We start from the raw sequence: 113449 nt of genomic DNA on the forward strand, positions 1-113449 counted from the left end.
GTCCGAGGTGGAAGTGCGGCAACGCATGCAGCTGACGGATACTAATCGGTCGAGGGCTTATCCAACACAACACATCGGTAAGAATGTTACTCGCGAGTTGCTTCGCATCCGGTTTTCAGGGAACAACCCCCCTGAAAAGAACTTGTTTCCTTTTGGGACAAAACCTGATATACTGTCTAGGTGTCACTAAACGAGTATTTTCCCTGATAGCTCAGTTGGTAGAGCACTCGACTGTTAATCGAGTTGTCACAGGTTCGAGTCCTGTTCGGGGAGCCATATGGAGAGGTGTCCGAGTGGTCGAAGGAGCACGATTGGAAATCGTGTAGGCGTCACAAGCGTCTCGAGGGTTCGAATCCCTCTCTCTCCGCCACCAAATCTTTGGTGAAATCAATTGCAAGGCCCGTTGGTCAAGGGGTTAAGACACCTCCCTTTCACGGAGGTAACAGGGGTTCGAATCCCCTACGGGTCACCACATGGAGGCTTAGCTCAGCTGGGAGAGCATCTGCCTTACAAGCAGAGGGTCGGGGGTTCGATCCCCTCAGCCTCCACCATAATTTCCATCGCGGGGTGGAGCAGCTCGGTAGCTCGTCGGGCTCATAACCCGAAGGCCGCAGGTTCAAATCCTGCCCCCGCAACTTTCTTCAAGAGATCATAATCGTGGAGCCGTGGTGTAGAGGCCTAACATGCCTGCCTGTCACGCAGGAGACCGCGGGTTCGAATCCCGTCGGCTCCGCCATTTATCCTCTCGAAGATGCCATTTAACAAGATAAGAATCCCATATGGCTCGGTAGCTCAGTCGGTAGAGCAGAGGACTGAAAATCCTCGTGTCGGCGGTTCGATTCCGTCCCGAGCCACCACTTGCGGATTCAAGCCGCTGTAGCTCAACTGGTAGAGCAACTGACTTGTAATCAGTAGGTTGGGGGTTCAAGTCCTCTCGGCGGCACCAGTTTTTTTGATAACGTGGAGGCTTAGCGAAGTGGCCAAACGCAGCAGACTGTAAATCTGTTCTCTGACGAGTTCGGTGGTTCGAATCCATCAGCCTCCACCACTTATTCCTTTATCTGTAGGGGCATAGTTTAAAGGTAGAACAAAGGTCTCCAAAACCTTTGGTGTGGGTTCAATTCCTGCTGCCCCTGCCAGTTTTAAAACTTAGGATCGTATGGCGGTCGTGGCGAAGTGGTTAACGCATCGGTTTGTGGATCCGACACTCGAGGGTTCAATTCCCTTCGACCGCCCCATTTCTTCCTAATGGGGATTAGCCAAGCGGTAAGGCAACGGACTTTGACTCCGTCACCCCTAGGTTCGAATCCTAGATCCCCAGCCATAATTGAATAATTTGCGGACGTGGCTCAGTGGTAGAGCATCGCCTTGCCAAGGCGAGGGTCGAGGGTTCGAATCCCTTCGTCCGCTCCATTTTATTTTTGGCGCCATAGCCAAGTGGTAAGGCAAAGCTCTGCAAAAGCTCTACCCCCAGTTCGAATCTGGGTGGCGCCTCCATTGCATTATCTTGTGTCTGCCCTGTGCCGGGGTGGCGGAATCGGCAGACGCACAGGACTTAAAATCCTGGGATGGGTGACCATCGTACGGGTTCAAGTCCCGTCCCCGGCACCACCATTGTTTCAACATCATGTGCCCATAGCTCAGCTGGATAGAGCGTTTGACTACGAATCAAAAGGTCGGGAGTTCGAATCTCTCTGGGCACGCCATTATTACCTTGCTAGGATAACGATACCGACTGCATTTACTGCAGTCGGTTTTTGCTTTGTATCGGCGAAGAATGGGGTATCAATACGATTATTTCAACCACATCAAGCTTGTCTTTAGCAAAAAGGCGCAGGTAGCGGACGAGTCCCGCTTGCCTGCGCTTTTTACTTGGAGTCTAGATTCCGTTCGGTTGACTATACAACTCATAAGCTTCGAGAATGGCTCTAAGGCTGTCCTTTTCGTCCTGAGTCACTATGTAGTCGCTGTAATACTGGTCTCCATTGCGTCGAATAATCGTTTTTGTGGAGTTCACGATCTTGTGCAGCATCTCTATGGAATCCACTGCCGAATAGTCATAATATTCCCAGACGCTGAAGCCGCTATTGTCCCGCTTGACATCATCGTATTCGGGGTACAGGTCAAAGGTCTCTTGATCCACTTTGAAGATGTAATGATTAATGAAGAGCCAATCCTCTCCTTTGTATTGAATCCGGAGACGCAGATTCAGTTGATCGTTCTTTTTGACCAGATAAGGATAGAAAGCATTGATGTCATCATATTCGGGAGAGCTTTGGGACATATAGAAGTCCAACTCACGCACCTCATCGTATTTCGTACGGAAGCCGGCGAGCATGGCATTTCTTTGTTTTTGCAACTCCTCAGACTTGGCCGTTGTTGGGGCTTCGATCGCCGAGGGGTCCTCTTCGTTGCTTTCGATGGAGGGTTCCTCTTCTTTAATAGCGGGCGGTTCCTCTTTTTTGGCCGGTGTCTCTTTCGCGGACACGGAGCCATCTAAAAGCAATTGAGCGAGTGCCGCTTCGTTTGAATCGGGATACAACCGAATCAATTCGGTTAGCGTAGCCTTCGAGGTCGCAGCCATATCCCGTTTGATCTCCTCCTGAGCTCGATCCAGCATGTCTGCGGCCGATTCGGTGGAGGTGGGGGATGGTTCTACAGAAGCAGGTGCGGCAGGAATTGAGTCATTCGCTGTTTGGCTGTATGTTTTTTTCTCAAGTGTGCACCCGCTGAGCAGCAGTAAACCTGCAAGAAGTGCAAGGGTTGGTCGTTTCAAGCTAGTGTCCTCCATTATGGAATAATAGGGCGATTTTAACACATTGATGTCGAATGAGCCATGTCATTATTTCGTTTCAATGCTTGACATGCAATGGCGAATGCGGTATAGTAATAAACGCTGCAGGCGGAGATGATGAAGATTTCATCCTGTTATGCTTCTATCCCATATGCCGGTGTGGCGGAATGGCAGACGCGCGCGACTCAAAATCGTGAGGGAAACCGTGGAGGTTCGAGTCCTCTCACCGGCACTAACGACGAACAGACTTATGAAATTACTCTTGAAGTAATTTCATAAGTCTGTTTTTTTGGATTCAGATTAACCGATTGCAACCGAGAACAGGAAACTTTGCCCAGGGGAACTGCGTCTTTTTACTAAAGAGGCGGGGCTATCCAACAGGGGAGATGAGAACCATGACATCATTAAGGAAGAATAGAAGATGGCTGCTGTTGGTTGGCGCATTCCTGGTTGTTCTCCTGATCGGAACCAGAACAGGATGGCTGCTAAGCCGTGATAACGAAAACCAGATCACGCAGAATGACGGCCAAGGGTACTCCATTGACGAGCAAGGGAAGGTTACGGTTTCGTATCGCGATGGGCAGATAGAAGCTGCCGTTCCTCTAAAGGTCGACATGACGGGCAACACGTTGGGAATGGGGAAGGAGAACATCGGCTTTTTTGTCTCGGAAGAAAAAACGGCTGTTGTCTACGGATTTGCAGATGGGAAGGCTTCCATGCTCCATGTCTTGCTCAGCTCGGATAAGGGGGAAACATGGGAGGACTATGCCATTCCGGCCTCAAAAGGATACGAAACCAAGTTCATCGGATTCACTAGCCAATCCAAAGGCTGGTTAGTAAGCGGGGCTTCAGAAGGAGTGGGAAGAGCCGTCAATTACCTCTACCAAACCTCTGACGGCGGCAAGACATGGGAGGAGATCGGCAACCCTAACGACCAATATGCGGAGCACTTGACGGGAGTTGGGTTTGCCAATGAGAACGTAGGCTTCCTGGGGTATCGGTATTATATGGATAATGGGCCGGTCATCTATTGGACTCAGGATCGTGGAAAGAGCTGGGAGCGCCTCCTTCTAACGTTTCCGGCTTCCTTTGACCACTACAAGATGAATCCCTTATCCCCCACTTTTAACGGGAAGAATGGGCGATTGCCCATCGAGCTGATTGATCCCGACAAAGAAACGGTCGACACCGTTGAGTTGTTCAGCAAGGATGGGGGGCTAACTTGGATTTTTATGGAGAAGTAATTTCTAAAGCAGCTGTAAATTTCCAAAATATGTTTGACAAAAAAATGGATACAGGCGTACTCTTGAACTGTCTCTTCGAGCGCTCGAATGGGAAACTATTCACAATCTATCGTCCAACGATCGGGATGATTCCTTCATCATGGATTGCATAAGAAATCCTATCCAAATGAAATCGGAGGGAATCTGCTATGCCATCTAAACGCTGGTTATTGATGAGCCTCGGAGTGTCCGCATTGCTTGTGTCTGTTCCGCTTTTCTCTGTAGCGCAGGCGAGCTCAGGGGCACTGTCTCCCCAAGTAGTCTCGGTAGACAAGGATTCAGGTGTCACGATCTATCGTGATGCTGCTGGAGGCTTTGTAATCTCGGGGATGCAGGTTCCGGAGGTTGCCTCTGAAGCGCAGCAGGCTGCTCAAAAGAAGCAGATGGAGACGCTCAGGGAGTCAGAAGCGGCAGCCAAAGGAAACGCCCTTGCAGCCAGTGACTATGTGGATACTGAGAAGAACCCTATCTACATTGGAACGTGGAATAAGGTGGACGCCTATGCTCGCCATACATTGGGAACCTATAATTCTAGCACAAGTTATTTGACCAGCTACGGATATACCTCTTGGTATAACACGAGCGGGAATACAGCCCTGCCGTATCGCAACGGCGCTTCCAATAATGGAGCCAATCAGGGTGTTGTTGATGTAAAGAAACAAGCGTATTTTGACATCCGAGACTTGGGAACGAATAACGTTACCACGCTGAAGATTACCGATTGGGGCCCCGATCAAAAGCTGCATCCGGATAGGATCGCAGATCTTGACAAGAATGACTTCAAGAGCTTGCACGGCAATACGTCGGACGGCCTCTTTTATTCGAGAACCTGGGTACCGATCACCAATTACAATCCATAACCCCTTGCATATATCTCCTGGAAAAGCTTTGTGCGTGCGCCACATGCTGCAGCCTTGCAGCATGTGGCTTTTCAAATGAGGAGGAGCCTCTATGCTAGCTGATGTTCGATGGAAAAGAGTAGTCGTACTGCTTGTGCTTCTCGGAATAAGCGCCAGTCTGGTTTACTACTTTCTGAATCGGTCCCATGAGAAAGAGGGAATTCCAGCCTCAAACCCGACAACAGCTGTTGCGGCCTCACCGACTCCGTCAGCTACCCCGGGTTCAGCCTCTCCGGGTTCTGCACTCCCTCAGGTGAAGACGTGTGTGGTCGGCCTCTTGCCAGATCAAAAGGGAGGGAGCCAGTACGTACTCTATGACACGGCAACCTGGAAGGCGACGCTGCTGCTCCATTTGCCCGACGTAACTCCCGATAACTATGCGGCCTTATCTCGGAACGGCCGCTATGCCGCATACACCACCTGGGAAACCAATCTTTCGAGACGTTATGTGAAGGTTTATGATCGGGTAACGGGAAAGACGACCAGCTACCTGCAGCAGATTCCTGTTCAGCATGAAATCATTCAGCTCTCCTGGCTGCCGGATAACAAAACCTTGGTATTCGTCCAAAGCGATGCGACCTCTCTGCCTTACCAAGAAATCAAGACACTTGATATGGAGACGAACAAGGAGCAAGTTCTCGCCAAGGGAGAGGTTTGGCGGGTTCGAAGCATAGAAGAGACCGGCCACACTGCCGAATCCTTTTACTTAAAGGGCAAGAAAGCTTATGTGAGCGTGAAGGAGAAAAAACCGGCTGAAACCTATCAAAAGGATAAGCCCATCAGTGAAGAAGAGGAATGGAATTATTATCTGACTCAAAAGGATATCGACGATATTTACCAGGCATACGGAGGAACCGGATCCTTTCCAATTGAGAAAGTTCCTAATATGATGCATGTGGCCTTCTCGGCTCCACGTGTATCGCCGGCTGGGACGAAGATTGTGTACAGCACCGTTCTCGAACGAAACAGTGCTCCCGGAGCGAGGACCCCCCTCTGGATGACGGCTTCGATCTGGCAGTATGACCGAACGAGCGGGCAAACCTCCCGAATCTACAGTCAAACGGATGGAGGTTCGATTGGCCGAGTGGATTGGGTGAGCGACCAGGAGATCTCCTTTGTTTCGTATTATGACTTCCAAGGAAGTCGCGATTCGATCAACGTCCTCGATTTGGCGTCCGGCGGGCATCGAGTCGTGTTCCCCTACACCGACGTGCATTATAACAATGTCACGCTCTTGCCCGTTGGAGAGGGAAAGTTGACCTTTACCAGCTCCAAAAAGGACGAGGCCTATGGATCGTCGAAAACGATTCTCTTGGACGCCCGTTCCGGCTCTTACCAGGAGAAGCCCATTATGTTTGAGGGGAAAACCGTGCTGCTGGAGAAGTTTATGTCTGTTCCTTTGAACTCCTCGGATGCGGATTATCATCCTGTAGAGGAACCGTAATCGGTAATGGTCAAATCAATGGTGAAGGTGACGGACGATCGGCTGAACACATCGTCCCAGTCGTCCTTCACCTTTTTCCATACCTGCGGGTGGGAGAGACTGAGCTGCTTGCCAAAGCCGGACACATCAACCTTGTAGCGGGACTGCATCTTGTCGAGAATGGTTTGGATTTCGCTGGCCAGTTTTCGTTCAAATCGTTTCTCAGCCGCCTTTAGGTAGGGGACCTTGGAAAAGTTCTGTTCCGCATCCCAGTTTTCGATCAAACGACCTTTGGATTTAATTTCGACATGAAAGGAAACGGAGTCTCCCTTAACTTTGGGGATGATCTTGCTTTTCATGGATTTGATCTCGTAGGTAATGATCTGGTCTCGTTCATCCAGGGTTTTGATGAGACCGCCCTGCCCGGTTCCTCTAATCCAGGAAATGCTGGCGACATCGTTGGAATCCAGGTTGCCGATCCACTTGCCGGTTTTTCCTTTGATGATGCCCGCTCCATAGAACTCGTCTTTCCCTTTTACAGAGGCGATCGTTTGCAAAATGTAGCTTTGCTTTGTGTTCATTAACGCATTCAGATTGGTGAGGGTGATTCCTTTCATGATCTTGTTGTTACGAAATCGGTTGCGCTCCATGTCTTTGATGTGGAAGGAGGGGACATCGGCGGGCTGGTTCATCGTCATCGCCTCAGCGGCTTGCCCCCGAGCCAAGAAGACCAAGCAGCTTGGTCGAATGTCATTGTCCCGCAAGGTGAAGTCGAGCAATTGATCGATGGCATATTTCTTAAGCAAATCGGTGGAGAGCACAATGACCTTCAGGTGGTGCCCAATGACCGGGCGATCTCGAATAAGCGAATACATACGCATGATTTCAAAGACGGAGTTGCCGCTTTGAACCGAATTGACATAGGGCTTCTGTTGATTCGAGCTTGCATTGCCGCGTGAACCGAATGATTTCTGAGGAACAATCTGGATGGTACCGGTCAGAACATTTTCCATCGGGGGAGAACCCAGTTGTTCCATCTGCTTGATCTTCTCTTTATCTTCGGTACCTACGTCAAGCGCCAATCCCGTGTAAATCGCCTGATCCTCGATCTCCTTGCTGCTCCAGCAGCCAGACAGCAGGCACGCGCTTAGAAGCAGCGCGGATCCAACCTTTATTTGATTTCCTCTATACATGCTGCTTCAGCCCTTTCTTTCGAATCAAGAGAACGATGGAGAGAAGGACGGGAACCAGAACGAACATGCCAAGACTGGCATATCCGATATAGTCACCGAGCGAGAAAACATCGTTAATGCGTTGGGGAATCGAGGCTGCCAAGAAAAGCACGGGCATGAGCCCGAAGACGGTCGAACGGAAGGGAAGCCCGAAAATCTGGGAAATGCCCAGGGAGGAACTGTAAAAAAAGCTTGTGAAGTTGCAAAACAGCTGCATCATCCAGATGACGAGAAAGGGAAACTCAAAGCGTTCAAAGAACAGTCCCGCGATTTCAAAGCTGCGAAGCAGGTCAATCGTCGGCCAGGTGCTCCTCTGAACGGCATCGACTGACATGCCGCCGATAACCATTACAACGGTGATGAAGTACAGCGTAAGCGGGATGCTGATGCCCGTGATCATCGCGCGAACGGCTTGCTTCGGGTGCTGCATATGGGCAACGAGGACCATAACCACTTCGCAACCGGTATAAACCAGGATGGTAGACTTCAGCCCGCTAAAGACCGGCATGATCCCATTGCTCAACACGGGGCGCAAATTATTGATATCGAAGATCCGCGTACTGAGAATATAGGCGATGATGAGAATGAAGATACTGATGGGGAAGATGATTTGAAACACCCGAGCGATCGAATTGATGCCCCCCAGAATCAAGTAGCTGCTCACCCAGATAAAAGGCATCAGAATGCCCCATATCGGGGTTCCTTCCAGTAAGAAGTACATAGTGACTTCCGCCAATACCCGGACTTCAAAGCCGCAAATGACGATGAAATAGATCACCAACAGGGAGGTCAGGATTCCTCCTGGGATTCGTCCCACAATCCGCTTGGCATATTGAAAGACCGTTTTGCCAACGAATTGCTGACTGAGCTTCGTCATTATGAAAACGACGAGGATAATGACCACTCCACCAAAAAGAATGGACAACCACACGTCCGGCGTTTTCACAATTTCCGTCACGCCTCGCGGCAGCGTGAGAATACCTGCGCCCAGTACCGCATCGGTAAGAAAGATAGAGGCCTGGGTGGATGTGATTTTGTCGTCAGTACGGGTGAACAAGGGGATTCCTCCTCTCATGAGGGCGTTAGGATCTGCGCTTTTTATCCTCGGTTTTCATCATATTGGGCCGATGTCTCATCAAAGGCAGAGGGGCTCGAATGAAGAGATCCTTCCAATCGTTGAAGCGAAAGGGAGAAACGGGAGTGACATAGGGGACGCCGAAGCTTTTCAACTTGGTCATGTGGCTGCACAGAAGCAGGAAGAACAAGATGGTTCCGAGCATGCCGAGCACAGATGCGAATAACATTGCGATAAAGCGAAGCATCCGCAAGGTAATTCCCGCGCTATACATGGGAATGGCAAAGGAGGAAATGGCGGTGACGGCAACGATGATGACAAGCATCGGGCTGACGATTCCCGCCTGAACGGCTGCTTCGCCAATAATGAGACCGCCGACGATGCCCATGGCAGGCCCGATCGGTTTCGGCAGCCGAATTCCGGCTTCCCGGAGGATTTCAATCGAAATTTCCAGAATGAGAATTTCGATTAGGGAAGGGAAGGGAACGCCCTGACGGGTCTCCGCAATCGTGATCGCCAGCTCGGTCGGGAGCAGACCGGGATGGAAGGAGATGAAGGAGATATACAGGGAAGGCGTCATCAGGGATAGGAAAGCGGCTAGAAAGCGGAGCATACGCAGAAGAGATCCTGGAAGCCACCGCTCGAAATAATCCTCAGGCGACTGAATCAGCATGGTGAAGGTAACGGGTACGAGAAGGGCGAAAGGAGAGCCCTCCAACAGAATGGCAACTCGTCCCTCTAATAATGCACTGATCGTCCGGTCAGGACGCTCCGTGTTCTGCACCTGCTGGAAGGGGCTGAGGGGATTGTCCTCGATGAGCTGCTCAATGTAACCGGACTCTGCCAGGAAGTCCATGTTGATGGCCGCGATTCGATCCTTGACCTCCTTCAGCAAATCCGGATTCACGATCTCGCTCATGTAGGCGATGGCTAGGGTCCTCTGAATCCGGCTTCCCACTTCAAACGATTCGATGACCATATCATCGGTCCGGCCTTGCTGCCTCAGCATGGCGGTATTCTCGCTTATCATTTCCGTGAATCCGACCCGAGACCCCCGAAGCAGCGCTTCAGAGGTAGGTTCTGTGATTGCACGGGTCCGGGGACTCGGGGTCCCGACGAGGAAGGCGCGAGGGAGTCCCTCAATCAGTAAGGCCGTGTACCCGGACAGGATCGAACGCTTCAGCTCCAGCAGTTCTGTAACCTCCGGGATTCCAGGAAGCGGGAGCAGCCTATCCTGCAGGTAGGAGCCCAGGTGTTGTCCTGATAATTGATCGAGTTCCCCTTCGGTGCACAGGGGCTCCTGCATCAGCATTTTCAAAACCTGGTTGCAGATCAAGTCTTCGTTTTGCATGCCTTCCACAAAGACAAGCATGGCCGGTGTCTGGGATCCAGCCAGCTCAAATTCACGAAAGTGAACGTCGCTGTTGCGGCCGAGCTGCTGCTTTAGACGGGCTTTCTCTGCCTGAAAATCTCCCGTGAGGGGGTCACTGGGCGGCGCAGTGGAAGCTTGGGGTTCCTGGGGACTACGCTTTCCTACCCAGGTGCGCAGAGTGGTGGACAAACGGCGCATAACCAGAGGAGCCAGCAGGGTTAAGCCGGCTTCTACCCACGTTTTCCATTCTGGTACATAGTTCACGGCCTTGGACCACATGCAGAATCATCCTCACCAACCTTTGGTTGGCTTAGTGTATCCAACTTTTTCATGGTGATTCGAGAGGGAGAGCTTCCATTACTGTGGCAGGAGTTCCTTGTAGGTTGCAACCCGGCGGCGGGAGCATTCGTTTTCTTAATGAAAGGAACAGGAGAAGAATTCCAAAAAGAGGTGGGAAAGTGAAGAAGGGTTTGTTGGTATTGTTGATTTGCTCTCTTTTTGCGGTGATACCGGGGTGTATGGCGAAGACGGAGGAGAAGGAGCCGGAAGTATCGCCGGCCGCTGTAAGCAAAGTCAATTTGAATCGGGTAACCATCTCCCCCAATGAGATTGGGAGTACCGAAGAGACCTTTATCCAATATGAGGACGGTTCGAAGGAAAAGATTCAACCGGATTATGTGGGTTTGTTTTTGAACGGGTCGATTGTGAAGCAGGCGAAGGTGAAGATGATAGAAAATGAACCGTTCGTCGCGTTGGACCCGGTTGTGGAGAAATTCGGCATCTCGGTGGAGGAAAAGGGGCAAACGGTAACTTTATCGGATGGCAACCGGACCAGTGAACTTACTCCCGGTGAGAAGACTGTCCAAGTGGACGGGAAAGCGGTCTCGTTGACTGCGGCTCCCAAGCGCATCGACGACGAAATCTACGTTCCGCTTGATTTTATTACGAATGCTTTGCAGGGAGAGGCCTCTTACTCCAACGGGATCAATGACAGTCAGCTCCGCTATGTGCCTCGTCTGCCCCATGTGATGATCAGCCGTTATCCGGAGGGAACCGCGAAGCTCACGCAGGAGGAAGCACTGGCGAAGGTGAAGCAGCAGTTGATTGCTGCCTATGAGAAGAGATATGGCCTCTTTCTTCCTGTGGGCGGCAATCAGCAGGACGACGGGGCATCCATGCGGAAGATCATCACGAACTTATCCATTCGATCCGAGAATGACCGCTTCTATGTGATCCCCGTCGTCTACGATTTTTGGGTAGATAAATACACGGGTGAAGTCTTTACCTTTTACAATGGTATCATTATGACGATTCAGCTCTTTGATCCCCTTGCAGAGGGAGCCTTGGCGTTTGCGGGATGACTTACGCCTGGAGATCGAACCGGTAGAGGCGAACGCCGTGCGCAGGGACGGCAGCCTCCAGACAGCCTGTCGAGGAAGGCGCGGCTTGCCCGGACCATAAGTCCTTGCCAACGGGGAATTCGGCGAGTCCGATCTGCTCAGGGTCCAGCCGGATTACGCTCTCCCTATCCCCGAGATTAAACAAGGCCGTATAAAGGGCTTGGCCTTGCTCCTCCGCTGTCCAGATCACGGTCTCGTCTTCGCGGACCGCTTCCCGTGCGTTGGAGCTGTACCGGTGCATGTGCAGGACATCGCGATTGGTGAGAAGATCGTGCGTCCACGAGTCGTTGTCACGAAGCTCTCCTCCGAAGATAAGCGGGGAACGGCAGATGCTCCACAGCGTCATCATGGTCAACTGCTCGTCCCGGGTGAAGCGCGTCATGCGATCCTCGCCGCCTCCATCGACAGAGCGGATGCCGATGCGGCCGAGCGGGAGCATATCGCAGTCAGGCCAGCCGCCGGCCTTTGCTTCTCCCTGCCAATTGCGGCAGCGGTCGAACATCTCGCGCAAAAGCGGCCATTGGTCCCAGAAATCATCCGTGATTCTCCACATGGTGGCGTGTTCGTGGAAAAAGGAGGCGTGCTTGACCGGCGCCGGTCCGGGAGACAGGCTCAGCACCATCGGACGCCCGCATCGCTCAATGGCTTGGGAGAGGAGCTCGATCTCCGGCAGATGGGTATCATACAACCGAGAGGCGGCGATGTCGTCGACCTTCACGAGGTCAACGCCCCATTCGGCATACAGCTGGAACAGCGAATCGTAGTACGCCTGCGCTCCTTCCTTGGAAGCATCCACACCGTACATGTCCGTGTTCCACGGGCAGATGGAATTGGTATGGGCAATCTCTCGCGCCGTAGCGGAGGTGCCCAGAATGGGGGTGTCCGCGTGGACCGCCTGGCGAGGGATGCCGCGCATGATGTGGATGCCGAACTTCAAGCCGAGGGCATGAACGGCGTCCGCAAGCGGGCGAAACCCCTTCCCCCCCGCTGCAGATGGGAAGCGGTTGACGGCGGGCAAGAGACGGGACCACTCATCCATGACGAGCGGAACGAAGGGGCGGTATTGCGAGGAATGGGCCCCCGGCTCGTACCATTGAATGTCGACAGTGATATACTCCCAGCCGTACTCCTTCAAATGCTGGGCCATATACTCGGCATTGGCCCGTACTTCATCTTCGGTAACGGATGCTCCGTAGCAATCCCAACTGTTCCATCCCATGGGCGGGGTGAGGGCTAGGCGGCGGTCAGTCATGTGCATTCTCCTTTGTCTTGGGAATCATAACCCTATATTGCGGTTGTCTCCTTCATCGTACAAGAGAGAATCACCTGATTACTACCGTAAAACAGTACGGCGAATTGCACTTTATTGCGGTTTTTCATCGAAAAACACCCGGCGGTACGGCAAGCGGTCCCGGCCGCTTCGAAACTGGCCTGGCGTGAGTCCGGTCATGCCGCGGAAGGCCTTGATGAAGTAGCTTCCACTGGAATAGCCGACCTGTTCCGCGATGCGCTCCACGTTGTCCTGAGTGCCGTGCAGGAGTTCCATCGCCTTCTCGGTTCGAACACGGTTCAAATAATCGGTGGGCGTTAAGCCGGTGTGGGCGGCAAAGGTGCGGATCAGGTGGTATTTGGACCAGTTGACGAGCTCAGAGAGCTGATCGATGCTCATGGGACGAGCATAATCCGCCTCGATGTAATGAGCGATCGCCAACACCTTGTCCGGCCAATCCTCGCGCCCTGCAGGACCGGAGGAGCGAAACCGCACCAGCTCCGTCGCAAATTGATAGACATAGGACGAGGCGAGGTAGGCATCACGGATCCGGCCTGCGCTCGCTTCCGCGATCATCAGGTTGAGCAAGCGGAGCGGTGCGCTTGTCGAGGGCAGAACCGGGGTGGGACCAAACCGCTCAAGAAAACGGCGCCAATGAGGGAGAATGAAGGCGGGTCTCATCAGAATGAAGGAGAAGTGCCATGGTTCCTTAGCCTCCTCAGGATAAAAGTATCGATGAGGACCGGGAATTTCCGCCAGGAAGGCTCTCCCGGCGCCGATTCGCTCAGGAGGGCAGCCCTCCTGTTCAAAATAGCCGAAGCCGGAATGCGTATACTGAAACAAGAGGAGAGGACCGTCCCCGCGTGTAAGCCCGTCCCAGGCATAAGATGGGCTGCTAACTTCATCCGAGCCTACCGCAAACAGGCTGCACATGGCGAGCTCCTTATCCTCCGCATAACGAAAGCCGTAGGTTCCTTTCGGTCTCCCTCTCGTGATGTTCCCCTCCATCTCATGCATATTGAGAAAGATCATGCACTTTCTATTGCTAGTGTAAACGATATCCTCGCTTCGATACAGAAGAAGAAGGGCGCAGGGACAGCGCTTTCAACTCGAAGGAGCGGGGATTTTGTCGAAATTAAGAATAACAGAATGAAATAAAGGGATCCTAACATTTTTGTAGAAGTAATAAAATGAACTAACTTTTCTTGGAGGTGTTATTTTTCGTGAAGTACGGCTATTTTGATGCAGAGCATAAAGAATATGTCATCACTCGACCGGATACGCCTGCTCCTTGGGCCAACTACCTGGGTTCTCCTGAGTATGGAGCCATTATTTCCGGAAATGCAGGTGGATACAGCTTCGTCAAATCGGGGGCTAACGGACGTATCATTCGTTATCGCTTCAACTCGGTCATGAATGACCAACCGGGCCGCTACATCTACATCAAGGACCGTGAGAACGGAGACTATTGGTCGGCTTCCTGGCAGCCGGTAGGCAAGGATCTGGACAAGTACCGCACGGAATGTCATCACGGGACCGCTTATTCGCGCTTTGTCTCCGAATATGATGGAATCGAATCCGATACGTTGTACTACGTTCCGCTGAACAAGACCTACGAGGTTTGGAAAACGAAGGTCACGAACAAGAGCGACAAGCCCCGCAAGCTGTCCCTGACCGGCTATGTGGAGTTCACGAACAGCGGCAACTACGAGCAGGACTCTGTCAACCTTCAGTACACCCTGTTCGTCAGCAAGACGTACTTCCGCAACAACATGATCTTGCAAGCGATCAACGAGAACATCAAAGGCCACGCCGGCCCGGACGACAGCGATGAAGAAGGAAGAGGCATTTGGCGCTTCTTTGGACTCGCCGGATCGGAAGCGGCTGCTTATGACGGCGACCGCGACACCTTCGTCGGCAAGTACCGCGACTATTCGAATCCGCGTTCGATTGAAAACGGTTGCTCGAACACGCTGAACTTCAACACCAACTCCTGCGGCGCCCTGCAGGCCGATATCGAGCTTGCACCAGGTGAATCGAAGGAACTGGTTTATCTTCTCGGCGCCTATGCGGAAAAAGGTGCGAAAGAGATCATGGCCCACTACCAAGATCTCTCCGTAGTGGACAGCGAACTGGAAGAGCTGAAGACGTTCTGGCACGCGAAGCTGAACCGCTTCCAGGTTCAAACGCCGGATGACAACCTGAACCACATGGTCAACACGTGGAATGCTTACCAGTGCTTCATCACCTTCATCTGGTCCCGCGCGGCTTCCTTCCAATACTGTGGACTGCGGAATGGCCTTGGCTACCGCGACACCGTACAGGACATTCAAGGCATTATGCACCTGGACCCTGAGCTTGCTCGCGAGCGCCTTACGCTCATGCTGTCTGCTCAGGTGAATAACGGCGGCGGCTTGCCGCTCGTGAAGTTTGATCACCGTCCGGGCTTCGAGAAGACGCCGGATGATCCGGAATACGGAGCCGAAACGGGCCACCCGGCTTATCGCGCCGATGACGCGCTGTGGCTGTTCCCGACCTTGATCCGCTACGTCAAGGAAAGCGGCAACTGGGCTTACATCGACGAAGTGATTCCTTATGCGAATAAGGAAGAAGGCACCGTCTATGACCACCTGAAGCGGGCCATCCAGTTCAGCCTTGACCGCATGGGCGCTCACAACATGCCGGCCGGTCTTCATGCCGACTGGAACGACTGCCTGCGCCTCGGTGCGAAGGGCGAATCGACCTTCGTCGCATTCCAGCTCTACATGGCGTACAACGTCTTCATCGAAATCGCCGAGCGCAAGGGCAACAAGGAAGATGTCGCTTGGGCCGAGAAGCTTCGCGAGGAGCTGAGCCGTACGCTCCAAGAGAATGCTTGGGAAGACGATCAGTTCATTCGCGGCTTCACCGAGGAGAACGAAGTCATCGGTTCCCGCACCAATGTGGACGCGAACATCTGGCTGGAACCGCAAACGTGGTCCGTCCTGAGCGGCGCCGCTCGTCCGGAGCAAGCGAAGCTTGCCCTGGATAAGGTATATGAGAAGCTGAACACCAAGTATGGCGCGATGGTCTGCTACCCGCCGATCAACCGCGACGGTCACCCGGTATTGCTCATGTCGCTGTTTAACCCGACGACGAAGGAAAACGGCGGGATCTTCTCCCAACCGCAAGGCTGGTTGGTCCTCGCCGAAACGATGATCGGCAACGGCAATCGTGCCTTCGAGTACTACAAGGAGATCAACCCGGCCAGCATGAACGAAGATGCGGACGTCCGCGCGATCGAGCCGTACGTTCACGGCCAATTCATCGAAGCCGTCGACAGCCCGTTCTACGGTCGTGGACACGTCCACTGGCTCACCGGAACCGCATCCACTGTCATGGTATCCCTCGCCGAGGGCATCATGGGCGTGCAGCCGGAGTTTGACGGCCTGCGCATCGACCCGTGCGTACCGGACAACTGGACCGAGTTCTCGATGGTTCGCGAATTCCGCGGCAAGAACCTGAACGTTCAGGTGAAGAACCCGAACGGCGTTCAAAAGGGGATCGCTTCCATCGTGCTGAACGGAACGCCGATCGAAGGCAAGCTCATTCCGGAACAGCTGTTGAAAGCCGAGAACGACGTAGTCATCACCATGGGCTAAACGAACAGGACGCTTGCTGAGACGAGTCTGCCAGGAGGCTGACGGTGCTCCCCCTCAAAACGGAGAGACATGGTCAGCCCTTGCGGGGACGAACGCTCAGCGGGCGTCTTTTCTTATGGCCTCGTGCAATTGGCGCTCATTCCCTGTATGATGGGAAGGAAAGCCACCACATTCACCAGGAGGATATCCATTCATGCCAACTCCACACAATCAGGCGGCAACGAACGAGATTGCCAAGGTTGTTTTGATGCCGGGCGATCCGCTACGTGCCAAATTCATCGCGGAAACCTTCCTCGAGAATCCCCGTCTGGTCAACCAAGTGCGCAACTGCTTCGCTTACACGGGAACCTATAACGGCAAGGCCATTACCGTCATGAGCTCCGGTATGGGCATGCCGAGCATCGGCATCTACTCGTACGAGCTGTACAAGTTCTATGATGTCGAGTGCATCATCCGCGTCGGAAGCGCCGGTGCTTATACGAACGAGCTTGCGCTGTTCGATGTCGTGCTGGCCGACAGCGCCTGGAGTCAATCCAGCTACGCGAAATGTCAATCCGGCGAAACGAGCGACGTGCTCCTTCCGTCGCCTGAAGTGAACGCCGAGATTGAGAAAGCAGCGGACAAGCTCGGGGAGAAGATCACCACCGCTCGCATTCATTCGAGCGACGTCTTCTACGCCGAGAAGAACATGCCGACGTTCAAGAATTTCCATGAAGAGCATGGCTGCGTCTGCGTCGAAATGGAAAGCTTCGCCCTCTTCCACAACGCCAAGATGACCGGCAAGAAGGCCGCTTGTCTCTTGACGATCTCCGATTCGCTCGTGGATCACACCGAGACGACGGCGGAGGAGCGGCAGACGTCCTTCCACAAGATGATGAAGATCGCCCTGGAAGCAGCGGCTGAACTGGCGTAACCCTTAGGGGGAACCAGAAGCGAGGCTCCTATCAAACGACCGTTTTTTGTCCCTGCTACGGGATGGGAAGCGGTCGTTTTTGATTGTCATTGACAATGGAAATGGAAGACTACTATGATGAAAGGGATTACAATGGAAATTTTGGGAGGATGAGAGGATGGCAACCCAGTATCCCCGGATCGGCATACGGCCGACCATTGATGGAAGAAGACGCGGTGTGCGGGAATCCCTCGAGCGCCAAACGATGGGAATGGCCGAGCGGGTCGCTCAATTCCTGCAAGAGCAGCTTCGCTATCCAGACGGCTCGCCGGTGGAATGCGTCGTAGCGGATACGACCATCGGCGGCGTCTCGGAGGCGGCTGCATGCCGGGAGAAGTTCCTTTCTATGCGTGTTGGGTTATCGATAACCGTAGCGCCTTGCTGGTGTTATGGCTCCGAAACGATGGACATGGATGCTTCGCTCCCCCATGCCGTCTGGGGCTTCAATGGAACCGAGCGCCCCGGAGCTGTTTATTTGGCAGCAGTTCTGTCCGCCTATGCCCAAAAGGGAATCCCCGCCTTCGGCATCTACGGAGAGGACGTGCAGGATTCGGACAGCACGATCATTCCGGAGGATGTTCAGCGGAAGCTGCTTCGATTTGCCAGAGCAGGACTTGCCGTCGCGCTCATGAAGGGATCCGCTTACCTGTCGATGGGCTCCGTCTCCATGGGGATCGCGGGTTCCATCGTAAATGAGGCGTTCTTCCAGGATTACCTCGGCATGCGCAATGAGTACGTGGACATGTCCGAATTCGTCCGCCGATTCGAAGAAGGGATTTACGACAAGGAGGAGTTCGAACGGGCTTTGGCCTGGACGAAGGAGCATTGCCAGCTGGGGCCGGATCGAAACCCGGAGCACCTGCAGGTGTCTGCTGAGGAGAAGGACAAGCAGTGGGAGACCTGTGTCAAGATGACCCTCATCGCGCGCGATTTGATGGTGGGCAGCTCCGAGCTTGCCCGTTTGGGCTTCGAGGAAGAAGCGCAAGGACACCATGCGCTTGCCGGCGGATTCCAAGGGCAGCGGCAGTGGACGGATCATTTTCCGAACGGAGATTTCATGGAGACGATCCTCAATTCGTCCTTCGACTGGAACGGCAAGAGAGCGCCGTACATCCTCGCCACGGAAAACGACAGCTTGAACGGAGTCGCCATGCTGTTCAATTACTTGCTCACGAATACCGCACAAATTTTCGCCGATGTGCGCACGTATTGGAGTCCGACTGCGGTGAAACGGGTCACCGGCCACGAACTGGAGGGCATCGCGGCGAATGGAATCATCCATTTGATTAATTCCGGTTCAGCGGCACTCGATGGCACCGGACAGCAATCGCAGGAAGGGCAGCCTGCCATCAAGCCGTTCTGGGAGATTACCGATGATGAAGTGGACGCGATGCTCGACGCCACCCGCTTCCGTCCGGCAACTCAGGAATACTTCCGGGGAGGCGGCTTCTCGACGAATTACCTGACGAAGGGCGGCATGCCCGTGACGATGGTTCGCCTGAATCTTGTAAAAGGGCTCGGGCCGGTGCTGCAGCTCGTCGAAGGCTTCACGGTGGACCTGCCCGAGGACGTTCATCGGACACTGGATGATCGGACCGATCCCACATGGCCGACAACCTGGTTTGTGCCGCGTCTGACGGAGAGCGGGGCGTGCTCCTCGGTATACGAGGTCATGAACCAGTGGGGGGCGAACCATGGCGCGATCAGCTGCGGCCATATCGGAGCGGATCTGATCACCCTGGCGTCGATGCTGCGCATCCCGGTGTGCCTGCACAACGTTCCCGCCGCCGACCTGTTCCGCCCGCGTGTCTGGTCGCTGTTCGGCACGGAAAATGCCGAGGCCGCCGACTATCGGGCATGCGGCACCTTCGGTCCCCTGTATTGATGCGAGGAAGAGGCGGAGGTGCGGCATGAACCCAATGCTCACGATGCTGGCCGTCGACCTTGGAGCGAGCTCCGGTCGGGTGATTCACGGCACTTATGATGGTCACTCGCTCAAGACGGAGGAAGTCCACCGCTTTGCCAATACGCCCCTTCTCGTCGGGCGGGAGCTGGTCTGGAACGTGCTCGGTCTCTTTGCCGAGATCAAGCAGGGGATCCGGCTCGCTTGCCGCAAGCATGGAACCCCGGACAGCTTAAGCATCGACACCTGGGGAGTCGACTATGGCTATCTGGATGAGGGCGGCCGCCTGCTCTATGCCGCCCGCCATTACCGCGATGCGCGAATGGAACGGCATCGAGCGGAAGTGGAGCAGCGGGTTTCCCCAGCGGAGCAGTTCCGCCTGACGGGCAATCAGTCGGACTTGATCAATACCGTCTATCAGCTCTTTGCGGATGCCGTCGAGAATCCGAAGCTCTTCTCCACGGCTGATAAGCTGCTGCTGATGCCCGATCTGCTGTTGTACCTGTTGTCCGGCCGGGCGGTGGCGGAGCGGACGATTCTCAGCACCACCGGCCTGATCGATCCCGTCACCGGAGAGCCGTGTACCCCGCTTTGGAAGCAGCTCGGGCTGAACCCCGAGCTGCTTCCGGAACGGGTGGAGGCGGGAACGGTGATCGGGACGCTGCTCCCGGAGCTGCAGGAGGAGCTCGGCTGCGGACCGATCCGCCTCATCGCGGGGGCTTCGCATGATACGGCCTCGGCCGTAGCCGCGATCCCGTACCGGGAGCGGGAAGGGGCCGCCTTCCTGAGCAGCGGAACGTGGTCGCTCGTCGGGGTGGAGACGAGCGAGGCCATTCGCACGGAAGCGTGCGATCGGCTCGGCTTCACCAACGAGGCCTGCTACGGGGGCGGCCATCGCCTGCTGAAGAACACGACCGGCCTCTGGCTGCTGCAGGAGGTGCAGCGCGAGTGGGCCGAAGCCGGCGAAGAGTATGCCTTCGCCGAGCTGGTGTCGCTTGCGGCGGAGGCTCCTGCCGCCGGCACCGTATTTGACCCCGATGCCCCGATCTTCCGCGCTCCGGGCCGCATGAGCGCCCGCATCGCGGACTACTGCCGGGGGCAGGGGCTTGCGGTGCCGGACGGCAAGGGCGAGCTCGTCCGGCTCATCTTCGACAGCCTTGCGGCTTCCTACGGCCGCACGGTGGGGCAATTGGAAGCCGTGACGGGCAAGCCGCTCCACACGATCCATCTCGTGGGAGGCGGCGCCCGCAACCGGCTGCTCTGCCAGCTGACGGCCGATGCCACCGGCAAGGCCGTCATCGCCGGACCGGTGGAGGCGAGCGCACTCGGCAACCTCCTCGTCCAGCTTCAGACGTTGGGCGTGCTGACGCGGGAGCAGGCGGCGGAGGTGGTCGCCCGCTCGGAGCCGCTCGCCATCTATCGACCGGGAGAACCCTTCCCGGAACAAAAGGAAGCGACGCACTCGATTTCCTCAATCGCAGAGTAACCCAAATTGCCAACCACGAACAAAGGAGACAAGAGAACTCATGGAGAAAAAGGTAGAGACCCCGGAAGAACGCGAGCACAAGCTGCGCCTCCTCATTTGCGACATCGGCCGGAACCTGTTCAACAAGGAATACATTGCAGCCAACGATGGGAACATCTCGGCCAGGCTGAGCGAGAGTGAAGTGCTGGCGACGCCGACCGGGGTAAGCAAGGGCTACCTGGAGCCGCACATGCTCGTGAAGGTGAACCTCGCAGGCGACATTCTGGAGGCGCATGAGGACTATCGCCCTTCCACAGAAGTGAAGATGCATCTGCGCGTGTACCGCGCTCTCCCCGGGATGGGCGGGGTGGTTCACGCTCATCCGCCTTTCGCCACCGCCTTCGCCATCAAGGGGGAGCCGCTCGACAAGATGATGATGCCGGAATCGGTCATCGCCATGGGCGACATCCCGGTGGCTCAATACGGCACTCCTTCTACAGAAGAGGTTCCCGATTCGCTTGAGCCCTTCTTCGGCAAAAAATCCGCGGTGCTTCTGGAGAGTCACGGAGCCATCACCTGGGGAAAGGATGTCATGGCCGCCTATATGAACATGGAGCGGCTGGAGTACACGGCCAAGCTAACGTTCCTGACCCGCATGATCGATGGAGAGAGGGAGCTCTCGCCCAAGCGAATTGAAGAGCTGGTGGCGCTGCGCTCTTTTTACGGCATGTAAATCAAGGGGAAAGCAAGGCCCATTCTCTAATGAAAAGAGGAACGCATCCCATGCTGAAACGCATTCCCAAGCTGTTGTCCCCGGAGCTGGTCCGGGTCATGATGGAGATGGGGCACGGCGACGAGCTCGTCCTGGCCGATGCCAATTTCCCGGGGCATTCCCTGCACCCGCGGGTACTGCGCTGTGATGGCATCGGCATCCCCCGGCTGCTGACCGCCATCCTGGAGCTGCTGCCGCTCGATCATTATGCTTCCCAGCAAGCGATTCTCATGGGAGTCGTGCCCGGTGATCCAACCATTCCGGTCATCTGGGAGGAGTATGAGCGCATCGTTAAAGCGAGCGATCCGGATGCGGAATTCGGGCAGGAAGAACGGTTTGCCTTCTATGAGCGGGCCAAATCGGCTTATGCGATCGTCGTGACGGGAGAAGAGGCCTTGTATGGCAACCTCATTTTGAAAAAGGGCGTTATCGCTGGCGACTAGCGGAGGCGGGCTCCTTCACGGCAAGTATACGGCTTCTGGACTATGTGATTCTGCATAGCCGGAAGCCGTTTTTATTTGGATATCATTCTATCTTGGAGCCCATCCAAGAGTAGTGCCTCAATTCCCTCAATCTGTCATAATGGGAATGGAAGAAAGAGATGGGGATGGAGAGACATCCAGTTGCGTTTTCGATGATCGATGAGGTGGATAACGGGCGATGAAGCTTTTACTGATTGAAGACGATGGAGAAATTCGCGAAATGCTGGAGAGCTTCCTGCGCTCTCAGCAGTTTGAAGTCGAGACGGCTTGCGATGGCGAAGAGGCTTGTGTGAAGTTCGAGGAAGGGCGATACGATCTCATTCTTTTGGATCTGATGATCCCGCGAGTGAGCGGCCTGGAGGTCCTGCAGCGAATCCGAAAAAGCAGCACCGTTCCGATCCTGATCCTGTCTGCTCGGGACACGGACTCCGATATCACCCTGGGGCTTGGGCTTGGAGCAGATGATTATGTCACCAAACCGTTTTCCGTTGTGGAAGTGCTGGCCCGCATCAAAGCCAACCTCCGCAGGACCACCCAATATGCCGCGGCGCTTGCAACCTCCAGCCAGGAAATCCTGACCGCAGGCGAGTTGACCATGAACCTGGCCGAGCATTCGGTGATGAAGAACGGAGAGCTCATTGACTTGACCGCGAAAGAATATGACATTCTGAAGCTGCTCATGCAAAATCCGAAAAAGGTTTATACAAAGGAGCAGCTCTACTCTACCATTTGGAAGGAAGACTATTTTGGAGACGAGAACGCGGTGAATGTGCACATCAGCCGCCTCCGAAACAAGGTGGAAGACCATTCCCGCGATCCTCGTTATGTGCTCACGGTTTGGGGGATTGGCTACAAGCTGGGAGGCGGAAAATGAGCGAATCGACGCTTCTTTTTTTTATGTCGGGATGTGTTCTTGTCCTGCTTGTCCTTCTCGTATACCAGCAGCTCGCCTTACGAAAGGGCACGGAAGCCCATTTGATGGACATGTGCAGAAAATTGAATGACATTCTCGACCGGGACAGCGATGAGAAGGTGATGGTCTTCACCTCAAATAAAGCATTGATGGAGCTCGCGGCACAGATCAACCAGCTGCTCGAAGATCGTCAAAAGCGAAAAGCCGATTACCGGCGCTTTGAACGGACATCGAAAAAGATGCTCTCCAACATCTCACATGACATCAAGACTCCCTTGACGGTCATTCTCGGCTATCTTGAGATCATCCGGCTCGACTCCAAGGAGGAAGAAGAACGCCTGAGAAAGGTGGAGCACAAGGCCAAGCAGGTTTTGGACTTGTTGAATGAATTTTTTACGCTGGCGAAATTGGATGCCGAGGATATCGAGATTACCGTCAGCAAGGTGAACCTTTCGGAGATATGCCGAGAGAATCTGGTGGGCCTGTATGACATTCTAGTGCAAAAGGAATTTCAAGTGGAGGTGTCCGTACCGGAAACGGAGGTGCCGGTATACGGAAACAAGGATGCCTTGCATCGAATCCTGAACAATCTCCTCTCCAATTGCATTCGGTACGGCTCCGACGGCAAATACCTGGGCCTTTTTCTTCGAACAGATGAGGCCTACGCCTATCTTGATGTGGTGGACAAAGGGAAAGGAATTGAGCAGGCTTTTGCCGATAAAGTGTTCGACCGCTTGTATACGATGGAGGATTCCCGCAATCGGGACATTCAAGGGAATGGACTCGGGCTGACGATTGCCAAGCAGCTGGCGATTCGGCTCGGCGGGGAGCTTACGCTGGTTAGCATTCCTTATGAAAAAACGATTTTCACCGTCAAGCTGAAGCGGGCATCGGGATTCTTCCGGGAGACGGATCGAGAGACAGACGAAAGAAAATCGTAAGATTTCGTCAAGAGTTTTGAAAAAGCTGCCCGCTACAATGGAAGAGGAAAGGGGGCAAGCGAAATGACAGCCATTTTGCAGACGAATCACTTGACGAAGACGCTGGGGGGAAAGCCGCTGGTAGCGGACGTGAACCTTCATGTGAAGAAGGGCACGATCTACGGCTTTCTCGGTCCCAACGGAGCAGGGAAGACAACGGTTATGAAGATGATCACCAACCTGTGGAAGCCCACGAGCGGAAGCATTGAGCTTTTTGGAGAGGAGCTTACGCCTACTTCCTATGAAGTTCTGAAACGGATGGGCAGCATCATTGAATTTCCGACCTTTTATGAGCACCTGAGCGGCAAAGAGAACCTGGAACTCCATTGCGAGTATATGGGCTACTACAGCTCTGGCAGCGTGGAGCAAGCGCTGGCTCTGTTGGACCTGCAGGATGCTGGAACGAAACCGGTGAAGAGCTACTCCCTCGGAATGAAGCAGCGTTTGGGCTTGGCTCGGGCTGTTTTGTGCAAGCCGGAATTGCTGATTTTGGATGAACCGACGAACGGCCTTGACCCGGCCGGAATGAAGCAGATCCGGGACTTATTGAGAATGCTCTGTGAAGAATACGGAATGACCCTCCTGATCTCCAGCCACATCCTGTCGGAAATCGAGAGCATTGCGGACACGATCGGGGTTATTCATCACGGGAAGCTGGTAAAGGAAATTTCGATGAAGGAGATCGCGGATTCCAGCCTGGCTTATCTGGAGCTGTCGGTATCGGATGTCAAACGAGCTTCCTATGTGCTGGAAGAGAAGCTTTCGATTGCCAACTTCAAGGTGATGGATGAGCGCAGCATCCGAATCTATGACAACCGCTATTCGGCCAAGGAATTGGCTAAGACGCTGGCCATGAATGAAGTTGATTTTGATGGGATCGGCAAGAAGGCAGACACCCTGGAGGATTACTTCCTGAAGCTGACCATGGAGGGGGAGAAATCATGCTGAAACTGATCCGGTTGGAATGGAAAAAGAACCACATCGCTCGGTACATTCGGAATGCCCTCATCGTTGCGGGAGTATTGGGTCTGTTCTTGTTTGCGACCGCCTATTTTGGCATTGCCAATGATCCGGACACAGGGGTTCCAGACACCGCAGAGGGGTACAATTTCATGTCCGCCTCGGTCGAGATGGTGACGGGCATTACGTTTCTGATCTTCACCAGTCTGATGCTGGCGAGCTTCATTGTCAGCGCCTATAAGAACAAAACCATGAATCTGATGTTCTCCTACCCGATCAAGCGGCGAAACATTCTGATCTCCCAAATGCTAGCGGTTTGGATCTTCAATTTTGCTGCTTTGGTTCTGACCAAGCTGCTCATCTACGGCTGTATTCTTGCAGGCTCGGCCTACAAAGCGTCCGCCTTTCCGATTGACTATGACATGACGCACCTCTCCTTCTATGCTCAGCTCGTCTTGAAGTCGGTTGTCACCGTCAGCGTGAGCTTCATCGCTTTGTTTGTCGGGCTCGTTCTGCGCTCCTCCAAAGCGACGATTGTCACCTCGTTTCTGCTCATCCTGCTGACTCAGGCCAACATTGGAGATTACTCGCTTGCGAACCGGCCGATCTTTCCTCTTGTGCTGATCGCGGTTTCCCTGGTGTTTGCCTTTCTCTCCATCCGCAACGTGGAAACCAAGGACTTACTATAGAGATCGGAGGAAAAGCCATGAAGGGAAAAGGGATTTGGTTCTGCATGTTCTTGCTCTTGCTGATTGGACTGACAGGCTGCGGCAAGGGAAAGAGCATAACCACAGAAGAAAGCTTCGAGCCGGGAAAGGTTTCATCCATAGCCATAGAAAGCGACTCATGGGATATCCAGATTGGGAAATCGGCGGATTCGAACATTCATGTCGGCTTCAAAGGCTCCTCGAAGGAAGAACGGGATTCGGCAACGGCTCGGTTGCAGAACGGGGAGCTCGCGATCCAGCAGTCCGAACCCCAGAAGTCTTTCGCTAATCAAGTAACACTCGGAAAAGCGGGGACCATCAAGCTGGACCTGCCCCAAGACGTTTCGCTACCCCTTAAGCTGGTGAATGGCGATGGGGATTTCAAAGTAGAGGATGTATCCTTCTCGGAGTTGACGATTGAGAATGATTCAGGGTATGCAACCCTGTCGAACCTGTTGGTGGATAAGCTGAACGTTCTCACAAAATCAGGCGACTTCAAGCTATTAAGCGGGGTCTACGACCAAGTGAAGGTGGTAGCCGATTCCGGCTATGTGACGATGAGCAAGGTACAGGCTCCTCGCGCGGAGGTTAGCGCTTCGTCGGGAGAGGTTGCCGTGACGGGAATTCAAGAGTCCCCTGATCTTGCGATTCGGACGGGCTCCGGGGACATCACCGTTTCCTACCAGGAGAATCCCGCGAGCTTATCCTTTCTTGTGTCCAGTTTGTCGGAGGACGTAACCGTCCGATTCAAGAATGCTTCTTACACGGCAGATGTTCCCGCTCGAAAAGAGGGAATGGTCGGAGCAGGCGTGAATCGACTATCCGTCAGCAGCGATGGCGGCACCATTGTAATTCGATAGAAGACGAGTTCTCTCTTGTCGGCTTAGGCATTGCCCATCCGGTCCATCCTTTCTATAATGAATGAAACGAGTCAAAGGAGAGCGAACAGGCCACATGCCAATCAGTCGAAGCAAAATCGTCATCGTGGGAACCGGGGCCGTGGGCGCGGCGGTCGCCTTTAACCTGGCGATTAACCACACCTGCGATGATCTCGTCCTCATCGACAAGAACAAACGGAAGGCATGGGCGGAAGCGAAGGATTTGCAGCATTCGCTCGGCTATCGGGGCATTCGGATGAATGTCACCGATGGAGATTACCCCGACTGCGCCGACGCCGATCTCGTGGTGATCGCAGCGGCGCTGCCTTATGTGCAGGGCCAGACCCGACTCGATCAGGTGGAAAAGGCGGCGGAGGTCGTGAGGAGCATCGTCACGCCGGTCATGGCGAGCGGCTTCCAGGGGATGTTCGTCGTCATCACGAACCCGGTCGACATCATGACCTACTGCGTGCACCGATGGTCCGGCCTGCCGGATAGCCGTGTGATCGGAACGGGCACCGCGCTCGACTCGGCCCGCCTCAAGTACCATCTTTCGGAGACGATGAATGTTGACCCGCAGAGCGTCTATGCGATCTGCATGGGCGAGCACGGCGATTCGCAGCTGGTTCCGTGGAGCCAGGTGACGGTCGGCGGCAAGCGGTTCCTCGACATTCTGAAGGACAACCCGGATCGCTTTCCCGGCTTTGATGTTGCGGATATGGGCAAGCATATCATGCAGGTGGCCTATGACATCGTGATGGCCAAGGGGGCAACGACTTTCGGCATCGCCGCCACCACGGTCCAGATCATCCAGGCCATTCTGCGCGACGAGAACAAGGTGATCCCCGTGTCGGCCATGCTGCATGGGGAATACGGGGAGAGCGGCGTATACGCCGGTATTCCGGCGGTCATCAACAACCAGGGCATCAAGGAGCTGGTGGAGCTGCACCTGACACCCGAGGAGCGCAGTGCGCTCAGCCGCTCGGTGGCGCTCATTCGCGACTACTGCGACAAGATTGCGGGAATCGATTGATGCAAGGAACAAGCTGCCGGGCCGGTAATCCGACCTTGAATGTCTGGAGGCAGCAAAGAAGGAGGGAACCCGATGGTATCGCAAGAGATGTACGAGCTAGGAAGCAAACGATCCGTCATTCGCGAGATTTTTGAGTTTGGCAAGCAGCGAGCCGCCGAGATCGGCGCGGAGCATGTGTTTGATTTCAGCCTGGGCAACCCGAGTGCCCCGGCGCCGGAATCCGTGAAGGAAGCGCTGCTTGCGCTTCTGACGCAGGAGGATTCCGTGTCCGTGCACAGCTATACCTCGGCACAAGGGGATGTGCAGGTGCGGCAAGCCATTGCCGACTACCTGAACGGCCTCTATGGAACGAACGAATCGGCGGATCGCCTCTACATGACCGTCGGCGCAGCCGCTTCGCTCAGTGTCAGCATCAAGGCGGTGGCGGGCAAGGGTGATGAGGTGATCGCCATCGCTCCCTATTTCACGGAATACAAGGTATTCGTGGAATCGGCAGGGGCAACTCTCGTGGTTGTTCCAGCCAAGCTCGATGATTTTCAGATCGACTTCGATGCGCTGGAAGAACGAATCACGGAGCGAACCCGGGCGATCCTGATCAATTCGCCGAGCAACCCGACCGGGGTGGTCTACTCCCTGGAAACCGTGAAACGGCTATGTGCTCTGCTTCAAGAGAAGGAGCAGAAGTTCGGCCACGCCATCTACCTGATCACGGACGAGCCCTATCGGGAGATCGTGTACGATGATGTGGATGTTCCTTATATTCCGCTTTCCTACGCCAATACCATCGTCTGCTATTCGTTCAGCAAATCCCTCTCCGTACCGGGGGAGCGGATCGGCTATGTGCTGGTTCCCACTGGGGTCGAGGAGGGAGAGAAGGTCTACGCCGCCATTTGCGGGGCGGGACGGGCGCTCGGCTATGTCTGCGCACCGAGCCTGTTTCAGAAGGCGATCGCGCGATGTCTCGGCCAGACGGCTGATCTGAACGTCTACAAGACCAACCGCGATCTGCTCTATGAGGCTCTTCAGGAGTACGGGTACGAATGCGTATACCCGGACGGGGCCTTCTATCTCTTCGTCAAAGCGCTGGAGGAGGATGCGAACCTCTTCTGCGCCCGAGCACGCGAGCTGGGCCTCCTGTTCGTCCCCAGCGATGACTTTGGCTGTACCGGCTATGTACGCATCTCCTACTGCGTGCCGGAGGATCGGATTCGGCGGTCGCTCCCGGCCTTCAAGCGCCTCGCTGAGGAGTACCGAGCAGAGACGAATCGGGTCTAATGCTGCCCGCAGAGAGCCTGAGGGCTTCCATATGAACCTGAATAAGGAACGGGCTGAGCCAAAGGAAGATTTTCCTTTGGCTCAGCCCGTTTGTCTGGATTCGCCTTCATCTGCAAGATAAAGTCGGAAGCGAACGATCAGTCTGTCTTTGCGTTATTGGCCTTCTGCCTTCCAGCCGTAGGAAACCTGGGTAGGGTAAGCCGGATAGCCTCCGTTGAATGAGGCTTCGGCTGCTGCGTGATCGTAGCGGTAGCTTGAGGTTGCAGCGGGGTAGTAGGGAGATTGCCCATAAGGGATATAGCCTGTGGGTAACCCGGATGGACCATACCCTGGTGGGAACCCGAAGGGGGAGTATCCTCCTGCTTGCGGGTGCAGGACTCCATCCGGTTGAACGGCTTGGCGGCCACCCATCGGCATGGCAGCCGGCTTATGGGCCTTCCCATTCCCGGCACCGCCGACTTGGGTGTTTTTGCAATCCTTGGGCGGTCCGATGATCACGGTGCCCGTGATCGGAGCGAGGGCTTCCTTGATCATCGCTTCATCCAGGCAATAGGTGTGGGAGAGAATTTCTGCCGGTGTCAGCCGGAGAATGTCCGACCCGTTGACGAATTCGGGAACCGGAGCGTCAAAGATGGCAAGAAGGTGGGTGTCATCCTCGAGGGCAACCTCGTAATGCCACCAGCCTTGCGGAACGTTGGCGACCTGCTGCGGACGAATGGGCATGTTGATCAGCTTTTTCGTAAAGGGATTGATGAGCGAAACCACCGCCGAACCGGAGACGCAGTACACCAGCTCCGAGGCATTCTGGTGGATATGCGGCTCGACCACGTTGGACCTGCTGAGGAAGATATCCAACAGCGAGGTGTTGCCGAGGGTGTTTAGCTCCTTGATGGAGAGAATGTTGATGTAGTTTTGGCTGTCCTTGGCAATCAAACGGTTGTTGCTCAGATCGAAGCTGAAGTTTACGTCCGGCGAAGAGTAATCCATGTATCGATTCATTGGGAAGGCACCCACCTTTCTTTTTCATAGGAATGGCATCGTCGAACAACATGCTTTCGATATCCTATGTGGGCTTTTCACAGGCGTGAGCCCAAAAGAGAAGGGGCGTGAACGGCAAATGTCTACCCAAAGAGAGAAATCCTGTGCTGGAAAAGGAACGGCCACCTCGTCCCATTGACGGGACCTTCAAGCTGTGTGAAAATCAACCCATCTGCAAAGAGCGAGAAACAGGTAGGAGTGAGCGAGTGGTTACCTTTGGATTTATCCGGCATGGCCTAACGGATTGGAATGCAGAATATCGGGCTCAAGGCCAGCATGATGTACCGTTGAATGCGGAAGGACTTCGGCAGGCTCGGCTGCTTGGCGCCCGGCTTGCGAACGAGTCCTGGGACTATCTGTACACAAGCGATCTGTCCCGCGCCCGCGTAACTGCCGAGATCGCGGCCGAGGCGATGGGAATGGAGGTAACGGGCTCTGATCCGCGCCTTCGGGAAAAGTCGCACGGGCGTCTCGACGGAACGACCGTAGCGGACCGAATCGCAGCGTGGGGGGAGGATTGGGCCAAGCTCGACCACGGGGAAGAAAGCGTCGAGTCCATCCTGGCGCGAAGCATGGACTTTCTGAAGGAGAAGGCAGCGGAGCATCCCGATAAGCGGATTCTTATCGTGAGCCACGGCGCCTGGATCGCCCGTACCATTGAGCATCTGCTTCAAGTGGAGGACATCCCGCATATTGGCAACACCTATTTGTGCGTCCTGAACGGAGGCGACAACGAGGGGTGGAGCTGCACGCTTCCTCCTTGCGCCAAGCATTTGGACGTGTCGGCCGAGACGTCGGAGGACAGCGCCTCTTGCTAAAAGCGGGGTTTGCCAGTCTAAGCAGGCCTGTCATATAATCAAGGAGCATAGGGATGAACAGCTTCCTGGAGGTGGAGAATTTGAGCGATTTTATGCTGTTTTTGCATTTTATCGGGCTGTCGGTCTGGCTCGGTTCTTTGGTCATGGTAGCAGTCTTGCTTGCCATGCTCAAAAAGCAATCCGGAGAAGGGGAGGAACGAGTGGTCCGCCTGATCATTCGCGTCTTCAACATCCTGTCTCACCCGGGAGCGTTTCTGGTGTTGATCAGCGGTTTCGCCATGATGGGCATGAACAGCGGCTCGGGAGACAAGGGAATGCCCTTTTGGCTCACGTACATGAGAGATGTCGGCACGACCATCATCGTGCTGTCCATGATCGTGCTGTCGATCCTGGGCCGCAAGGTCATCAACAAGAAGCCGGAGCCGGGCGAACCGGCGGTGCGCAAGGACAAGCTTGCGACGTTTTTAACCGTGGAGATGGTCATCATCGGACTGCTTCTGTCCGTCCTGCTCATCGTAAGCTTCCGCGTGAACTTCTGACGAGAGAAATGCGGCTGCAGGGATCGGCCGGCTGTCCAGCTGGCCGTTTGCGCTGCTTGTTATTCCAAGAGCCGTGAAGGGAGTGTTGGAAATGCGGAACGGAATCCATCCGATTCCACCGGAGGATCACATCGAATTTTTGCGCTTGTCCGAGTTTGCCTTTCAGTACGAGAGCAACGAGGAGGAGCGTCAGAGAAAGACCGCCATCCTGAAGCAGGATGAAATGTGGGGCTATTATGTGGAAGGAAACCTTGCCGCCAAGCTGATGCTCCTCCCGCTGGCGGTGAACATCGGGGAGCGCTTGTTTGCCATGGGCGGAATTGCATCCGTTTCCACGTGGCCGGAATACCGCCGCAACGGCTTTGTGGGTCAACTGCTCAAGCAATCGTTTCGGCAAATGCGGGAAGCGGGACAAAGCTTGTCCATGCTGAGTCCGTTCTCGTATGCCTTTTATCGGAAATACGGGTACGAGATCTATACCGATGTCAAAACCTATGAGCTTGACCTGAGCTTGATCCCGCCGCTTCCTGATCCCGCTGGTTCCTTTGAGCGTACACGCGACGTCAAACTCTTGCGTGAGATCTATGATGTGTATAGCCGGCGTTATAGCGGCATGCTCGCCCGCTCGGAGGAGTGGTGGGATCGCTTGCTGGAGAAGCGAAATTCCACGATCGCCGTATGGAGGGACAAGCAGGGGACTCCTCGCGGGTACATCAAGTATGTGATTCAACAGTATGAGATGAAGGTTCACGAGTGGATTTACCTGGATGAGGAGGCACGCATGGCGCTGTTGAAGTGGATCTCTCAACATGATTCCATGTGTGGCAAAGTAACGATGAAAGCCCCGGCGGACGATGCGTTGTCCTTCCTGCTGCCCAACCCTCGCTTCAAGCAGGAGGCGGCTCCTTATTTCATGGCGAGGATCGTGGATGCGGAGGCGTTCGTACGCGATTATCCCTTCCGTTCCGGAGGGAGAACGGAGCTGTTCCTCAACCTGGAGGACACCCATGCCGATTGGAATGCGGGGAGCTTCCTCTTGACGGTGGATGCGGAAGGGAAGGGGAAGCTGGAGCGGGTGTCGACGGCTTCCGATTCGGGCCAGACGCTATCCTGTACCATCCAGACGCTCGCCGCGCTTCTCATGGGCTATCTCTCGCCTACTGCTCTTCTGCGGATGGGCCGGCTTTCCGGCGATGAGGATGCGGCAAGGCAACTGGAAGATCGGCTTCCGGGCTTGACGCCTTACTTGACGGATTTCTTTTGATCAACAAATGTGTAAAAGGTTTTACCTAACGCGTGTTTGCAAACACGCGATGACTAAATGAGGTGTGTTTTTTTGTCACAGGATACACAGGGGCTCTCGCAGGATAGGGAGCCGGCAGACGGCTTCAGCAAAGGCGGCTTTATTCTCTCCGCGATCGGCAGCTCGGTCGGTCTCGGCAACATTTGGCGATTCCCCTACTTAACGAGCGAAAATGGAGGAGCGGCGTTCTTCCTCCTGTTTACGTTGTGTCTGCTCCTGATTGGCCTGCCGATCCTGCTTGCCGAATTGTCTATCGGCCGCGGGGGAAGAGGCAATGCAGCCTCTTCCTTCCAAAGGCTGTCCGGGCGCAAGGCTTGGGGGCTGTTCGGGCTTATTTCTGTGTTTGGCTCTGTCATCATCATGTCCTTCTACGGAGTGGTAACCGGCTGGACGCTTCATTATGCGGTTCGCAGCTTCTCGGGAGTTCTCAGCCGGGAAACCAATTACGCGGAGTCCTTCCAAACCTTCACCGCCTCCGGCTACGGTCCGGTCTTCTGGCAGGTCATGGCGATGGTGATCGTCTGCTGGGTAGTCGCGCGCGGCATATCCGGCGGTATCGAAAAGTTTAACAAGATTCTCATGCCGATGATGGTCATTGCGCTGCTCGTGCTTCTCGTGAACGCCCTGACGCTGTCAGGTGCAAGAGCGGGCATCGAGTATTTCCTGAAGCCTGACTTTTCCAAGCTGACCCCGGAGTCGGCGTTGCTGGCCCTCGGCCATGCCTTCTTCTCCCTGTCACTCGGCATGGGGACGATGGTGACCTACGGGGCTTACGTGAACAAGCGGCAATCGCTGAAAACCGCATCTCTCGCAGTGGTGGGCGGGGATTTGCTATATGCGCTCGTGTGCGGCCTGATCATCTTCCCGACCTCCTTCACCTACGGACTGGAATCCCAGCAAGGGCCGGGGCTCGTGTTCATCGTACTTCCTGCTGCATTCCACGCCATGCCGTTCGGCTTCTTGCTTGGGGGCATCTTCTTCCTGCTGCTGGCCATTGCTGCTCTCACGTCGGCGGTCTCCATGCTGGAAGTACCGGTCGCCTTCGCCATGGAAAAGTGGAAGTGGACCCGCACGAAGGCATCGCTTGCGACAACGGCATTCTGCATCTTGCTCGGCGTACCGGCTGCCTTGTCGGCCGAAGGTCCGTGGAAGGGATATAAATGGCTGGGCCGCACGGTCTTCGATTGGTTCGATTATTCGGCTTCGAATGTGCTGCTTCCCTTTGGCGGCTTGCTCGTCACGCTGTTTGCGGGCTATGTCTGGAAGCAATCCGCACAGGAGGCCGACCTTCGGCCGGTCTGGGCGAAGACGTGGCTCTTGCTGCTGCGTTATTTGGCACCTATCGTCATCATCTTGATCTTCTTGTACTCGGCGGGGGTTCTTCGCTTCTGATGAACAGGCTTTGTCCGGCGACGGGTTCATCAATCCGCCCCATTCAACCGGTATATCCGTTTCCAACGAGGGGTAAGAATCGGTATGAGGAAAGGATGGGAGCAGCCATGGCAGAACGGAGGTCCTCGCGAGCTGGGGAGGACGCAATCGCATCGACATCGAATCGGGAGGCTTATGCCAAGGAGGCCACGCGTGTCCTGCTGCTGTCGCTTGCCGGGATGATGCTTACGGCGGGCGTACAGGCCGTTATTTGCTTCTATTCCGGGAGCGTCGCGCTCATGGCGGATACGATCCATAACTTTGGCGACGCCCTCACCTCGATTCCGCTCTGGATCGCTTTCATGCTCGCCCGACGTGCTCCGACCAAGCGCTTCACGTACGGGCTCGGCCGCGTGGAGGATTTGGCGGGCTTGTTCATCGTCGCAGTCATACTCGCAAGCGCGGGGGTTGCCGGGTACCAGTCGGTCCTGCGTTTGCTGAACCCGGTTGAGCCGACTCATCTCGGGATTACGGCGCTCGCAGCGATAATCGGGTTTCTCGGCAATGAAATGATCGCCGGCTATCGCATCCGCATGGGGCGGAAGCTGGGGAGCGCCGCCCTCGTGGCGGACGGCCAGCACGCGCGGATGGACGGCATCACGTCCCTCGCCGTATTGGCCGGTGTGGCGGGGGCGTGGCTCGGATTTCCGCTGCTCGATCCGCTGGTCGGCATCGGGATCACAATCATGATCCTTTTCATTGCCTGGGAATCCGCCAAGCTGGTCTTCACGCGGATGCTGGACGGCATTGAACCCGAGCTGATCGATCGGATCACCCAGACCGCAAAGTCGGTTCCGGGCGTGAGCGAGGTTACCGAGGTGATGGCGAGGTGGAGCGGGCATGAGCTGCGGATTGAGCTCAGTGTCGCCGTCGGCGGCGATATGACTGTCCAGAATGGACACCGCATTGCTCAAGAGGTGAATCACGCGCTGCTGCATGCCCTGGAGCATGTGGGCACGGTGTACGTGCACGTCGACCCGGAGGAAGCGGCGGGTCCTGAATTCCATACGCACGAGACGTTGGATCGCGGTTGCCCCGCAGCGGCCGCCCTGCTGGATAAATCAGGGTAGCCGCGCTTAATCGAATCCGCGGTGAGGCCGTTCAAACAGATGACAACGGACACAGGAGGGGCATGCTTTCGGGCGGCCTCTTCTTCTTTGGGTTCTTCACCAAGGGGGCCGATCGAATTAATCGTATTTTTTGCATGCGCCTCGATTTATTGCTATCCTAAACAAGGACAATTCCATACAAAAGGAGAGACTCAGCATGACAAACGTTGCATCTACCGTGACGCTCAACAATGGCGTAGCAATGCCCCAATTCGGTTTGGGCGTATGGAAGGCCAAGGACGGCGCCGAGGTTGTCGAAGCCGTAAAAGCAGCCATCGCCGCAGGCTACCGCAGCATCGACACCGCAGCTGTCTATGGCAATGAAGCCGGAGTCGGACAAGCCATCCAGGAGAGCGGCGTTCCCCGGGAAGAGCTGTTCATCACGACGAAGGTTTGGAACAGCGAACAAGGCTACGAAACGACCCTCGCCGCCTTCGAAGCAAGCCTGGCCAAGCTGGGCCTGGATTATGTCGATCTCTACCTCGTACACTGGCCGGTGAAGGGCAAGTATAAAGAAACCTGGAAGGCGCTTGAGAAGATTTATGCAGACGGCAAGGCGCGTGCCATCGGCGTCAGTAACTTCCACCCGCATCACCTCGATGATCTGCTTGCCGACGCAAAGGTCGTACCGGCGGTCAACCAAGTGGAGCTTCACCCACTTCTCAGCCAAGAAGAGCTTCGCCGCTATTGCGACGAGAAGAAGATTTACGTCGAGGCTTGGAGCCCGCTGATGCAGGGCAACCTGGACCTGCCTGTGCTTCAAGAGATTGCGTCCCGCTACGGCAAGACCCCGGCACAGGTCATTCTGCGCTGGCACTTGCAGCACAACATCATCGTCATTCCGAAGTCGGTCACCCCTTCGCGCATTCAGGAAAATGCCGATCTCTTCGACTTCGAGCTGAATGCCGAGGATTTGGCGAAGATCGATGCGTTGAACGAGAACCGCCGCTTTGGCGCTGATCCGGACAACTTCAATTTCTAAGCTTGATGAAGAGCACGATCATCAGGCGACAACCAAGCGAGCTCGTTCCCGGCCTTCAAGCCGCGGACGAACTCGCTTTTTGGTTCTCCGTCTCAGCTTCCGAACGCTTGTCCGCTGCTAATGTCGTAAGGTATGATGGAAAAGAATCGAACGAACGTTCCGGCGAAGAGAGGAGGCAGCCCCAGATGGCATTTGATTTTCATGCGCAGGATTTCCCGACCTCACCGGGGTGCTACCTGATGAAGGATTCATCAGGCGCCATCCTTTACGTGGGCAAGGCGAAAAACCTTCGCAACCGGCTGCGCTCGTATTTTCGCGGAACCCATGAGCTGGAACGCACTCGCGATCTGGTTGCAAACGTGGCGTCGATCGAAATCGTGCTTGTGCACAACGAGGCCGAGAGCCTCTTTCTGGAAAACAACCTCATCAAGCTCCATCGGCCTCCCTATAACCGGGCGCTCAAGAAGGACAACAGCGGCTATGCCTACCTGAAGCTAACCCGCGAGCGCATCCCCCGTCTGGACCTTCATTTTCGCATCCGCCGCCCTCTTCCTGTGCCGCTTAAGGAGTCGGCTTCGGGCAGCAGAGGCCGCATGTTCGGTCCTTATCCAAATGGGAAATTCCGCAATGCCTTACTGGAATTCATTAATGAGCATTATGGGCTGCGCAGCTGCGTGAAGATGCCGAAGCGGGTCTGCCTCTATTATCACCTCGGCAAGTGCAGCGGCATCTGCGAGGGGATGATCTCGGAGGAGGACTATCAAGGCCGGATTGCGGAAGCCGAGCGCCTGCTGGCAAACAAGGAGAACGAGCTGATCGCCGAGCTCAAGCGGCTTATGCTGGAGCATGCAGAGAGACTTGAGTTTGAACGGGCCGAGCGCCTGCGCCGCCAAATCGCATCGCTGGAAAAGCTCATGGTGAAGCAGGTCGTGGATCGGGAAACCGCCATCGACCAGGATGTGCTTTATTTTGGAGAGGAGCATGTCATGATCGTGAGCTTGAAGGAAGGGATGATTCGCGGCATGTCGTTCGAATCGCTTGCCGAGGGGGAGCGAGACAAGCGTGCGGAGCTCTTCCTTCTGGAACGGTACAAGGAAGAACGACCGGATGAGCTCATCCTGAGCTTAGCGTTGGACCCCGTCCGGCTGAGACAGGCACTGCGCCGCAAAGGCGCCCCGCCAGTAACGCTCACGGTGCCGAAGAGGGGAGACAAGCTTCAGCTTCTGGAGCTGTGCCGTCAGAATTACGAATACCGCAGTACAGCTGCCGCAGCCTCTGCGGATGAAGGGGCCATCGAAAGCCCGCCTGTTCCCTAATCGATAGGCGTATACGATAAGCGACAACTAGGAAAAAACCAAGCATTTCGTCAATTCAAACGGCGAAATGCTTTTTTTATTCGATTGATGATCGATATATTGACAGTCGATACATCGGGTGATAATATAGAGACATCAAATACATCGACACGCGATATAACGAATGACAATACAGTGAAGGTCGGTATAAATCGCACTTGAGAAAGGAGAAGGTTCCTTGAAGAAAAATGCGGTGGAAGACATGCTGCCGTTGACCGAAGCCTTCTACTACATTCTCCTCGTCCTCCAGCCGGGACCCGCTCACGGCTACGGGATGATGCAAGAGGTGGAAAGGCTGACGGGAGGCAGATTGAAGATCGGGCCGGGTACGCTCTATACCGCGCTCAATGCCCTCACATCCAAGAAGCTGATCGTCAATACGAACGAATCCGATCCAGCCGACTCGCGGCGCAAGCTCTATGCCAGTACCCCCCTCGGGACACAGGTTGCCCAAGCGGAGATGAAACGCATGGAAGAACTGGTCCGGCACGGACACCATTACCTTCAAGGAGGACAATCCCAATGAAAACGAACGCTCCCCTCGTATCCAAACCCTACAAGCTAGCGTGGAATGTCCAACAGATGGATGCCCACCTCTGCAATCTTTCGAAAGACGGCCTTCATCTCGTGAAGATGGGCTGGTTCCGCAAGCAATTCAAGAAGAGCGGCGATGAGCGGTACGAGTACCGGCACGATTATCAGAGCGTGATGGCCGCTAGGAAAGGATTTGACGAGTACCGCGCCTCCCTTGAAGCGGAAGGCTGGGAGTACGTAGCCAGTCGTGTCTGCTGGCATGTGTTCCGCCGTCCCTATGCAGCGGGCGAGCATCCGGAGCTTTACGCCGATCCGGCATCCCGTTCTCGGTATTCCACCCGGTTGAACCAAGCGTTCCTATTTCTCGGAACAGCCAACCTCGTTGGCTTCAGCGTGAACCTTCATCATTTTTTGCAAAGTGATGCCTCATTGGTCCGCTCCCTTATCACCGGAGTTGCGGTAGGCTTGAACCTGACAGCCGGACTTGCGCTCCTGTATGCCTCCAAAAAAGCGAAGCTTCAAGGGGGAGGAGCCTGATGAGCGGTCAAACCGAGTTTAAACGGATGAAATGGACCCTGGAGTTCCAGGAAACGGAGAAGTGGCTGTCTGAGCAATCCGCCCAAGGGCTTCATTTTGACAAAAAAGGCTTCTTCCGGTGCCGCTTCCGCCGAGAAGAGGGCAAACGCTATGAGTACCGATATGACCTGCAGTCCTTTCCCATCGGAAAAAAGAATGCATTCCACGAGTATCTCGCGCTGTATGAAGACGGCGGCTGGGAATACGTAGACAGCCAATTCTGGTGGCACATTTTCCGCCGGCCTTATGTGGAAGGACAGACGAGGGAGCTCTATACCGATCTGCCTTCGCGCTCCGCTTTCCTGAAGCGGATTCGTACGCTGTTCCTCGCGATCGGCTGGATCAACATCGCTTGCCTGGCTTTGAACCTCATCCTGGGCGCTACCCTGGGATCCGAGAGGTACGATTCCATTCGCGGATTTCTGGTCGGACTGAATTCCGTGCTAGGCATCTTCATGCTCTATGCGGGCTACCGGTTAAAGCCGGTCAAGGAATAGTGCGCAATGCGAGCTCGTTTTTCCTTGATATCGGAATACCGAACCTGATGGAACAAGCGGCGGCCCTGGGGTCAGCCGCTTTTTTTTGTGCAGGGCAAGCGAACGCCTTCTGTGCTCCGTCTTTTTGCGTATATCAACCCGCCCCGAAGGAGGTCCAAGCCGGGTCCCCGACCAAGGTCCAGTCCAAATACCGCCGCGGGTCCGTTTTGACGAAACGTGAATTCTCCTAGAATAAAGACATAACCAATACGTCATACCAACGAAAGGCGGTGAACAAATGAAGCTCCAAGGGAAAAACGCATTAGCATTGATCCTGATCGTCTGCGGCGCCCTGATCTTGCTCGGCAAGCTCGGTCCGCTGGTGGGTTGGGTGGTAAGCCTGATCGTTCCCATCGCCCTGATCGCCTTCGGCTATCTCGGCATCAAGAACGGCAAGCGGCTGATCGGAGGGTTCCTCGTGTTCCTCGGCGCCGTCATCCTGATCGGCAAGCTGACTCCCCTCATTGGCTGGGTCATTGCTGCTCTCCTGATCGCATTCGGAATTTCGATCCTGACGAAAAAAAATAACAGCTACTAATTGGACATTGATAAAGATGGAGTTGAGACCATGAGCGTTTGGAATCGGATGAGAGACATCACGGTGGCGACGCTGAACGATCGGCTGGAGCAATCCGAAGATCCCGTCCGCCTGATCGACGGGTATCTCGCTTCCCTGAGAGATCAGATTCGGGAGTCGGAACGGCTGCATAACGAATGTGCCCAGCATGTCGCCTCGGTACGGAATCACTACTTAACGTCGCTCTCTCTCAAGCAAAAAAGAGAAGAGCAAGCCGCCATCGCCTTGAAGGCGGGAGAAGACGAAATCGCCCGCATCGCCCTTGCCGAGAAGCTTCAGCAAGAAGAGGTTTGCGCTCAATACGGCCCGCTGTATGAGGAAGGAAAAGCCTCGCTGGCTGACCTCGAAGCTCAGATTCGCCAACTGCGCGCCGACTACGATGAGCTTGCCGCCCGCCGCAGCTACTACCAGGCGAGGATGGAATCGCTCCGCCTTCAACGCAGAATGAACGAGCGATTGAACATGAACGCCGGAACGGGGTCCTCCCGAGCCTTCCAACGGCTCGATGAGCGGATCAGCGATCTGGAGCTGGAATCCCGGACGCTGAACGAAGTCCGCCGCTCCGGAGCAGGCTACGGCGGTGCTGCTTCCTCCAGCCGCAACCGGCTGGATGAGGAGATGGAGCTCCTTCGCCGCAAGCTGGAGACGAAGAGCGAAGGCGCCCGCGTCAAGCTGGAAGAGAAGCTGGGCAAGGAATTGAACAAGCTCGAAGAAACGCTGGAAGAAAATCGCATCAAGCTCGAGCAAAAGCTCGAAGAAAAACTCGCCAAGCTCAATCGGATCGACTGACGAACCGGTTGGCCCAGGGGAGAGGAAGGTTGGGTTGACATGAATAAATTATACCGGTCTCGCAGAGACAAAAAGATATCCGGCTTATGCGGTGGGTTGGCGGAATGGCTGAACGTCGATGCTACACTCATTCGGGTCGTGGTCATCATCACCGCCATCTTCTCTACGGGCTTTCCGGTCATTCTGATCTACATCATCGCCAGTGCGGTCATCCCGAAGGATCCCGGTCCCTATGACCCGTCTTCCGGTCCGTATAACGGGTCCCCTTTCAACGGCCCGGTCGGTGGTTCCAGTTGGAATGGCGGGCACACGAGCGGCGGACGTGACTACTACGGAACGCCAACCTATGCAGAGAAGAAGCCTGAACCGCAGAAGGACCAGTTGGATGAGATGATGAAGGAAGTCGAGAAGAAAGCCCTGCAGAAGGAAATCGAAGAACTCAAAGCCAAACTTAACCAATACGAAAAGGGAGATGTGTAACCATGGGAGTATTTTCTCGAATCAAAGATATGACGCGCGCCTCGATCAACGAAATGCTGGATAAAGTTGAAGATCCGATCATCATGCTGAACCAGTACCTCCGTGACATGGAAGAAGAAATCGCTCAGGCGGAAGTCACCGTCGCGAAGCAAATCGCCAGCGAGCGCAAGCTGCAGCAGCAATTGAGGGAAGCCGAGAAGCTCGCAGCGGACCGCGAAGCAACCGCCCTCGTGGCCATGAAGAACGGGCAGGAAGCCGCCGCTCGCCAAGCGCTGGAAGAAAAGCTGTACTACGATCAAAAGGTGACGGATTACACCGGCCTGCACATCCAAGCCAAGGCTCAGGCCGACGAAATCCTGGGGCAGCTGCATGAGATGAAGGACGAATTCTACAAGATGCGCAACAAGCGCAATGAGCTGATCTCCCGTGCCCAACTGGCAAACGCCAAGAAGCAAATGGCTTCCGTCACCCAACAGGTGACGCTGGGCGGAGGCAACGCCTCTCGCGGCTTCCAACGCATGGAAGAGAAGATCATCGAGCTGGAAGTACAGGCGGAAGTGGCAAGAATGCCCTACAGCGCCGTGCCTTCCGCTGGAACCTCCTTCAGTGCAGCCGATGCTGCTAAGAAAGAGAAGATCGACGCTCAGCTCCTGGAGCTGAAGGCCAAGCTTGGCACCACAAACGCTCCTTCCTCGGAAGAAGCGTAAGGAACCCCATCGCTCTCTTTGAGAAAACGGGCTAGAGCACATCTGCAGACCCAAGCTTCGCCTGGAGCTTCCTCTCTGGGCGGGTTTGCAAACCCGCTCCCGATCAGCCCCCGTGCAAGAGCCACTCTTGTGCGGGGGTTTTCCTCCTCGTACGGAGGACCGATGAATTTCGCTTTTCCGGGTTGTACGGTTTGTGATATGCTGGTTCGTGGCAGTGCGCTAGTCAAGAGAGACCCCCACAGGCAGGAGGTGCGAGATGGAAGATAACCGAAACAATCGAAACAAAAACACATACCTCATCCTGATCGCGGCGGGGGCATTCATCATTCTCGAACGCTTCGTCGGCTTCTGGAACCTGTTGGGACTCTTGATGATCCTCTATGGTGTTCACGTCCTCCGAGGTGGAGGAAGCAGCAAAAAAGGATACTTCCTCGTCATCGCCGGAGCCTTTTTCGTGGCGGGTGGACCGCTGGCGTTGATTATCGGCATCGTCCTGATTTCGCTGGGCCTTTTCTATAAAAAATCGAAGGACCTCCAGCAGGACGGAGCCTTCATGCAAAAGCAGAGCCTCGTCGGCAGCATTCGCTACGACCGCGAGCCTTGGGTGCTGCGTAACATGAGCGTTTGGCATGCCGTCGGTGAGATGAGATTCGACTTCTCGCTCGCTCTGCAGGAAGAAAAGGAAGTCACCATTATTCTTCAAGGAATGATCGGCAACCTCAGCATTATCCTCCCCGAGGATATGGCCGTCTCAATTGAAGGGTCGGTTCAGGCGGGCTCGCTCTATGTGGGAGGAGTGAAGCGGGAGGGCATCGGCAACAAGATCAGCTGGCAGACCCCTCATTACGATTCAGCCGACACAAAGGTGAAACTCGTCGCTTCTTATCTCGTAGGAGAAGTAAACATTAAAGTGGTCTAATCACACGACGTCGAAGGGAGGAAGAAAGCCGTATGAACAAGCGACTTACCGGCATGGTTTGGCGAAGCTTGGCCGAATCGGTGCTGATCGGCTTTCTTCTTAGCGGCGTTGTGTTTTATTTTTTGTATACATCGGGATACATACTGGCGGGCTCCTGGGAAAAAGGACTCCGCGTGGCCGTGACCATCATCGGCACCGTGTTTCTCATCACGCTCTCCTATGGCTATTGGAGCGGGGCGCGGACAGCTCGGAGGATCGATCAGCTGAGCGAGGTGATGCTCTCCTTGGAAAAGGGCAACCTGTCCCGCTCTGTCCCGCCGCTTGGCGAGGATGAAATCGGCGGGCTTGGGGAGCAGTTGAACCGCATCGGCAAGAAGTGGGAGGAGCAGGTCTCCTCGCTCCAACGGCTGTCCAACAACAACGCCCAGTTGGCGGAAAAAGCTCGGTATTCCGCCATCATGGAGGAGCGGCAGCGTCTCGCCCGCGACTTGCATGACGCGGTCAGCCAGCAACTGTTTGCCATCTCCATGACGGCGACAGCCGTCGGCCGCATCATCGACCGCGACATCGACAAGGCGACGCGGCAGATTCACCTGATCGAGGAGATGGCTTCGGTCGCCCAGTCGGAGATGAGAGCGCTGCTCCTGCATCTGCGTCCTGTCCACCTGGAAGGCAAGCGGCTTGCGCAGGGCTTGCGCGACCTCATCAATGAGCTGCAAGCGAAGGTCCAGGTGCAGATTACCCTGGAGATGGACGAAGAACTGCAGCTTCAGAAGGGCATCGAGGATCATCTCTTCCGCATCGTGCAGGAGACGCTCTCCAATGCACTGCGGCACTCCAAGGCGAGCCATCTGGAAATTCGCCTTGCCGCCACCGACAGCGTGCGGCTCGTCGTGCGGGACAACGGGGTCGGGTTTAAGCTGGATGAAGTGAAGCACGCTTCGTACGGACTCGTATCGATTCGGGAACGGGTGAGCGAGCTGGGGGGCTCCCTGCACATCGTGACCGCCCCCGACCGGGGAACCCGACTGGATATCCGCATTCCGTTAACACTGGAGACGAAGGAGGAAGACAGCGTTGGGCAATTATAACGAAGGCGAACCGCATGATTCCATCAAGGTGTTGCTCGTGGATGACCACGAGATGGTGCGCATCGGCCTCGCTGCGGTGCTGAGCACCGAGGACGGCATTGAGGTCGTAGGGGAAGCGGGCAACGGCCTGGAGGGCATTCGTCTGGTCCAGGAGTACCATCCGGACGTCGTGCTGATGGACCTCGTCATGGACGGGATGGATGGCATCGAGACCACCCGGCGGGTGATGAACCTCTGCCCGGACTGCAAGGTCATCGTGCTGACGAGCTACCTGGATGATGAGAAGATGTACCCGGTCATCGAAGCAGGCGCCTTCAGCTACCTGCTCAAGACGTCGCGTGCGACTGAAATCGCCGACGCAATTCGCGCCGCAGCGAGCGGACGTCCGATTATTGAAGCGCAGGTCGCGTCGAAGATGATGAACCGATTCCGGCAACCGCGTGTAGAGGCAGCTCCTCATGAAGAGCTCACCGAGCGGGAGATGGAGGTCTTGAAGCTGATTGCGAGCGGCAAGTCCAACCAAGAGGTGGCGGATGAGCTGTTCATCGGCATCAAGACCGTGAAATTCCACGTCACGAACGTTCTGGCCAAGCTGGGGGTCGAGGACCGCACGCAGGCGGCCATCTACGCCATCAAGCATGGGTTGGTGGAATAAGAACGTTTGGGAAAAGGGCGGAACGGTTCGCGAAGGATTCGTCCGCGACCCGAACGGCAAACGGGGCGCCTCGGGCCATAGTGGCCGCGAGACGCCCCGTTTGCAGTGGGAAGGATTACTTCTTTTTCGGGGAAATGAGGTAAGAATAAACCGTAGGTACAATCAGCAGGGGAATAAACGCGACCAGGATAACGGCAGTCTTCCATGCGGGAGGCAGGAACGACCCAAGGACCACGATAAGACCTGCAAGCATCCACAGCTTGCCGCCAATCCGATGAGTCTTTCTCCATACCTCGGGGTCATTCAAGGTCCAGGGTGTTCGAATGCCGACAAAGTAATTGTCCTTGATCTGCGGCATGAAATTTCCCAGGACGAAGAAGAGCAAGCCGACCGCGATCAAGGCGAATTGGGTGGTCTTGATCGGCGTTCCAAGTCCATAGAGAACGGTGGATACGAGAACGAAATTGAACACGAGTGCCAGGATAAGGCGGATGTTCGCATAGGCACTAGCGAATTTCGCGTAATTGGCACGCTTCGGGTCAAAGAATTTCGTTGCGAGGAGTGCAAAGGGCAGGAGCAGGGCGATCGCGCTGATCAGTCCTAGGCTCGACAGCTTGTCGCCGAAGCGATCTGCTTCACCTTGGACGTTGAAATGGATAGGAAGCTGATCGGGCAACCGCTGATAGTTGATAACGGCAAAGCCGATCGAGCATAGCCCGATGAGCAGAATGGCGGTGTCCTGCCATCTCCACCAACTTAGTTTCTTCATGAATGGGAGTCCTCCTCGTTCTTGTTCTTAGAGGAGCCGGTGCCGGTGCCGGTGATGGACAGAAACCAGCCGAGAACCTCCTGCAGAACGGTCGTATTCAGAGTGTAGCGGATAAATTGCCCCTCCCGTTCATCCTGGATAAGCCCTGCATGCTTGAGGGTATTCAGGTGATGAGAGAGACTGGGCTTCGACATATCAAAATGCTGCGCAAGCTCACCCGCTGTTCGATCCCGCTCCTTCAAAAGGTCGATGATCCGGCGGCGGGTAGGGTCTGAGAGCGCCTTGAACGACTCGTTCATGGCTTCATCCTTTCTAAACCGTTCTACGTTTAATCATTTAGATAATTATCTAAATATAGAATAGTCCAACCGGTTGCTTTTTGTCAACGGGTTCGAAAGAATGGGTAATAGCTGGGGATGGGCTAGCTAATCGAGAGGAGGAAACACGCATGACCTTTGGAGCCCGTGTGCTCAAAACCGGCGTCGCGGTAACCTTGGCGCTGTACGCCAGCACGTTCCTCCATTTGAGTCCGCCGGTCATCGCGGCCATCGCCGCCGTATTCGCGATGCAGCCGTCCATTTATCGGTCCTGGCGATACTTTTGGGAGCAGATTCAGACGAATACGATGGGGGCGCTCCTTGCGGTGGCGGCTCTGCACTTTTTTCAAAATGCACCGATTGCGGTAGGCCTTGTGGTCATTCTGGTCATCATGCTCTGTCTTAAAATGAAAATGGAAGACACCCTCGGGCTTACCCTGGTCACGGTCATTGCGGTGATGGAGGCTCCTTCGGGTCAGTTGGATTTTGCTCTAAATCGGTTTCTTCTCAGCTGCATCGGGATCGTGTGCGCCTTCCTGGTTAACCTGCTGCTTCTGCCGCCCAAGCCTCACAAGCAATACACCGAGCAGGTTCATAAGGTGTTTGAACGGCTGTCGCTGCTTCTCCGTACCTTGATCTCCGACGAGATCAAGGAAACCGTCTATCAGGAGGAGAAGAAGAAGCTGCTTGGGCAGATCAAGGGACTGTCGGACAAGTACAACCTGTTCGAGGAGGAGCATCGGAAGCTTCGCAAACCGAGCTACAGCGGCTCCCGGCGGTTGGTTGTCTTCAAGCAAATGCTCACGACCCTGGTCCGCGGGGCTGACATTCTGGATCGTGTGGAGGAGCATTACTTTTCCTCCGACCGGCCGAAGGGAACCGATGATCGGTTCGATCATCATGTCGAGCGTCTCATTAAACAGCACGAGCATACCCTCCTCAAGTTTGAGAACAAACTAAAGGTGGATGCGGAGAACGCTCCGATGGACGAAGAGGAGAACCGCGCCTTTTTGGAAAAGATGCTGCAGCTTTCGGCTTTCCCCAGCGAGCAAGCCGCGGATGGAGAGGGCGAGAAATCAGCGATGTCCGGTGTATCCGCCGTCCGCCTTCGCCTGGCCTTGGTGGCGTCCTCTATCTTCGACTATGGGTACCAGGTCGCTCGGCTGGATAAACTCGTTGTACAGACGATGAAGACCCATTCCGATGAAGCGGGGGAAGGCTTTATGCGGAAAGAAAAAGGATGGTGGAAACGATGAAAGGGGTCATCGGCCTCTTGGTCGTCTTTGCGGCCCTCGGGCTTGCGATGACCCAAGGCTGGACCGAGCCAATCGACACCTCGATTCGAGAATGGGTGCAGGCGCCTCGCTTCACCGGCCTGTTGGCCTTCGCCAAGAAGCTGACCTGGGCCGGCGATTTCACCCCTCAGTTCCTTGTCAGCTTGGTCGTGGCTGCCTATTTAAGGCTTTCCACTGGAAAGGCTGGCGCATCCCGCTTTCTGATGCTCTACCTGGGAGGCGTCTGGGTGCTGAATACGGTGTTGAAGGCGGCTTACCACCGTGAGCGACCCTCGGTCGAGCATCTCGTGGAAGCGAGCGGCTACAGCTTCCCGAGCGGCCATGCCATGAGCTCGGCGGCGTTGTACGGAATGTTGGGTTATCTGTTGTGGCGGAAGTTCCGACGAGAAGGCCGCTGGGTCTATGCGATACCGGTCATCACCGTCCTTTGGATTCTCCTGATTGGCTGGAGCCGCGTGTACCTGGGCGTCCATTTTGCAAGTGATGTCGCAGGGGGTTATGCGGTCGGCTGCGCCTGGCTTATGCTGTGCCTGTGGATGCGGTCCGGGGTGAACCCGAAGGCCTCCACAAGATGATGATTCCACGGGTCCACTCCTGAACCCGCCACTCGCGTGGCACTCCCCGCTTTCGTGTGCTAAACTGGATAGGACAACGGACATTCCACTCTTACATAAAGAAGGATGATGAACATGAGCGAGGTTAAGAATGAAACCGTCCGGTCCGATGGGGCCGTCTTCTTATTGTTCGGTGCGACCGGGGATCTTGCGAGCCGCAAACTTTTCCCCGCCATCTACAGCCTCTACCGCGAAGGGAAGCTCTCGGACAAGTTTGCGGTCGTGGGCGTGGCCCGTCGTCCTAAGACGGAGCGGGAATTCCGCCAGGATGTCTTCCAATCGATCCGCGAGTTCGCCCGCTACAAGGCAGAGGAGACCGATCCGGACTGGATTCGGTTTGCCGAGCATTTTGAGTACCTCTCCCTCGACACGACCGACACGGCCGGCTACAGCCGCCTGAACGAGCTGACGCAAGAGCTGGAGAAGAAATTCGATATCGCCGGCAATCGGTTATTCTATTTGGCGCTGGCGCCAAATCTGTTCGGCAGTGTTGCCCGCAACCTGCAGGCCGGCGGCTTGCTCGACAGCCCGGGCTATCACCGCCTCATCATCGAGAAGCCGTTCGGCTTCGACCTGCCATCCGCTACGGAGCTGAACGAAGAGATCCGGCACGTCTTCCACGAGGAGGAGATCTTCCGGATCGACCATTACCTTGGGAAGGAAATGGTTCAGAACATCAACGTGATCCGCTTCGCGAACGCGATGTTCGAGCCGATGTGGAACAACAAGCACATCGCGAACATCCAGATCACCCTTAGTGAAACGGTCGGAGTCGAGGACCGCGGCGGCTATTACGACCACTCCGGCGCCCTGCGCGACATGGGGCAAAACCACATGCTGCAGATGGTGACGATGATCGCCATGGAGCCGCCGGGACGCTTGCTCCCCGAGGATATTCGGGATGAGAAGGTCAAGGTTCTGCGTGCTCTGCGCGGCTTTGGCCGGAATGAGGAAGTGGCCGAGCGCGTCGTGCGCGGGCAATACGGCGAGGGCGCGATGAAGGGTGCCGTCAAGAAGGCTTATCGGACGGAGGACAAGGTGAATCCGGAGTCGACGACGGAAACCTACTTTGCCGCCAAGCTGTTCGTGGACAACTTCCGGTGGGCGGGCGTTCCGTTCTATGTGCGGACCGGCAAGCGGCTGCCCGCAAAGACGACGGAGGTCGTCGTGGAATTCAAGAAGATTCCCGACAATGTCTACCTGGCCAAGAACCAGGAGCTGAAGCCGAACCTGCTCGTCTTCCGGGTCTCTCCGCTGGAAGGGATCTACCTCAAGATCAATGCCATGCAGCCGGGTTCGGAAGGCACGGTCATTCCGATCGCCATGGACTTCTGCCAAAGCTGCCAGGTCGGGATCAACACTCCCGAAGCCTATGAGCGGCTGATCTATGACGCGGCCCGCGGCGATTCCACCCACTTCACCCGCTGGGATGAAGTGGCGCTCGCCTGGCAGTTCGTCGATAGCATTGCCGCCGCCTGGTCTCAGGGGCAGGGCGAGCTGCAGCCGTATGCCGCCGGTTCCTGGGGACCGGATGCGGCAAGCAAGCTGCTCGCAGAGGACGGCTTCCACTGGTGGCCGGTGAGCGGCCAGGAGGAAAGCGACGTGATTTGGGTGGCGGCTTCGCCTACCTGATCCCCAATAGACCATCGACAGACAGGAGGCGGTACCCGCATGAAGATTTACGATATCTCGATGACGATCCAAGCTGATATGCAGGTGTACAAGAACAAGGACGAGAAGCGTCCGGCGTTCACCACCATGTCCGATCATGTGACCGGCAAGGCGCATGAAACCCGCATCGCGCTCGATGCCCATACGGGAACGCACATCGACGCGCCTCTGCACATGATCGCGGAAGGTGCGACCATCGAGTCGATTCCGCTGGAATCGCTCGTCGGTCCGGCCCGCGTCCTTGATTTGACCGGCGTGCAGGACGGCATCAGCCGCGCCGATCTGGAGCCGTTCGCGATTCAACCGGGCGAATGGCTGTTGTTTAAGACGCGTAACTCCCTGTCGGAGGAATTCGACTTTGAGTTCATCTACTTGAAGGAAGACGGTGCCGTCTACCTGAGTGAGATTGGCGTGAAGGGCGTGGGGACGGACGGACTCGGCATCGAGCGCGCTCAGCCGAACTACGGTACGCATCGGACGCTGCTTGCGAAGAACGTACAGGTTGTGGAAGGGCTTCGGCTGAAGGACGTGCCGGGCGGCAGCTACTTCCTGGTGATCGCCCCGCTGAAGCTGACCGGCATCGAGGCTGCTCCGGCCCGGGCGTTCCTCTTCGGCAACTGAATCGGATAGACAAAAGGTCGAGCACGGAAGGAATTCCTTCCGTGCTCGACCTTTTTGCAAGCTGCGCATGCAGCTCATGTTCGCTTGGAGCTTCATCCGATCTCAGACCTTGGGGTCTGTTCCGGTTTCTTGAGATAGACGAGCGCAATTCCCGAGGATACCAGGAGAAGGGCCGCCAGGTTCTTCCACTCCATCACTTCTTCGCCCAGCAGGAGGGCCGAGAGCAGCGAGCCGAAGATCGGAATCAGGAAGTTGTAGATCGACACTTGCCCCACCTTGTTGTACTTAAGCAGCAGGTTCCATAAGCAGAAAGCGACAGACGAGAGAAAAGCAAGGTAGGCGAGAAGCAGTGAGCTTTTTGATGTAAAGGCGGTGACTTGCCCGCCGCCGAGCCAGCCGGTCAACATGAGTGCGAGCCCGCCGATGAACAAGCTGTATCCGGTGATGACCATGACGTCGAGCCGACCGCTCAACCGCTTGCCGGCAATGGAGGTTACGGAGAAGATGAGCGCCGCGATCACGACGAAGCCTTCGCCGTTCAGGTGAAAGGAGAAGTCCAGCCCGTTGTGCAGGTTGACGAGCACAACGCCTGCGAAGCCGAGCAGGCACCCGGCAAGCTTGCCGCCGTTCAACCGGTCGTTGCGGTAGAGGAAGTGGGCGAGCAGCACACTGAAAAAGGTGGTCGTCGCATTCATGATCGACCCCTTAACGCCGGTCGTGTGGGCGATGCCGATATAGAAGAACACGTATTGCAGCCCCGTCTGGGCGAGACCGAGTCCGCCGAGTGCCGCCCAGTCTTTTGGAGCGAGGCGAAGCACAGATTTACCGAGAAAGCGTGCGACGAGAAGCAGCGCCAAGCCGGCGAGTGCAAATCGATAGCCCGCAAAGACCAACTTGGAGGGAACGTCGGCGGCTGCGATGTGAAACCAGTCATAGCCAATCTTGACGGTGGGGAACGCGCTCCCCCACAAGAGGCAGCAGAGGGTGGCGATGAGGGCGACAAAGGAACTCTTGGTGTATAACGATGGGGTGGACAAGGTGTATAAGCCTCCTGGATGGAACGGATGAATGGACAATTCTCCCCATTATAAGCGAGCAACGCGGGAATGGAAAGAAGCACTTGACAGGGGGCAGGATCGGGTGCACGCTTGGAAAAAGACACGAGGAACCGCTGACGGCAGCGGTTCGTGAGCATCCTGGAGTCTATAGAGAGAACCAGACCAAGGAGGGGTATCGCATGGATGAACCACGGCATTCGAAGCAGACGGATTCCGAGCCGGCAAGCACGGAGTCCGCTCATCTGGAGCATAAGGAGGAGCATTTTACCGCCTCCGAGACGGTGCGCGACATTGTCATCGGGATGTCGGACGGCTTGACCGTCCCGTTTGCCCTCGCCGCAGGCTTGTCCGGAGCGCTGTCCCACACGTGGACTGTGGTGGTGGCCGGACTTGCCGAGATCGCAGCCGGCTGTATCGCGATGGGACTCGGCGGCTACCTTGCCGCCAAGACGGAGGAGGAGCATTACGACTCCGAGGAAGCACGGGAGCGCTGGGAAATCATCCATCTGCCGGACCGGGAACGGCAAGAGGTGGAGGATGTGCTGCGGGAGTGGGGACTCGAAGGAGAGGTGCTGGAGCAGGCGACGGACCGGATCTGTTCGGACCCGGACCGCTGGACGGCGTTCATGATGCGCCATGAGCTCGGGCTGGAAAAGCCGGAGCCGAAGCGGGCGCGCAACAGCTCGATCACCATCGGCTTGTCCTATGTGGTCGGAGGCCTGATTCCGTTGTCGCCTTACATCCTGATCGACGAGATGCAGACGGCACTCACGCTGTCGATCATCTTCACCCTCATCGCCCTGTTCGTCTTCGGGTTTGGAAAGGGCAAGTTCATGGGGACGAACGCTGTGAGGAGTGCGATCTCCACTACCCTTGTCGGAGGAGCGGCCGCAGCGGTCGCCTTCTTCATCGCCAAACTGATCGGGGGATAAAGCGAATAGTGGAGCCTTCTGCGGGGAAGTCGAATCAAAGCGCAGAAAACTTTCCAGGTCTGTGAAATGCCCGGTTGGAAGCGGGAAGGGAAAAAGGTATAATAAGCGGGTGTGTATTTTCTAAAGCGAAAGGATTTTACGACGACAATGAGTTCTTCCAATAAAGAAATGCTACGCGAGGTCGGCAAGCGCCGCACCTTCGCCATCATCTCTCACCCTGACGCCGGCAAAACGACGCTGACGGAAAAGCTCCTGCTCTTCGGAGGAGCGATCCGGGAAGCCGGAACGGTCAAAGGCCGCAAGGCGAGCCGTCATGCCACGTCCGACTGGATGGAGATCGAGAAGCAGCGGGGGATTTCCGTGACCTCCAGCGTCCTGCAGTTCGATTACAACGACTGCCGGGTCAACATTCTGGACACCCCGGGTCACCAGGACTTCAGTGAGGACACCTACCGGACGCTGACGGCCGCCGACTGCGCGGTCATGATCATCGACTCCGCCAAAGGGGTCGAGGCGCAGACGAAGAAGCTGTTCCAGGTGTGCAGCAAGCGCGGCATCCCGATCTTCACCTTCATCAACAAGATGGACCGCGAAGGCCGCGACCCGTTTGAGCTTCTGGAGGAGCTGGAAGAGGTGCTCGGCATCCGTTCGCACCCAATGAACTGGCCGATCGGCTCGGGCAAGCAGTTCAGCGGGGTCTACGACCGCGTGAAGACCCGGCTGGAGTTGTTCCAGGGCGGCGGCGGCGAGCATGTGAACGTCGACGTTCGGTCGGTGGAAGGCTACGAGGATCCGCTCGTGAAGGAGATTGCGGGCGAGTATCTGTACGGCAAGCTGTGCGAAGACCTTGAGCTGCTCGACGTTGCCGGCGATCCCTTCGATCTGGATCGGGTGAATCGCGGCGAGCTGACCCCGGTCTTCTTCGGAAGTGCCATCAACAACTTCGGGGTCAAGACCTTCCTCGAGAATTTCCTGGAGCTTGCTCCGACTCCGGCTCCCCGGACCGTCGAGGGCGGAGCCTCCGTGGACCCGATGGATGACGCCTTCCGCGGGTACATTTTCAAGATCCAGGCGAACATGAACCCGGCCCACCGCGACCGTGTAGCGTTCCTGCGTATTGTCTCGGGCAAGTTCGAGCGGGGCATGTCCGTGAAGCATGTGCGCGTCGGCAAGGATATCAAGCTGTCACAGCCGCAGCAGTTCCTCGCCCAAGACCGGGATATCGTCGAGTATGCTTATCCGGGCGATATCATCGGGCTGTTCGATCCGGGCATCTTCCGCATCGGAGATACGCTGTGCCAAGGCCCGGAAGTCCATTTCAATGAGCTGCCCACCTTCTCACCCGAGCTGTTCAGCAAGGTCACGGTCAAGAATGCGCTCAAGCACAAGCAATATCAGAAGGGCATCGAGCAGCTAACCGAGGAGGGTACCATTCAGGTGTTCCGCACGGTAAGCTTCGACGACATCATCCTGGGCGTCGTCGGGCAGCTGCAATTTGAAGTCTTCGAGTACCGGATGCGCGGGGAATACGGCGTAGAGGTGCAGCTGCAGCGCATGAACTATCAATTCGCCCGCTGGCTGGTCGGAGACGACATCGACCCGTCCAAATTCCGCATCAACTCCACGCTGGTGAAGGACAAGAAAGACAACCTCGTGGCATTGTTCGAGAACGAATATGCTTTGCGGACGGCCATGGAAAAGCTGCCGGACGTGAAATTTCTGGAGACAGCGCCGTAAGGCGCTGTTTTTTTGTACCTGGATAAGGGCAAGTACAAAAATGAATGGTTGACGGACTCGTTGTACTATGGACATAATACAGTTGAAAAGAAAAGGGGATGAGCGGCTTGTTGTCCTTTCACGAATTGAAACTGAACACCCGGGAGCCGGTCTACCTGCAGGCAGCGGCCTTTGTGAAGAGGCAGATTCTGCTCGGGAGGGTAACGTCGGGAGAGCGGCTGCCGTCTCGCCGGGAAATCTCAGCACAGCTTGGGATTAACCCTAACACGGTGCAGAAGGCCTTCAAGCTGATGGAGGAGGAAGGCTATGTGCGAACGAACAGCACCTTGGGGAGCGAGATTCATGTGGATGAGGAGGGGCTGGAGCGCATCCGCGCCGAGCTGACCGAAGGACTGGTGAAGGACTTTGTCGCATCCGCCAAGGAGATTCAGCTCCCATTCCAACGGGTGATTCAACTCATCAGCGAGGTGTGGGACTAAAGCTCTTGCGGGTAACTTGTATTATTCGAATCATACAGTGAGGTGAAATCATGAAGACTTTCTATCGCCTGTTCGCTCACGAATTTGGTCAGCTGCGGGGAATCACGCTTCTCCTTGCTGCGATCGCGATGGGAGGCCCGCTCCTCCTGCTCCGACTGGAACTGAAGAATCAGGGGAGTCGACCTGTTCCCCGCTATGAAGATCTTTTTGATGCTTCGGGGAGTGCTGCGCTCTACGGATCACTCCTTGTGCTGACCCTGCTATCCTTCCTGCTCGTCTTTTACAGCGCCTATTGGCGTGGGAAGAGCATCTATACCTCTCTCACTCTGCCGGCTCCGAGAGAGATGCTCTACGCAAGCAAGCTGCTCGCCCTTCTAACCAGCCTTCTCGCGGTCTACTCGGCCGAGCTGATCGGCATCCGGCTCGGCTATGCGTACAGCCTCGACAAGCTGCAAGCCATTGGCGTCGAGCATCCGATGAACAACGGTCTTTTTCTCGCCTTCCTGCGAGGGGATTTCTTGCGGTTCCTACTGCCACACGATCCCACCCGACTGCTCTCGAACGCGGCGATACTGCTAGCCGTAACCTCGGGTATCCTGTACGCGGTCCTTTGCGAGCGCAGCCGCAAGGGATGGGGAGCACTTCCCCTGACAGTGGGAGCCATCACGATCTTGCGCGTGCTCGCCTATCGGCTGAGCGAATCCGACCGCGTGTGGGAGCTGAGCGGGCGGTCTCTGCTCGGAAGCAGCCTCTTCTTGCTGGCATTGACGATCTGGTTTATCTGGCGGGGAATTCGGTTCTATCAAAGAGGGGCTATTGCCTAGAGGGGGAGTTAGGATGAGGAAGAGCCCATGGACGCAGAGGCTGCTTCGCCATACTGCGATACCGGCTTTGTTGGTTTCACTTGCTGTTCCCGGAATCATGGCGTTGGATGTCTTTCGGCAAAAAGAGGAGGCCGTCGTTCTCCTCGAAACCCTATCGGGGAATCCCAGCGTCCTCTCCGATGTTGTGCTTCAAGGAGAAATCGCCGATGCGGTTCATCGCACGAGCTTTCGCGTGGCGGGGGGACAGGTGGAGAACAGGACGACCTTGCTTCGTCAGCCGAAGGCGGAACGAGCCTACCGCTATTCGTACGGGGGCCGGAAGCGGATCGGGCTTGGGGACGATCTGGAATATGAGGTGGGGGATGTCGGGCCTTATCGCATTGTGGCAAGGAGCATGTCGGCCCCTGATCAAACCGGTCGAAGCGCCTCCATTCCAGCCATTACGCGCCCTGTGAAAAAATCCGATGGGAGCGAGAGCCGTTCGTTCGCCAACCCCCTTGAATACGGACTTGCTGGAGACGGCGACAAGCTTTATTTTGTCGAGCCGGTCACTCGAGAGGCAGGGGGAGAGGCGACCATTTATGAGATCGGAAAGGAGGACCTCTTCGGTCAGGCGAAGGACTCCGACGGGGCTCCCATTCGCAAGCGGGTCTCGTGGCCGCTCGTTCCGGCTTCGGTTGATCCGGCTAAGGCTGTTGACGTGCTGGGTCTGGAGGTCGTTCGCGGGAACCTGATTGTGATTCTGTACGGGCGGGAAGGACTGACCCTGCGCTGCTATGACGCAGGGAGCGGTGAACAAACGGGGACGGTCACCCTGCCTGACATCCGAATCGGGGGAAGCGACGAATCGGAACCGTCCAAAGCGCCTGTGACCACTCAGGTTCAAGAAGGGTATCGAGCGTATGCAGACAATCGGGCGAACTCACTCACCCTTGGCTTTCCCCGCTCTTTTGAGGAAAACAGGGAAGGATGGGCAGAGGAAGTGCTCAGCTTCACCTTCGATTCGGAGTTTCGCCTTGCCCATCGTGTGACGGTTGATGATCCGAACACGCGTGAATCACGACTCGGTTACGGGGATGCAACGGCTATGAGCTATCAGAACGGAAAGCTGTATACGATTCGTTCTCTGAACATTCTGCATTCTGCCGATCAACAGCGGGAGGACTCCCTTGCGCTGCCTTCCTCCATTCGAATAAATGTCTATCAGGAAGGAAAACGGCTTTACCAAGGGGCGCTGATTACGGACTTGAACGATGATCTGCTGGAGCTTCCGGACCCGTCAGCGTACTCAGGCGGAGGATTTTCGTACCGTGTGGAGCGCTACCGGACGTTGATGAACGCGAGCTTTTTTCCCCGGAATGAGGAGGTGGGACCATGATTGAGGTCAACGGTTTGATTAAGGAGGTCGGGCATCATGTCGTTTTAGGCGTCGACCGCCTGACCATCCGGACCGGCGAGATCGTCGGCGTGCTCGGTCGGAACGGGAGCGGCAAGACGACGCTCCTTAAGGCGATCAGCGGGATCGGGGAGCTGGCGGACGGTACGGTGACCGTTGACGGGAAACCGGTGACCCGACAATACGAGTCGCTCGCGTTTATTTCCGAGGAAGGCAGTGCCTTTCCCCGCATGACCGGGTACCGCTATGCGGAGTTCCTCGCAGCCTTTTATCCTCGCTTCGATTGGCATTACTGGGAGTGGATGCTGACGTTCTTTCAGGTGGATGGTGATCAGCGCATCGGTTCGCTGTCCAAGGGCCAACGCGCTAAGGTTGAGCTGGCGGCAGGTCTTGCCAAACGAACCTCTCATGTTGTGATGGATGAGCCTTTTCTCGGCATGGACAAAATCACCCGCTCCTCCTTTCTGAAGGACATGGCGGCTCGCCTCACGGGAGAGGAGACATTCCTCATCGCTACTCATTTTTTGGAAGACTTCGAGAACCTGTTCGACCGTGTTCTGTTGCTGGATGGAGGGCGCATCCGCGTTGATGCATCCGTGGATGACCTGCGCCAACAGGGCAAGTCGTTGGACGTCCTGCTTCTGGAGGTTACACTGGGAAAGCACGATCGGTCCTCTCTTTGAATAGTCAATGGCTTTAGACGGATGCCTTTCCCGTTCGCCCTACCGGGGACCTTCCCGCGATCATACAATGGCAGTAATGAGACGGATTACGTCCGCTCCCCATCCGCCTGGAAGGAGGACAGGAGATGCGCATCCTGATGATCGCCCCAGGACCGATCCCGGTTCCGCCAACCGGAGGAGGCTCCGTTGAAATTTGCATGAGCGCCGTGGCTCGGCTGCTGCGGGAAGGGCATGATGTCGTCGTGGCAAGCCGGCAGTTTCCCGGGTTGGCTTCCGTGCAAGAGGAAGGACGCCTCCGCTTCGTACGCGTTCGGGTTTCCCCTGGGGCTTCCTACATTCAAGCCGTGTTGAGGCATTTCGCGGGGGAGAAGTTCGACCGCATTCAGATCGACAACCGCCCCGCGTATCTTCCTCTGGTCCGGCGCGCCTTCCCCGGCACGCCGGTGTCGGTTTTCCTGCAATCCCTGACCTATACACCGGTTGGCAAGGTGACGGCGGCTCGCTTGGGCCAGGCGGATCTCGTCCTCGCCAACAGCCTGTCGCTCCATTCAAGGCTCGCAGCGCGCTTTCCCACGATCAAGCCAAAGCTAAGGACGGTTCACCTCGGCGTCGATTTCGATCGCTTTCGGCCGCCGCTTCCGGAGGAAAGGGCGGAGCTTCGCCGGATTCACGGACTGGAGCCCGCCGCCTACGCGGTGTTGTTTGCGGGCCGGGTGATCCCCCGAAAAGGCTTGAAGCTCCTCGTCCATGCCGTTCAGTTTATGCGGCGGTCGGTGCCGGAGGCGGTGCTGGTGATCGCCGGCAGCAACGGCGCGAGCGGCTATGGGAAGGAAGTCCGTGAATTGGCCCGGAAGAAGCGAGTTCCCGTGAAGTTCCTCGGCAAGCTTCCTCACACGAGGATGCACCATGCCTATTGGCTCGCGGACTGCTTCGTCTGCCCCTCCCAGCTGCATGAGGCATTCGGTCTCGTGAACGTCGAAGCGATGGCCACGGGTCTTCCATGCGTGGCCTCTGCCATCGGGGGCATCCCCGAGATTCTGGTCCATGGGGTGAACGGGCTTGTGGTAAAGGAATATCGCAACCCGCGAGCCTTTTCCAGTACACTGGTCCAACTGGCGCGTTCGTCGGAGACGGCCGCCGTTCTCGGTCATGCGGCGCGAAGAACCGCTGAAGAGAGATTCAGCTGGCTTCACACCGCCGAGCGCCTCGCCGTGCTGTATGGATGGCCCGGGCCGCTCATTCCAGAAAAGGAAGTGGAGGAACGTGCAGAGGTATGTGGCGAGCAAATGGAAGAAAACATCGGCGCTGAAGGAGAATGAGCGCATCCGGCCCCATCTCCTTCCTATGGAAAAAATGACGCCTGAATCGTTGGCTTCGATGCTGAGGGAATACCGGACGGTGTTCGTCAAACCGGTGTCTGGTATGCACGGCAAAGGTGTGATGAAGGTAGAACGAACGGAGTCAGGCGCGAAGCGCTACCGTTGCCAGGAGGGCTTCATCAAACGCAGCTTCGACTCTCGTGAGGAGCTGTACCGGGCCATTCGCAAGGTGGCGGCTGGTCGAGAGTACTTGGTGCAGAAGGGCATTAAGCTGTTGACCTATCAGGGAAGGCCGTTCGATACTCGGGTCATGATCCAGCACAATCCGCATGGAGAGTGGGAAGTGACGGGCATCCTCTGCCGGGTGGCGGAGCCGGGCAAGATCGTAACGAACGTGCACAACGGAGGACGTTTGAAGACGATCGAAGCGGTGATGAAGGGCTACCAGACACCGGGGCAAACGAAGCGGCTGGTGCACAAGCTGGAAAGCCTCGGGCTCGCCGTTGCCAGGCAGCTGGAGCGTCATTTTCCCGGAATTCGCGAAATCGGGCTCGATGTGGCGCTCGATCGCAGCTTGATGCCGTGGATCATTGAGACGAATACTTCTCCCGCCAGCTTTATCTTCAAGCACCACCCGGATAAAAGCGTGTACCGTCGAGTCCGCCGCTACGCGATGGCTTACGGCAAGCTGAGGCCCAAACGGAAAAAGCCGGACGACTCCCGCGAATGGATTGCCGCTCGCCGATCGACAGGCAAAAAGCTCGAGGAGCGCAAGGCAGCCCCGAAACGAGGAGAGGCCGGGAAATCGAAGGAGCTCCGCAGCGTAAGCCGCGAGAAAGCGCGCAAAGCCGTTCCCATGCGAAGAAAGGCTTAGGTCAGGAAGCTATATCAAAAAGGAGCCCGGCATCTGCCTGGCTCCTTTCACTTGGGAGTTTCGCGCGCTACTCCAGACTCTTTTCCAAATTCTCAATCATGTGGGTTTGCAGCGCAGCATCGCTGTTCTTCCATATGTTCTCGAACAAGACACCGAGGCCGGGTAAGGCTTTCTCCTCCCCATCCACCGACTCTGTGATGACCTCGCGCAGCTCTTCCTCGGACTTGCCTTTGACGCGCATGACGATCGCTTGGCGCAATGTGATGTTCATGTTGACGGTTCCCTCCGTTATGCTCATTTCCTTCTAAAAAGGATGCGGTTGATCCAGGGCTCCCTTGTATCCTTCCCGAAGCAAGCCTTTTCCATCCGGCTCAAGGCGGGGGTTCGAACATGTGCTATAATGTATGGGAATCAGGCAGGGACGTGAGGGAGGACGGTTTTCTTTGAAAAAGCAATTCGCCATCATCGGCATCGGGCGGTTCGGCTCCAGCGTTGCCTTGTCGCTCACCCAGCTCGGCTATGAGGTGCTTGCGGTCGATGCGGACGAGAGCCGGATTCAGGCGATCAGCCAATGGGTTACTCATGCCGTACAGGCCGACCCCACTGAGGAGGATGCCCTTCGTGCGATCGGCATTCGAAATTTTGACGTTGTGGTGGTCGCGATCGGACAGGATATCCAGGCGAGCATTCTGACGACGCTTATCTTGAAGGAACTCGGGGTCAAGATGCTGATCGTCAAGGCTCAGAACGAGCTGCATGGCAAGGTGCTGCGCAAGATCGGAGCGGACAAGGTCATCTTCCCGGAGCGCGATATGGGACAGCGGCTTGCGCATGCGCTCATCTCGCCCAACATTCTTGACTTCATCGAGCTGTCCGACCAATACAGCATCGTCGAAATCCGCGCGACGCCGCTCCTCATCGGCAAGAGCCTCAACCAGCTCGACATTCGGGCGGAGTACGGCTGCAACGTCATGGCCATCAAGTCCGTCGATGGAAAAATGAACATTACCCCAGGGGCAAACGATCTCATCAAGGAAACCGACATTCTCGTTGTCGTCGGCCACAATGACGATCTCGGCCGCTTGGAAAAAAGCTATTCGGAGTGAAGCCCTTGATCACCATAACCTCAGTTCAAAATGCTCGCGTGAAGGAATGGAGCGAGCTGACCGCCAAGAAAGGCCGCGACAAGCAAGGACGCTACCTCCTGGAGGGCGTCCATCTGGTGCAGGAAGCGCTCCTGGCCGGGGCCCCCATCCTGACCGTGCTATTCGACATCGAGAAGGGACTGGCCCGCGAGCTCCAGCCGCTTCTTGAGGAAGCCCCCGGCATTGAGCAGGTCGCGGTCAGCGCCCCCGTGCTGGCGAAATGCTCGGAAACGGATACCCCGCAGGGCGTCGTCGCAATTGCCGAGAAGCCTGCGGTGACCCTGGACGCGCTGTTTGCCCGTCCAAACGGCGTAGTCGTCGCCCTCGACGCTCTTCAGGACCCCGGCAACGTGGGCACGATCATCCGCACGGCGGATGCTGCCGGAGCCGCCGGGGTCATCATCGGCAAAGGATCAGCCGACCCATACGCGCCGAAGACCGTGCGCTCGACGATGGGCTCGCTGTTTCACCTGCCGGTGGTCGAGGGCGAGCTCGTGCCGCTGCTCGCAGAGGCGGTGCAGCGGGGGGCCGCGGTCTACCGCACCGGCATGGCCTCCGGCCTCACCTGCTACGATGCCGACTTCACTGGCCCGGTGTGGTTCGTCATCGGCAACGAAGGCCGCGGCGTCTCTCCCGAGGTGCGCGCCAGTGTGCCGCATGAGCTGTCCATCCCGATGCCGGGCCAGGCAGAGTCGCTCAACGCTGCCATGGCGGCAGGGATTTTGCTCTACGAGTCCGTTCGCCAGCGGCGTGGGTAACGCGCGAGAAGAGAACGGTCCATCCAACGAAAAGACGGGAACAATGCTAGGGCTCCCCCCCAAGCACTGTTCCCGTCTTATTCTCGTTTCTGTTTCCTTATTGTACAAAACACCACTTCTGATTAATCCTCCATTAATAAGTCTCGTCTTTGTCTGTGTAGATCGCCATGTAGATGTTCGGTCCGACCTTCCTCCAATTGTCCCATCCAACTCGATCAATGAGCTCCTTATAGTGGATGGAGGAGTCGAAACCGATGTAATCATAGGAGCCGTCGTAGTTAAATTGCTTAATGAAGTACGTATTCGAACGCTTTTGCCGAATGACCAGGTAAGATAGCCTCGCTTCCTGTATCCACTCCTTATTCTTGAAAAAGTCGAATTTGTACAAATAGATATCTGCTATTTGATCAATGGGTGGAAGTTCAGCAGGGACTCCCCCATCCTTCCATTTCAATGTGTCCATGACATCTGCAACGGATTTCTTATCTTTAAGCAGCCTCGTATCCGAAGGAAAGACGTCAAAAAGTTGTGGCTGAACTCTCGGTTGATTGCTCCTGTACATCGTAATCGAAATTTCATAATCAAGCTTCTCCTGCGTGGCGAGGTGCCATACAAGATAAGAATTGCCGCTCACAAGAAGCAGGGTAAGTCCCGCGATTAAGAGGAGTAATCGTTTTTTTATCCTCAACGATATCACTCCTAGCAGAGGATAAGCATAACGTTCATTTCATAAATCATACCATTCATAATCAAGCCAAGAAATAGAGAATTCCAGTAATATCCACGAACACCCGCGCAGCAGCATACAGAGAAGGGAATTCATCCATAAAGCTCGAATTCTTGCTGAAGCGGAATTTCAAGCAGATCTAGGGTTTACGAAGGCAAAGGCCAGAAGCTTGGCCTGGTCCGATTACGAGGAGGACAAGCCGTTGAATTGGAGGCAGGGAAGGCTGGAGCCGGGGGACAGGTTGTCTGTTCAGGAGAGGGATGAGCGCCTGGCTGCATTGACGGGGGATCAGCAGAGCTATTTACAGTCCATGCTGACCCGAGGACGTCGGACACGGTTTGCCAACAGCTTGGCTCGGGCGAAGGGGTACCAGATTCCGGAGGACACCGATCCCGAAGACCTGGAGCAGATGCTGGATGAATGGGTGTATGCGGGATTCGTCGACGGGGGACAGGTAACCCCCGAGCTTCGCTGCGAGTGCGGCCGCGCCCTTCGCTATCGGCATGAGGTCCGGCACAAAACGAGCGGCATCACCCGGTATTTCGGGATCGATCACTTGATGGAGCATACCGGCATCGATGCCAAGGTGGTAGCGGATATCCTGAAGGGGTTCGAGGCCATCGATTACGAGCTGGATGAAATCCTGCTTAAGCTGGAGAAGGGCTGGAGCTTCGATCCGAGCCTGCTGTCTTCTCCCATGCCGCCGGAGATAGAACGACAAGTCCAGCTGGAGCTTCCGCTTCTGGACCGCCAGATCCTGTTCTTACGGCGCCAGCAAGTGGAGCAGAAGAAGAGGGACCATAAGGAACGACCGGTCGAAGAACGAATGACAAACGGGCCGCTTGTGATGGATGATTTGTTTGGAGCAACCTTCCCCGGCTTGCCCCAACCGCTGGCTTCTGCAGCCTCCGTTTCGGAAAATGAGCCGAGCGATTCCACGCCGGTTCCGTTCGATCTGCCCGTTACCCTGCAAGAACCGGTGCTGAATTACTTGCGCAGCGGAACCAAGAGTGTTCGCATCATCTGCGAGCTGCTCATTCATCATCATGGAGCCCCGGGCGGGCGATTCTCGACCGGCAAGCCGAAGCTGTTTCCAACGGTCTGTCTCTTCCTGGAAGGACGCTCCGAATGGACGGGGAGCAGCATAGGTCAGGAAGATCGGTCCTATACAGGGAAGGAAAAATCCGATTCATTCAATCATTCTCTAGGCTGATGCGGGCATGGAGTGCTAGAGTAAACCCATCAACTGTTTGCTAGGAGAGAGGGTTTCTTTCGCATGATTCGTGATGAAGAACTGATTATTCGCCCCGTAGAGAAGCGGGACCTGCGCAGAGTATGGGAGATGACGGACGCCCAAGCTGCACCGGAATGGAAAAAGTGGGATGCGCCGTATTACGAACACGTTCAAACGACCTATGAGGACTTCTTGGCCGATCCCGCCAATGCTCCCGGACGAGAGAGCTTGTGGGTGATTGAGGTAAGCGGACTCGTGGTCGGCTTTGTGAGCTATTATTGGGAGCATAAGCCTTCCTGGTGGCTGGAAATGGGCATTCTGTTGTTTGAACCCGCCTATTGGAGTGGAGGGTACGGGACAAGAGCCCTGAAGCTGTGGATCGGGCATCTGTTTGAAACGATGCCGCTCGTTCGAGTGGGATTTACCACGTGGTCCGGCAACCATCGGATGATACGAGTCGGGGAGAAGCTCGGGATGACGATGGAAGCGCGTCTTCGCAAGTGCCGGTACTACGATGGAGTCTATTATGACTCCATTCGCATGGGACTCCTTCGGGAAGAGTGGGAAGCACCGCAAACAAATCGTTAGATATCCCTACGTCAAACAGGACGAGAACGAAGAGGGCAGGAGCCTTCTCACGTTCTCGTTATTTTTTTATAAAAAAAGGCTTGATTAAAATAAATCCTAACGATAAAATAAATTTTAACGTTAGGATTTATTGAAACGTTCAACAAGATTTTATTGGAGGAGATGCGAGTGGAATCCCAAGCCAGAGCAGAAGAAAGAGAGAAAGAGGAAAAGATGGAGGAACGAAACGAACCGATGCTGGAGGAGACGCTCGTTCTCCCCCACGTTGAAGAGCAGGCCTCTTCGGATGAGGCTCATTCCGATTCAACTGGAGAAGCACAGAATCAGACGACCTCGGAGGATGCCATGCCGAATCGGGAGGAAGAAGAGGAGCAAACGGGAAAGAAAACGCTCCTTCAGCTTCTGCGCAATCGGAGCTATCTCACGCTCCTCATGGCCTCTGTCATTTCACGCTTTGGAGATTCACTCGATTCGATCGCTTACTCGTGGATGGTGTATGAGTTGACTGGCTCAAAGGCTCTGATGGGGCTGCTCTTTGGTGTCAATGCGCTGCCCAATTTGTTAGTGGGTCCTTTTGCAGGGGTATTGGTGGATCGGTGGCCGAACAAGCCGATTCTGGTCATTTCCGATTTCGTTCGCGGTTCTGTTGTATGCGTAGCGGCCTTGCTCTTTTTTACCGGGCATTTGGCTGCCTGGCACTTGTTCGTGTTCACGATCATCCAGTCCACCATGGAGGCCCTGTGTGTGCCGGCTGAGAAGACGCTCATTCCCGAGCTTGTGCCGCATAAGCAACTGCTCAGTGCGAACTCGTACCTTAGTACCGCTTCCCGTCTTGCGGAATTGGGAGGGCTGGGGGCCGCCGGTATTCTGATCGCCACCCTAGGCATTACTGGTGCCATTCTGATCGACAGCTTCACCTTTTTGATATCGGGTCTCATCCTTCTCTTTGGGCTCACCCGTATGCCCGCTAAGCCTCAGGCAAGCGAGAAGTTGACTCCTCGCCGCTACATGATGATGATGAAGGAGGGCTTTGTCTTCATTCATCGCAACAAGCTGTTGTTCGCTGCGGTGATCACGGCCGCCTTCATCAATTTTTGCTTGACTCCCTTCAATGTCTTATTGCCTGCGTTTTCCAAGGATTTGTTGAATTCGGGACCTGCGGGACTGAGCTATATGAGTGGTGCCCTCACCGTGGGAATGATCATCGGCGGGATCTGGGTTGGCGCACGCGGCAGCCGCTACTCGAATTCGGCTCTCATTTCAACTGCTCTGGCGCTTATTGGGGCCATGTATGCTCTCTTTTCCCTCACGATCATCCTTCCGGATGGGGTTAACTTGATCGGAGCTGTCGCGGCTTGCTTCGTCATGGGGATGTCGATTCCCCTTGCTTCCTCTCCGCTCATGACTCTCCTGCAGCAGAAAACGCCGCGCGAGATCATGGGACGGATCATGGCGCTCATGAGCATGCTCATGTGTGCGATGATGCCGATCGGAGGATGGTTTACGGCAGGGCTCTCCGAGGTGGTGTCGGTGCCGGCGCTCTTCGTGATCATGGGGTTAATGGTGGTGCTGGCCGCAGCACTCTTCCGCAGAAGGACGAAAGCTTTCTAATCCTTCCGAGGTACGATAGAATGGTCTATGAGGTGAAAGGCCATGTCGATAAAAATTCTAACCACTCCGGCAGAAGTGAAAGCCATCACGGACCCCTATCGTATGCAGATTTTGCACACCCTTATGAACACTTCCAGCCCGATGACGGTCAGTGAGGTTGCAGCCCAGTTGGGCGATTCCCCGGCCAAGGTTCATTATCATATGAAGATATTAGAGAAGAACGAGATTGTGTCCATTGTGGAAACCAAAGCGGTGAACGGCATCCTGGCCAAGTACTACAATCCGACCGCCGGGTCCTTTCAGGTGGACAAAACGATGGGCCTCCCGCCAGGAGATGATCGGGACTCAGCCCTCCGGGACTCCTTTCTCTCTCTGATGGATTCCTACCGCAAGGAATGGTCCCGCCGCTTTGCGAGTACGTCCGGGTTCGCTCAATATATGATGATCACGCTCACGGAAGAGAAGGCGACGGAACTGCGCACGCGGCTTGAAGAGCTGATCAAGGAATATGCGGGAGTCTCCGGAGAGGAGCAGTCGGAACAGCGCGCTGCCCAGCCTGGAGAGAAGATCTATCAGCTGTTTGTCAGCTTCTTCGGTGAGAAGGACAGCAAACCCGAAGGCAGCGAGAGTGTAATTAAGGCAGTTATCGATTAAAGAGAAAAACGGCCGCGATGAGCGGCCGTCTTTTTATGGGGAAGGAAGCATGTGCTCTGTCCGTTAGGCATGAGGGAAGCGATCAGTCAACGACCTGGATCTCCACGTCGATGTTGCCGCGGGTTGCCTTGGAATAAGGGCAGAAGGCATGGGCTTTGTTCGCAAGATCCTCCGCCTGACTTCGTTCGATTCCGGGCAGCTTTACTTCCAGCTTGGCCGCAAGCCGAAACCCGCCGTCGCTTTCATCTTTGCCGATGGAGATGGAGGCCGTCACCTCGGGATTCGAGAGCGATACCTTCTCCTTCCGGGCGATCGCGGACAAGGCACTTTCGTAGCAGGCGGCATAGCCGGCCGCAAACAGTTGCTCCGGGTTGGTTCCGACTCCGCCGGATCCTCCCAGCTCCTTCGGCATCTTGAGGTCCAGCTTCAACACGCCGTCTGACGAGGCAACGGAGCCTTGCCGGCCTCCATGAACGGTTGCAGCAGCGGTGTACAGTGCATTCACGGTCGATCCACTCCTTTTTGAATAGGGTTCCCTCTTCCTTCCCCGAAGAGTCCCGGCTTGAAACAGACTGCTCCCGGAGAGGGCGGGCATGTTCTTCTTTTCCGGTGTTAGGTGGCATAAGGTATTAAAGGACTGAAGCCGATTGCCATGAAGGAGGTGGGGGAGTGGGTCGGAGGAAATGGAAGTCGCGCAGGCCAAGGCGGTCAAGCCGCAAGAAGATGGTCTGGGTCGTTCTGCTCGTGTTTCTATTGTCATCCGTCCAGTCGTTCATCTTTATCGACCACAACATGAAGCCTCCCCTGATGAACCTCGCCAAAGTCCGCCTGAAGCAGATGGCCACTCAGGCGATCAATACGGCCATTGCGGACCGCATCGCCGAGGAGACGAATTTTGATAAGCTGATTGACTGGCGGACCGATAAGGATGGCAAAGTAACCGGCTTTATGCTAAATTACACCGAACATATGAGGATCACCTCCGATACCATCAACCGGGTGCAGAACCTGCTGCTGGGCTTAAAGAGAATGCCCGAACATATCCCGCTCGGCATGGCGCTGAAGAGCCCCATCTTCGCATCCTTCGGGCCGGAGATTCCTGTTCGCCTGCAGCCGGTCGGAGCCGTGAAGGTGGACTTGAACACGCGGTACCAAAATGCCGGGATCAACATGATTCTGGTCGAGGTGTACATTCGAATCATGGCCGAGGTCAGCGTGATCATCCCCTTCGATTCGGAACCGGAGATCGTGGAGACCGAGCTGCCCATCTCCTATCTGCTCGTCGTGGGCGATACCCCCATGTACTATTACGACAACAAAGGCAATCCCTTGGGCAATTCGGCCCCGCTTCCACCCGGTGTCACGCTGCCCAATCAAACTTCCTCCTCCGGGAGCAGCACGGCCCCAACCTCCTCGTCTCATTCTTCGCTGTCCATTCCGGCCGCTGATTCAACGACGGCGGGAGGAGCGGGCGGCGGTACGGGGAGTGGGTCCGGGGGAACCGGTGTCGCAGGCGCGGGAGGCTCTGCGGGTGCTGCGAATACGGGAACAACTGCAGGGACCGGAACGGGACCGTGAGGACGGAATAAAAAGACACAGGACGCCCCACTCCTCGGGTCCGAGGCAGAGGGGCGTCTTGTCTTTACTTCATCTTCTTCATGCGCATGCGCTCTTCCCGTTCCCAGCGGAGAAGGGAAGGATAAGGATCGAAGGCCCATTCGGTTTTGCCGGTATCCTTGTACAGTCCATAATGCAGATGCGGGGGGAACTTACCCGATGTGCCAGGCTTGCCGTAGCCGGAGCTCCCTACCCAGCCCACAACTTGGCCTGGCTTCACCGGCGTCCCCACCTCCACCTCCTTGGAAAACCCGGAGAGATGAGCATAGTAATGATAGACGTTGTTGAGGTCGCGTATTCCAATTCGCCAACCTCCATAGTTGTTCCAGCCCTTCACTTCGACAATTCCGTAGCAGGTGCTGCGGGCTGGAACGCCGTACCCGGCAAAAATGTCCGTCCCTTCGTGAATTCGCCTGCCTCCCCAGCCTCGGCTTGCCCCCCACGTTCCCCGGTAGGTGTACTCCGAGCGCAGCGGCACCGGAAACGCATGCTCATTCAGGTCAAGTCGGCCATTCGCTTCATAGACGCGGGCGAATTGGTCAATCCGGTTCATGCCCTTTTCCCCGAATGCCCGGCGAAGGGATGCATTCCACTGAGCAGCCCCCCCGTTTGCGGCGCTCATGTCCGAGATGAAGGCGACGAGTGTATCCAGGTCGTTCATTCGCTCTGCTTTGCCATCCCCGGAGCCGTCTCGTCCCACTCCTCCGAAGAGGCTGATGGAGAGAGGATCGGTATCCTCCGCGTTCGGGTTGAGAAGCCCGATCCACTCTGGCAAGGGGTACCGCCCTTTCATTTCCGGAGGGGTGCTCTTCTTGCTGGTCCGGGTTACCTTATGGTATTGATCCGCTGCGGCCAGGCGGTACCAGGGAATGCCCGTGGCCAAGCTGAGCTGATCGAGAAGTTGACGACGGTCTTCCTCTGTCGGAACGGGCGGGGAGCTGGCATCGGGTGCTGCCGGAACGGAGGCGGCCGGCGCTGATTCCTTCGCCGCGGCTGCGGAGCTCCCCACAACCAGACTGGCCCCGATCAGCCAGAAAGCAGCGGCTAGTACCAAGATTCGTTGAAATGGATGGATGGGTCGATCGTTCATGAGTCATCTCCTGCCTTTGTGCGTGACGAGTTCAGGGGTTTTTGACCTGTTCGTTAGCATGTTCAGGGAGGCTCAAATTATGCCGATTTTTTCCGACCGCCGGTAGGGGAAGCGGATGGAAAGTGCTGGGGGAACGAGAGAAGCGGATGAAGGTTCCCCTTATGCAATCCGCAGGCAGCCTTCCCAAACAAAAAGCTGACCCTGATGAAATCAGAGGTCAGCGGCTGTTCCTTTTGTTATTCCAATCAAGAGAATGCGTGTATCCTTCTTTAGTGCTTGCTCTCCTCCAGCATGAGCTGGTAGAACAGCACATCATGCCAAGTGCCGAATTTCCATCCGGTCTCCGGGAAATGCCCCACCTTGCGGTAGCCAAACTGTTCATGCAGATGCACACTCGTATCATTGCCAACCGTGATGCAGGCGATGAGCGAGTGGTACCCGAGGGAACGGCTGCGCTGAATCAGCTCCTGCAGGAGCGCCTTGCCTATGCCTTGACCGCAATAGGCCTTGTCAAGGTAGACGGAGCTCTCCGCCGTCGGGCGGTAGGCAGGCTTGGCCCGAAAAACAGACAGGTACGCGTAGCCCGCGATCTGGCCTTGCCATTCGGCGATCAGGATCGGATAGCTTCCCCCGTAATGCGAGAACCACTCCAGGCGGTCTTCCAGCGTCTGAGGCTCCAGGTCAAAGGTAGCGGTCGATGTTTGCACGTAGTGATTGTAGATGCGAAGCAGATCGGGAACATCCTCCCGAACCGCGTCTCGAAAAGTCAGCATGGTCCTTGCTCCTTCTTCCTCATACCGGCGTGAGGGGCCGGAAAGTCTTGCTCCCCATTATACTCCCCGCCGTCGGAAAGTGGAATGTTGAACTTTTCATGGTATAATACGAGAAAGGAATTTGTCGGAAACCCGCGCAGGTCGGGCATGGGGGTGCGAAATTGTTTCACATAGGCGGCAATGTGTACGAACTGGTCAAGGAAAACAAGAGCGGGTGGAACCTGGAAGTGTTCCGCAATCGCTACAGCGAAGTGCTGGAACGCTATGATTACGTGGTGGGCGACTGGGGCTACAACCAGCTCCGGCTGAGGGGCTTCTTCAAGGAAGTCAATCCTCGGATGACGAAGGAGTCGTCGATTGCCAACCTGGAAGATTACATCAACGAATATTGCAATTTTGGGTGCGCTTACTTCGTCTTGGAAAAGGTAGGGCAAAGCGATCGAACGAGCGAGGAGGTAACCCTCTCCGAAGACGGCACGCCCGTGGAGGGCGGAGGCCGCCCCGAGAAGCTGGAGCGGCCGGACCGCTACAACCGCAGCGGCGAGCCCGCGCGTCCTGTGCGCCCGGCGCGCCCGGAGACGACGCGCCCGTCCCGGGAGCGGAGCGGGGAAGCGCGTCCGTCCGGTGGAGCGGCGTCTGAACGGGAGTCGGGGAAGGGCGGCGGCGAGCGCGTGCAGTGGCCGGATCGCAAGCCTTCGCGCGGCGAAGGGGAGCGTCCAAACCGGCCGCACCGGTCGGATCGCTCCGAGCGAGGAGGCGAGCGCGCCCCGGAAGGGCGGCCGCATCGCTCGCACGAGCGCTCGGGCGGAGCCCGCGGCGGAGAGCATGGCGGCGCCAAGCCGGAACGCGCTCGTCAGGAGCGCCCGGAGCGGGCGCATGAGCCGCAGCACGAGGGCGCTGCCCGCGGCGAGCGGCCGGACAAGCGGCCGCATCGCAAGGGCCAGGGCGGCCACGGCGGTCAGGGCGAAAAGCCGCGCCAGCCGGAAGGAGTGGCCGACATTTCGTCCGTTGAGCGCCGACCGGGCCCGTCCCGCAACAAGCGGCGCCATGGCGGCAACCGCCCCGACGGCAACGGCGCGCAAGCGCCTGAGCAACGGGAGCAGCGGGAGACGCGTCCGCCGCGGCAGAAGCCGCAAGGACCGGCAGGTCAGCCCCCTGCCGGCCAGTAAGCCATCCCGGCCCATAAGAACAAGAACCGCAAGCTCGCAAGGAAGACCCTTGCTTGTCTGCGGTTCTTTTTTATGCCTGCTTGTCGCGTTAGAATTCGGTCGGCTCCTGTCCGATGAAGGCCCGCTGAACGCGGCTCCAGAACGGATAAGGGCGATAACGGGCGAATCGGATCGTCTCCTTCGCAACGCTTGTGCGAATCGAAACGAGATTGTCCCGCTGGAAGCCGAGGTGATCGAGCGAGAAGGACATCCGCTTTCCGGCTTGCGGGTAGATGTCGCAATGATGGTGCTTCGGTAGCACGAGGGGAGAGCCGACGGTCCGAAAGACGCGGTTGTTGATGGACGCGATCTCCGTGATTTGCAAGCAGGGAATGGACGGATGAATGACGGCGCCGCCTAAGCTTTTGTTATAAGCGGTACTTCCCGAGGGGCTGGAGATGCAGATGCCGTCTCCCCGGAAGGTTTCGAAGATGACGTCGTTCACGTCGAGCCGTGCGACCATTGTCTCCTCAATGCCCTTGATGGTGAATTCGTTCAGCGCCAGCCGGGATTCCATTCCATCCGCCGTATGCAGCTCGATGGAGAGGAGCGGGTATTCAACGAATGAATGAGGGTGCTCCTCGGGAGGACGAGCCATCACTCGGGCCATCGTGTCGAGCTCTTCCGGTTTCCAGTCCGCGAAGAAGCCGAGTCGGCCGGTATGAAGACCGACGAAGGACAACCGATCGAGCTGGTCTTTGTATCGATGAAAGGCTTGCAGCATCGTGCCGTCTCCGCCGATGGAGAGCACGGTATCGGGCTGCTCCTCGTCCAGCGTGAGGCCGTATTGGTCCGCAAGACGGATAAAGCGTTCGTGGAGTGCTTGGGAGACTTCGTCTCCGCGATTGATAATGAAATACTTCAAGCCCTTGTCCTCCTTACCAACCTGTCGAGTCTATCATATCAAAAAGCCGGCATAAAACAAACGCCGTCCCTCGGGGACGGCGTTCTCTGCTGGTTGGGGTAAACAGCTTGCTATTCACGCGAATCATGGCTCTGCTCGTGTTAGGGTACGGTTGTGAAGCCAAGGGCCATCTCATAGCGATGGGCGAACAGCGGATGGTTCGGACGAACGCGAACCGAGTAATGCTCCATGTGGTGGAGATGGGAGGGGATGCTGCCCAGGAAAACCGCATGATCCCCATCGAGGACTCCGGTGGACTCAAGCGGGGCATGAACCGGCTCCCAGATGCCTTCGGTATTGTCCGCGTAGTAGACGATCTCGGCCGCAATCTCGGCAGCCGTGAGGGCGCCGAGCTCCAGCAGCACCCGTACCGTTTTGAGCCCGGCGGGTGCAGGCAGGTCGGGGCGATCCTCGACGAGGACTACCTGGACCTCCTGCCAGTTCGCGGCCACGCGGGCTTTGTAGGCGGCAAGCTCACGGGCAAGCTGCTGCTGGTCGGCTTCAAACCGTCGGAACCGCGCCATCGTCGGCATGTAGAAGGATCGGGTGTAGTCCTGAACCATGCGGTGAGTGTTGTACTCGGGCGCAAGTGTCTGGATGGAGTGCTTCATTCGGGCTGTCCAAGGATGTGGACAGGGGCCCCCTTTGTTGTCCTCGCCGTAGTAGAGCGGCACAATGTCTTGCTCCAGCAGGGAATAGAGCGATTCGGCATTTTGCTGCTCCTGGGCCTGCCAGTCGCTGCCGGGATCCGACTCGATGGCCCAGCCGTTCTCGCCGTCATAGCCTTCCTCCCACCATCCATCCAGCACACTAAAGTTGAGCACTCCGTTCAAGGCGGCCTTCTCGCCGCTTGTTCCGCTCGCCTCCAGCGGGCGGAGCGGGTTGTTGAGCCAGATGTCGACGCCTTGCACCAATTCTCGGGCGAGGCCGATGTCGTAGTTTTCAAGCAGGACGATCTTGCCGCGGAATTCGGCAAGCTGCGAAACCCGGTAAATTTCGCGGATCAAATCCTGTCCTGGAATATCGGCGGGATGCGCTTTTCCGGCGAAGAGGAACTGCACCGGCCGAGCGGGGTGGTTGACGATGCGGCTGAGTCGATCCAGGTCCCGGAACAGCAGGTTGGCTCGCTTGTAGGTAGCGAAGCGACGGGCGAAGCCGATGGTCAAGGCTCCCTCCTGAAGCAGTTTATCGGTTTCGGCGATGCGCTCGGGGCTTTCCCCGTTGCGGATTCGCTGGCTCCTCAGGTTGGCGCGGGCCGACTCGATCAGCTTGTTCTTGCGCAGGCTGTGCGTCTCCCATAACCGTTCATCCGGTATGGAGGCGATGGCCGCCCAATGAGCAGGGTTCGCTTGATCAGTCCGCCATGCCGAAGGAAGGTACTGATCGTAGAGCTCCGCGAGCTCAGGCGCGATCCAGCTTTCGGCGTGGACGCCGTTGGTCACGTGGCCGATGGGGACCTCCTCCACCTCAAAGCCACCGAGAAAGCCGCGGAACATCATCCGCGACACATGGCCATGGAGCTTGCTCACGCCATTTCGCTGGGCGGAGGCGTTCATGGCCAGGTAGGTCATGTTGAACTGGTTCTTGGCCGGGTCGAAGCCAAGCCCGACTACGGCATCCTTGGCTTCCCCGAACACGGGCAGGAAGCTGTCGAGGTAGCGGTGGAACAGCTCCATCGGGAAGGTGTCGTGACCGGCCGGCACGGGGGTATGGGTCGTGAAGAGGGTGCTGGAGCGAACGAGCTCCAGGGCGGTCTCGTAAGGGATTCCCGCCGCGAGATACTCGCGAAGCCTCTCCAGCGACAGGAAGGCGGCGTGCCCTTCGTTGATGTGATAGACGGCAGGGTGAAGCCCGACGGCTCGCAGCGCGCGAACGCCGCCTATGCCGAGAATAAGCTCCTGGGCGATGCGCATCTCTTGACCGCCGCCGTAAAGCTGGGAGGTCAGTTCGCGATGAGCGGCTGAGTTGACGTCCAGATCGGCGTCGAGCAAATAGAGCTTGATGCGGCCAATCCGGGCTTCCCACAGCTTGAGGGTGACGAGGTCGTTGCCGACGAGCACCTGGACGAAGACGTCGCTCCCGTCACCTCCCTTTACCGCATGGACGGGATGATTGGCGAAATCATGATCGATCCGCTCGGCGTTCTGATTGCCGGACGAATCGAGCGATTGCCGGAAGTAGCCCTTCCGGTACAAAAGGCCGACCCCGGTCAGGGGAAGCCCAAGGTCGCTTGCCGATTTTAGGTGGTCCCCGGCGAGAACGCCAAGCCCGCCGGAATAGATCGGCAGCGATTCGTGAAAGCCGAACTCGGCTGAGAAATAGGCAATGCCATCCTGCTGATTGCCGGGGTACTCCCGCTGGAACCAAGCTTGATCTGACCCATATCGGGACCAGGCGGCGACTGCTTCCTCATACAAGCGGAGGGCGACCTCATCCGCCTCAAGGCGCTGCCAATCGTCGTCCGTGAGCTTCTTGAGGAGCAGGACGGGATTGTTCGAATGCTCCTCCCACAGAGCCGGAGCCATATGGCGGAAGAGACGAGCGGCGCGGTCGTTCCAGCTGAACCACAGGTTGCCGGACAATTCGGGGAGCTTGGAGAAGCGCTCCGGAATGCGAGGATCTTGAGCCATAGCAGGAAAACACCTCTTTCTCGTCGAGGTCCGATGGAACCGGGAGCCATCAACAGGGAATTATTTCTGTCTATTATACAATCGATTCAAAAACCATTGCAAAACGATCAGCAAAAAAAGACCGGACAGGATTGCAAAGAGCACGAGTAGAGAGACGGGAAACGCAGCATACCGGGAAAGCCATCCCGCTGTCGACAGCGGGTCGCCCTGCAAGAAAGCGGGCAGCGAGCTTACGAACCCGGAAGCTTCGTCTCCTCCCGAAGGGAGAAGCCAGCGAGCGAGCGGAAAGACGAGCAGCGCGGCAAGAATCCCGTGAACCAGTCGGGCCGCTGCAAAAGGGAGGTAGCGCAGGCGTGAGGCAGTCAGCAGGCTGACAACCTGAGCATGCACCGAGAGACCAGCCCAGGACAGGACGAAGGCAGCCGCAGCCAGTCTCGGCAGAAGAGCGGCGCCTCCGGCGTCCGCTGCGGCATTCGTGCCGAGGGTAACCTCGAACAGTCCTCCCACGAGGGCGTCTGCGAGCGTACCAGGCAGCCCGACGAGGGAGAGAAGCTCGCCGAGCCCGCGCTGCAGGAAGGCCAGCAGTCCGCTCGTGCGAAGCGCCTCCAGCAGAACGGCGAAGAACACGACGAGCCCGCCAACGACGAAGATGAGCTTCAGGGAGGAGGCGATCGCTTCACGAAACAGTTGGCCGAACGGTCGTCCGTCAAGCAGCCTGGCTTCATGCATGGCGGTGAAGGACCGGACGAGAAGCGGTCGTCTTTTTCCCGAGGAACGAGCGGCTGTTGGGGAGGGTTCTGCCTGCCGTCCATGGAACCGCATCAGTCCGCCGACAAGCAGGGCAGAGCCGTAATGGGCCGCAGCAAGCAGCATGGCGACCCGTGCATTCCCGAAGAACCCAACGGACACGGCTCCGATCAGGAAGATGGGGTCGGAGGTGGTGGTGAAGGCGACGAGCCGCTCCCCTTCCTCTCGGGTCAGCAGCTTCTGCTCCATCAGCCGTGAGGTAAGTCTAGCGCTGACGGGATATCCAGAGGCAAAGCCCATCGCCATCACGAAGCCTCCCGATCCGGGAATCCGAAACAGAGGGCGCATAAGCGGGTCCAACAGGGTGCCAAAAAAGTGCACGAGTCCGAAGCCGAGCATCACTTCGGAGACGAGAAAGAACGGAAACAGGGCGGGAAAGAGGACGTCCCACCAGATCGCGGTTCCGCGCACGGCCGCCTGCAAGCTCTTCGTCGGCTCCGCAAGCAGAAGCCCGATCAGAACGGCAAGCAGGATGGCGGGCAGGATCCAAGCGTGGTTGGACGATTCCTTTTGGCGGTGATGGTTGAGGTTCTCCATCCTGCATTCCTCCCCCCGGTAATAAGCCCCAGAAGCGGACGGGCTCCTCTAACTATATGAGGGGAGGCTCTCCCCCATGCCGCCGTTTCTTTTGACACTCTGTTCATTGCGGACTCGTGTGATAGAATAGAGAGAGAGGCATCAACGGATGCTGCGGCCCAGGGGCGTTAATGCAAGCATGCTCTAGATGGCAACTGGAGGAAAGGAAGTAAGGCAGATGCTTGAACCACTGTACCAAGTCACCGAAGTTTGCGGCTATTGCGAGACGGAATTCCGCACCTCCAAGGTTCGCTCCAGCTTCAAGAAGGCAGCGCATACGGATACGGATTTTTACTGCAAGTTCAAGACGGTCAATCCGGATTTTTATGTGGTCGCCGTCTGTCCGTTTTGCGGCTACGCCTTTACCGAAAACTTCTCAAGCGGGTTGTCTCCGGAATTTCGTACCCGGTTTGAGCTGACAGTTCGCAAGAATTGGCAGGGAGTGGACTATGGCAAGGAGAGGTCATGGGAGGAAGCGCTGAAGACCTACAAGCTGGCGCTGCTCTGTGCCCAGATCAAGCAGGAAAAAGAACGGGTCGTTGCCGGGCTCTTGCACCATATCGCATGGCTGCATCGGGAGAAGGGAGATGTCGAACAGGAGAAACGATTTTTGCAGCTCGCTTTAGAGGAGTATATCAAGGTATATGAACGGGAGGGAATTCATGTTAACAATGCCAGGCTGATGTACCTGCTTGGAGAGCTCAATCGCCGCCTGGGTCGGTATAATGAGGCGGTTCGCTGGTTCGCTCGCGTCGTGAATGACAAGACGATCATGGACTCGGCGATGATTCGAGCCAGCCGGGATCAGTGGGCAGCCGCTCGCGAGAATATGCAAGAGGAACAGGCAAGCGAATAAGCCGAATACGAAGGAGCCTTCGAACCCATGTAAAAGCGGTTCAAAGGCTCCTCTTTATCTTCACCGTGCGGGACGGCTTGTCAGTTCCGACTTCCGATTTCGCGAACATGAAGCTCCGGTTCGTTCGGCGTATGATGGAGCGTGTAGCGGTTCTTGCCCATTTTCTTGGAGTGGTACAGGGCTTGGTCCGCCTCCCGGATCAGCTCCTTCAGGTCAGCGCCAGCTGCAGGGGCAACGGAGATTCCGATGGATATGGTGATGTTCGGGACGGCTGGGGCTTCCCCCAGGGAGAAACAATGCTCCTCTACAGAGCGGCAGAGCCGATCGGCCGTCTCCCGAAGGTATTCTCCGTCATAGCGGTGGCAGAGAATGATGAATTCCTCTCCCCCGTAACGAGCCGCATAATCACCGGGACCAATGGAATGTTGGAGCACCGCGCCGATCTCTCGCAAAAGGGTGTCGCCCTGCTGATGCCCATAGGTATCGTTATAGAGCTTGAAGTTGTCGATATCGACCATGAAGATGGCCACTCGCTCAAGCCGGATGGTGTTGCGCGCGATGGTCAGGAAGCTGTGAAGATTCGGCAGCCGGGTCAGGCTGTCCTGGTTGGCTTGAAGCTCCAGGCGCTGTTGGATCAATTGGTTTTTGGCGTCGTCATTGTGCATGATGATGAGAAGGGTCAGCACTAGAGAGGAGACCGCGAAGCCGAGCAGGCTGCCCGCAAGCCAGTTATCGTTCAGAACTGCAGGCCGATAGACGGCCTCGGCCAAGTGCCCCAACAGCAGAATGCCGCTGATTGCAATCCCATCCCCTACCCGAAGGGAAGACGTCGAATCGACATGCTCCATTCGATGAAAGAGCGAACTGATCAGGACAGGGAACAGAAAACTGAGCAGGACTCCCTCCACCGTGTGCCCCAGCGCGAAATAGCCGAATAGAGCAGGAAGCAGCGCGGACAGGAATCCGGGCAAAAAGCCGCAGCGAAGTGAAGCCATCACAAGGGGAGCGAAGCTCAAGGTTAGAACAGGCGGACTGCTTTGGGGGATGAGAAGCATAAGAAGCGAGGATATCCCCGTAAAGAGCGGAATGAACACCCACCTGAAGGATTCAATTTTGTGGTTGAGCTTGATCACGATGTAATTTAAGGAGACTAGTGCGCTGGCGCTCATGATCACGGATAGATAAGTGTTAGTCACGGGGATCCACTCGATTTAAAGGGGATAATTGGAAAAAAAGCTGCATGTCCATTATAGCGGATTTCTTTATGGGGAAAAAGTCCTAAAAAAGAAAAGGAAGGACGAAAATGTCCATCCTTAGTCCCGGTTGTTCTCCGCTTGTCTGCGTTTGGCAATAGCACGGTCTGCCAGCAAATAATCAGAATCCGCATCGACCAGCTTCAACCGATTGTAGCAGCAAGGGAATACAAGAAGGTGCTTTTTCCCTTCCTGTACCTCCTTCAGCTCGGATTTCTTAATGGGAAGGAGCACATGGCGGCTGTCGCAAAATGGACATTCCAGAACGTAGACGTCCGGGCCGAGCGTCTCGTAGGGCCAGGTGCGATCAAACGGGACCATCATTTCGGATCCCTCGGCGGAGTGCTGCCTTCTGCTGGTTGCTCTTTCGCCTTCTCTTCCTGGGAGAGCTGGGCAAGCTTTTGCAGGAGGATGTGCTTGGGCATGTGCATGAGTTGTTCGATGGGAACGTTCAATGCCTTGGCTAGGGTGATCGCCGTTTCGGCGGATATGTTTAGCGGCTGCATGGGCAACCATCCTTTCGGGACGCAAGTGTTGTTTCTTCATTAAAGCATGGAGGGAGGGCATATTCAAGTTCAGGCGGGAATCCGGCGGGTTTCTGAAGGGATTCTCAACCGGTGTTTAGCTCGGGGCGCTGGCTTTTTTACTATAGCGGTACTCTCCATTTCCGTAATCCTTCCACTTGTGCTTTAATGGAAACGAAGCCTTATAGAGAGGATGTTGACCATGGCAAAAGCTTTGAATCCCACCTGGGATCTGGACTGTTTCTTTCCGGGAGGCAGCGAATCACCAGCCTTCCAAGAGTTCCTCGACGACTTGAACAAGAGAACCGAAACCTTCCATGAGCGGTTGAAAAAGGCGGAAAGCCCGCAAACCGAAGCGGAAGCGGAGGTTTACACTGACCTGACCCATGAACTGCAGGCCATCATGAGCCGAATTCTCGAAGGGATCTCCTTCACCGATTGCTTGGCCTCGCAAAATCAGGCAGACCGCAAGGCGGTTGCCATGGGCGGCCGCGTGCAGGACATCTCCGCTCTGTTCCAGGCGGCATTGTCGCAGCTGGATCGCTTTCTCGCCGGCATTCCGGACGACGTCTTCATCTCTCTGTTGAAGAAGGCTCCTTGGTCGGATGCCTCCTTCTATCTGAATGAACGCCGCCAGCTGTCCAAGGAGAAGCTGTCTCCGGAGATGGAAGCACTCGCGAGCAGCCTCGCCGTAGACGGCTATCACGGCTGGAGCAAGCTGTATGACACCGCCGTCGGGAAGATCAACATTCCCTTCGAGGTAGACGGCAAGCTGGAGCAGCTGTCTGCCGGCCAAGCCTTCAATCAGCTCCATAACCCGGATCGGGAAACCCGCGCCGAGCTCTTCAAGCTGTGGGAGGCGGCATGGGCGGAGCATGCGGATCTCTTCGCGGATACCTTGAACCGGATCGCCGGGTTCCGCCTGCGGCTATACGCTCAACGCGGATGGGATTCCGTACATAAAGAGCCGCTCGCCATCAACCGCATGAAGAAGGAAACGCTCGATACCATGTGGGATACGGTCGAGAAGAACAAGGAGATCTTTGTTCGTTTTCTGGAGCGCAAAGCCAAGCTGCTTGGTGTAGACCGCCTCGCCTGGCATGATGTGGACGCCCCGATCGGCAAAGCCGACAAAAAGATTTCGTACGAAGATGCCGCGGACCTGATTGTGGATCAATTCCACACCTTCAGCCCGAAGATGGCCGAATTTGCGCGTCTTGCGCTAGACAACCGCTGGATCGAGGTGGAAGATCGCCCCGGCAAGCGTCCAGGCGGCTTCTGCACCCCATTCCCGCTGGAGGATCAAAGCCGGATCTTCATGACGTATTCGGGTACAGCGGACAATGTATCGACGCTTGCTCACGAGCTGGGCCACGCGTTCCATGACTACGTGATGAAAGGAATGCCTCATCTGGCCAAGGAATACGCGATGAACGTAGCGGAGACGGCATCGACGCTTGCGGAGACGATCGTCAGCGCGGCAACCATTCAAGCGGAGACGGACAAAGAGGCTAAGATCGCGCTCCTGTCGGACAAAATCAACAATGCGATCGCGATGTTTATGAACATTCACGCGCGCTTCCTGTTCGAAACAAAGTTCTACGCGGAGCGGGAACAGGGAATCGTCAGCATCGAACGCCTGAATGAGCTGATGGTAGAAGCACAAGAGAAGGCATATTGCGGAGCACTAAGCGAATACCACCCGCACTTCTGGGCGGCGAAGCTTCACTTCTATGCGACCGATGTTCCGTTCTATAACTTCCCGTACACCTTCGGCTTGCTGTTCTCGTCCGGCATCTACAAGACGGCGACGGAAGCCGGAGCCGGATTTGAGGATCACTACATTGCTCTGCTTCGGGACACCGCGAGCATGACGGTGGAAGACCTGGCAGCGAAGCACCTCGGCGTCGATCTGAAGAAGCCGGACTTCTGGCAGCGGGCGATTGATCTGCTGAGAGCGGATGTGGAACAATTCCTTGCCCTAACCGAATAAAACAGAAAACCGTTCGGAGCGAACGGATTCCGGATTAAATCGAAAAAAGCGAGGAAGGCCCGTTGGCCTTCCTCGCTTCTTTGGCTTGTTCTCCTCAGAAGTTGAAGATTTCGATGGTGCGCTGAAGCTGCTTCGCCACAACCGTCATTCGTTCGGATTGATGAACCATGTCTTCCACGAGGGCGATCTGCTCGTTCATCGAAGCGGACATTTCCTCGGTTCCGGCAGCGGACTCCTCGGTGATGGCGGCGATGCCCTCAATGGTCCGGGCGATAGCCTGCGCCTTCGTGAGCATGCTGTCGCTTTGCTCGGCAAACTGGGCGATCAAGCCGGTTATGTCATGGATATGATTGGCGATTTCGCGGAAGACCGTCTCCGTATCGCGGATATGGGCATTCTGCTCATGGACGACTTCCTCATTGATCGAGATGTTCCGGATGGCTTCCTGTACCCCAAGCTCGATATTGCGGACCAGGTTGAACACCTCGCGAGTGGCCGCACCCGATTCCTCGGCAAGCTTGCGGACCTCCTGCGCGACAACGGCGAAGCCCTTGCCGTGCTCGCCCGCGCGAGCCGCTTCGATGGAGGCATTGAGCGACAGCAGATTGGTCTGCTCCGCGATCTCCGAGATCGTGCGGGTAATCCGATTGATTCCTCCTGCCTGCTTGGCCAACTCGTCGATCGTACCCGCCACATGGGACGTGGCTTCGATGTTGCGTTTCATGCCTTCCCCCTGACTTTCTACCGCTTTGCGTCCTTGTTCGGCAAGCTGGACCATCTGCTTCGACTTGCCTCTCATCGCCTTCGACGATTCGACGTAGCTGTGCACGGCTTGTTGAATATCGTCGATTTCGCCGGTAATTTGGGAAACGCTTTCAGAAATCTCACCGGCACCCGATGCCAACTCACTGGCAGAGGAGGTTACTTGCTTCATAGCATCCGTCATCGTTTGATTCTTCAGGTAGTTCTTGTGGCTCGTATCCGCGACCTGCTTCGTGATGCCGACGGTATCCTCCAAAATGCCCTTCAGCTTGTCGGTCATCTTATTGAAGGAATCGCCCAACTCCCCGATGGTGTCCTTCGTGTGGATCGTCAATTTCTTGGTGAAATCCCCCTTGGCAATATCCAGAGCGAGGCGGGAGATGTTCTCGATCGGCTCTGTAAGCGCTCTCTCAAGCAGGATCAAAAAAGGATAAGCGAGGGCAAGCACGACCAGCACGACGATCACGCTGACAAACAGGCTGAGCTTGGACATGAGGAGGAACAGGATGGAGTAAACAGTGAGCATGGAGTAGCAACCGGCAAACAGCTTCTGCTTAAACGACAGCTTGTCTACGAACGACGGCATGACAGCATCTCCCCTGACGGAATTGGTAAATCCAGCAATTTTGGGACTATTATAGCACGCCATTCTTCGAATGGTCTATGAATTTGGTCCCGACTTCTCAGGAAAGATCGCGAAGGGGCGACTATAATGGAGAAATAAGGAACGTTAAGGGGTAAGGAGGAAATGGAGTGTCTCTCTTGAACTGCAATCGCTGCGGCAAACTGATCATTCAAAAAAAGCAACCGTATTGCGACAGCTGCCTTCGCTATTACGATCATTCGTACCGGCAAATTCGCGACTGCCTTCATACGCGGCCTCACCTGACCGCTTACGATGTGCACCGGGAGACGGGCGTTCCTCTTTCCGTCGTTCTCGAACTGATTCGCTCCTCATGATCGACCCTATGTTCGTATATACTTATCGCGTTAAGGAGAGGCCTCTGACCCGGGGCTTCTCCTTTTTTAACGCACGAAGGAAAGCCTGGGTCGAATGGCCCCCAAAAATGTAAAAATGTGTTGTACAAAGAAGGTTTGTTCGCATATAATAAGTCTCAAGCACCAGGATATTACATAGTTTACCAATATACCACATGACTGGAGGGAAATTAGTGATTGAGGAGCTTTCGCTCCCGAAACAAATCGATTATGTCTTTCGGGAGATTGGGGACGAGCTAAAGCGGATGTCCTCGGGAACGGTATTTGTTCAAATTCGAAACAATGTGGTGGGCAAGTTTGGAATCAAGCACAATCCCTTGGAGAGCCGGGACGGTCTGATGGAGCCGGGGGAGGAAGGGCTTACGGATTCCCAGGTGTCGATGCTGCATCGGATGGCGGTCGAATCGCTGCAGTACAAGGTCAATTGGACTCATGGGGAGATCTTTTACGATTTTGCGGTTCAGAAGGCAAAGCTATGCGCAAGCGTTCAGTTCGAATCTAACTACAACTTCGCCAATATTCTGTCGAGAAGAGACTCGAAGCTCGGGTTTGCGTACGCCCAACGGAAGCAAGGATGATCCAAACGAAAAAGTCCTGGCCATTCGGCCAGGACTTGCTTTTCATTTACCCCTTAGCGGGTGACGTTCGACTTGCCTGCCAGTTGTTGTTCGGCGATTTCTACCAAGCGGCGGGTAATGTGTCCCCCGATCGCACCGGTGTCGCGAGTCGCCATATACCCGTAGTAACCGTCGGCCGGGATTTGAATCCCGAGCTCTTGTGCCACTTCATACTTCAGCTGGTCCAGGGCTTGGCTGGCTTGTTGAACAACAAGGGTGTTGCTGCTGCGGCTTCCTGCGCCCATCTCTTCTCACCTCCAGTAATGGGTAGTATGGACGAAACGCGAAGAAATACTCATCCATACGAAAAATCCATTTGACGGCTTCTTCTTGAGGGGCTTATAGTTAGTTCATCCTAAACGGAAAACTCTGACATTGAGGTGTTTATACTCCCGTGAAATCATTAAAGCGTCTTCTGCTTATCGCTGTCAGCGCCTGTGTGATTCTGACAGCAGCACCGGTTTACGCGGAATCGGCAACTCCCGCAGCCAAGTCCTCCACGCCCGTGACCCGGATCGAGGATGTCATGAAACTGCTCCAGCAATACCTGCTGTGGAATGTGACAGAGGACGAGCTGGTGAAGGCGGCCATCCAAGGCATGATCGATTATGTGGATGACCCGTACACCCAATATTTTACGGCTAGTGAAGCCCAGGAATTTATGAATTACATAAACGCAACGGATTTCGAGCTTGGCTTCTATATGAAGGCGGTGGACAGCCGCATCAAAATCACGGATGTGGATAAGGGTTCACCTGCCGAGAAGGCTGGCATTCAAACGGGGGACTTCGTGGTCGCCCTGAACGGCATTCCGGTGAGTGTGGACAACCTTGTGAAGGTCTTGTACGAGCAACTCCCCAAAGGAGACAAAGGAACTTTGAAGGTGGAGGTTCGGCGCGGGGTAAGCAACTATACGTATACGCTTGATCTCACGAAGGTTGAGTACCCGCAAGTAAGAACCGGACTGTTCGCCGACAAGATCGGGTATCTGCAGCTGTCCTCCTTCGGGGATCGTTCCGTGGAGGAATTCGATAAAGGCCTTGCCGATCTTCGTGCCAAAGGCATGAAGTCCTTGATCTTCGATCTCCGTGGGAACGGCGGCGGGGATGTGGAAGTGGCCGAGAACATTGCGAAGCGTTTCATCAAGGAAGGCATCTTTATCTTTATTACCGACAATACCGGAGAGGTATACAAGGACGAACTGGAAGGCGGGACTCCGATCGGCGTTCCGGTTTATCTCCTGGTTGACGAAGATACCGCCAGTGCTTCGGAGATGCTGGCCGGCATGCTGCAGGATTACGGCATCGCCAAGGTGATCGGTGCGAATACGTACGGCAAGGGTGTAATTCAGCAGCTTCACGAGTTCGAATCGGACGGGGCGATGCTGAAGCTTACCACTTACGAGTACTTTACGCCGAAGGGGAACGTCATCAATGACGAGGGCATTGCTCCGGACATCGAGGCGGACGATGTGTTCAACCAAGTTTTGACCGCTGTGCGGGAGGCCGGAGCATCGAAGTTTACGGTTCAACTCACCCAAACGGCCTATACGGTGAATGGAGTCGAGTTCCAGGGAAGCGTTCCGGTCATTCGTGAGAAGGGCAAGGTCTACGCGCTTGCTCGTGTGGTTGCTCCTCTCTTGGGGGCGAAAAACGAGTGGAAGGGCGGCAAGGAACAAACGTTGAACCTGATCCATGACGGCAAAACGGTAAAGTTCCCGCTCGCATCGGGCAAGGCGCTTCAACGCAATGGATTGACGTACCTGGACCTCTCCGAAGTGGCTAAGCAGTTCCCATCCTTTATCTGGAAGGATGCGTCGGGTACGCTGACGCTAACCAGCGCGGATTGACTTTTGCCGGAAGAGGGCTATAATAAGGAAACTACAAGCTTGAATAGGGCAAGGCAATGACAGGAAAGAGTAGACAGGTCTCGTCTCCCCAGAGAGCCGGCAGAGGTGGAAGCCGGTGTGACCGCCTGATCGAATGGATCCTGGAGCTTTATGCCGAGAGCAAACGAAAAGGGTGGCTGCATGCACGCTCCCTCGTTTGAAGGTAGGCGGCGCGGCAGCTCTCCGTTATCGGAGCAGGAAGAGGCTGTTTTCGGCGAGTTTCGCTGCGAACGGCGAATTAGGGTGGCACCACGGTCTATCGTCCCTTGCGGGCGATAGGCCTTTTTGTATGCAGAAATTCAGGCGAAGCCTGTCCATGGAAAGGAGCAGGAGAACAAATGAAACGTGTATTGTCAGGGATCAAGCCAAGCGGTGATCTGAACATCGGAGGGTATTCCGGAGCGCTTCAGCAATATATCAAGATGCAGGAGGAGTACGAAAGCTTCTTCTTCATTCCGGACCTTCACGCCATTACGGTTCCCCAGGACCCGAAGGAGCTGCGCCATCGCTCGAAAGAAATCGCAGCCTTCTACATCGCGGCAGGAGTCAACCCGAAGAAATCGGCCGTCTTCCTTCAATCCCAGGTGGCGGCACATGCCGAGCTGGGCTGGTTGATGGAGACGCAGGTGCATTTTGGAGAGCTCAGCCGGATGACCCAGTTCAAGGACAAGTCGGAAGGCAAGGATTCCGTCAGCTCCGCCCTGTTCACCTATCCTGCCCTCATGGCGGCAGACATCCTGTTGTACCAAGCCACCCATGTGCCGGTCGGAGAGGATCAGAAACAGCATGTCGAGCTGACGCGAGACCTGGCAACCCGGTTCAACAATCGCTTCGGGGAGACGTTTGTCGTGCCCGAGCCAATTATTGAAGAGACCGGCTGCCGGATCATGAGCCTGGATGACCCGACGAAGAAGATGAGCAAGAGCAACCCGAACAAGAGCAGCTACATCCTCATGCTAGACGACGCGGCAACGATTCGCAAGAAATTCTCTCGGGCGGTAACCGACTCGGAGATGAGCGTTCGGTATGACCCGGAGAACAAGCCGGCCGTCAGCAACCTGCTTGAGGTCTACTCGGTCTTCTCGGGAGAAGAAATCCCCGTCATCGAGAAGCGGTACGAAGGGCAAGGGTATGGGGGCTTCAAGAAGGAACTGGCCGAGGTGGTGATCGCCAAGCTGGAACCGATTCAGAAGACGTTCCACGAGATCATCGACTCGGAGGAGCTGCTGACGATCCTGAAGGACGGCGCAGAACGAGCTGCTGCGATTGCCGATGAGACGGTGCGCAAGGCGAAGACGGCCATGGGCATCCTCACCTTCTAAAGAAGACGGAATCAAAGAGAACACCAAAAGAACCAGGCCGGCGCGCGGAAGGCGCGAAAGGCCTGGTTCTTTCTTTGGCAGAAGGCAGTTTGGTTCAGACCGTATCCGGGCGCAGCTTTTTCTCCAGACGGGAGTCGCTGACCCATCCGACATAGGAATAGAGAACCTTATAGTCATCATCCATGCGCAGCACGGCGAGGAAGGGATACTGCTTGCGGTATTGATACCGAACGTCCACCCATCGCACCTCATACCCGTCCGCACGCTCGCGCACCTGAGCGCAGGCGAAGGAGGAGAAGTAAAGGAAGGCGGCCACATCGGGATGGCTCTTGGAGGCCTCAATGGCGGGATGGTCGTCACAGACGAATTTGTCGATCCAGCGCAGCTTGCGGTTTCGCAGCTCCCCGACGAGGAAGGTCCCGTCACTTCTTCGTTTCACTACATTCCATGCCGTATAGTTGACGGTCGGGAACAGATGGATGCGATCCCCTCCGCGAAAGTCCGTATCCAGCCGGGTTGCATGCTTTTCCAGTCGAACGTGTTCCAGTGTTCGGAAGGCATAGTACAGGATGACAAGTCCGTAGAGGACCGGAAAGATTGTCTGCGGAGGTGCAGCGCCGAGCGCCCAGAGGGCCAAGGCAGCCAAGTGGCTGAAGAAGAGGAAGGGATCAAAGATGTGAATGATGTTCAAAGCGATCCAGCGATGAGTAAAGGGCTTCCCTGCTTGCGTGCCGTAAATGTTAAACAAGTCGGTTACGACGTGGAAGACGACGGCTCCAAAGACCCACAATCCGATATGCAAAAGGGGGAGCGGAGGGAAAAGCAGCCCTACGAAAGCGGTGATGAGCAGCGACCACAGGATGAGCGCCGGAATGGAATGGGAGGTCCCCCTATGGTTGCGCACGTAGATTGCGTTGCCGCGGAACCGGAGCAGTCCGTCCGCATCCGGAGCTTGGGACCCCAATACTGTGCCGAGCATAACGGCTGCTGTAACGGTCGAACTCTCGGCGATCACCGGATCAAGCTGAGCCAGCCCGGCGAGCCCAAGTCCAATGACGAAGTGAGTTCCCGTATCCATGATGAATGGCCTCCTGTCTGTGGAACGAATCCGATTCTCTTAGTGTACCACGTTCTTACCCAAAACATGAGTCGGTGAACGGCTCATTCTATGCAAGGGAAAAACAGGATGCACCGGGTGACTGTGCAGGAAGCTCAAAAAAGCCCTCTCCAGAAAGGAGGGGGCTTTATAAAGTGCGGGAGTGAGGGGAAGGAGATGGAGAACATTACCGTGGCAGCGGGACACCTGGCGGATGGAAATAGTTCAAGGGTTCGTCAAAGGTGATGTAATCCAGATTTACCATGAGCAGAATGTAGCGCCTGCCTGTTTCGGGATCACTGATGATAATATGATCGCGGCCTGCGGCTTCCAGCTTGCCCTTGAAGATCTTGGCGTTCCATTCGACGTTGTTCTCGAAGGTCATGTAGATGGTGGCAACCTTCCCAAGATTCAGCCGGAGGATGTTCTCAATATACGATTCTTCCACCCTTCCTGGCGGAAGGGCTCCAGGGGCGGCCGCCCCTGTCGGCGTAACCGGGGTACCGGCGGGAACGGGGGGGACCATTTGAGCGCCGGTGCCAGGCGCCCCGGGTATGTATCCGGGCATACTGCCGGACGGGGTCCCTCCATAAGGGGAAAAGCCGCCTGCCTGGGGACGGTAAGCAAACCCCTCATTGTTAAAATAACTCATTCTCCTTCATCCTCCTTTAAGCTTAATAAACACTTGGGCAATTCTCCGGCAGCGGTGAGAAAAAGCAGTGGCTCTTGAATCGGTCGGTCAGCGGCTGATTATACCATTCGGCAGGGCATTCTCCGGTCGGTCGGAAATACCAAAGGGAGTTGGTAGCGGGATAGATCCTCTCGCCATTGATAACCCGACGCGCCAATCTCCGTTCACTATCGCGAGGCCGCTGATAAAAGTATCCGAATTGGGTTGCTTCAAAGCCGCCCGGACTTTGATAAACGACATCGCGGATCGAGCGGACGTTGCGAAAATCGAGGCAGTCGACCAAAGCCCGATTGATAACCACGTTGCCGACCATGAGCATGCCTTGATCGCCTTCACCCTCCGCCTCGGCGCGGAGAAGGCGGGCCAGCAGGTCCACGTCGCTGGAATTTGTCTTGATGACGGCCAATGGGATCACGCTTCCTTTCGCAGTCTCTCCTTTATCCATCATATGGGCGTTCGCCCGAAAGCGTTCCTTTGCTGGAAAAAAACTTTTTCGAAAAGGTGTGATAAATGTTACAGATTTTCGAAGGTTTGTCTGAATGGTTGTTGTGAATGGCTCAGGATTGGTATAGTATAAGGGCAAGAATTGCAGATTAGGAGGGGTTATCGGTGAGTCATCCACTCGATGCGACCAACACGCTTGACCTCGATAAGACGGATCGTACCCATTCCGTCAAACCTTATACGTGGAAGGATTTTGTATATATTACCAAACCCGGAATCCTCTTTAGCAACCTGATGACCGTGTTCGGGGGCTTCTGGCTCGCGTCCCAATGGACCATCGATGGCATGCTTTTGCTATGGACTCTGCTGGGAACAACGCTGGTCATGGCCTCCGGCTGTGTGCTGAACAACTTTCTTGATCGGGAAATGGATTTGAAGATGGCTCGAACGCGGAAGCGGGCGCTTCCGTCCGGCAGGTTGAAGCCCGGCATGGTGTTTACCTATGGGGCGGTTCTCGGAATCGGGGGGCTTGCCATCCTGTATGCGCTTGTCAATCCGCTGACAGCGGGTCTCGGCTTGATCGGCCTGCTCGTGTATGTCTGGATTTACACCGCGTGGCTCAAACGGACTTCCGTCTGGTGCACCGTGGTAGGAGCCATTTCAGGAGCTATGCCCCCTATGATGGGGTATGTGGCGGTCACCGGGAAGGTGGATACGCTCGCGATCCTGCTGTTCGCGATTCTCTTCCTCTGGCAGCCGCCGCATTTCTGGGCGCTCGGCATTCGGCGAAAGGAAGAATACCGGGCTGCCGGATTCCCGATGCTGCCGGTGGTCAAGGGTGCTCGCGCCACCCGAATCAGCATGATTCGCTACGCCGCGCCGCTTGTTCCGGTCTCAGTGCTGCCTTATTTTGTGGGAGCTGTCGGCCCCGTTTATCTGGTACTGTCGGCGGCGCTCAGCATCGGCTGGCTGGTACTGATCGTGAGAGGCTACGGTCGGTCCGATGAGAACGAATGGGCGAAGAAGGTATTCGTCTATTCGATCAACTACCTCATGGTTTTGTTCCTCATCCTCATTCTGGATACCGCCGGCGGGTTCCTGTTTAACCTGCTTACCTAATCAGAACGGATTTGCGTCAATACCTTCAATAGGCCCGTCCAGCTTGTGCTGAAGCTCCTTCAGGGAGAGGCTTCAGGCAGCTGGCGGGCCTTTTGGGTTCATGTGGGGCTTGCAGAGTGTGTTTTCTCAACCATGCTCTTGCAAATATTCGCCCAGTCCGGCTTTGTCGAGCTGCCGGGCGAGGTATTCCTCAGGCGTTCCTTCCACCCCGGCGTACCCCTTGCGGGTGTAGATCTGCTCGGCGTCCGGGAAGGTGTCGCGCAGAAGCCCACGAATTCGCTTGCCCGACGGGTCGTTGTCGGTAAACAGGTAGATCGGATCGTCGCCTGCCTCCCGGCGCAGCCGATCCAGCTGTTCGGTTCCCGGGGTTCCCTTGGTCGTCAGAATCCGAACCTCAGGACGGAGTAACCGGGCGAGACGGCTCCGGTCGTTTTTGCCTTCCACAATGATGACGATCTGGGGCAGAAGCATGTCCATCATGCAGTCACCTCGCTCCTATCATACCCTGGATCATGCGGATTGTGCGAGGAGAAGCAAAACGGCTTGAGCCGTCGCCCGCGCGAAAGGCGCAGGGGACGGCTCCATCCAATGGAAGGCTGGATTGGGCTTCGCTTAATAGAAGCTGAGGAGAATGATGACCAACAGGATAAAGAGAACCAGCACGAAGGAGAAATTATCCCGGAATGTACCGACAGCGGCCATGAAGCTGCACCCCTTTCCGTCTTTCGCTTGCTTTGCCTTATCATCCTATGCGGCAAGAGCGGAAGGGCCTGTGCGAACACCCATATGAAACGGGTGCGAACCAGCGATGCCCGATCGCTCAGCCATAGGATCGGCGCTGGCGGCCGAAGGGCATCAGGACCAGCCCGAGCATGAGAACTGCAAAAGCGAGGAAGTAGGGGGACACCTCGGCACGAAGCTGCCCCGCCAGGATAGGACCGATAAAGGAACCGATCGAGAACGCGATGGACAATAGCGAGAAAGCGCGCCCGTACTTGCCGGAGGGAGTTGATTGTGCGAGAAGGGCAGCGAGCGAAGGGAAGGTGATCCCTTTGGCCGCTCCAATCAGGAAGAGCGATACAAACAAGGGAACTCCCCATCCGATGGCTAGTCCATAATAAAGAACGGCGAGCGCGAGACTGCCGGCGAGGGTCCGGCCAAATGCCGAAAACCGGTTCAAAAATATGAGACTGAGCGAGAAGAGGGCGCCGAAGCTGACGACGGTAAAGAGAACACCGGTTGTAAGGATGGAAGTCCGAGCCGCGGAACCGAGTGGAAGCTCAAAGAAGAGAATGCCCTGCGCGCAAGACAGCCCGATCGGGATTCCAAAAAAGAGCCAGGGAATCGGACTTTGCGGCTGCTCCAGCGAAAGGGTGGGGTCTGTACTTGTTGAATGGCCATGCGGGTTCTTGCCTTTCGGAAGAGACTGTGGATCGCGCGATTCCTTCAGGAAGAAGAGGGTGAGAACACCGGTGATCAGCAGCAAGATGCCCAGCGCGGTGAAGGAGTGGGAAAAGCCCAGCTTGTGGACGAGGTACGCGCCGACAGCCGGTGACACAACGGAAGCCAGCGTATGAATGAGCCCATTGCCGCTCATGAGCTTGCTTTGGTGAACCCGATCCTTGGCGAGCTTGGCCAGCATGGCCATGCTGGCGGGAGAGAGAAAGGCAAGGGCGAAGCCGCTTAGCGAGCGAATGATCAGAAGCTCCCATGGATCATTCACCCGGGCTTGCAGAAGCAGAAGGATTCCGCCCAGGACGAGGCTCGCCGAGATGAACCAGCGGCTTCCGTGCCGGTCAACGCCGTATCCGGCGAGGAGATTCCCTGGCAGGTGCGTGAGGGAATAGAGGCCCATGATGAGGCCGATGAACGAAGGCACAGCCCCGAGTGACAGAGCGAACGGAGAGAGAATGGGGTACTGGGCGTGGAGATCGAACATGGCGATGAACAGAAATAGATAGAGCCAAATTGCGGTTTTCATAAGCCACCCGCCTGTCGTAGAGGTTCTCTTCTTACTAGTACGCCAAGGAGTGGACCGATAGTACAACCATTCCTTTCGTTCTAGTTGCCCTTGAGCTTTCTCTCCCTGCGGGGAAGATGGTATGATAGAACAACAAACCTGTAAAGGATGGAAGCGAATGGAGCAATGGTCAGCTTTTCTAGCGGATCGATGGTATGTGATTTTGATTGTATTGGTCGCCCTCTTCCTCGTCATTCGAATCGTCAAAACGTTCGTGAAATGGGTGCTCGTCCTGGTGATTGCGGCCGGGGTGCTCTATTACGGCTACAACTATGAGGGAAGCCTGGATAAGATCAAGCAGGCGGTGACGACTGTGGCGACCGAATCCCTGCAACAGCAAGCGACAGACCTTATGAAAAAGGAAGCCCAGTCTGCCAAGTACGTGAAGAATAAGAACGGCTCCTACACCATCACGACCACCAGCCTGAAGCTTACGGGTAAGCCTGGCGATGAGGAAGTGAAGGTCACTGTGCTGAAGCAGACGTTTACCATGAAGGCCAGCACCGTGAAAGCCTTCGTCGAAGAAGCGGCCAAGAACGGCAACTAACCCCCGGTTCCCGACTTTAGTCAAGTTGAACGAAAGAAAGGGCAGAGGAGCACGGAGAGAAAGGTTGAAGCTGGAGGAGCGTAGCGATCGCCTTTGTTTTTCAATTTCAACCTCAGAAAAAAATCGAGAAATTGAAAAACAACAGCGACCGGAAGCTCGACCTCTTCTCGCAGTGCGTTCTCAGCAGATTTCAATAGTTCAACGCTTCACGGGAGCCGGCTTTGGAGAAAAGGAGGGACCCCCTTTGTCCGAATGGCTCCAGACACTCTGGGACGGCGGCAATCTCGTCACCGTGATTCTCGTGCTCATCATCCTGTTCTCCGCGCTCGCCGGAGCGGCGCGCGGTGCGACCAGCTCGGCTCGCCAACTCGTTCGTTTCGGTGTGGATACCGCCATGACCGTGCTTGCGATCCTCCTTTCGTGGAAGGCAGCCGAGGTGCTGTCTCCGCGCCTGGAAGAGTGGTTGACGAACCGCGCCATCCGCATCCCGGACCGGGCGCTCGGTGCAGTCGAGCAGCTCTACTATACGGTCGTAACGGGGATTCGGGATTTCTCCCTCATGCGGGCGGCGCTTCTCTTTTTCCTGGCTTATCTGATCATTCGCTCCCTGCTCGGAAGCATCACGTTCTTCCTCGGCCTCGGGTTTCTCCGCGGAAAACGTGGAGGGAACGAGGATCGCGGCCTCGCCTCGATCAGCAGCCTGACGGGAGCTGTGCTTGGCGCGATTACCGGGTCCGGCCGCGCCTTATTGTTGATTGCGATGCTGTTTGTCTATACTTCTCTCTTCCCCCAGACGGGCTTCGCCTCCACGATCCGCGATTCCAAGCTCTATGAGGAAGGAACGAAGCGAATTGTGCAGCCGCTGGCAGGCGATTGGCTGACCACCCGACTGCCCGTCTTCACCGAATCGGTGAAGGATGAGCTCTCCCGTGTCATGGAACGCCGCTACGAGGTCTTGGATGCCAATGTGCCCGATGATATCGTACTGGCGGCGAAGAAGGTCACGGAAGGAGCCGCCACCGAAGAGAAGAAAGCGCGAGCTTTGTACGAATGGGTAGGAACCCGTGTGCGCTATGATTGGGACAAATATAACCTGTATATGGATCAACGCATTTGGAAGGAACAGACCCCGAGGGATACGTTCCGCACGCGTACAGGCGTCTGCATCGACTATTCCCGGCTGTATGCAGTTATGGCTCGCTCGGTCGGCCTTGAGGTGAAGGTGGTGACCGGCCTCGGCGCTGACGGAACCGGCGGCTACGGGCCTCACGCCTGGAATGAGGTCTGGCTTCCGGAGGAGGGCTGGGTGCCGCTGGATTCCACATGGGTGTCGAGCGGCGGCAACTGGTTCAATCCGCCGAACTTTGACGAGACGCATATTCCCGACAAGCTTACGTAAGGAGGACACTCGGTTGACGAATACGATTCCAACCCCGATAAACCAGACGCCCCCCAAGGAACCTCGCCCGCTCACGGCTTACAAGGCAATCTTCTTTGATGCTGGCGACACCTTGATTACGGTTCCCGGCGACCGCAACCTGTTTGGGGCCTTTCTTGCCCGCTATTCCTTGATCCGCGAGGAGGAAGCCGTCGGACAAGCGCTCAAAAATGCCATTCACAAGCACTATGTAAACAAACCTTTAGCTGTGGACGAGTTGTGCTCACCGGAATCCGATCGGCTATACTGGATGAGCATCTATCATGACGTGCTCTTGGAGCTGGGAGCCGACCGGGAATGGAATGAAGCTGAGATCGAAGCGGTCTGCTCTGGTTTATATGAGGAGTTTCTCAAGCCCTCTCATTACGAGCTGTTTCCTGATGTCATTCGGAATCTGGAGCGACTGAAGCAAGAGGGGTTCCGGCTTGGGCTCGTCTCCAACTTCTCCTCGGGGCTGCGGGCGATCCTGGAGGACAAAGGAATTCTCCCCTTCTTCGATCCAGTCGTCATTTCGGTGGAAGCCGGGATGGAAAAGCCCAATCCGAACATCTTCAAGCTCGCACTTTCGCTGGCAAAACTTGAGCCCTCGGACGTCCTCTATATAGGAGATCACGAGGTCAATGATGTCTGGGCGCCGGCCCAGGTCGGAATTGACTCCCGTCGGATCAAACGCTACGATTACCATAAAGGCGAGGGAATCCACTCGTTGGATGAACTGGTCTGAATGATGGGAATGAGAAAGGAAGGCAACTCATGCAGAACTCCCCGGAGCTGAATGACGATAACCAAAAGCGCGAAGGGATGCTGCGACGGCATTTTTCCATCCGCATCAACATGTTCTTCTTTGCCACCTTCGTTCTGTTCTCGCTGCTCGTGGTGCGGCTTGCCTACCTTCAATTCGTGGAAGGACCTGCCCTCAAGGCCGAGAAGCAGAGCGGAACGCACGGAGAGGTGTTCATCCCGCCTGTTCGCGGCAATATCTACGATGTCAAAGGGGCCCCGATCGCGACCTCGCGCTCGACTCAGTCCCTCTTCATGCAATTATCCAAGGACGACCAATACGAGCAGCTGCTTCAGATTGCGCGTACCCTGGAACAGGTGTTCATCCAATACGGCAGCAAAACATCCACTCCGCTGACCACCGAAGAGATCTTCAATCTTATGGATACGGAATACACATTCGAGGGCGAGAAGCGGGCTCCGAAGGATTATTTCTATTCACCGCGTCGGATCAAGAGCGGCTTGACCAAGGAAGAGATCGCTCACATCTCGGAGCATCGGGATGAGATGGCAGGACTCGACATTTCGGAGGAAAGCATCCGCGAGTACGAGGAAGATCCCGACAAGCAAGTGGCGGTTCAGCTTGTGGGCTACCTGCGGCGGTTCAGCGGGGTAACGGGACCGGAAAAAGAGGGGACCATCGCGAACTTTTACCGCGACAAGAAGGAGAAGGAAGGCTACGAGGACCGGGAGTATGTCGGCGTAGACGGCCTGGAGTACCTGTATCAGGATGAGCTTCGCGGTGTGAACGGCAAGAAGGTGTACCCGGTCAACAGCCGCAACCAGATCATTGGTGACGCGGAGATCACTTATCCGGAAAAAGGGAAAAACCTCTACCTGACGATCGACCGGGACGTTCAACTCGCGGCCCAGAATGCCATCAAGGAAACGCTGGACGTTCTGCACAAATCGAACCGCCGGTATGAATCTGACGGGAAGAACGCCCTAATGGGCTATGCGGTGGCGATGGAAGTGGACACCGGACGTGTGGTAGCCATGGCAAGCTTTCCCGATTACCAGCCTGCGGAATGGTACAACATGACGGATGAGAAGTACATGAGCCTCATGAATCTCATTCCCAATGGCGCCATTCGCGACCGCCGGATCAACACCCAGGATCAGAAGCTTCTCAACCGAAGTGCTTCCTCGCTCGTGCCGCTCGGGTCCACCATCAAGCCTCTTTCGGTGCTGCTCGGCCTTCGGGAAGGGCTGTTCGGGCCGAACGACACGTACTATGATTCCGGTCTTCTTACGTTCGGTAAGGATGGAAGCGGCAAGGTAACAAACTCCGAGAAGCACGGGTCCCAGCTGTTAACCCCGAGCAAGGCCATTGAGCTGTCTTCCAATACGTTTATGGCCAAGATGATCGGGTTGAACCTGTATGACCGGTTCACGTTCTATCAGAACAAAGGCACGACGCCGCTTGAGGTGTGGGACAAGTACATGAAGGCCTTTGGGCTGGGCGTGAGCACGGAGAGCGGGCTTCCGTTCGAATCCGTAGGCGTTCGGGATTATATTGAGGACAAGAGCTCGAGTACGCAGAGCGTGCTCGTCATGTCTTCCTTCGGCCAAGGGGCGAAGTACACCACGTTGCAGCTCGCTCAATACGCAGCGATGCTGGGGAACCGCGGCAACCGGATGAAGCCGTTGTTTGTGGATCGCATCACGACCTATGACAACAAGGTTCTGCATACCTACAAAGACGACGTCCAGGTGCTGAATTCCGAGAAATTTACCGATCAACAGTGGAATACCGTCATCAGCGGGATGAAGTCGGGTGTGGAGGGTTTTGATGACTTCCCGATCTCCTTCGCCCGCAAAACCGGGACGAGCCAATCGTTTATCGCGGGACGCCGGGATCTCCTGAATGCGACGTTCGTGACGTTTGCACCGGTGGAAAAGCCGAAGCTGGCGATTGCGGTTGTCGTTCCGGAAGGCGGTTATGGACGCTATGGAGCGGCTCCGATCGCCCGGAAAATCTACGATGCCTATTTTGGGTTTAAAGCCGAGCCGGATGCGAGCACGACAGATTCGAAAACAGGCAATTCCGCTGCTGGAACGCCCAATACGCAAGGAACCAATGCGGTTAACCCGAATGCGGCTGGAAATACCGGGGGCAGCGGGAACAATGGGAATGCTGGGAATGCCGGAAATGCAGGAAATACTGGGAACGCGGGAACGAACGGGGGAACACCCTCGGGCAGCGGCCAGAAGGAGCAGCTGACGGATGGCGTATTCCGGGTTAACCCATAAACGCGATTTTGTGAATGGAAAAGAAGGCTTGAAGCGAAGGCGGGAGGTTTCCCTGCCAGGCTTCAAGCCTTCTTTTTTCATGCGCATCAGGTGCCAGATAATTCCTTAAAGGAGGCATCGTAGATCCGGAACATCGTTTTGTACCCCGACTCGTCGACCTTGATGCCGACATCCAGCCGTCCTGTTATTTCGAGGGGGCCAGACTTGTACCGGAGCTTCTGATCCCCCTCCACGAAGACGATCATGATCTTGTTCCAGTAGGTTTCGTCCCCGTTGTCGAACGGGCATTCCGCCCCCGGTGCGGGAATGAGCAGAAACCAATGCTTCTCAAAGGAAAGCACCTCGCCCATAAAGCCCTTGATCGTAACCGTAGCCTTGTCGTCGCTCAGATCCCAGAAACGCTCGGAGGGGCGGGTTTGATCGGTTCCGTCAAAGAAATCGTTCCAACCGATGGCCATCGTTCCCTGGGTCGGCTTTTTACTCGCCTTCGGGCTTGCAGCTGGAGCGGAAGGCGCGGTCGAAGGGTTTGCCGAAGTGCGTGCTGGGTCGGTGCCGGTACTGGAAGAACCGGGTTCCTTAGCCGTTGACGGGCTGGCTGAAGGCTTATTCTCGGTGGAAGGGTTCGTCTTGCCGCTTCCCTCTTGGGCTGCTGGATCGCTGGATGCAGAGGCGGAAGGAGGGGGAAGAACGGCCGAAGCGGCAGAGCTGCTGGGTTCAGCCGGTGTCTGGGCAGCCGGATCACTGCTTGCTGGAGCGGGCGAGCGGTCCGTCGCACCGGAAGCTCCTCCATCCGTGGGCGCAGGCTCGCTGCTTACAGCAGGCGCAGAGACCGCGGCAGTAGCTGACTGTGTTCCAGACGGTGAGGGGGAAACGGCTGCGGGGGAGTCCAAAGCTCGCTCCGCCGGTGCGGCAACTGCTTGGTTAAATGAACCAACAGCTGCGGCGGCCGGCTCCTTTTGGCCGCAGCCCGTGAGAAGGAGCGGCAGGGCCAGACCGAGCGTCAGAATCAGCAGGTTGGACCGCGAGACAAGCGCAAGCGGATGCTGGCGGTACAGCCGGAATGCGGGGAGCAGAGACGCGATCAGACCAATGCCCAGGGTTCCGGCGATGAGAAGCCCCTGCTCGGGTGTCCAGGAGAAGGGTTGAAGCTGGACGCCCGTTCGGGCGAAGGCGGTTCCCCGCGCCAGCCAAGCGGCGAAATGTCCGAGCAGAAGCCCGGTCGCGAGGCCGATGAAGGAAAGGATAAGCCCTTCGCTCATGATGGTCAGCCAAACGAAGCTCTTGGGCTTGCCAAGCAACCGGAGCAGCCCGGCATCCTTCGTTCGTTCACCTGCGGCTGCGACGAGGGAAAGCAGGATGGTGAGTGCAGCCAGCAGGACGCACAGGGCTGTAATCATGCCGACCAGGCGGGAACCCTGGTCCACGGTGTTCATGAGATCGGCGACGACCTTGCTTGAATATACGGCTTGCACGCCCGGAAGCGACGAGCCTATGCCTTGCTTGAGGGTATGGACGCCAAGGAGGGAAGCAGGCTTGACCAGAATGGCGGTAATCTCTTTCTCCTCTGCGGATTCGCTATGGCCGTGAACCGCCCACGCCGAGTCGACGGTAGTAAAGACGGCGCGATCATCGGGTGTATGCAGAGGCGGCAGAATGCCGGTTACGGTGTAGTGGAAGCGGGCATGTTCATCCGTATCCTGCTCGCTGCCTTCTTCATGGGTCGCGTCTCCTTCGTGGTGCTCCTCCCCCGCATGGTTCTCTTCCTCATGTCCAACTTCACCGACGAGGCCATGAGCGCCGGTGAACGTATCGCCGACGGAAAGACCGGATGTCCGCGCCGCTTCTGAACCGAGGACTGCTTCTCCCGTTGCGGCATACAAGCGGCCGGAGGAGAGGGAACGATCTCCATAGCGCGTTGGAAAGTATCGCGGCTCGATGCCGACGATGGGATACCCGCTCATGCGGTCACCGGTGGTAAACGCGAACGCTTCCGCGACGCCGGGATCGCGATGCACGCGATCAAGCACCGACAGCGGAATGTTCCCGGTCGGCGCGCCGATGTGGTAGAACGTATTGAGCACGAGTTGGCTTTCGCTGCCCGCCGCGCCGATGACGAGGTCGAAGGGGCCGTAGCCCTGCTCAGCTCCATGCTCGACACCTGTTCGGAACAGGGAGAACAGGACGATAAACGCGACGGTTGCGGCAATCGCGATCACGGTGAGAAGAGACAAAAACAGCCGATGGCGGATGTTGCGGAGCGAGTATGTGATGAGCCTCATGCGAGTGTCGCCTCCCGGCTTGCATAGTCTGCCGCCGCTCGCGGGGAGATGGGCCGGCCAATGCGATTCACTTCTCGAATATCCTGCCTGCGCGGGAACAGAGAGGCGAGGCCGGTATCATGGGTAACCACGAGCAAGGTTTGCCCGCCTGCCTGTGCGAGCTCCAGCAGCAGAGAAGTGAGGGAAGCCGCCGTTTCGGCGTCGAGGCTGCCGGTCGGTTCGTCGGCGAGTACAATAGGCGGTTGATTGATGAGGGCGCGCACGATGGCGACCCGTTGCTGCTGGCCGCGTGACAGCTGTCCAGGCAGGTGGTCCGCCCGATCGGCCAAGCCTACCCGGTCGAGCCATTCCAGAATGAATCGCTTTTCCGACTTGCCGGAAGCGAGGCCGAGCCTTTTCCGATTCAGAGCGATGGCGATGTTTTGTCTGGCTGTTAATGAGGGAAGCAGGTGAAAGTCCTGGAGCACATACCCGATAAAGCTGGCCCGGAAGCGATCGCGTTCGGATTCGTTCAAGCGGCCGAGCTCCACTCCGTTCACTTCGAGGCATCCTTCATCGGGCAGGGCGATGCCGCTGATCAGATGAAGAAGAGTGCTCTTACCGGAGCCGCTAGGTCCGGTAAGAGCCACTTGTTCTCCCTGATTCACCTGCCAGGAAGGGACGTCCAGGATGGGCAGAACGCTGCCCTGCACCCGAAACTGTTTTTTCAGGCCGGTGATGGTCAGCATGGGAGACCTCCTTATTTCACAACGATCCGTTCCGACAGGGCATCCCAGGTGAGGGATTTGCCCGTCAGGTCTTGAAAGGCTTTGAGCGGCAGGTAGACCGTTCCGTTGTCAAAGTCCACCGTGTACGCAGCTGCTTGCCCGTTCTTCTTGGCGGTGAGCCCCGTCTTGTCGATGTCGAGGGTGGTTTTGCCGAAGACGAGCTTGGTTGTGGCGGCTCCGCCTGCCGTGCTTGCGCCGAGCGCCTTGGCGAGTGCGGTGGCCGGATAGAGCACTTCGCCCGCACGGTTGATCTTAAACTTCGGATACAGGTTTTTCTTTTGCAGAGCGGTCGATTGCTTGTCGAGGTCTACGCCGACAATGGCGGCTGCGGCGCGCGCGATCTGGGTGTTGTCGATCTGGCCTTTGACTTGGGAAGCGATCGGTCCGTACGCCCATACCCCGACGTCGACGGCCGAGTGTCCATGACCGGACCAGCCGACCAGCAGGCGTTTGGAGATCACGGCATTATAGGCTCCCTCTTGCTTATAGGACGAGCCGTCCCCCTTGAGGATGGAGGCCACTTCCTCGTCCGTCAAGTCGGCAAAGCCTGTGTTTTCCTTGACGATGGCGCGGATTTCCTCCGGCGTCTTCGCTTCGGCAAGCTTGCTGGCGATGGATTCCGAGGAATGCTTCTGCTTATCCCACAGGTCGATGTTCAATTCATAAATATTGTCCCGGGAGAGGGAGAGCCCGCCGGTTTCATGGTCAGCCGTGACCACGACGGATGTGTTGCCGTCCTTCTTGGCGAATTCGATGGCAGTCTTGAAGGCGGCGTCGAAGTCGAGTACCTCCTGCACCATCGAGGGAAGGTCGTTCGCATGCCCGGCGTGGTCGATTCGCCCGCCTTCGATCATCATCACGAAGCCGTTCTTGTTCTTGGAGAGAATGGAAAGAGCGGAGGAGGTCATGGTGGCGAGGCTGGGGATTTCGGCGTTGCGATCAACGGTGTAGGCGACATGAGAGTTGCCGAACAGCCCGAGCGCCTTCGTGGTGTTGGCCGGGAGAGCCTTCAGCGAGCTGGTGTTCTCTACGATGGAATAGCCCTTTGCCTTGAAATCGGGCAGCAGGCTCTTGTCGGCGCGCTTGCCCTTCTCATCCTTCGTTACGAAGAATTGCTTACCGCCGCCGAACAGCACGTCCACTCCGCTCTCCAGGTATTGGGAGGCGATGGCGGCTTCATTGTCGCGGTTGCGCACGTGAGAGGCATAGACAGCAGGAGTCGCATGGGTAATGCGGGCCGTCGTGACAAGTCCGGTTGCCTTGCCGCTTGCTTCCGCTGCTTCAATGACAGAGGCGAAGGGCTTGGAGACATCTTCGTTCGATACGCTGATGCCTGCGTTGTAGGTTTTGTGACCGGTGGCAAAAGCCGTACCGGCGGACGCGGAATCGGTGACCACTCCGGATACCACGGTGCCGCCGTCTTCGCCGCGGTCCGCGAAGGTTGTCGCTTGTCCCACATAATAAGGATCGAGGGTCAAGTGGGTGACATTCTTTCGGTACTGCTCGTAATAGCGTGCCGCCGAAATCTGTGCCGGTCCCATTCCGTCCCCAATCAGCACGATCAGGTTGCGGGATGCGGGAGAAGCGGCTTTGCTGCTGGCAGCGGGCTGCGAATTTGCAGCGAAAGCGTATGTACCGCTGGTTAGCACGAGGCAGGCGAGGCCTCCAGCCAGCGCCTTTTGACTCCATTTCTTCATACGGGGTTCCCTCCTAATGGATCATCCGAATCTTCTCCAGTTTAAGAGGGGACTATTCGCTTTGTGTAAAAATATGGTTGAGATTATGTAAAGATTTGGGTATCCACCCATGCGACAACGGATGCTGGCGGTTTCGCCAAAAAAATACACCTGCATTTCCACCCTCCGCCCTGCCTGTGGTATACTTATGTATCGTAAAAAAGCAAGCAAATGCCGATCCGTTACAAAAGATGAGACCGGCTGAATTGGAGTGTGGAGATCAATGTGCGGAATTACGGGTATGATGCTGTTCAACGGCCTGGCCCCCTCTAGAGAAACCTTGCAGCGAATGACGGATGTCATCGCGCACCGGGGACCGAACGACAGCGGATTCTTGACCGATAAAGGCGTGGGCCTCGGCTTTCGCCGGCTCTCGATCATCGACATTCGCGAAGGACATCAGCCGCTCAGCAACGAAGATGAATCGGTTTGGATCATCTTCAACGGGGAGATTTACAATTACAAGGAACTGCGCGCGATGTTGATCGATCGCGGCCATGTCTTCCGCACCGCCAGCGACACGGAAACCATCGTTCACCTCTATGAAGAGTTCGGAGAAGACTGCGTTGCCATGCTGCGGGGAATGTTCGGCTTCGCCATCTGGGATCAGAAGAAGCGCAAGCTGCTCGCGGCACGCGACCATTTCGGCATTAAGCCGTTTTACTATCACCATACGTCGGAGAGATTTGTCTTCGGCTCTGAGATCAAGAGCCTTCTGGAAGCGGAGGGCATGGAGCGCTCCGTTCGCCCGGAGAGCCTGTTGAATTATTTGACCTTCCAATACGTGCCGGAACCGGACACGATGTTTGCCGGAATCCAGAAGCTTCGCCCCGGTCATTACCTCACCATGACCGAGGATGGCCGCATGGCGGTAAAGCGATACTATGATCCGATGTTTGCACCGGAGGACCGCCCCTTCGAAGACTACGTCGAAGAGATTCGCGAGCGGCTGAAGAGCTCGGTTGAGCACCATCTGGTGAGTGATGTCGAACGCGGCTGCTTCCTGTCGAGCGGAATCGACTCCACGGCGATGGCCGCTCATATGAGCATGTTCGAGTCGATCCAGACGTTCTCCGTCGGCTTCGAGGGCGCAAACAACGAGACGATCATCGCCGCCGAAACGGCGAAGGCGCTCGGCACTCAGCACTATGCCAAAATCATCACCGAGAAGGATTACTTCGACTGCCTGCCCAAGGCGGCCTGGCATCAGGACGAGCCCGTTGCCGACCCGTCGGCCATCGCCCTCTACCACCTCGCGGAGCTGGCTCGCCAGCACGTGACGGTCGTGCTGTCCGGCGAAGGAGCGGACGAGCTGTTCGGCGGCTATCGCATCTATCGCGAGCCCTTGTCGCTGAAGCCGCTCAGTTGGCTGCCGGGACCGCTTCAGCGCGCGCTGCATCAGCTTGCACAGCTTCTGCCGGGCGGCTTCACCGGCCGCAACTACCTGCTGCGCGCCACGACGCCGCTGGAAGAGCGATTCCTCGGCAACGCGAAGATATTCTCGGAGGACATGAAGGCCTCGGTGCTGGCAAGCCACGCCGACCTGCTCGGAACCTACAAGAACCCGATCCAGATTGCCGGAGATTACTACAGCAAGACCCGCCATCTCGATCCGGTCAGCCGGATGCAATACATCGACATGAACCTGTGGATGCCGGGAGATATTCTGATGAAGGCTGACAAGATGACGATGGCGCACTCCCTGGAGCTGCGCGTCCCCTTCCTTGACAAGGAAGTGTTCGATGTCGCCCGCCGCATCCCGATGAAGTATCGGCTGGCCAACGGGACGACGAAGCACATTTTCCGCAAGGCCATGGAAGGCATCATCCCCGACTTCATCCTGGATCGGCCGAAGCTGGGCTTCCCGGTGCCTATGCGCGATTGGATGAAGGGACCGCGCGGCACGCAGGTGCTGGAGCAGATCGAAGCAGGCGGGATCGGGAACTTTATCCGCTTCTCCGCCGTAGAAGAAATGTTGGCGAAACACCGCAAGGGCGAAGGAGATTATGCTCGTCGCTTGTGGACCATTTATATGTTTGCCCTGTGGCATGAGACTTACCTGCTCCCGGGCAAAGGAACCCAAGGAGGGAATCGTGACACGGTCTACCGAGAAGCGCTATAAGCTGATTGCACTGGACATGGACGGCACCGTACTGAACGAAGACACTCAGATCTCCGAGGAAAACCGCAAGTGGATTCACCGCGCGATCGAGCATGGAGTCACCGTTATGTTCGCCACGGGGCGCGGTCTGCAGAGCGTTCAGCCTTACGTGCAGGAGTTGGGCCTCGTCTCTCCGATGATTGCGTCAAACGGAGGAGAAGTCTGGGAAGCGCCAGGGCTGTTGAAGACCCGCCATACGATGGATCCCGAGTGGATTCGGGAGCTGGTCGAGCTCGCGAGGAAGCACGATACGTGGTTCTGGGGCTATGCCGTAGAGGGGCTGTTCAACAAGGAACGGTGGGTGGAGGACCTCGGCAGCGTGGAATGGCTCAAGTTCGGCTATTACTATGAGGATGCCGAAGTGCTGAAGACCATTCAGGAGGAGCTGCAAACGTCTGGTCGATATGAGCTGACGAATTCTCATCCGTTCAATATTGAAGTAAACCCGTACGGAGTAAGCAAGGAGAGCGGCCTGCGCGAGGTATGTGAGCTGCTCGGAATCACCTTGGCCGATTGCATCGCCATGGGGGACAGCCGGAACGATCTCAAGATGATCCGCGCGGCCGGGCTCGGAGTTGCAATGGGCAATGCACAGGAGGAAATTAAGGCCGCGGCCGACTACATCACGCTTCATCACAACGAAGACGGTGTGGCGCACGTGATTCGCAAATTCCTTTTTGAAGAGAGGGATTGATCATGGCCATTGTCGGCTGGCTTCTCATCATCGCGCTGTTCGTCATCGGGATGATTGGAACGGTTTACCCGATTCTTCCAAGCGTCGTTGCGGTGTATGCGGCGTATTTTGTCTACGGCTGGTTCTTCGGGTTTGAGGAGCTCGGCTTCTGGTTCTGGGCTCTGCAGACGGCGATCTTCCTTGCGATCTTCGTCGGTGATTATGTCATCAGTGCTCTCGGCGTGAAAAAGTTTGGCGGTTCCCGCGCTTCGGTTATCGGGAGCACCTTAGGGCTTATCTTTGGCCCATTCGTGCTTCCCTTCCTCGGCCTCATTCTTGGGCCGTTTCTTGGAGCCGCCCTGGGAGAGCTGATCGCAGGATCGGATTTGAAGAAATCCGTCAAGGTTGGGATCGGGTCGCTGGTCGGCTTCTTTTCCAGCGCGGTGGCGAAGATACTGCTGCAGCTTATCATGATCGTGCTCTTCATTATGTGGATTGTGATTAATTGATTGGCTTAGAAGAAGACGCATCCTGATTAGGGTGCACCATTCCCGCTTTAGAGGTGATTCGGTGATTAACGTAACCGTATGGAATGAGTATTTGCATGAACGCGAGCCCGGCCGTGTGGCCGAGGTTTACCCGAACGGCATTCATCAGGCGATTGCCGAAGGCATTCAGGCGGATGATCTTCGCATCCGCACCGCGACGATGGATCAATTGGAGCATGGGTTGACCGAAGAGGTGCTGAAGGAAACCGATGTCCTCCTATGGTGGGGGCACATGGGCCATGATCAGGTGTCCGATGAAATCGTGAACCGCGTTCACGAGCGCGTGCTGAAGGGCATGGGGCTGATCGTCCTTCACTCGGGGCACTTCTCGAAAATCTTCAAAAAGCTGATGGGGACGTCCTGCGACCTGCGCTGGCGTGAAGTGGGCGAGAAGGAGCGGCTGTGGGTCGTCGATCCCGCTCATCCGATCGTAGAAGGGATCGGGCCGTATTTCGAGCTTCCCCATGAGGAGATGTATGGCGAGCACTTCGACATTCCCGCTCCCGACGAGTTGGTACTCGTCAGCTGGTTCGAAGGCGGCGAGGTGTTCCGCAGCGGCTGCACCTATCACCGCGGCCAAGGCAAGGTCTTCTACTTCCGTCCGGGCCACGAAACCTATCCGACGTATTATGATGAGAACGTGCTGCGCGTCATCGCGAACGCTGTGCGCTGGGCCGCTCCTCGTCATGGCGCGCTGCCGATCTATGGGCATAACCAGCCGTTGGAGGACATTCGCACGCCCAACCCGCTCGAAGCGTAACGCATTGCGCGGACAAGTTGGCTTGAACAGTAGCAATTCCTGCCGCCGGCGATTTCGCCGGCGGCAGATTCAGGTAGGGCGGTGACCATCGCCCGGAGGAAGAAGGTAGCTCGCTTGTCCAAGGATTCATTAGTCAAAGGCACCGTCATTCTGACGCTCGCCGCTTTTGTCGCTCGCTTTCTCGGCTTCGTCCAGCGCATTCCCCTGCAAAACCTGCTCGGGGATACCGGGATGGGAACGTACACGATCTCGTACAACGTCTACTTCATCTTCTTCACGATTGCGACCGCCGGTTTCCCGAGCGCCGTCAGCAAGCTGGTTTCGGAGCGGATGGAGCTCGGCCGGAAGGCGGAGGCAGAGCGCATCTTCCAGGCGGCGATCTGGTTCGCCGTCATATCCGGCGTGCTCATGACGGTCATTCTCTACGCTTACGCGCCCATTCAGGCGGCAGCGAGCAAGGACCCGACGGCAGTCGGGCCCATTCGGGCCATCGCTCCGGCGCTCTTGCTGTTCCCGCTTGCCGCGATTATTCGCGGCTACTTCCAGGGACGGCAGCACATGATGCCGAACGGCATCTCCCAGATCGTGGAGCAGATTCTTCGTGTTCTGACGGCCGTATTCCTCGCTTACTGGTTCATTCATGTCATGGATTGGGGCGTGAACTGGGGCGTTACGGGGGCTTCCTTCGGCGGGGTAGCCGGAACGTTAGGAGCGATTCTCGTCCTTGTGGTTTACCTCGTCCGCTTGCGCAAGAGAGACGAGGAAGAGGGGAACGTGCCGACCGAAAGAGAAGTGCTCGCCGCAAGTCGGATCAAGTATTCGAAGATCTACAAGACGCTTCTTGTGATCGCGGTTCCGATCGTGCTGTATTCTGCGACGGTTCCGATGGTCAATTACATCGATTCGTCCATCGTCAAGCCGCTTCTCATTTCGAGCCTGGGTGACTTGAAGGCGCAGGAAATCCTTGGACAACTCGGGGGCCGGGCACAGTCGCTTGCCGGTCTGCCGATCGTGCTCGCCATTGCGATCAGCCAATCGATTGTGCCGATCATTTCGGCAGCCTTTGCGAAAGGCGACAAGCGGCTCGTCGCTCGTCAAGCGGGGAGGGCCATGCAGCTGTCCGTGCTGAGCGGCCTGCCGTTCGTCATCCTGATTACGGTTGGAGCCAAGCCGATCAACTCGCTCGCCTTCGGCAACGCCAATGGGACGAGCCTGATCGCCTTCCTCACGGTCACTGCGATGTTCCAGATTCTCATGCAGACCTCGGGCGCCATTCTCACCGGAATGGGCGTGATGAAGCCGCTCGTCGGCCATGTCATCATCGGTCTGGCTATCAAGCTGATCGTGAGCTACACGTTTGCTCCGTTCCTCGGCATCTATGGCATCATGGGCGGAACCGCGCTCTGCTTCATCATCATGGCTTGGCTGAACCATCGCAGCATGCGGCAGCGGATGGAGGGCTTCCACATCTTCACGCGCGGGCGCTGGACACGCCTCTATGCGAGCACGGCGATCGTCTCGCTCGCAGGCTATCTCGTCGCCTGGGGCTCCGGCAAGCTCATTACCGGCATTCCGTACCGCATCGACTTCCTGATTCAATCCTGCCTCGTTGGCGGAGTGGTCTGCGGGCTATATCCCATCGCCCTCGGCTTGACCAAGGTCGTGACCCGCGAGGATTTGAAGACATACCCGGCCTCCATTCAGCGACTTATCGGAAAAGTAGGACGGTTAATCGGTTTCAAGCTGTAACGGTCCAATGCTAATGCTTACGCTTGTTTATGCTCGCGGGTTGGCCCATGTTTTTGCCAGGACAGCTGCTTCCTGCGCCTGAATGAGCAGTTGATGCTCCCGGTCCATGATCCAGGAAGCCGGGGGCTTCAGCGCGCTGAAATGCTTGAGCGGGCTCATGTCCCGAAACCAGTCGCCGGGAACGGCAGGCTCGATGGGGCGAGTGGACCAAGCATCGGCGAGCGTGGGACTGTAGAGCTTTGGTGATTCAACAGGAGGCATCTCCCCTTTTGACAAAGGCGGAGATGCCTCTTTGACGTTCGTGAACCGCTGCGGCCAATAGTCAGCGCGAGAGCCTGTATGCGGAGTGCGCTCTGCGAAACGGCGGCAGCCGGCCTGGACAGCGGGCACCCCGAAGAGAAGGGCATACAGCTTGCGGCCAAAGCGGATGCGCTCGTCTACGTCGGGGAAGTCTTCCAGGGTGAGTCCGGCCAGATGGAGTCGATCTCCTCCTTCCTCCAGGAAGGGGAAGAGCACCTGGTTCGTATGAAGGAGTGCTCCCAGGTGAAAGAAGCCGTCATCCAGCACTTCTTTTTCAAAGAAAGGATTCTCTACTACGCGTCCTTGAATATACTGCTGCTCGTTGATGATGAGCCCGATGGCGAGAGGCACCGGGTCGCCTGTCACGGCAAAGTCCTCCCAAAGGGGAGGCATGAAGGAAGAGACGGGAAGCTGCCGGAGCAGCGCGTGAAGCGGGCGGCCTCTCCGCTTTCCCTCCTGGTAGAGGAGGAGCTGCGGGTAGGCATCCTGAAAGATGAGGGCATTCGCTCGCTCCAGCATCTGGAACATGGCTTCGGTCAGCCGGGCATTTATCAGCCGGGAGACGAGAGAGCCCTTCAGATCCGTCATGTTCCACCCGGCATTGCGGGAGACGAGATGCGCGAGAAAGGCCCAGTGCAGCTCGGGGTGGCGCAGGTAGAGCCGATAATAGGCGTAGGTTCGGGTGACGTTGGAGCGGTTCATCCGTCTCGTCTCCTCGACTACCCAGCGGAGAATCGAGGCATCGGCTTCAGCCGGAGAACCGGCAGGAAGGGGCCCTAGGCTAGCCCGGATCGGGAAAAGACTTCTGTCGCGGCTGGAAGATGACAGATCAAGGGTCTTCTCGATGGAAGAGACGGCTCCACCTTCATGTACGGTGCCGCCTTCCCATACGGCTTCACCTTGACTCGCTCCTTGGACTTCCCCAGCAGGCAGAACGCCTTCTGCCAGCTCCGCAGCAGCTTCCACGGCATATCGGTTTGGGTCCAGCGCCTGCGCCCGCTCCAATCGGTCTGCCCGCTCTCGCATTTCCAATCGAAGGGCTTGGGTCGTTTGCAGCACCGCCCGCAGCTTGTCTCTTACTCGCTCCGCTGCCGAAGGGGTGAGGGACAGGAGGGGCACTCGCGTATTCTTTTGCTTATCCGAAAGGGGCTTCTTGGCGGATGGAGCGGGTGAAGAGGCGGCCGCGTGGGAGTGAGGGCGAAAGAAAGGCATTTTCCGCCAAATGGATAGGGAAGCCGCAAGTCTGCGCAAAACGTTCATGGAATCGGGTCGCTCCTTCATCATTGGCTCAGGGAAAGGTCTTCCGGTTATTTTTCCCATTCGCGTGTTGAAATAGTCGCTCGATTTGACAAAGGCGGGCACAGAAGTGCAAGATCATAGGTACATTCGCATAGTTGAAGAGAGCAGGAGGAATTCACATGCAAACCATCCATCAAGAAGCGGAGTTCCACGCGCAAATTGCAAACGAAAAGCCGACGGTTGCCGTCTTTAAGGCCGTATGGTGCGGCGACTGCCATTTTATTGATCCGTTCATGCCTGAGGTGGAGGAGAAGTACGGGGATCGGATTACGTTCGTTCATGTCGACCGCGATGAGCTTCCCGACCTGTGCAGCGAGCTGAACATCCTGGGCATTCCCAGCTTCATTACTTTTGCGCGGGGGCAAGAGCTTACCCGCTTCGTGAGCAAGCTCCGCAAATCGCGGGCAGAGATCGAGGAGTTTCTGGATAAGAGCCTTCAGGTGGCAGAACTCTATTTGGCCGCGGGCAAGGAGTAAGCGGGAGGCCTTTCGGAATACCTTTGCGTTCGGGGAGGAACAATGAGCGTCAGGTCGCATTGTGAGGAGGATGGGCATGCTGCGCTTTCTATTCGGGGAAAAGCACAGGCTGGATACCGGGGAGCTGGCGGAAGCCAATCGGTGGCTGAAGGCCTACATTAAGGAAACGGCGCCGCTCGCTCATGGCCGAAAGCCTACGCCGGAGGAACGCAAGGCGCTGAAGCGGACGGTCATGGCCAAAGGACTGATCCGCTCGCTGGATGAGCTGGAGCAGAGCCTCTATGCGGCTCGGCGGTTCGGCGATCTCGTGACGAGCCGGTACATGGAGGAGATGGACGAGGCGGAGGAGGACGATTACCATCGCTGCGTTTACTTTCATAAAAATGCACTAATTCGGGTCTTCTCGGTGCTCGACAAGCTGGGGGAGTTCCTGAACGAACAGTTCTCCCTGCGTACCGAAGCTCTCAAAGAGAACTATTCTTATTTTACCGTGCTGCGTCGAATGAGAGACAGCAAGACCGCGTCGAACCTGGAGCAGCTTCTGTTTGAACGCAAGCAACGGTACCAAGAGCCCCTCCTCCGACTGAAAAAGGCGCGCAATCTGGAAATCCATGCGATCAACGAGGAGTTGACCGATGACCTTCTCCTGATGCCCGGAACGAAACATACACCCATTGAGCCTCTCGGAGAAAAGATCCGGGACGTGGAAGTCGGATACCAGGCAGCATGCGGAGCGGTACTTGAGGTGTTTCGCTATTTGGGCAAGGGACAGGAGAAAGCGGAGAAGCGAGAGGCTCGCTATACCCGATAAAAGACAATTATTCGGCAGATGGGAGGGGAGAGCCCATGAGCGTGCAGAGAGTTGCGTTGATTACGGGAAGCGCCCGAGGGCTCGGCAAGCGCACGGCTCTTACACTCGCTGCGAGCGGCTATGCAATCGGGATCAATTATCGCCATAGTGCAGGGGAAGCCGAGCTTCTGCGGCGAGAGATTGAAGAGACGTACGGCGTCCCTTGTTCCTGCGTGCAGGCGGACATTAGCCGCCCCAGTGATGTGTCGAGACTGGTGGAGGAAACGGTCGGGAAGCTGGGGACGATCGGTGTTCTCATCAACAACGCCGGCCCCTACATCCATGAGCGGCGTCTGTTCGCCGAGTACAAGCCGGAGGAAATCCGCTACTTGATTGCGGGGAACCTGGGTAGCGTCATGGAGCTCGACGCGCTCGTGCTTCCGGGAATGCGGGAGAAGGGCTGGGGGCGCATCATTCACTTCGGCTTCGGTCGCGCAGCGGAAGCTCCTGCCTGGGTGCACCGGGCCGTCTATGCTGCCGCCAAGGTGGGGCTGGTCTCGTTCACCAAGACGCTTGCGGTAGAAGAGGCACAGCACGGCATCACCGTGAACATGGTTTGCCCGGGTGATATCAAGGGGGATTACAAGGAGAAGCGGATTCGAGAGGTGGAGCTCATCACCGACGAGCGGTCGCCGCGCGGCAGGCCAGGCTCCGGAGAGGATGTCGCACGCGTGATCTCCTTCCTGTGCCAGGAGGAGTCCGATTTTATTACCGGCAACGTGGTCGACGTCTCCGGGGGGCTGGACCCCATCCGCGCCCGAAATGGAGGAGGGCCGCCTCTTCCCGAGGAGAGAAGCTCCTCCACCGATGCTTAATAAAAAAAAGGGCCGAGCTTGCTGAATGGATCTCCATTCAGGCAAGCCGGCCCTTTTGAAAGCTTTAGAATACTTGGACAACCTCTTCGATGCCTTCTACTTCCTCCACGAGGGCGCGTTCGATGCCGGCCTTCAGCGTGATGGTAGAGCTGGGGCAGCTTCCGCATGCGCCTTGCAGACGCAGCTTGACAATGCCGTCTTCTACATCGACGAGTTCCACATCGCCGCCGTCGCGTTGCAGGAACGGACGCAGCTTATCGAGAACCTCTTGAACCTCATCGTACTTGGTTTGGGTAGATTCGCTCACTAGGATCAACTCCTTTCCTTCGTTTCTTTATTATATTACAATGAGGGTAAAAAATAAAATCATCCGGGGGATGCACATGCGACCGATCATCGAATTCTGCTCCAGCAACATGCATCATGGCACGGATCGTGTGATGGAGACGCTGGAAGCGAATCCCGATTATGATGTCATCGAATACGGCTGCCTTGGCAATTGCGGCGAATGCGCCTACCAGCCCTTCGCCATGCTGAACGGGGATGTGGTGCTGGCCGAAAGCGCCGAGGAGCTGCTGGAGGAACTGGTTAGGCGAATCCGCATTACAGAAGAGCTCGACAAGCTTCTCGGCGGCTAAGCCTGGACTCGCTTGTCTTGAATAATTGAATTATTCTCCAATAGGAAATTCCAACCGCCCTTTTCTCTGTATTTGCAGAGGGGGCGGTTGTTTTTTTGTTTGACTGGGCCGTGAGAAGGAGCCTCCGGGAAGGAATGATTCCAAAGTAGTAAAAAAACGATCGAATCGTGTCGATATCAAGGATAAGGCAGAATGAAAATTTGCAGAGAAGGGTTGGCAGAAACAGCATGAAGAAAGACAAAAAAATGAACGACCTAAACCAAACAGTAAAGGGGAGAATTAATGGGATTCAAGGAATTCGGCTGAACATCCAAGGAAAGCTGCTGGCGGCCTTTGCGGGCGTGCTGGTGCTGCTGATTGTGGTTAGCGCCGTGGCATCGGTTAATCTCAGCGGACTCAAAGGGCAAGCAAAAGATGTGAATGACAAATGGCTGCCCACTGTCGTGCTGCTTGGCACGATGAATGGAGATGTGTCCGATGTAGAGCGCTTGGTTCTGAATATAATCGTCGAAGAGAGAGCGGATGAGCTGACGAAGCTTAAGGCCGCGTATACGGATCTATTGGTGAAGATCGAAGGCGAGCGAAGAGATCTTCAGAAGCTTCTTCAGACGGATGAAGAGAAGCAGCTGTATGAGCAATTTTCTGCCGAATATGATGCTTACCTGAAGGTGCTGCCGGAGCTGCTCGAAGCAGCCGAGAACAACGAAATGACGCGGGGGCAGGAACTTCATCGCAATATCTACAGCGCCTGGTACGCGGCGAATGACACGATCATGAAGCTGATCAACCTCGATAACCAGACTGCCGCTGGAATGACGGACGAAGCCGTCGATAAAGCGAACATTGCATTGAAGGTGGTCATGATCACGAGCCTGGTGGCCATTCTCTTGGCGATCCTGGTTGCATTTGTGCTGGCTCGACTGATCGCCGTTCCTTTGCGTCGGGTGCAAAAAGCGGCCCAATGGATCGCGGATGGCGATTTGAGCAAGGAAGCGGTTCAAGTGCGGAACCGCGATGAAATTGGCGAATTGGCCAAAACCTTCAATGAGATGGCGGATAATCTGCGGGTTCTGCTCAAATCGGTGGCTGCTTCCTCCGAGATGGTCGCCGCTTCGTCAGAAGAGCTGACGGCCAGTGCCGAACAAACGACCCAGGCAACAAGTCAGATTGCGGAATCGGTTCAAGAAACGTCCATCGGAACGTCGCGTCAAGCGAAGATTGCCGAAACCTCCGTTCATGCCATGGAGGAAATGGCCGCCGGGGCCGATGAAATCGCGGTGCGTGCTCAAAGTGTAGCGATCGCGGCAGCAGACGCCTCCCGGAAGTCGGAGAGCGGGAATGAAGCCATTCAGCAAGCGATCACGCAGATGGATGCCATCCGGGAATCGGTCACCTCTCTCGGAGGCGTGATCAAGGAGCTCGGCGTAAGGTCCGAGGCGATCAGTGCCATTACCGGAGAAATCTCTGCCATCTCGTCACAAACCAACCTGCTGGCCTTGAACGCTTCGATCGAGGCGGCACGGGCCGGAGAGATGGGCCGCGGCTTTGCGGTAGTAGCAGGCGAAGTGCGCAAGCTGGCCGAGCAGTCGACGGAATCTGCAAAACGGATATCCGATCTGATCTCCTTGATCCAGGAGGATGCCATCAACGCGATTGAAGCGGCAGAGCAGAATCGCCTTGAGGTGCAACAAGGAATTAACCTGGTGGCCCTTGCGGGCGAGTCGTTCAGCACGATCAAAGCCTCCGTCAGCCAGGTTGCCGGTGACATCGAAGAAGTCTCAGCCGGTGCACAAGAGATGTCGGCCAGCACGAATGAAGTGGTCTATGACGTCAAGGAGAGTGCCGTCATTGCGGAGCAATCCTCCAGCGCGATGACGCAGGTTTCCGCCGCTACGCAGGAGCAGCTTGCCTCTATGGAGGAGATTGCGAGCTCGTCCGCCGCGCTGTCCAAGGCAGCAGAGGAACTGCAGCAGTACGTGAACCGGTTTAAGCTGTAACCAAGGGATCAAAACAGCCGCTGCTTCTCTAAGCAAAACAACCGTTGCTTAGCTAAACAAAAGGACCGCCTTTCCGCAGGCTTGCGGGATAGGCGGTCCTTTTTGATCCAAGCTGAGACTCAGAAGGTGTTCACTTCGCCATAGAAGGTATCCCGTTCGACCGGAATCCGGTCAGCGGACCGAATGAGATGAACGAGCTCTTCCTTCGTCAGGCCTTCCGGTGAAAGGGCGCCGGCGGAGTGACTGATTCGCTCCTGGACGATAGTTCCATGCACGTCAGATGCGCCGAAATGCAAGGCGATCTGGGTGATTTGCGTACCGAGGTTGATGAAGTACGCCTTGATGTGCGGAATATTATCGCACATGAGGCGGCTTACGGCGATGGTCCGCAGGTCGTCATAAGAGGAGACGCGGCGCTTAAGCCCCATCGTCTTCTTCGCAGGCTGTACGGCGTTCGGGATGAACACGAGGAAGCCGTTCGTCTCGTCCTGAAGCTCGCGCAGGAGCATCATGTGGGTCAGCCGCTCCTCCAGCGTCTCGATGGAGCCGTAGAGCATGGTGGCATGGGTTTTCATCCCCATTTGGTGAGCGGTGCGTTGCACCTCCAGCCACTGGTCGGTGGTGGCCTTGCCGACTCCCATCTTCTGCCGATAGCGTTCGGAGAGAATCTCAGCTCCGCCGCCTGTGAGTGTTCCAAGCCCCGCATCAAGCAAGGTTTGCAAAACTTCGCGGTAGCTCAG

110 protein-coding genes, 17 tRNA genes and 1 other annotated feature (1 of these 128 cut by a window edge) are annotated in these 113449 nt (G+C 56.3%); of the genes, 92 read left to right on the plus strand and 35 right to left on the minus strand.

The features are described from left to right. Positions 1–200 precede the first annotated feature (200 nt). The 16 genes from AAFN83_RS15050 (at position 201) to AAFN83_RS15125 (ending at position 1706) form a co-directional block, all read left to right on the plus strand. A tRNA-Asn gene (locus AAFN83_RS15050) sits at positions 201–276 on the plus strand. Positions 277–279: 3 nt separating this feature from the next. Further along, positions 280–370, plus strand: a tRNA-Ser gene (locus AAFN83_RS15055). Between the two features lie 27 nt (positions 371–397). After that, positions 398–472: transfer RNA gene (locus AAFN83_RS15060), tRNA-Glu, on the plus strand. A gap of 3 nt (positions 473–475) precedes the next feature. After that, positions 476–551: transfer RNA gene (locus tag AAFN83_RS15065), tRNA-Val, on the plus strand. A 10-nt stretch (positions 552–561) separates the two neighbouring features. Then, positions 562–635, plus strand: a tRNA-Met gene (locus AAFN83_RS15070). 24 nt (positions 636–659) lie between these two features. Then, positions 660–736 (plus strand) — tRNA-Asp (locus tag AAFN83_RS15075). Between the two features lie 45 nt (positions 737–781). Next, a tRNA-Phe gene (locus tag AAFN83_RS15080) sits at positions 782–857 on the plus strand. A 13-nt stretch (positions 858–870) separates the two neighbouring features. Further along, a tRNA-Thr gene (locus AAFN83_RS15085) sits at positions 871–946 on the plus strand. 16 nt (positions 947–962) lie between these two features. Then, a tRNA-Tyr gene (locus AAFN83_RS15090) sits at positions 963–1048 on the plus strand. 17 nt (positions 1049–1065) lie between these two features. Continuing rightward, a tRNA-Trp gene (locus AAFN83_RS15095) sits at positions 1066–1139 on the plus strand. A 23-nt stretch (positions 1140–1162) separates the two neighbouring features. Further along, positions 1163–1238 (plus strand) — tRNA-His (locus AAFN83_RS15100). An 11-nt stretch (positions 1239–1249) separates the two neighbouring features. Then, positions 1250–1324 (plus strand) — tRNA-Gln (locus AAFN83_RS15105). 14 nt (positions 1325–1338) lie between these two features. Continuing rightward, a tRNA-Gly gene (locus AAFN83_RS15110) sits at positions 1339–1413 on the plus strand. A gap of 10 nt (positions 1414–1423) precedes the next feature. Further along, positions 1424–1497, plus strand: a tRNA-Cys gene (locus AAFN83_RS15115). Between the two features lie 25 nt (positions 1498–1522). Continuing rightward, positions 1523–1611 (plus strand) — tRNA-Leu (locus tag AAFN83_RS15120). Positions 1612–1629: 18 nt separating this feature from the next. Next, positions 1630–1706 (plus strand) — tRNA-Arg (locus AAFN83_RS15125). 173 nt (positions 1707–1879) lie between these two features. Here AAFN83_RS15125 and AAFN83_RS15130 read toward each other — a convergent pair. Next, on the minus strand, positions 1880–2776 hold the full coding sequence (locus AAFN83_RS15130; protein WP_347770779.1) for a hypothetical protein: 897 nt from the start codon (positions 2774–2776) through the stop codon (positions 1880–1882). Between the two features lie 171 nt (positions 2777–2947). Between AAFN83_RS15130 and AAFN83_RS15135 the strand changes: the two genes are divergently transcribed. From AAFN83_RS15135 to AAFN83_RS15150, 4 genes are all read left to right on the plus strand, one after another. Next, positions 2948–3026: transfer RNA gene (locus AAFN83_RS15135), tRNA-Leu, on the plus strand. Positions 3027–3189: 163 nt separating this feature from the next. Then, complete coding sequence (locus AAFN83_RS15140; RefSeq protein ID WP_347770781.1) at positions 3190–4038, plus strand: WD40/YVTN/BNR-like repeat-containing protein; 849 nt, start codon at positions 3190–3192, stop codon at positions 4036–4038. A gap of 188 nt (positions 4039–4226) precedes the next feature. Beyond that, positions 4227–4937 (plus strand): hypothetical protein, encoded by a 711-nt coding sequence (locus tag AAFN83_RS15145; RefSeq protein WP_347770783.1) that lies wholly within the window; start codon positions 4227–4229, stop codon positions 4935–4937. Positions 4938–5028: 91 nt separating this feature from the next. Further along, the gene (locus AAFN83_RS15150) at positions 5029–6420 is read left to right on the plus strand and encodes a WD40 repeat domain-containing protein (protein WP_347770785.1); all 1392 of its coding nucleotides are present in this window, start codon (positions 5029–5031) and stop codon (positions 6418–6420) included. Here the strand turns inward: AAFN83_RS15150 and AAFN83_RS15155 are convergent. From AAFN83_RS15155 to AAFN83_RS15165, 3 genes are read right to left on the minus strand one after another with little or no spacing between them, the layout of a single operon-like run. Then, positions 6399–7592 (minus strand): Ger(x)C family spore germination protein, encoded by a 1194-nt coding sequence (locus tag AAFN83_RS15155; protein WP_347770787.1) that lies wholly within the window; start codon positions 7590–7592, stop codon positions 6399–6401. The genes AAFN83_RS15150 and AAFN83_RS15155 overlap by 22 nt on opposite strands. Then, entirely contained in the window at positions 7585–8688 is a 1104-nt protein-coding gene (locus AAFN83_RS15160) for a GerAB/ArcD/ProY family transporter (protein ID WP_347770789.1), read from the minus strand. Before AAFN83_RS15160 ends, AAFN83_RS15155 begins: the two co-directional genes overlap by 8 nt. Before the next feature lie 25 nt (positions 8689–8713). Beyond that, entirely contained in the window at positions 8714–10357 is a 1644-nt protein-coding gene (locus tag AAFN83_RS15165) for a spore germination protein (protein WP_347770791.1), read from the minus strand. 239 nt (positions 10358–10596) lie between these two features. Between AAFN83_RS15165 and AAFN83_RS15170 the strand changes: the two genes are divergently transcribed. Continuing rightward, on the plus strand, positions 10597–11439 hold the full coding sequence (locus AAFN83_RS15170) for a copper amine oxidase N-terminal domain-containing protein (RefSeq protein WP_347770793.1): 843 nt from the start codon (positions 10597–10599) through the stop codon (positions 11437–11439). Position 11440: 1 nt separating this feature from the next. Here the strand turns inward: AAFN83_RS15170 and AAFN83_RS15175 are convergent, their stop codons facing one another. Together AAFN83_RS15175 and AAFN83_RS15180 are read right to left on the minus strand one after the other, a co-directional pair. Next, on the minus strand, positions 11441–12730 hold the full coding sequence (locus AAFN83_RS15175) for an alpha-galactosidase (RefSeq protein WP_347770795.1): 1290 nt from the start codon (positions 12728–12730) through the stop codon (positions 11441–11443). A gap of 111 nt (positions 12731–12841) precedes the next feature. Next, positions 12842–13780, minus strand: coding sequence for an AraC family transcriptional regulator (locus AAFN83_RS15180; RefSeq protein WP_347770797.1), 939 nt, complete (start codon positions 13778–13780; stop codon positions 12842–12844). Between the two features lie 191 nt (positions 13781–13971). Between AAFN83_RS15180 and AAFN83_RS15185 the strand changes: the two genes are divergently transcribed. From AAFN83_RS15185 to AAFN83_RS15245, 13 genes are all read left to right on the plus strand, one after another. Further along, a complete protein-coding gene (locus AAFN83_RS15185) occupies positions 13972–16389 on the plus strand; it encodes a glycoside hydrolase family 94 protein (protein ID WP_347770799.1) in 2418 nt (805 codons plus the stop codon). 193 nt (positions 16390–16582) lie between these two features. Then, a complete protein-coding gene (deoD, locus tag AAFN83_RS15190; protein ID WP_347770800.1) occupies positions 16583–17302 on the plus strand; it encodes a purine-nucleoside phosphorylase in 720 nt (239 codons plus the stop codon). A gap of 157 nt (positions 17303–17459) precedes the next feature. Then, positions 17460–19226, plus strand: a complete 1767-nt coding sequence (locus AAFN83_RS15195) for an L-fucose isomerase (RefSeq protein ID WP_347770802.1) — start codon at positions 17460–17462, stop codon at positions 19224–19226. A gap of 25 nt (positions 19227–19251) precedes the next feature. Next, positions 19252–20730 (plus strand): rhamnulokinase, encoded by a 1479-nt coding sequence (locus tag AAFN83_RS15200; protein ID WP_347770804.1) that lies wholly within the window; start codon positions 19252–19254, stop codon positions 20728–20730. A 40-nt stretch (positions 20731–20770) separates the two neighbouring features. After that, positions 20771–21442 (plus strand): class II aldolase/adducin family protein, encoded by a 672-nt coding sequence (locus AAFN83_RS15205; RefSeq protein WP_347770806.1) that lies wholly within the window; start codon positions 20771–20773, stop codon positions 21440–21442. 50 nt (positions 21443–21492) lie between these two features. Continuing rightward, positions 21493–21924, plus strand: a complete 432-nt coding sequence (fucU, locus tag AAFN83_RS15210) for an L-fucose mutarotase (protein ID WP_347770808.1) — start codon at positions 21493–21495, stop codon at positions 21922–21924. Between the two features lie 217 nt (positions 21925–22141). After that, positions 22142–22837 (plus strand): response regulator transcription factor, encoded by a 696-nt coding sequence (locus AAFN83_RS15215; protein ID WP_347770810.1) that lies wholly within the window; start codon positions 22142–22144, stop codon positions 22835–22837. After that, a complete protein-coding gene (locus tag AAFN83_RS15220) occupies positions 22834–23817 on the plus strand; it encodes a sensor histidine kinase (RefSeq protein WP_347770812.1) in 984 nt (327 codons plus the stop codon). Before AAFN83_RS15215 ends, AAFN83_RS15220 begins: the two co-directional genes overlap by 4 nt. A 63-nt stretch (positions 23818–23880) precedes the next feature. Beyond that, positions 23881–24804 carry an ABC transporter ATP-binding protein gene (locus AAFN83_RS15225; protein WP_347770814.1) on the plus strand — a complete coding sequence of 308 codons (924 nt, stop codon included), beginning with the start codon at positions 23881–23883 and terminating at the stop codon, positions 24802–24804. After that, the gene (locus tag AAFN83_RS15230; RefSeq protein WP_347770816.1) at positions 24798–25505 is read left to right on the plus strand and encodes an ABC transporter permease; all 708 of its coding nucleotides are present in this window, start codon (positions 24798–24800) and stop codon (positions 25503–25505) included. The genes AAFN83_RS15225 and AAFN83_RS15230 overlap by 7 nt, the downstream gene beginning before the upstream one ends. A 17-nt stretch (positions 25506–25522) precedes the next feature. Continuing rightward, positions 25523–26383: a DUF4097 family beta strand repeat-containing protein gene (locus tag AAFN83_RS15235; RefSeq protein WP_347770818.1), complete on the plus strand. Its 861-nt coding sequence runs from the start codon at positions 25523–25525 to the stop codon at positions 26381–26383. A 94-nt stretch (positions 26384–26477) separates the two neighbouring features. Beyond that, positions 26478–27434 carry an L-lactate dehydrogenase gene (locus tag AAFN83_RS15240; protein ID WP_347770820.1) on the plus strand — a complete coding sequence of 319 codons (957 nt, stop codon included), beginning with the start codon at positions 26478–26480 and terminating at the stop codon, positions 27432–27434. Positions 27435–27506: 72 nt separating this feature from the next. Continuing rightward, a complete protein-coding gene (locus tag AAFN83_RS15245; RefSeq protein ID WP_347770822.1) occupies positions 27507–28709 on the plus strand; it encodes a pyridoxal phosphate-dependent aminotransferase in 1203 nt (400 codons plus the stop codon). A 153-nt stretch (positions 28710–28862) separates the two neighbouring features. Here the strand turns inward: AAFN83_RS15245 and AAFN83_RS15250 are convergent, their stop codons facing one another. Further along, a complete protein-coding gene (locus AAFN83_RS15250) occupies positions 28863–29708 on the minus strand; it encodes a cupin domain-containing protein (protein WP_347770824.1) in 846 nt (281 codons plus the stop codon). 245 nt (positions 29709–29953) lie between these two features. Between AAFN83_RS15250 and AAFN83_RS15255 the strand changes: the two genes are divergently transcribed. From AAFN83_RS15255 to AAFN83_RS15335, 17 genes are all read left to right on the plus strand, one after another. Beyond that, complete coding sequence (locus tag AAFN83_RS15255; protein WP_347770826.1) at positions 29954–30565, plus strand: histidine phosphatase family protein; 612 nt, start codon at positions 29954–29956, stop codon at positions 30563–30565. Between the two features lie 53 nt (positions 30566–30618). Continuing rightward, positions 30619–31104 carry a hypothetical protein gene (locus AAFN83_RS15260; protein WP_347770828.1) on the plus strand — a complete coding sequence of 162 codons (486 nt, stop codon included), beginning with the start codon at positions 30619–30621 and terminating at the stop codon, positions 31102–31104. A 91-nt stretch (positions 31105–31195) separates the two neighbouring features. Then, the gene (locus AAFN83_RS15265; protein WP_347770830.1) at positions 31196–32368 is read left to right on the plus strand and encodes a GNAT family N-acetyltransferase; all 1173 of its coding nucleotides are present in this window, start codon (positions 31196–31198) and stop codon (positions 32366–32368) included. Between the two features lie 72 nt (positions 32369–32440). Then, positions 32441–33799 (plus strand): sodium-dependent transporter, encoded by a 1359-nt coding sequence (locus tag AAFN83_RS15270; protein ID WP_347770832.1) that lies wholly within the window; start codon positions 32441–32443, stop codon positions 33797–33799. 107 nt (positions 33800–33906) lie between these two features. Continuing rightward, a complete protein-coding gene (locus AAFN83_RS15275; protein ID WP_347770834.1) occupies positions 33907–34908 on the plus strand; it encodes a cation diffusion facilitator family transporter in 1002 nt (333 codons plus the stop codon). A gap of 196 nt (positions 34909–35104) precedes the next feature. After that, complete coding sequence (locus AAFN83_RS15280; protein WP_347770836.1) at positions 35105–35929, plus strand: aldo/keto reductase; 825 nt, start codon at positions 35105–35107, stop codon at positions 35927–35929. Between the two features lie 185 nt (positions 35930–36114). Next, complete coding sequence (locus AAFN83_RS15285; RefSeq protein ID WP_347770838.1) at positions 36115–37245, plus strand: GIY-YIG nuclease family protein; 1131 nt, start codon at positions 36115–36117, stop codon at positions 37243–37245. A 241-nt stretch (positions 37246–37486) separates the two neighbouring features. Continuing rightward, the gene (locus AAFN83_RS15290; RefSeq protein ID WP_347771239.1) at positions 37487–37810 is read left to right on the plus strand and encodes a PadR family transcriptional regulator; all 324 of its coding nucleotides are present in this window, start codon (positions 37487–37489) and stop codon (positions 37808–37810) included. Then, positions 37807–38355, plus strand: coding sequence for a DUF2812 domain-containing protein (locus AAFN83_RS15295; protein ID WP_347770840.1), 549 nt, complete (start codon positions 37807–37809; stop codon positions 38353–38355). Before AAFN83_RS15290 ends, AAFN83_RS15295 begins: the two co-directional genes overlap by 4 nt. Continuing rightward, positions 38355–38891 carry a DUF2812 domain-containing protein gene (locus AAFN83_RS15300; RefSeq protein WP_347770842.1) on the plus strand — a complete coding sequence of 179 codons (537 nt, stop codon included), beginning with the start codon at positions 38355–38357 and terminating at the stop codon, positions 38889–38891. Before AAFN83_RS15295 ends, AAFN83_RS15300 begins: the two co-directional genes overlap by 1 nt. A 277-nt stretch (positions 38892–39168) precedes the next feature. Then, positions 39169–39468 carry a LiaF transmembrane domain-containing protein gene (locus AAFN83_RS15305; RefSeq protein ID WP_347770844.1) on the plus strand — a complete coding sequence of 100 codons (300 nt, stop codon included), beginning with the start codon at positions 39169–39171 and terminating at the stop codon, positions 39466–39468. Positions 39469–39498: 30 nt separating this feature from the next. Next, positions 39499–40296, plus strand: a complete 798-nt coding sequence (locus AAFN83_RS15310) for a PspA/IM30 family protein (RefSeq protein ID WP_347770846.1) — start codon at positions 39499–39501, stop codon at positions 40294–40296. Positions 40297–40335: 39 nt separating this feature from the next. Further along, the gene (locus AAFN83_RS15315) at positions 40336–40776 is read left to right on the plus strand and encodes a PspC domain-containing protein (RefSeq protein WP_347770848.1); all 441 of its coding nucleotides are present in this window, start codon (positions 40336–40338) and stop codon (positions 40774–40776) included. 2 nt (positions 40777–40778) lie between these two features. Next, positions 40779–41483 carry a PspA/IM30 family protein gene (locus AAFN83_RS15320; RefSeq protein ID WP_347770850.1) on the plus strand — a complete coding sequence of 235 codons (705 nt, stop codon included), beginning with the start codon at positions 40779–40781 and terminating at the stop codon, positions 41481–41483. Positions 41484–41739: 256 nt separating this feature from the next. After that, a complete protein-coding gene (gene liaF, locus AAFN83_RS15325) occupies positions 41740–42402 on the plus strand; it encodes a cell wall-active antibiotics response protein LiaF (protein WP_347770852.1) in 663 nt (220 codons plus the stop codon). A gap of 32 nt (positions 42403–42434) precedes the next feature. Continuing rightward, on the plus strand, positions 42435–43493 hold the full coding sequence (locus AAFN83_RS15330; RefSeq protein ID WP_347770854.1) for a HAMP domain-containing sensor histidine kinase: 1059 nt from the start codon (positions 42435–42437) through the stop codon (positions 43491–43493). Next, complete coding sequence (locus tag AAFN83_RS15335; protein ID WP_347770856.1) at positions 43480–44148, plus strand: response regulator; 669 nt, start codon at positions 43480–43482, stop codon at positions 44146–44148. Before AAFN83_RS15330 ends, AAFN83_RS15335 begins: the two co-directional genes overlap by 14 nt. Positions 44149–44263: 115 nt before the next feature. On the opposite strand, the gene AAFN83_RS15340 is transcribed toward AAFN83_RS15335, so the two are convergent. Both AAFN83_RS15340 and AAFN83_RS15345 read right to left on the minus strand, forming a co-directional pair. Continuing rightward, complete coding sequence (locus AAFN83_RS15340; RefSeq protein ID WP_347770858.1) at positions 44264–44917, minus strand: SdpI family protein; 654 nt, start codon at positions 44915–44917, stop codon at positions 44264–44266. Next, a complete protein-coding gene (locus AAFN83_RS15345; RefSeq protein WP_347770860.1) occupies positions 44914–45216 on the minus strand; it encodes an autorepressor SdpR family transcription factor in 303 nt (100 codons plus the stop codon). The genes AAFN83_RS15340 and AAFN83_RS15345 overlap by 4 nt, the downstream gene beginning before the upstream one ends. A gap of 149 nt (positions 45217–45365) precedes the next feature. Here AAFN83_RS15345 and AAFN83_RS15350 point away from each other — a divergent pair, with 149 nt between their 5' ends. The 4 genes from AAFN83_RS15350 (at position 45366) to AAFN83_RS15365 (ending at position 49435) form a co-directional block, all read left to right on the plus strand. Then, positions 45366–46490: an FUSC family protein gene (locus AAFN83_RS15350; RefSeq protein ID WP_347770862.1), complete on the plus strand. Its 1125-nt coding sequence runs from the start codon at positions 45366–45368 to the stop codon at positions 46488–46490. Beyond that, complete coding sequence (locus AAFN83_RS15355) at positions 46487–47104, plus strand: phosphatase PAP2 family protein (protein WP_347770864.1); 618 nt, start codon at positions 46487–46489, stop codon at positions 47102–47104. Before AAFN83_RS15350 ends, AAFN83_RS15355 begins: the two co-directional genes overlap by 4 nt. Before the next feature lie 114 nt (positions 47105–47218). Continuing rightward, positions 47219–48775, plus strand: coding sequence for a glucose-6-phosphate dehydrogenase (gene zwf / locus AAFN83_RS15360; protein ID WP_347770866.1), 1557 nt, complete (start codon positions 47219–47221; stop codon positions 48773–48775). A 39-nt stretch (positions 48776–48814) separates the two neighbouring features. Further along, positions 48815–49435 carry a cyclase family protein gene (locus tag AAFN83_RS15365; protein ID WP_347770868.1) on the plus strand — a complete coding sequence of 207 codons (621 nt, stop codon included), beginning with the start codon at positions 48815–48817 and terminating at the stop codon, positions 49433–49435. 92 nt (positions 49436–49527) lie between these two features. Here the strand turns inward: AAFN83_RS15365 and AAFN83_RS15370 are convergent, their stop codons facing one another. Beyond that, positions 49528–50472 carry a DMT family transporter gene (locus AAFN83_RS15370; protein WP_347770870.1) on the minus strand — a complete coding sequence of 315 codons (945 nt, stop codon included), beginning with the start codon at positions 50470–50472 and terminating at the stop codon, positions 49528–49530. Between the two features lie 200 nt (positions 50473–50672). Here AAFN83_RS15370 and AAFN83_RS15375 point away from each other — a divergent pair, with 200 nt between their 5' ends. The 8 genes from AAFN83_RS15375 (at position 50673) to AAFN83_RS15410 (ending at position 58737) form a co-directional block, all read left to right on the plus strand. After that, the gene (locus tag AAFN83_RS15375; protein WP_347770872.1) at positions 50673–51425 is read left to right on the plus strand and encodes a VIT1/CCC1 transporter family protein; all 753 of its coding nucleotides are present in this window, start codon (positions 50673–50675) and stop codon (positions 51423–51425) included. Positions 51426–51572: 147 nt separating this feature from the next. After that, the gene (locus tag AAFN83_RS15380) at positions 51573–53162 is read left to right on the plus strand and encodes a peptide chain release factor 3 (protein WP_347770874.1); all 1590 of its coding nucleotides are present in this window, start codon (positions 51573–51575) and stop codon (positions 53160–53162) included. A gap of 98 nt (positions 53163–53260) precedes the next feature. Beyond that, a complete protein-coding gene (locus AAFN83_RS15385; RefSeq protein ID WP_347770876.1) occupies positions 53261–53641 on the plus strand; it encodes a GntR family transcriptional regulator in 381 nt (126 codons plus the stop codon). A gap of 50 nt (positions 53642–53691) precedes the next feature. Next, the gene (locus tag AAFN83_RS15390; RefSeq protein ID WP_347770878.1) at positions 53692–54465 is read left to right on the plus strand and encodes a hypothetical protein; all 774 of its coding nucleotides are present in this window, start codon (positions 53692–53694) and stop codon (positions 54463–54465) included. Positions 54466–54478: 13 nt separating this feature from the next. Further along, positions 54479–55843: a hypothetical protein gene (locus AAFN83_RS15395; protein ID WP_347770880.1), complete on the plus strand. Its 1365-nt coding sequence runs from the start codon at positions 54479–54481 to the stop codon at positions 55841–55843. Next, the gene (locus AAFN83_RS15400) at positions 55840–56544 is read left to right on the plus strand and encodes an ATP-binding cassette domain-containing protein (protein WP_347770882.1); all 705 of its coding nucleotides are present in this window, start codon (positions 55840–55842) and stop codon (positions 56542–56544) included. Before AAFN83_RS15395 ends, AAFN83_RS15400 begins: the two co-directional genes overlap by 4 nt. A gap of 125 nt (positions 56545–56669) precedes the next feature. Next, a complete protein-coding gene (locus AAFN83_RS15405) occupies positions 56670–57863 on the plus strand; it encodes a glycosyltransferase family 4 protein (RefSeq protein ID WP_347770884.1) in 1194 nt (397 codons plus the stop codon). Further along, positions 57808–58737: a YheC/YheD family protein gene (locus AAFN83_RS15410; protein WP_347770886.1), complete on the plus strand. Its 930-nt coding sequence runs from the start codon at positions 57808–57810 to the stop codon at positions 58735–58737. Before AAFN83_RS15405 ends, AAFN83_RS15410 begins: the two co-directional genes overlap by 56 nt. 67 nt (positions 58738–58804) lie before the next feature. On the opposite strand, the gene sspI is transcribed toward AAFN83_RS15410, so the two are convergent. Further along, positions 58805–59008 (minus strand): small acid-soluble spore protein SspI, encoded by a 204-nt coding sequence (sspI, locus tag AAFN83_RS15415; protein ID WP_347770888.1) that lies wholly within the window; start codon positions 59006–59008, stop codon positions 58805–58807. A gap of 172 nt (positions 59009–59180) precedes the next feature. Here sspI and AAFN83_RS15420 point away from each other — a divergent pair, with 172 nt between their 5' ends. Together AAFN83_RS15420 and AAFN83_RS15425 are read left to right on the plus strand one after the other, a co-directional pair. Further along, positions 59181–59843 (plus strand): potassium channel family protein, encoded by a 663-nt coding sequence (locus AAFN83_RS15420; RefSeq protein WP_347770890.1) that lies wholly within the window; start codon positions 59181–59183, stop codon positions 59841–59843. Further along, positions 59840–60640: a TrmH family RNA methyltransferase gene (locus tag AAFN83_RS15425; protein ID WP_481810513.1), complete on the plus strand. Its 801-nt coding sequence runs from the start codon at positions 59840–59842 to the stop codon at positions 60638–60640. Before AAFN83_RS15420 ends, AAFN83_RS15425 begins: the two co-directional genes overlap by 4 nt. A gap of 133 nt (positions 60641–60773) precedes the next feature. On the opposite strand, the gene AAFN83_RS15430 is transcribed toward AAFN83_RS15425, so the two are convergent. Next, complete coding sequence (locus AAFN83_RS15430; RefSeq protein ID WP_347770894.1) at positions 60774–61328, minus strand: hypothetical protein; 555 nt, start codon at positions 61326–61328, stop codon at positions 60774–60776. Positions 61329–61569: 241 nt separating this feature from the next. On the opposite strand from AAFN83_RS15430, the gene AAFN83_RS15435 reads away from it, so the two are divergent. The 4 genes from AAFN83_RS15435 to AAFN83_RS15450 all read left to right on the plus strand — a co-directional run bounded on the left by AAFN83_RS15435 (position 61570) and on the right by AAFN83_RS15450 (position 65454). Beyond that, complete coding sequence (locus tag AAFN83_RS15435) at positions 61570–62580, plus strand: DUF3895 domain-containing protein (protein ID WP_347770896.1); 1011 nt, start codon at positions 61570–61572, stop codon at positions 62578–62580. A 63-nt stretch (positions 62581–62643) separates the two neighbouring features. Next, the gene (locus tag AAFN83_RS15440) at positions 62644–63189 is read left to right on the plus strand and encodes a GNAT family N-acetyltransferase (RefSeq protein WP_347770898.1); all 546 of its coding nucleotides are present in this window, start codon (positions 62644–62646) and stop codon (positions 63187–63189) included. A 168-nt stretch (positions 63190–63357) separates the two neighbouring features. Beyond that, on the plus strand, positions 63358–64800 hold the full coding sequence (locus AAFN83_RS15445; protein ID WP_347770900.1) for an MFS transporter: 1443 nt from the start codon (positions 63358–63360) through the stop codon (positions 64798–64800). A gap of 42 nt (positions 64801–64842) precedes the next feature. Further along, positions 64843–65454: an ArsR/SmtB family transcription factor gene (locus tag AAFN83_RS15450; RefSeq protein WP_347770902.1), complete on the plus strand. Its 612-nt coding sequence runs from the start codon at positions 64843–64845 to the stop codon at positions 65452–65454. Positions 65455–65536: 82 nt separating this feature from the next. Here the strand turns inward: AAFN83_RS15450 and AAFN83_RS15455 are convergent, their stop codons facing one another. Continuing rightward, positions 65537–65959: an organic hydroperoxide resistance protein gene (locus tag AAFN83_RS15455; RefSeq protein ID WP_347770904.1), complete on the minus strand. Its 423-nt coding sequence runs from the start codon at positions 65957–65959 to the stop codon at positions 65537–65539. Between the two features lie 164 nt (positions 65960–66123). Here AAFN83_RS15455 and yunB point away from each other — a divergent pair, with 164 nt between their 5' ends. After that, positions 66124–67032: a sporulation protein YunB gene (yunB, locus tag AAFN83_RS15460; protein ID WP_347770906.1), complete on the plus strand. Its 909-nt coding sequence runs from the start codon at positions 66124–66126 to the stop codon at positions 67030–67032. A gap of 64 nt (positions 67033–67096) precedes the next feature. Here the strand turns inward: yunB and AAFN83_RS15465 are convergent, their stop codons facing one another. Both AAFN83_RS15465 and AAFN83_RS15470 read right to left on the minus strand, forming a co-directional pair. Further along, on the minus strand, positions 67097–68161 hold the full coding sequence (locus AAFN83_RS15465) for a M23 family metallopeptidase (RefSeq protein WP_347770907.1): 1065 nt from the start codon (positions 68159–68161) through the stop codon (positions 67097–67099). A 269-nt stretch (positions 68162–68430) separates the two neighbouring features. After that, complete coding sequence (locus AAFN83_RS15470) at positions 68431–68934, minus strand: GNAT family N-acetyltransferase (protein WP_347770909.1); 504 nt, start codon at positions 68932–68934, stop codon at positions 68431–68433. Between the two features lie 227 nt (positions 68935–69161). Between AAFN83_RS15470 and AAFN83_RS15475 the strand changes: the two genes are divergently transcribed. Beyond that, positions 69162–70103, plus strand: coding sequence for a YutD-like domain-containing protein (locus tag AAFN83_RS15475; RefSeq protein ID WP_347771241.1), 942 nt, complete (start codon positions 69162–69164; stop codon positions 70101–70103). An 88-nt stretch (positions 70104–70191) separates the two neighbouring features. On the opposite strand, the gene AAFN83_RS15480 is transcribed toward AAFN83_RS15475, so the two are convergent. From AAFN83_RS15480 to AAFN83_RS15490, 3 genes are all read right to left on the minus strand, one after another. Then, complete coding sequence (locus AAFN83_RS15480) at positions 70192–71007, minus strand: NAD kinase (RefSeq protein ID WP_347770911.1); 816 nt, start codon at positions 71005–71007, stop codon at positions 70192–70194. 140 nt (positions 71008–71147) lie between these two features. Further along, entirely contained in the window at positions 71148–73676 is a 2529-nt protein-coding gene (gene glgP / locus AAFN83_RS15485; protein ID WP_347770913.1) for an alpha-glucan family phosphorylase, read from the minus strand. A gap of 60 nt (positions 73677–73736) precedes the next feature. Continuing rightward, complete coding sequence (locus AAFN83_RS15490; RefSeq protein ID WP_347770915.1) at positions 73737–75020, minus strand: nucleoside recognition domain-containing protein; 1284 nt, start codon at positions 75018–75020, stop codon at positions 73737–73739. A gap of 217 nt (positions 75021–75237) precedes the next feature. On the opposite strand from AAFN83_RS15490, the gene AAFN83_RS15495 reads away from it, so the two are divergent. Beyond that, positions 75238–75915 (plus strand): DUF2225 domain-containing protein, encoded by a 678-nt coding sequence (locus AAFN83_RS15495; RefSeq protein ID WP_347770917.1) that lies wholly within the window; start codon positions 75238–75240, stop codon positions 75913–75915. A gap of 80 nt (positions 75916–75995) precedes the next feature. On the opposite strand, the gene AAFN83_RS15500 is transcribed toward AAFN83_RS15495, so the two are convergent. From AAFN83_RS15500 to AAFN83_RS15510, 3 genes are all read right to left on the minus strand, one after another. Continuing rightward, on the minus strand, positions 75996–77111 hold the full coding sequence (locus AAFN83_RS15500; protein ID WP_347770919.1) for a GGDEF domain-containing protein: 1116 nt from the start codon (positions 77109–77111) through the stop codon (positions 75996–75998). Between the two features lie 117 nt (positions 77112–77228). After that, positions 77229–77489: a hypothetical protein gene (locus AAFN83_RS15505; RefSeq protein ID WP_347771243.1), complete on the minus strand. Its 261-nt coding sequence runs from the start codon at positions 77487–77489 to the stop codon at positions 77229–77231. Continuing rightward, on the minus strand, positions 77489–77674 hold the full coding sequence (locus AAFN83_RS15510; RefSeq protein ID WP_347770921.1) for a YycC family protein: 186 nt from the start codon (positions 77672–77674) through the stop codon (positions 77489–77491). Before AAFN83_RS15510 ends, AAFN83_RS15505 begins: the two co-directional genes overlap by 1 nt. Before the next feature lie 220 nt (positions 77675–77894). Between AAFN83_RS15510 and AAFN83_RS15515 the strand changes: the two genes are divergently transcribed. Continuing rightward, positions 77895–79685 carry a M3 family oligoendopeptidase gene (locus AAFN83_RS15515; protein ID WP_347770923.1) on the plus strand — a complete coding sequence of 597 codons (1791 nt, stop codon included), beginning with the start codon at positions 77895–77897 and terminating at the stop codon, positions 79683–79685. 94 nt (positions 79686–79779) lie between these two features. Here the strand turns inward: AAFN83_RS15515 and AAFN83_RS15520 are convergent, their stop codons facing one another. Further along, positions 79780–81033 (minus strand): methyl-accepting chemotaxis protein, encoded by a 1254-nt coding sequence (locus AAFN83_RS15520; RefSeq protein ID WP_347770925.1) that lies wholly within the window; start codon positions 81031–81033, stop codon positions 79780–79782. 167 nt (positions 81034–81200) lie between these two features. On the opposite strand from AAFN83_RS15520, the gene AAFN83_RS15525 reads away from it, so the two are divergent. Both AAFN83_RS15525 and AAFN83_RS15530 read left to right on the plus strand, forming a co-directional pair. Next, a complete protein-coding gene (locus AAFN83_RS15525) occupies positions 81201–81407 on the plus strand; it encodes a hypothetical protein (RefSeq protein ID WP_347770927.1) in 207 nt (68 codons plus the stop codon). 212 nt (positions 81408–81619) lie between these two features. Beyond that, positions 81620–82024 carry an O-methyltransferase gene (locus tag AAFN83_RS15530; RefSeq protein ID WP_347770929.1) on the plus strand — a complete coding sequence of 135 codons (405 nt, stop codon included), beginning with the start codon at positions 81620–81622 and terminating at the stop codon, positions 82022–82024. A 53-nt stretch (positions 82025–82077) separates the two neighbouring features. Here AAFN83_RS15530 and AAFN83_RS15535 read toward each other — a convergent pair whose 3' ends face one another. Further along, positions 82078–82308, minus strand: coding sequence for an alpha/beta-type small acid-soluble spore protein (locus tag AAFN83_RS15535; protein ID WP_347770931.1), 231 nt, complete (start codon positions 82306–82308; stop codon positions 82078–82080). A gap of 149 nt (positions 82309–82457) precedes the next feature. On the opposite strand from AAFN83_RS15535, the gene AAFN83_RS15540 reads away from it, so the two are divergent. Both AAFN83_RS15540 and trpS read left to right on the plus strand, forming a co-directional pair. Continuing rightward, positions 82458–83912, plus strand: coding sequence for a S41 family peptidase (locus tag AAFN83_RS15540; protein ID WP_347770933.1), 1455 nt, complete (start codon positions 82458–82460; stop codon positions 83910–83912). 47 nt (positions 83913–83959) lie between these two features. Continuing rightward, positions 83960–84221: a binding site (T-box leader), on the plus strand. A gap of 68 nt (positions 84222–84289) precedes the next feature. Beyond that, positions 84290–85273 (plus strand): tryptophan--tRNA ligase, encoded by a 984-nt coding sequence (gene trpS / locus AAFN83_RS15545; protein ID WP_347770935.1) that lies wholly within the window; start codon positions 84290–84292, stop codon positions 85271–85273. A gap of 94 nt (positions 85274–85367) precedes the next feature. Here trpS and AAFN83_RS15550 read toward each other — a convergent pair whose 3' ends face one another. The 3 genes from AAFN83_RS15550 to AAFN83_RS15560 form a co-directional block, all read right to left on the minus strand. After that, positions 85368–86351 (minus strand): metal-dependent hydrolase, encoded by a 984-nt coding sequence (locus AAFN83_RS15550; protein ID WP_347770937.1) that lies wholly within the window; start codon positions 86349–86351, stop codon positions 85368–85370. Positions 86352–86556: 205 nt separating this feature from the next. Next, positions 86557–87021 carry a spore coat protein GerQ gene (gene gerQ / locus AAFN83_RS15555; protein WP_347770938.1) on the minus strand — a complete coding sequence of 155 codons (465 nt, stop codon included), beginning with the start codon at positions 87019–87021 and terminating at the stop codon, positions 86557–86559. Positions 87022–87043: 22 nt separating this feature from the next. Beyond that, complete coding sequence (locus tag AAFN83_RS15560; protein ID WP_347771245.1) at positions 87044–87466, minus strand: cell wall hydrolase; 423 nt, start codon at positions 87464–87466, stop codon at positions 87044–87046. A 203-nt stretch (positions 87467–87669) separates the two neighbouring features. On the opposite strand from AAFN83_RS15560, the gene cyoE reads away from it, so the two are divergent. Continuing rightward, entirely contained in the window at positions 87670–88623 is a 954-nt protein-coding gene (gene cyoE / locus AAFN83_RS15565; RefSeq protein WP_347770940.1) for a heme o synthase, read from the plus strand. 126 nt (positions 88624–88749) lie between these two features. Here the strand turns inward: cyoE and AAFN83_RS15570 are convergent, their stop codons facing one another. From AAFN83_RS15570 to AAFN83_RS15580, 3 genes are all read right to left on the minus strand, one after another. Then, positions 88750–89103, minus strand: coding sequence for a toprim domain-containing protein (locus tag AAFN83_RS15570; protein WP_347770942.1), 354 nt, complete (start codon positions 89101–89103; stop codon positions 88750–88752). A gap of 132 nt (positions 89104–89235) precedes the next feature. Continuing rightward, complete coding sequence (yjcZ, locus tag AAFN83_RS15575) at positions 89236–89325, minus strand: sporulation protein YjcZ (protein WP_347770944.1); 90 nt, start codon at positions 89323–89325, stop codon at positions 89236–89238. Positions 89326–89443: 118 nt separating this feature from the next. Next, positions 89444–90604: an MFS transporter gene (locus AAFN83_RS15580; protein ID WP_481810514.1), complete on the minus strand. Its 1161-nt coding sequence runs from the start codon at positions 90602–90604 to the stop codon at positions 89444–89446. Between the two features lie 157 nt (positions 90605–90761). Here AAFN83_RS15580 and AAFN83_RS15585 point away from each other — a divergent pair, with 157 nt between their 5' ends. The 4 genes from AAFN83_RS15585 (at position 90762) to AAFN83_RS15600 (ending at position 95661) form a co-directional block, all read left to right on the plus strand. Then, positions 90762–91190: a hypothetical protein gene (locus AAFN83_RS15585; RefSeq protein ID WP_347771259.1), complete on the plus strand. Its 429-nt coding sequence runs from the start codon at positions 90762–90764 to the stop codon at positions 91188–91190. A 244-nt stretch (positions 91191–91434) separates the two neighbouring features. Beyond that, positions 91435–92589 carry a transglutaminase domain-containing protein gene (locus AAFN83_RS15590; RefSeq protein WP_347770947.1) on the plus strand — a complete coding sequence of 385 codons (1155 nt, stop codon included), beginning with the start codon at positions 91435–91437 and terminating at the stop codon, positions 92587–92589. A gap of 13 nt (positions 92590–92602) precedes the next feature. Continuing rightward, positions 92603–93352 carry an HAD-IA family hydrolase gene (locus AAFN83_RS15595; protein ID WP_347770949.1) on the plus strand — a complete coding sequence of 250 codons (750 nt, stop codon included), beginning with the start codon at positions 92603–92605 and terminating at the stop codon, positions 93350–93352. A 29-nt stretch (positions 93353–93381) separates the two neighbouring features. Beyond that, positions 93382–95661 carry a peptidoglycan D,D-transpeptidase FtsI family protein gene (locus tag AAFN83_RS15600; RefSeq protein ID WP_347770951.1) on the plus strand — a complete coding sequence of 760 codons (2280 nt, stop codon included), beginning with the start codon at positions 93382–93384 and terminating at the stop codon, positions 95659–95661. 86 nt (positions 95662–95747) lie between these two features. Here AAFN83_RS15600 and AAFN83_RS15605 read toward each other — a convergent pair whose 3' ends face one another. From AAFN83_RS15605 to AAFN83_RS15615, 3 genes are read right to left on the minus strand one after another with little or no spacing between them, the layout of a single operon-like run. Beyond that, positions 95748–97940 carry an ABC transporter permease gene (locus tag AAFN83_RS15605; RefSeq protein ID WP_347770953.1) on the minus strand — a complete coding sequence of 731 codons (2193 nt, stop codon included), beginning with the start codon at positions 97938–97940 and terminating at the stop codon, positions 95748–95750. After that, positions 97937–98668 carry an ABC transporter ATP-binding protein gene (locus tag AAFN83_RS15610; RefSeq protein ID WP_347770955.1) on the minus strand — a complete coding sequence of 244 codons (732 nt, stop codon included), beginning with the start codon at positions 98666–98668 and terminating at the stop codon, positions 97937–97939. The genes AAFN83_RS15605 and AAFN83_RS15610 overlap by 4 nt, the downstream gene beginning before the upstream one ends. A gap of 11 nt (positions 98669–98679) precedes the next feature. Further along, complete coding sequence (locus AAFN83_RS15615) at positions 98680–100404, minus strand: alkaline phosphatase (RefSeq protein WP_347770957.1); 1725 nt, start codon at positions 100402–100404, stop codon at positions 98680–98682. 262 nt (positions 100405–100666) lie between these two features. Here AAFN83_RS15615 and asnB point away from each other — a divergent pair, with 262 nt between their 5' ends. From asnB to AAFN83_RS15640, 5 genes are all read left to right on the plus strand, one after another. After that, the gene (asnB, locus tag AAFN83_RS15620) at positions 100667–102565 is read left to right on the plus strand and encodes an asparagine synthase (glutamine-hydrolyzing) (protein WP_347770959.1); all 1899 of its coding nucleotides are present in this window, start codon (positions 100667–100669) and stop codon (positions 102563–102565) included. Beyond that, a complete protein-coding gene (locus AAFN83_RS15625; RefSeq protein WP_347770960.1) occupies positions 102537–103298 on the plus strand; it encodes an HAD family hydrolase in 762 nt (253 codons plus the stop codon). Before asnB ends, AAFN83_RS15625 begins: the two co-directional genes overlap by 29 nt. Before the next feature lie 2 nt (positions 103299–103300). Then, positions 103301–103786 (plus strand): DUF456 domain-containing protein, encoded by a 486-nt coding sequence (locus AAFN83_RS15630; RefSeq protein ID WP_347770962.1) that lies wholly within the window; start codon positions 103301–103303, stop codon positions 103784–103786. A gap of 61 nt (positions 103787–103847) precedes the next feature. Beyond that, a complete protein-coding gene (locus AAFN83_RS15635; protein ID WP_347770964.1) occupies positions 103848–104585 on the plus strand; it encodes a ThuA domain-containing protein in 738 nt (245 codons plus the stop codon). 114 nt (positions 104586–104699) lie between these two features. Further along, positions 104700–106334, plus strand: a complete 1635-nt coding sequence (locus AAFN83_RS15640) for a putative polysaccharide biosynthesis protein (RefSeq protein ID WP_347770966.1) — start codon at positions 104700–104702, stop codon at positions 106332–106334. Positions 106335–106361: 27 nt separating this feature from the next. Here AAFN83_RS15640 and AAFN83_RS15645 read toward each other — a convergent pair whose 3' ends face one another. Continuing rightward, positions 106362–107894, minus strand: a complete 1533-nt coding sequence (locus tag AAFN83_RS15645) for a DUF2515 family protein (protein ID WP_347770968.1) — start codon at positions 107892–107894, stop codon at positions 106362–106364. A gap of 158 nt (positions 107895–108052) precedes the next feature. On the opposite strand from AAFN83_RS15645, the gene AAFN83_RS15650 reads away from it, so the two are divergent. The 3 genes from AAFN83_RS15650 (at position 108053) to AAFN83_RS15660 (ending at position 110074) form a co-directional block, all read left to right on the plus strand. Next, positions 108053–108409 (plus strand): thioredoxin family protein, encoded by a 357-nt coding sequence (locus AAFN83_RS15650; RefSeq protein WP_347770970.1) that lies wholly within the window; start codon positions 108053–108055, stop codon positions 108407–108409. 76 nt (positions 108410–108485) lie between these two features. Continuing rightward, positions 108486–109220 (plus strand): Cthe_2314 family HEPN domain-containing protein, encoded by a 735-nt coding sequence (locus AAFN83_RS15655; RefSeq protein WP_347770972.1) that lies wholly within the window; start codon positions 108486–108488, stop codon positions 109218–109220. Between the two features lie 35 nt (positions 109221–109255). Then, positions 109256–110074 carry an SDR family oxidoreductase gene (locus AAFN83_RS15660; RefSeq protein WP_347770974.1) on the plus strand — a complete coding sequence of 273 codons (819 nt, stop codon included), beginning with the start codon at positions 109256–109258 and terminating at the stop codon, positions 110072–110074. 64 nt (positions 110075–110138) lie between these two features. On the opposite strand, the gene AAFN83_RS15665 is transcribed toward AAFN83_RS15660, so the two are convergent. Then, positions 110139–110381 (minus strand): NifU family protein, encoded by a 243-nt coding sequence (locus tag AAFN83_RS15665; protein ID WP_347770976.1) that lies wholly within the window; start codon positions 110379–110381, stop codon positions 110139–110141. Between the two features lie 76 nt (positions 110382–110457). On the opposite strand from AAFN83_RS15665, the gene AAFN83_RS15670 reads away from it, so the two are divergent. Continuing rightward, positions 110458–110712, plus strand: a complete 255-nt coding sequence (locus tag AAFN83_RS15670; protein ID WP_347770978.1) for a YuzB family protein — start codon at positions 110458–110460, stop codon at positions 110710–110712. Between the two features lie 245 nt (positions 110713–110957). After that, positions 110958–112709, plus strand: a complete 1752-nt coding sequence (locus AAFN83_RS15675; protein WP_347770980.1) for a methyl-accepting chemotaxis protein — start codon at positions 110958–110960, stop codon at positions 112707–112709. Positions 112710–112828: 119 nt separating this feature from the next. On the opposite strand, the gene mqnE is transcribed toward AAFN83_RS15675, so the two are convergent. After that, a protein-coding gene (gene mqnE, locus AAFN83_RS15680) for an aminofutalosine synthase MqnE (RefSeq protein ID WP_347770982.1) crosses the window boundary here: on the minus strand, positions 112829–113449 show its 3' portion. It continues 480 nt past the right edge of the window; the window shows 621 of its 1101 coding nt (coding positions 481–1101); the start codon falls outside the window, past its right edge; it ends in the stop codon at positions 112829–112831.

The organism is Gorillibacterium sp. CAU 1737, from assembly GCF_039888655.1.
Classification (GTDB): domain Bacteria; phylum Bacillota; class Bacilli; order Paenibacillales; family NBRC-103111; genus Gorillibacterium.

Excerpts from the sequence above, each read along its gene's own strand:
- AAFN83_RS15175 (WP_347770795.1), bottom strand. The coding sequence starts at position 12,730 with ATGACTGACCGCCGCCTAGCCCTCACCCCGCCCATGGGATGGAACAGT.
- AAFN83_RS15375 (WP_347770872.1), top strand. The coding sequence starts at position 50,673 with ATGGATGAACCACGGCATTCGAAGCAGACGGATTCCGAGCCGGCAAGC.
- AAFN83_RS15660 (WP_347770974.1), top strand. The coding sequence starts at position 109,256 with ATGAGCGTGCAGAGAGTTGCGTTGATTACGGGAAGCGCCCGAGGGCTC.
- AAFN83_RS15450 (WP_347770902.1), top strand. The coding sequence starts at position 64,843 with ATGTCGATAAAAATTCTAACCACTCCGGCAGAAGTGAAAGCCATCACG.
- liaF (WP_347770852.1), top strand. The coding sequence starts at position 41,740 with ATGGAAGATAACCGAAACAATCGAAACAAAAACACATACCTCATCCTG.
- deoD (WP_347770800.1), top strand. The coding sequence starts at position 16,583 with ATGCCAACTCCACACAATCAGGCGGCAACGAACGAGATTGCCAAGGTT.
- AAFN83_RS15365 (WP_347770868.1), top strand. The coding sequence starts at position 48,815 with ATGAAGATTTACGATATCTCGATGACGATCCAAGCTGATATGCAGGTG.
- AAFN83_RS15280 (WP_347770836.1), top strand. The coding sequence starts at position 35,105 with ATGACAAACGTTGCATCTACCGTGACGCTCAACAATGGCGTAGCAATG.
- AAFN83_RS15605 (WP_347770953.1), bottom strand. The coding sequence starts at position 97,940 with ATGAGGCTCATCACATACTCGCTCCGCAACATCCGCCATCGGCTGTTT.
- AAFN83_RS15250 (WP_347770824.1), bottom strand. The coding sequence starts at position 29,708 with ATGAATCGATACATGGATTACTCTTCGCCGGACGTAAACTTCAGCTTC.
- AAFN83_RS15290 (WP_347771239.1), top strand. The coding sequence starts at position 37,487 with ATGCTGCCGTTGACCGAAGCCTTCTACTACATTCTCCTCGTCCTCCAG.
- AAFN83_RS15385 (WP_347770876.1), top strand. The coding sequence starts at position 53,261 with ATGAGCGGCTTGTTGTCCTTTCACGAATTGAAACTGAACACCCGGGAG.
- AAFN83_RS15215 (WP_347770810.1), top strand. The coding sequence starts at position 22,142 with ATGAAGCTTTTACTGATTGAAGACGATGGAGAAATTCGCGAAATGCTG.
- AAFN83_RS15615 (WP_347770957.1), bottom strand. The coding sequence starts at position 100,404 with ATGAAGAAATGGAGTCAAAAGGCGCTGGCTGGAGGCCTCGCCTGCCTC.
- glgP (WP_347770913.1), bottom strand. The coding sequence starts at position 73,676 with ATGGCTCAAGATCCTCGCATTCCGGAGCGCTTCTCCAAGCTCCCCGAA.
- AAFN83_RS15440 (WP_347770898.1), top strand. The coding sequence starts at position 62,644 with ATGATTCGTGATGAAGAACTGATTATTCGCCCCGTAGAGAAGCGGGAC.
- AAFN83_RS15550 (WP_347770937.1), bottom strand. The coding sequence starts at position 86,351 with ATGGATACGGGAACTCACTTCGTCATTGGACTTGGGCTCGCCGGGCTG.
- AAFN83_RS15490 (WP_347770915.1), bottom strand. The coding sequence starts at position 75,020 with ATGGAGAACCTCAACCATCACCGCCAAAAGGAATCGTCCAACCACGCT.
- AAFN83_RS15380 (WP_347770874.1), top strand. The coding sequence starts at position 51,573 with ATGAGTTCTTCCAATAAAGAAATGCTACGCGAGGTCGGCAAGCGCCGC.
- AAFN83_RS15300 (WP_347770842.1), top strand. The coding sequence starts at position 38,355 with ATGAGCGGTCAAACCGAGTTTAAACGGATGAAATGGACCCTGGAGTTC.
- AAFN83_RS15655 (WP_347770972.1), top strand. The coding sequence starts at position 108,486 with ATGCTGCGCTTTCTATTCGGGGAAAAGCACAGGCTGGATACCGGGGAG.
- AAFN83_RS15355 (WP_347770864.1), top strand. The coding sequence starts at position 46,487 with ATGAAAGGGGTCATCGGCCTCTTGGTCGTCTTTGCGGCCCTCGGGCTT.
- AAFN83_RS15505 (WP_347771243.1), bottom strand. The coding sequence starts at position 77,489 with ATGGTCCCGTTTGATCGCACCTGGCCCTACGAGACGCTCGGCCCGGAC.
- AAFN83_RS15305 (WP_347770844.1), top strand. The coding sequence starts at position 39,169 with ATGAAGCTCCAAGGGAAAAACGCATTAGCATTGATCCTGATCGTCTGC.
- AAFN83_RS15195 (WP_347770802.1), top strand. The coding sequence starts at position 17,460 with ATGGCAACCCAGTATCCCCGGATCGGCATACGGCCGACCATTGATGGA.
- AAFN83_RS15400 (WP_347770882.1), top strand. The coding sequence starts at position 55,840 with ATGATTGAGGTCAACGGTTTGATTAAGGAGGTCGGGCATCATGTCGTT.
- sspI (WP_347770888.1), bottom strand. The coding sequence starts at position 59,008 with ATGAACATCACATTGCGCCAAGCGATCGTCATGCGCGTCAAAGGCAAG.
- AAFN83_RS15570 (WP_347770942.1), bottom strand. The coding sequence starts at position 89,103 with ATGATGGACATGCTTCTGCCCCAGATCGTCATCATTGTGGAAGGCAAA.
- AAFN83_RS15600 (WP_347770951.1), top strand. The coding sequence starts at position 93,382 with ATGCAGAACTCCCCGGAGCTGAATGACGATAACCAAAAGCGCGAAGGG.
- AAFN83_RS15260 (WP_347770828.1), top strand. The coding sequence starts at position 30,619 with ATGAACAGCTTCCTGGAGGTGGAGAATTTGAGCGATTTTATGCTGTTT.
- AAFN83_RS15390 (WP_347770878.1), top strand. The coding sequence starts at position 53,692 with ATGAAGACTTTCTATCGCCTGTTCGCTCACGAATTTGGTCAGCTGCGG.
- AAFN83_RS15220 (WP_347770812.1), top strand. The coding sequence starts at position 22,834 with ATGAGCGAATCGACGCTTCTTTTTTTTATGTCGGGATGTGTTCTTGTC.
- AAFN83_RS15465 (WP_347770907.1), bottom strand. The coding sequence starts at position 68,161 with ATGAACGATCGACCCATCCATCCATTTCAACGAATCTTGGTACTAGCC.
- asnB (WP_347770959.1), top strand. The coding sequence starts at position 100,667 with ATGTGCGGAATTACGGGTATGATGCTGTTCAACGGCCTGGCCCCCTCT.
- AAFN83_RS15180 (WP_347770797.1), bottom strand. The coding sequence starts at position 13,780 with ATGATCTTTCTCAATATGCATGAGATGGAGGGGAACATCACGAGAGGG.
- AAFN83_RS15240 (WP_347770820.1), top strand. The coding sequence starts at position 26,478 with ATGCCAATCAGTCGAAGCAAAATCGTCATCGTGGGAACCGGGGCCGTG.
- AAFN83_RS15585 (WP_347771259.1), top strand. The coding sequence starts at position 90,762 with ATGGAGCAATGGTCAGCTTTTCTAGCGGATCGATGGTATGTGATTTTG.
- AAFN83_RS15235 (WP_347770818.1), top strand. The coding sequence starts at position 25,523 with ATGAAGGGAAAAGGGATTTGGTTCTGCATGTTCTTGCTCTTGCTGATT.
- AAFN83_RS15405 (WP_347770884.1), top strand. The coding sequence starts at position 56,670 with ATGCGCATCCTGATGATCGCCCCAGGACCGATCCCGGTTCCGCCAACC.
- AAFN83_RS15330 (WP_347770854.1), top strand. The coding sequence starts at position 42,435 with ATGAACAAGCGACTTACCGGCATGGTTTGGCGAAGCTTGGCCGAATCG.
- AAFN83_RS15155 (WP_347770787.1), bottom strand. The coding sequence starts at position 7,592 with ATGTATAGAGGAAATCAAATAAAGGTTGGATCCGCGCTGCTTCTAAGC.
- AAFN83_RS15205 (WP_347770806.1), top strand. The coding sequence starts at position 20,771 with ATGGAGAAAAAGGTAGAGACCCCGGAAGAACGCGAGCACAAGCTGCGC.
- AAFN83_RS15285 (WP_347770838.1), top strand. The coding sequence starts at position 36,115 with ATGGCATTTGATTTTCATGCGCAGGATTTCCCGACCTCACCGGGGTGC.
- AAFN83_RS15165 (WP_347770791.1), bottom strand. The coding sequence starts at position 10,357 with ATGTGGTCCAAGGCCGTGAACTATGTACCAGAATGGAAAACGTGGGTA.
- AAFN83_RS15200 (WP_347770804.1), top strand. The coding sequence starts at position 19,252 with ATGAACCCAATGCTCACGATGCTGGCCGTCGACCTTGGAGCGAGCTCC.
- AAFN83_RS15395 (WP_347770880.1), top strand. The coding sequence starts at position 54,479 with ATGAGGAAGAGCCCATGGACGCAGAGGCTGCTTCGCCATACTGCGATA.
- AAFN83_RS15275 (WP_347770834.1), top strand. The coding sequence starts at position 33,907 with ATGGCAGAACGGAGGTCCTCGCGAGCTGGGGAGGACGCAATCGCATCG.
- AAFN83_RS15535 (WP_347770931.1), bottom strand. The coding sequence starts at position 82,308 with ATGGGCGCAGGAAGCCGCAGCAGCAACACCCTTGTTGTTCAACAAGCC.
- AAFN83_RS15345 (WP_347770860.1), bottom strand. The coding sequence starts at position 45,216 with ATGAACGAGTCGTTCAAGGCGCTCTCAGACCCTACCCGCCGCCGGATC.
- AAFN83_RS15140 (WP_347770781.1), top strand. The coding sequence starts at position 3,190 with ATGACATCATTAAGGAAGAATAGAAGATGGCTGCTGTTGGTTGGCGCA.
- AAFN83_RS15295 (WP_347770840.1), top strand. The coding sequence starts at position 37,807 with ATGAAAACGAACGCTCCCCTCGTATCCAAACCCTACAAGCTAGCGTGG.
- AAFN83_RS15510 (WP_347770921.1), bottom strand. The coding sequence starts at position 77,674 with ATGCAGCCGCTAAACATATCCGCCGAAACGGCGATCACCCTAGCCAAG.
- AAFN83_RS15520 (WP_347770925.1), bottom strand. The coding sequence starts at position 81,033 with ATGCCGTCGTTCGTAGACAAGCTGTCGTTTAAGCAGAAGCTGTTTGCC.
- AAFN83_RS15150 (WP_347770785.1), top strand. The coding sequence starts at position 5,029 with ATGCTAGCTGATGTTCGATGGAAAAGAGTAGTCGTACTGCTTGTGCTT.
- AAFN83_RS15245 (WP_347770822.1), top strand. The coding sequence starts at position 27,507 with ATGGTATCGCAAGAGATGTACGAGCTAGGAAGCAAACGATCCGTCATT.
- AAFN83_RS15225 (WP_347770814.1), top strand. The coding sequence starts at position 23,881 with ATGACAGCCATTTTGCAGACGAATCACTTGACGAAGACGCTGGGGGGA.
- AAFN83_RS15650 (WP_347770970.1), top strand. The coding sequence starts at position 108,053 with ATGCAAACCATCCATCAAGAAGCGGAGTTCCACGCGCAAATTGCAAAC.
- zwf (WP_347770866.1), top strand. The coding sequence starts at position 47,219 with ATGAGCGAGGTTAAGAATGAAACCGTCCGGTCCGATGGGGCCGTCTTC.
- AAFN83_RS15320 (WP_347770850.1), top strand. The coding sequence starts at position 40,779 with ATGGGAGTATTTTCTCGAATCAAAGATATGACGCGCGCCTCGATCAAC.
- AAFN83_RS15675 (WP_347770980.1), top strand. The coding sequence starts at position 110,958 with ATGAACGACCTAAACCAAACAGTAAAGGGGAGAATTAATGGGATTCAA.
- fucU (WP_347770808.1), top strand. The coding sequence starts at position 21,493 with ATGCTGAAACGCATTCCCAAGCTGTTGTCCCCGGAGCTGGTCCGGGTC.
- AAFN83_RS15310 (WP_347770846.1), top strand. The coding sequence starts at position 39,499 with ATGAGCGTTTGGAATCGGATGAGAGACATCACGGTGGCGACGCTGAAC.
- AAFN83_RS15630 (WP_347770962.1), top strand. The coding sequence starts at position 103,301 with ATGGCCATTGTCGGCTGGCTTCTCATCATCGCGCTGTTCGTCATCGGG.
- AAFN83_RS15145 (WP_347770783.1), top strand. The coding sequence starts at position 4,227 with ATGCCATCTAAACGCTGGTTATTGATGAGCCTCGGAGTGTCCGCATTG.
- AAFN83_RS15170 (WP_347770793.1), top strand. The coding sequence starts at position 10,597 with ATGGCGAAGACGGAGGAGAAGGAGCCGGAAGTATCGCCGGCCGCTGTA.
- AAFN83_RS15495 (WP_347770917.1), top strand. The coding sequence starts at position 75,238 with ATGCTTGAACCACTGTACCAAGTCACCGAAGTTTGCGGCTATTGCGAG.
- AAFN83_RS15515 (WP_347770923.1), top strand. The coding sequence starts at position 77,895 with ATGGCAAAAGCTTTGAATCCCACCTGGGATCTGGACTGTTTCTTTCCG.
- yjcZ (WP_347770944.1), bottom strand. The coding sequence starts at position 89,325 with ATGGCCGCTGTCGGTACATTCCGGGATAATTTCTCCTTCGTGCTGGTT.
- AAFN83_RS15315 (WP_347770848.1), top strand. The coding sequence starts at position 40,336 with ATGAATAAATTATACCGGTCTCGCAGAGACAAAAAGATATCCGGCTTA.
- gerQ (WP_347770938.1), bottom strand. The coding sequence starts at position 87,021 with ATGAGTTATTTTAACAATGAGGGGTTTGCTTACCGTCCCCAGGCAGGC.
- AAFN83_RS15580 (WP_481810514.1), bottom strand. The coding sequence starts at position 90,604 with ATGAAAACCGCAATTTGGCTCTATCTATTTCTGTTCATCGCCATGTTC.
- AAFN83_RS15645 (WP_347770968.1), bottom strand. The coding sequence starts at position 107,894 with ATGAACGTTTTGCGCAGACTTGCGGCTTCCCTATCCATTTGGCGGAAA.
- AAFN83_RS15265 (WP_347770830.1), top strand. The coding sequence starts at position 31,196 with ATGCGGAACGGAATCCATCCGATTCCACCGGAGGATCACATCGAATTT.
- AAFN83_RS15230 (WP_347770816.1), top strand. The coding sequence starts at position 24,798 with ATGCTGAAACTGATCCGGTTGGAATGGAAAAAGAACCACATCGCTCGG.
- AAFN83_RS15350 (WP_347770862.1), top strand. The coding sequence starts at position 45,366 with ATGACCTTTGGAGCCCGTGTGCTCAAAACCGGCGTCGCGGTAACCTTG.
- AAFN83_RS15670 (WP_347770978.1), top strand. The coding sequence starts at position 110,458 with ATGCGACCGATCATCGAATTCTGCTCCAGCAACATGCATCATGGCACG.
- AAFN83_RS15610 (WP_347770955.1), bottom strand. The coding sequence starts at position 98,668 with ATGCTGACCATCACCGGCCTGAAAAAACAGTTTCGGGTGCAGGGCAGC.
- AAFN83_RS15340 (WP_347770858.1), bottom strand. The coding sequence starts at position 44,917 with ATGAAGAAACTAAGTTGGTGGAGATGGCAGGACACCGCCATTCTGCTC.
- AAFN83_RS15470 (WP_347770909.1), bottom strand. The coding sequence starts at position 68,934 with ATGCTGACTTTTCGAGACGCGGTTCGGGAGGATGTTCCCGATCTGCTT.
- trpS (WP_347770935.1), top strand. The coding sequence starts at position 84,290 with ATGAAACGTGTATTGTCAGGGATCAAGCCAAGCGGTGATCTGAACATC.